Genomic DNA, 100426 nt, shown 5'->3' on the forward strand with positions numbered 1-100426 from the left:
GTGGTGGGTCGTGCTGGATTCGAACCAGCGACCAATTGATTAAAAGTCAACTGCTCTACCAACTGAGCTAACGACCCACTCAAGTGGATTCATTGTAAGAGTATGTGAAGTGGTGGGTCGTGCTGGATTCGAACCAGCGACCAATTGATTAAAAGTCAACTGCTCTACCAACTGAGCTAACGACCCTCAAGCACTATCTCGTACAACGGGCGCATATAATACTCAAATCGGAATCTCGTGCAACCAATAAATTCGTTTTTTTTAAAATTCTTTGTTAAATGCTCGGAAACTGAACAATAAGACCCAACTGACTAGTCTAAAGATTAGTCAGTTGGTCATTTGCCATCTTGGCAGGAGTACTACTTGGGTATTCCGCAATCACTTGATCGAACAAGCTTCGCGCTTTTCTAGTATCACCATTACGCAACGCAATCATGCCCAATTTTAATATTGAGTCCGCGCGCTTTGGCGATTTAGCAAAATTATCGACTACTTGCTGAAATTGATTTGCAGCTTCTGACAATTGTTGTTTGTTGTACAACAATTGACCTAACCAATAATGCGCATTATCGGTATATTGAGACCCTGGATATTGTGACAGAAAAGATTGAAACGCAGGAATTGCTGCATCATAGTCTTTTTGTTGCAATATTAGGTTTACAGCATCTTGATATGCAGATTGCTCAGAACCTGCAGTCACAGCCACTGTGGGTTGACTTGTCTGCCCTGTGGTTGTGCTGATTTGATCAGACACTTGCTGAGATTGTTGCTGCATTGACGTTAGACTGTTTTCGAGACGTAAATATAATTCTCGTTGACGCTCTAAAATCTGTTCAAGTTGATGATTATGCAATTCGATTGAACCACGAATACTGTCTACATCATCCTGCAATAGGTCTAATTGACGCTGCATGCGCTGTTGGCTTTCAGTACGCGAATCAACAATGCGTTCTAGGACAGCTAAACGCTCTTCTAGACTCTGAGTTGCAACAAGATTTGAGGAAGTACTCGATGTTACGCTAGGGTTTGCTTGCTGAGAAACATCAACGACAGGTGCCTGAGCATAGGCACCTGTTGATATAGCAAAGACAAGCGATGCTAAAAGTTGTTTTTTCATAAATTATCTAATAATTGGTTAATCGCGATTATTAAAAACGGCTAACGATTATCGATAAACAACTTCTGCACGACGGTTTTGAGCGAAAGCGTACTCAGAAGTGCCCATTACTGCAGGTTTTTCTTCACCGAAAGAAACCACAGCAATTTGAGAACCTTTTACACCTTCGTTACGAAGGAAAGTTTCAACTGCTTTAGCACGACGCTCACCTAATGCGATGTTGTATTCAGGCGTTCCACGGCTATCAGTGTGACCGTTGATAACGATTGTCTGGTCAGCATTTTTCACTAAATATTCAGCGTGCTTTCTCAATACTGATTCAAATTCTGATTTGATAGTTGAACGATCGAAATCGAAATAAATTGTGTTTTGCGCTTCAAGCGCCGCTTTTTCTTGTGCAGCCATTTCACGTGCTTTACGCATTTGCTCAGCAGCTGCTGCTTCAGCTTGTGCTTTACGTTGTTCTTCCGCCGCTGCAGCTTGTTCTTGACGCTCGCGCTCTAGACGTTCTTGCTCAGCTTGTAGTTCTTCATCTGTTGGGCCAGATGATGTACATGCCATCAAAGCAACAGTAGGTAGCGCAACGAAAAGTGTTCTTAGTTTGTTATTAGTAAGCATGCTTAGTCCTTATTCTCAGGTATATACTTATTATAGTAAAAAAGGTGACCAACTTGGCGATTTTACCTGACCTTGAGAGGCTGGCAACAACGCCTTGAATCTCCCATCCAGTGAAACAAGTGATAACACTTGTCTACCTTCATGCAGCGTACTGTAAATAATCATACTACCGTTCGGTGCAATACTGGGCGACTCATCCAAAAACGTTTTTGTTAAAACCAACATGTTACCCGTCGATAACTGTTGTCGTGCAATATGATAATTGCCTTGCGTGCGATTGACCACAACTAAATTTTGATTATCAGGTGTAATTGACGCACCTAAATTCATTTCGCCTTCAAAAGTTAGTCTTCTCGAACGCATATTATCTAAATGTACTTGATAAATCTGCGGTTTTCCACCCCGTTCTGATGTAAATGTTAGAGATTTACTGTCAGGAGCCCAAGCTGGTTCAGTATCAATGGATCTATTTCGGGTAATTCTATCTAATTTTCGAGTTGCCAAGTCCATTACGTATACTTCTGGATTCCCATCCTTCGACAACACCATAGCAAGCTTTTGACCATCGGGTGAAAACACTGGCGAACCATTTATCCCAGGAAAATCAGTAATTAACGTACGTTCTGTGGTATAGATATCTTGAATAAATATTTGTGATCTGCTGTTTTCAAAACTCACGTAAGCCAGTTTATTTCCATCTGGAGACCATGACGGCGACATTAGTGGTTCAGGAGACGACAACAAGCGAGTTTCATTTGCGCCATCATAATCTGAGATTACTAATTCATAGGGTAACGGATTAGTTTCTCGATCTTTTACTACTATGTAGGCAATGCGAGTTAAAAATGCGCCTCGCTCACCTGTTAGGCGCTGATAAATAATATCGCTCATAATATGCGCGTATTGACGAAAATCTTCACCTTCGATGGTTTTGCTTCTATCTTCAAGGATATGATCCTTAGTTACCACTAGGCTGCCATCTACAAGCACACGTGATTCGCCACCCGTCATACGGGCTCGAAGAATATCGACTAACTGAAAATTAACTCTGTATTTGTCATCGCCCACTGACTCTATGCTGCCCAAAACAACAGTATCTATGCCTTTGTTCGCCCAGGCTTCATAGTTTACTTCTGAGTCTACTGTGGGAAACTGCGGCATCTCAGATAAAGAAATGGGGCTAAATTTACCACTTCTTCTTAAATTACTGGTGATAACTTCATCAATGTTTTCAGGCAACACTGTATTACCTGACCATTTAAATGGCACGACAGCAATTGGACGGGCGTTGTTCATGCCTTCTGTAATAACAATTTCAATTTCAGCTAATACCTTACTGGAGTAGCTAAAGACTGAAATTAAACATGTAATAATTATTAGTTTAGCGCGTTTCATCATTGTTATAATTTTACCGTTAATTTTATTGACTTCATTTCTTCGTAAACTGCTGGGTCACTCGACACCGGCATTCTTGAAGGTCTTAGCACGGCAGCCCTAGCGGCTTGGCAAAGCGCAGGATCGCCATCGTTAATGGTTACACTTAGGACAAGTCCATCAGGCGCAAGTTTCACTGTTAGCGCACATTCTCTTTCTTGCGCGCCTTTTTCAGCATAAAGATTTGAAAAAATTGTTTGATAAATCAGAGATCTATATTTATCCAATTCACTCATCACTCGTTGCTGTTGTGCCGCATTCATCGCTGCTTGTTCAGCCGCTAACTGCTCTGCCATTTCTTTTTCTAGGGCTTCTTGACGTTCTCGTTCTTCTTTCACTCTGCGTTGAAACTCAGCCTCTTCTTGACGTGCTTTTTCTAACGCTCTTTGCTCTTCTTGCTTGCGTTGAGCTTCTTCACGCTGTCTTTGCTGCTCTTCACGTTTGCGCTGTTCTTCTTGTTCTTTTTTCTTTTTCGCTTCTGCTTCTCTGCGTTTACGTTTTTCAGCTTCTTCCCGCTCACGTTTGATCTTAGCTTGACGCTCAGCTTCACGTTGCCGCGCTTGTGCTTCAGCTTGTTGTTGAGCGCGTTTTTTATCCTCTATTGCTTGTGCATCGATAAAAACTGCATTTACTGGTTCTACATTAGCGTTTGCAAACACCATCTGAGGTGAATCAAAAGAAATACCTACCACCAACGCCAATACCAACAATATATGCATGGCGATAGAGATGCCAAAGGCTTTATTTTCTTTCAAACTCTCTTTCATTGACTAACTCAGCTCGGGTCCGTCATTAAACCGACCGAAGTTGCGCCCGCTCTCTGCAAAAGAACCATCATCTCAACCACTTTTTCATAGCTAATAGCCTTATCACCATTCACCACTACTGGAGTCTGGGGATTTACCTGTAATCGGGTTCTGACCAAAGCGGCAACGTTTTCAGCGGTCATCGCTGATTCAGGATCATCACCCACGTTTAAGAAATATTGCCCCTGACTATCAATAGATACAATTAAGATGGTTTCTTGTTCTGTCTCTATGGTTTGAGCTTCTGCCTGTGGCAAATCAACTATCACGCCTTGGGTTACAGCAGTTGCGGTCGCCATAAATATAATAAGTAGCACCAACATTACATCAATGTATGGCACCACATTGATTTGGGATACAGGTTTACGACGCTTACGAATATACATATTAAGCTCGCTTGGCTACGCTTTGACGATGCAATATTGAAGAAAACTCTTCCATAAAGTTGCCATAGGCGTTTTCAATCTTTTCAACTTTCGCGCTAAACCGGTTGTAAGCAACAACAGCAGGAATGGCTGCGAACAAACCGATTGCAGTCGCAATCAAGGCTTCCGCGATGCCTGGCGCTACCATTTGTAAGGTTGCTTGTTTTACCTGACCTAAGGCTATAAAGGCATTCATTATTCCCCAAACTGTTCCTAATAGACCTATATAAGGAGAAATTGAGCCTACAGTAGCAAGAAAGGGTAAGCGTTGCTCGAGTTGATCAATTTCTCTGGACATGGCGACTCGCATCGCACGATACGAACCTTCCATTATGGCTTCAGGTGTTGCTGTAGAGGATTTGTGCAGACGCACATATTCTTTAAAACCTGTGCAGAATATTAATGAAGAACCTGTGAGATTACCTTGTTGACTGTAATCGGTATAAAGCTTGTTGAGGTCAGCGCCTGACCAAAATTCATCTTCGAATTGCTTAAACTCTTGCTCTGCTCTATTTAACGCACTGTTACGCTGAAAAATAAAAGCCCAGCTAACAATGGATGTTATTAGCAAAAGCAACATTATAAATTGAACAACTATACTGGCTTGAAGAAACAAACCTATGATTGACATATCATGTGTCACTGCGCATATCCCTCATTATAGCGTCTGGTATTTTTGCCGGTGTTTTATCAACTGTATTTACACAACCGATTTTAACCTGGGCACTTACCAAACACTGATTTTTATTGTTATAAATATTTTGTGTCATCTTAACACTTACGTTACCTATTTTAACTGGTTCACAGGTAATTCGTAAAAGATCATCCAAAACCGCACTTTGTTGAAACTTAATTTCCATGTCTTTGACGACAAAGGCGATGGAATGTTCCAATAATTCTTGTTGGCTAATTCCCATTGACCTTACCCAGTCAGTTCGCGCTCTTTCCATGAACTTTAAATAGTTTGCATGATACACAATGCCACCAGCATCTGTATCCTCAAAATACACCCTTAATTCCAGCTCAAATTTTTTCATACATTGTTGATTATTTAGAAGGTTAACTTTTACTTCAATAACTTTATTTTACAAAGGCTTTACTATGTTACAATTTGGTTACATTCGCATTAGATTTATTTATCCGAAATCGAAATTTAATTTTGTTGTTTCGATGAAAAAAAACCGTATCATACGCATCAACTTGGAGTGAGCAGATTACTTCTTGTTTTCATGGATTCCCTTCCGTTTATTTTTAGCCCGCTTTTAGCGGGCTTTTTTTTGCCTAAATCTCGCCACCACAGAATATTGGAGCCGTAGTTCATTTTATAATGGAGCCGTAGTTCATTCTCACCATTCCCGCAGTTGTAAACCGCCATTTAGAGTAAAAAGGTGAGAATGAACTACGGCTCCATTATAAAATGAACTACGGCTCCATTATAGAATGAACTACGGCTCCATTGTTTTTCTATTATTTCAATTCAAAACCGAGGTGGGTGTATGCCCTGTCGGTTGCGACTCTTCCTCGTGGGGTGCGCTGCAAAAAACCTTGCTGAATTAAATAAGGCTCAATAACATCTTCAATGGTTTCTTTCTCCTCACCAATAGCCGCAGCCACATTCTCTAATCCAACAGGTCCGCCAGCAAATTTATCAATGATGGTAGAAAGTAGCTTTCTGTCCATAAAATCAAAACCTTCAGCATCTACATCTAGCATATTGAGTGCTAATGCTGCTACTTCTTGAGTGATCACTCCATCTGATTTGACTTCTGCATAGTCACGTACTCGGCGTAAAAGCCGATTAGCAATTCGGGGCGTACCGCGTGATCTGCGGGCAATTTCTACAGCCCCATCTTTTTGCATCTGCATGTTCAAATACCCAGAACTACGTTGCACTATGTCAGTTAAATCTTTTAAGTTATAAAACTCTAATCGCTGAACTATGCCGAATCTGTCTCTTAACGGTGAGGTTAAACTGCCTGCGCGCGTAGTAGCACCAATCAAAGTAAAAGGTGGTAAATCAAGCTTTATCGAACGTGCTGCCGGCCCTTCCCCTATCATAATGTCGAGCTGATAGTCTTCCATTGCAGGATATAGAACTTCTTCCACCACTGGGCTTAAACGATGAATTTCGTCTATGAATAAAACGTCATGTTCTTCTAAATTAGTCAATAAAGCAGCTAAATCCCCTGCTTTTTCTAATACTGGACCCGAAGTGGTTTTAATATTCACACCCATTTCATTAGCGACAATATTCGCTAGGGTTGTTTTGCCCAGACCAGGAGGACCGAAAATAAGCAGATGATCCAAGGCATCTTGTCGATTTCTTGCAGCTTGAATAAATATTTCCATTTGCTGACAAACATGATCTTGCCCTGCGTAATCAGCCAGTAGCTTAGGGCGTATGGCTCTATCAATTTGTTCATCTTCCGAACTTGCGTCAGCCGCAATTAATCGGTCTGCTTCAATCATATTCTATTCTCTAAACCATGGATTTCAGTGAGTCACGAATCAAAGATTCACTGGTCGCATCTTCTGTGTATACTTGTTTAACTGCTTTTTCTGCAGCCGGTCGCTTATATCCTAACGCGATTAATGCACTTATGGCTTCTTCTTTTGCTGAAATTGCAGGAGATACAATGGCTGATGACTCAGTAAGTTTCGCTGCTGGTATTTTGGAAGCAGTGGAAACTTCATCAATACTAGCGACTTTATCTTTTAATTCTACGACTAAACGTTCAGCGGTTTTTTTCCCAACACCAGGCATTTTAACCAATGAGGTGATATCTTCATGAATAACAGCATCGATAAACTGGTTAGCCGACATTCCAGATAAAATTGTGCAAGCTAACTTAGGCCCAACACCGTTTGCTTTTATTAAGACACGAAAAAGAGCTCTTTCGAATTTATCAACAAAACCAAATAAAAGTTGTGCATCTTCTCGAACTACAAAGTGAGTATACAAAGTAGTGATCGCGTTTACTTCAGGCAATTGATAAAAGCTAGTCATAGGCAGTTGAACCTCATAGCCAACGCCGTTTACGTCGATTAAAATATCAGGAGGCGTTTTTTCTAGTAAAGTGCCAGTTAAGCGTCCAATCATACTATTCTTCTTATTGTTGTCTTATTAATGCTTCATCAAGCTATTGAATTCTGCGCCTGACGGTTTTTTTCGCTTGTCCCGACAGCCTAATTAAGCTTTGTTCAGTATGCAAGTGACAAAGTGCTACCGCCAACGCATCGGCTGCATCCGCTTGCGGCTTTTTTGATAACTTTAATAAGTAGCTTACCATGTGCTGCACTTGATTTTTCTCGGCGCTTCCTTTGCCCACCACCGCTTGTTTTATTTGCCGCGCAGAATATTCAAACACGGGTAATTGTGCATTCGTAGCCGCCACTATAGCTGCACCTCTCGCCTGTCCTAGCTTTAGTGCAGAGTCTGGGTTTTTGGCCATAAACACCTGTTCGATGGCAAAATGTGTCGGTGTATATTGGCGAATAATTTCGCTCACTCCGGTAAACACATTATCCAACCTTTTTGCTAACACGTCATCCTGAACTCTGATACAGCCGCTACCGAGATACTCAGTTTTGTTATTCACCACTTTAACCACACCAAAACCTGTGGTGCGAGAACCTGGATCTATGCCTAATATAATTTTCATAGGACCTCTGGCACGAACTGGGCAATAGCATCAGCGTTGGTCTTTGACCAAGCTAACGCAATAGCTTCTGCCTTTGCTAACCATTGAAAAGAAAGATGCTCTGTTAACCTTAACTGATTCGTCTGATCAATGCATAAACAAAAAACATGTTCTGTGTTGAATTTAGTTCCCTTAGGATATCTATTTAACCAAAGTTCTCGAATAGCATAGCGATTCACTTGATCACAATCTTGAATTAAACCGCTTTCCATGGATAACGCTATTCCAGTCTCTTCTGCAACTTCTCTATAAGCGGTTTGAATTGGCAATTCTCCAGGCTCTAAGGTACCTGTAACAGATTGCCAAAACTCAGGGTCATCTTGGCGTTGCAACATAAGTACCCGACCCTGTAGGCTATAAATCACCACTAATACAGATTCGGGCCTTTTTAAATCCATTAATGGCTAGTCTTTTTTCGCCACTGACTGAATAGCTAATTCAGCTAATTGTTGAGGGTTAGCATTACCGGGCGCTCCCGTTAACGGACAAGCAGCAGTGGTAGTTTTCGGGAATGCCATTACATCACGTATAGAGTCAGCACCTAGCATGAGCATGACTAATCGATCTAAGCCAAACGCTAAACCTGCATGTGGAGGAGCACCGTAACGCAGCGCTTCGAGTAAGAAACCGAATTTTTCTTGCGCTTCTTCAGCAGAAATACCTAACAATTCAAAGACTGTAGACTGCATTGCACTGTCGTGAATACGTACAGAACCACCGCCTAACTCAACGCCATTTAACACCATATCGTAGGCGTTTGATAAAGCCGTTTCAGGAGATGCTTTTAATGCTTCAGCATCATTGTCCCTTGGCGCAGTAAATGGATGGTGAAGCGCGTATAACTCACCATCAACACTTTCAAACATTGGAAAATCAACTACCCACAAAGGTTTCCAGCAATCTTCTACTAACTCTAAATCCACGCCAAGTTTTAGTCTTAACGCACCTAGAGCTTCGGTAACCACTGTATATTGGCCTGCGCCAAACAGTAAGATATCACCGCTTTGAGCCCCTGTAGTGTCTAGCAATGCTGAGATAGCAGCTTCATCAAAGAATTTCAAAATTGGCGATTGTAGACCGTCAACGCCCGCTGATATATCATTCACCTTAACCCACGCCAAGCCCTTAGCACCGTAGATGCCAACAAACTCTGCATATTGGTCAATCTGTTTACGCGATAAACTAGCGCCATTTGGCACTCTAATGGTAGCTACTCGACCTTTAGGATCATTTGCAGGGCCGCTAAACACTTTAAAATCAATATCTTTTACCACATCTGCCACATCCACAATCTCAAGTGGGTTGCGCAAATCTGGTTTATCACTACCAAAACGACGCATAGCTTCCGCATAGCTCATACGCGGGAATTCACCTAAATCAACATTTAGCAGTTGTTTGAAAATATGAGTAATCAGCCCTTGTGTAATTTCCATTACGCCATCAGCATCTAAGAAACTAGTTTCGATATCTATTTGGGTAAATTCAGGCTGACGATCGGCACGTAAATCTTCGTCTCTAAAACATTTTACGATTTGATAGTATCTGTCCATGCCGCTCATCATCAGCAACTGTTTGAACAATTGCGGTGATTGAGGAAGCGCAAAAAATTCACCTTTATGGGTACGGCTAGGTACCAGATAATCGCGAGCACCTTCCGGTGTGGCTGCCGTTAGAATTGGGGTTTCAATGTCTAAGAATTCATTTTCTTCAAGATAACGACGCACCGCGGCTGTTACTTTTGAACGAAACACCAGTCGTTGAGTCATCAAAGGACGACGCAAATCAAGGTAACGATATTTAAGACGTTGTTCTTCTGAGTTTTCCTGATTCCAGTCTAAAGGTAACGCTGGGGCACGGTTAATAATCGTCAATTCAGTGGCGAGTAGTTCAATACCGCCAGTTGTCATATCTTTATTGACTTGGCTTTCAGGACGCGCGCGCACTACGCCTTTAACTTCTACACAAAACTCTGCTCTTAATTGATTAGCAGGCTCAAATGCTTGACCAGCATCAGGCTCTACAACCACTTGCAAAATGCCTTCTCTATCGCGCAAATCGATGAAAATCAAACCACCTAAATCTCGGCGTTTATGTACCCAACCTTTAAGTGTTACTTCTTGATCTATGTATTTTTCGTCTAATCGACCGCAATATTCAGTGCGCATTCAAAAACCTTTTTTATTGTTAATAATCTGCTATATCAAAAGCGAGGCCGTATTATAGACTAACAGGCGAGGTGCAGAAAGGCTGAGGACGATTTTTTATTAGAAAATTTAGTCGTGTATAAAATACACTAAATGCTGAATATCTAACTTGATCCCAAAGCTTTCACCGACTTGGCAATTATGATGACTTGGCGTCAAACAAGACAGCAAGGTATCCTGAAATTTTAATTTATACATGATATGAGCACCGCGGAACTGCTTGTCCACCACAAACGCTGTTTTATCGCTAGATTCATCTAATAAAATATCATCCGGACGCACTAATATTGACACTTTTTGCTTCAGCGCCACGGGTTTACTGGCGTATTGATTTAGCCGCCCTAACACAGTATCAATGGCAATTTGGCCGGTGATTTCATTGTTTTGAACGACCTCGCCAAGAATTAAACAACCTTCCCCGATAAAAGAAGCAACTTCTAACGAAGCTGGTTGATGATAAAGTTTGTAAGCGGTATCCCATTGCTGGCAGCGCAGTTTGTCAAAAACAGCAATTTTGTCCGCCAGTGCAAACGCTTCATGTTGGTCATGAGTCACAACCAATGCCGTGATGTTCAATGACTTTAACAGCTTTCGTAAATCACTAGCGAGTTGCTCTCGTAATTCAGGATCTAAACTTGAAAAGGGTTCATCCATTAACATTAGTTGTGGTTGCGGAGCAATAGCTCGGGCAATGGCTACCCTTTGTTGCTGACCTCCCGAAAGTTCAAATGGATATCGAGAGGCAAATTCAGACAGTCCAACTAGCTGCAAAACTTCATCTATACGCTGCGCTTTTTGCTGCGCTGTAAACTTATGCAAACCATAAGCTATATTGTCTTTCACTGTCATATGAGGAAACAAACATAAATCTTGAAACACCATGCCGACTTGACGATTTTCTACAGAAACATGCTTTTTACCATCACTGACGACTGTCTGATTGATTGATATCCTGCCTGAACTTGGTGTTAACAACCCACTAATAGCGCGAAGAAAACTCGATTTGCCACTACCTGAAGGTCCAAGAATGCAACCAATTTCTCCTTTTTGTAAATGTAATTTATCAACTTCCAATACAAGGTTGTTGTTATATTCTAAGGTAATCCCTTGAATATCTAACATTATTTACTACTCCTTTGTAATTGATAAATAAGTAAACAAACAGGCAAAAGCCCCACTAATACTATCGCCAACGCAGGCAAAGCGGCATCAATTAAGCGTTCATCAGTTGCTAATTCATATGCGCGTACCGCTAAGGTATTAAAATTAAAGGGTCGTAACACTAGGGTCGCTGGCAATTCTTTTAGTACATCAACAAAGACTAATAACATAGCACTTAACAAACTGGCCCTGAGTAAAGGGAAATGAATACCCGTAAAAAGACGCCAGCGAGATGGGTTGAGAGAAAGAGCAGCTTCATCCATTTGCTTGGATACTCGCGCGAGACCAGTTTCGGTGTTTTGTAAGGCTACGGATAAATAGCGAACCGAATAGGCAAAGACTAATATGCCAACGCCACCAGACAACACAAGCCCAGGCGTATAATCAAATAAATATCTGGTAGCATAGTTTAATTGGCGATCAAATGTACCCGCTACCACTATTACGCCGACCGCTATGACTATACCCGGTAGTGCATAGCCTAAACACAGAATTTGATTCAATTTGTGCCAAACCTGAGATCTATTTTGGCGCGCCAGACTAGAATAAAACACAGCCAAAACAACCAACAAACTGGCGCTGAGAAAGGCCACTAAAAAGGTATTCTTAATTAGCTCTACAAAACCTTGGGTGTTTATCTCAGCTACGAAAAACGCCCACCAACCTAATTGGAAAAGCGGAATATAAAAGGCAACAAGAGGAATCAGTAAACAAAATATAAATGCACACACGCGTTTAACTACACTTAGTGACCTAAGTTGTGTCGTCATAGATTGGTTAGTGACATAGCGCCTTCCGTCTTTTCTGGCATATTTTTCAAGCACTAATACCAAAAAAACGAACACACAGAGTAAGCTAGACAACTGCGATGCTACATTGCGATTTCCCATGCCAAACCAAGTACGATAAATACCTGTACTAAAGGTGTTAACTCCAAAATATGCCACAGTGCCATAATCGGCTAGCGCTTCCATCATGACTAGGGCGGCACCCGTTAGTATGGCGGGTCTGGCAAGGGGTAATTCCACAAAGATAAAATGTCGAAATGACGAAACACCTGCAAGTTTTGATACCTCGCGTAAAGAAGGATGTTGCTGTTGAAAAGCTGCTCGGGCAAGTATAAACACGTAAGGGTATAAGACCAATGACAGCATACAAATGGCACCGAACAAGTGGCGAATATTCGGCAAAATACGCGTTTGTTCAGATTGACCAAAGAATTCTCGTAAAAATTGATGAATAACGCTTGAGTGCTCAAACATACCAGTATAGGTATAAGCAATAATGTAGGCTGGCATCGCAAGTGGTAACAACAAAGATATTTGCAAAAATAGCTGAGCAGGCAATTTGTATCGAGTAATCAAATAAGCAGTACTTGTGCCCAATAAAATTGCGCCAATAGCGCTACACATAGCTAACACAATACTGTTAATGACATAATCAGTAAAAACAGTATCCAACAAATGTTGCCAAGTTTGAGTATCTGGAGTGAAGATACTGCTGGCAATAGTTATTAGCGGTAATAGTAAAACGCTGGCGATAAAAATTGCCAGCGTTTTTGAGGTTGAAAATTTTGTCATCAATGGATCTCGCGATCACATCTACATGCTACTGCCACCCTGCCTTGTCCATAATTTTTAAAGCGTCGCCGTTAAGTTTGCCCATTTGATTGAAATCGACTTGTTGGCTGTCGAATGCGCCAAACCCTTGTAAAATGTTACTCCATTGAACCCCTTCAATAACTGGGTATTCCTGATTCACTTCAGAGTACCATTGCTGTTGTTCCTTTTGTAACATAAAGGCGATCAACTTTTGCGCATTTTCTATATTTTTTGCATATTTGGCGAGTGCTACACCTGAAATATTCACATGAGTCCCACCAGCATCTTTTGATGTCCATATCACGGCTACTTGGTCAGCAATTTGTCTTTCATTGGCGTCGTTAGACGCTAACATGCCACCTAAATAGTAGGTATTAGCTATGGCAAACCGACACTCACCTGCGACCATGGCTTTAATTTGGTCCCGGTCACCGCCCTTAGGCGTTCTTGCCATATTATCTACAATTCCATCAACCCAAGTCGAAGTCGCTTTTACTCCCTTATCTAAAATCATTGACGCCACTAGTGACTGATTATAAATGTTGTTGGAAGACCGGACACAAATCTGATCGTTAAATTCCGGTGATGCCAAGTCTGTCATCGATGCAGGTAATTTACCTTGGTCATCCTTTTTATACATTATCGTTCGAGCTCGCTTGGTCAATGCCATCCAATGTTCTTCAGGATCATAAAACCCCTCAGGTAAGGCCGTCATATCTATATTCATGGCCTGAGTTATACCCATTTCTTTGGCGCGATATAAACGACCAGCATCAGCCATAATCAATAAATCAACAGGAGAAAATTCGCCTTCTGATTTCGCTCTTTGAATCAATGCATCTGCACTACCGGTCACTAAATTCACTTGAATGCCGGTTTCTTGGCGAAATTGATCAAGTAATGGTTTAATTAGCGCCTCTTTGCGGCCTGAATATATGTTAAGCTCACTGGCGAAACCGGTTGAGACAAAAGCGACTATACTAATAAAAATAAACGTTTTAATAATACACCTCTAAGCGTTAACAGTAGGGTTAATAAAGCTGTTGTTTGACATCTGTGATCTGATGCTAAATGATAATACGTCTCAATAGCAAAAAAAGATTTAGCCTAAAATGTAATTTTTTGGCATTTTAATTGAATAAAAATACAAAAGGAGTCGATAAATGTCTAACTCACGATTAGTCTATTCCACTGATGGAGGAAAAATTTCTGCCCCAGTTGAGCAGAAAGATGTTCCTCAAGGAGATGGAATAGTGAGAATTCATCGTGTGACTAAAGGGAAAAAAGGCAAAGGCGTAAGTTTAATTACAGGTTTAGGATTGGATAAAACTGAGTTAAAGACCTTTTGCTCTGCACTAAAGAAACAATGCGGTTGCGGCGGTGCGGTTAAAGATTTTGATATTGAAATTCAAGGCGATGTACGAGAAAAACTCAAGCAAATTCTTGAATCAAAAGGCTATAAAGTAAAATTAGCCGGTGGATAATTAATCAACATACGGAATTAAAATGCACAGACTTGCTATTTCAGATTTACATATATTATTAGTTGAGCCTTCAGACACACAGGCAAAAATTATTAGTAACCTGCTTCAAGAAGCAGACGTAAATAGTGTGGATATCGTCAAAAGTGTGACGCAGGCCAAACATGAAATGAGCAAGCACAATGTAGATGTGGTTGTAAGTTCTATGTATTTGGCAGATGGCACAGGCTTAGACATCTTGCAGCATTTAAAAGAGAATGAATTGACGAGTAACGTGCCCTTCATGTTAGTTTCCAGCGAAACCAGCGTCTCTAAATTAGAAGGTTTCAAACAATCTGGTGTAGCTGCTATTCTACCCAAACCATTTAAACCATTACATTTAGAGCGTGGTTTAAACGCAAGTTTACAACTTATGAACACCGAAGAATTAGACTTGCAATCATTTGATATTGCAGATGTCAGAGTGCTTCTAGTCGACGATAGTCGCTTAGCTCGCAACCATATAAAACGCGTGCTCGAAAACATGGGCGTTACTCGCATTATTGAAGCGGAAAATGGCGCCCATGCACTGACTTGTCTAAAAGACTACACCTTCGATCTTGTGGTCACCGATTACAATATGCCAGAAATGGATGGCCGAGAACTTTCGGAATTTATTCGTTTTAATCCTGAAACAACCCATATACCCATCATTATGGTAACGTCAGAAAATTCAAAAAGCGCGCACATGACCAATATTCAACAAACAGGGGTAAATGCACTCTGTGACAAACCTTTTGAATCTGATGAAGTGCGAACCATTTTAGCGCGGCTACTAGATTCACATTGATATTTTAACCATGTTTGACCAAAAACATTTGTTGACAGTTTAAAGACTGTTTCTAAAATTCATTTAAGGTCAGTAAAAACACATCATAGGAAAACTAAGTTGGCAAACGAGGAATTATTGAAACTCCGCGATGCAATTAGCTCCTTAGACAAAGATTTATTGGGCATTATTGCCCAGCGTCAAAAGCTAACACAGCAGGTTGCTGAGACCAAAATAAAACATCAGATCCAAGTAAGAGACCAAGCGCGAGAAGAACAGTTGCTAATTCGCTTGATTAAACAAGGGCACGAATATGGTCTAGATCCGCATTTCGTGACTAAACTCTTCCACGTAATCATTGAAGATTCTGTATTAAACCAACAATCACTGCTTGCGCAACATGCCAATCCTGATGCAACTTTAGAAATAAACCGAGTCGCATTTTTAGGTGAAAAAGGGTCCTATAGTAATCTGGCCACTAAGAAGTATTTTTCCCGCCGCAGCGGCGAATTGGTGGAGATTGGCTGCAAGAGTTTTGGCGAAATCATTCAAAAAGTTGAAACTAATGCTGCTGACTATGCCGTATTGCCAATTGAAAATACGTCCTCCGGTAGTATCAATGAAGTCTATGACCAGTTGCAACACACGCGATTAAGTATTGTTGGTGAACTGACTCACGAAATTAATCATGCTTTGTTAGTCTACGATCCCGCTAATGTAGGCAAAATTAAAACCTTGTATGCACATCCTCAAGTGTTTGCGCAATGTTCACACTTTTTAGCAGAGTTGGGCAATGTTGAAGTAGTACCCTGTGATAGTACCTCTGCAGCCATGCAAAAGGTACAAGATTTAAAATCTAATGAAGTCGCCGCTATGGGCTCTGAAGCTGGCGGAAGACTGTACGAGTTAAGTGCAATTAAGTCTAATTTAGCCAATCAAAAAGAAAACTACAGTAGATTTATTGTAGTTGCTCGCAAACCTATTAATGTTCCTTTGCAAGTTCCGGCTAAAACCACTGTTATAATGTCAACAGTGCAAGCGCCTGGAGCTTTGGTCGATGCTTTGTTGGTTTTCAAAGAATATAACATCGCTATGACCAAACTAGAATCGCGCCCTATCGATGGTAATCCATGGGAAGAAATGTTTTATATAGATATGCGTGGAAATATTGAGGATGGACCGGTTCAACAAGCCATCAATAAATTGAGATCTACGACTAAATATTTCAAAGTGTTGGGATGTTATCCCGTAGAAGAGGTAACACCAACCAGAATTGCAGCAGCCTCAGCATTAGCTGAATAAGCATACAAAAACAGCGACCATTGGGTCGCTGTTTTTTAATTTCATTTTTGTCTTAATAAGTGACTATCATCGGCCTTCAAAAGCATTTTCTTACTATCCACAAGACATTGCTGAGCATAATCGCCAAACCATTCCGACACCTCGTTGAATGCACTTATGAATCCGGCTTTATCGTTATTTTTAAGTAATTCTAAAGCCCCTTGGAATCGACTAACAAAGTTCTCCAACAACGCAAAGTTCTTAGCATCCTGAAAAATAATATCCGCATATAACTCAGGCGCTTGGGCAAATAATCTTCCCACCATCGCCAATTCTAATCGGTAGATGGGTGAACTAAAGGCTATTAGTTCTTTTAGATCAGGATTTTCTTGTTGTAAATGTAAGCCATAAACAAAACTTGAGAAGTGACGCATGACCTGAATGATACTCATGGCTTTATCATGTTGCTCAGCAGTACTCTGATAAATAGCGGCGCCCCATAATTCCATTTGCGCAATTAGCCACTCGTAGGATTCACTTTGTTGTCCATGACAAACAACTACCACCTGTCTAATCATGCCTGGTGCATCCGGACCAAACATCGGATGCAATCCAACCACAGGACCTGAATGCTGGTTTAACATGGCGGTAAGAGGTTTTTGTTTGATACTGGTAACGTCTGCCAATATGCAATCTGCTGGTAACGTCGGCAATGAATGAATAACATCTATTGTCTTGTTTATTGGCACTGCCACTATCACCAGTTGCGCTTTAGATAGAGTTTGATCAGCCTGAGACCAGTCATCTTTATCGATGATATCAACTTGATAACCCGTTTGGCTGAACAATTTTACAAACAAAGAACCCAAAGCACCTCGTCCACCAATCACGACTACGTTATCAACGGCTCCTTTTACTTTGGCATAACTTGCATGTTGAGAGTGATAGGACTCTCTAAACATTCGGCGCAAAATGTCTTCGACTAAATCGGGGTTTACCCCCGCATCTTCAGCTTGAGCTCGACGAGCTTCGATGAGAGATTTTTCACGTTCAGGCACATACACAGGCATAGCATGCTGGCTCTTAAGTGCCCCTACTTTGGTTGTGATAGCTGTTCTTCGTTTGAGTAAACGAACTAACTCTGCATCAACCTCATCAATTTGATCGCGCAACTCACCGAGCGCTTTTGATAATTCTTCAGAAGACATTAACTTGCTAACTGTCTTTTTTGTTGACGCATAGGCAGTACAGTGATCAGTTTTTCTCTTGCTTGGTAAATGACCTTTTCGGTTTGTTCCCAACTGATGCAACCATCAGTAATAGAAACACCATATTCCAACTCTTCTAAGGTTTTACCTTTGGTTGGCTGATTTCCTGCGTTCAAATGACTTTCCAACATAATCCCTATAATGGATTTGTTGCCTTCAAGAATTTGGTTTACCACATTTTCAGCAACTAGAGGTTGACGTCTATAGTCTTTTGCTGAATTTGCATGGCTACAATCAACTACCAAACTTGAGGTAACATTGGCCGCCATTAGCTCTTCTTCACAATCAGCTACAGCAACTGAATCGTAGTTCGGCTGCTTGCCACCGCGCAGAATAATATGCCCGTCTGGATTGCCTTCAGTTTTGATGATACTCACTTGACCTTGTTTATTGATACCCATAAAACTGTGACCAGATGCGGCAGATTTAAGAGCATTAATCGCAATATCTAAAGAGCCATCTGTACCATTTTTAAAACCTACTGGCATAGATAGGCCTGATGCCATTTCACGGTGAGTTTGTGATTCAGAGGTACGAGCACCAATTGCAGACCAACTGAAGAATTCAGCTAAATATTGCGGGCTGATAGGATCTAAAGCTTCAGTCGCTACTGGTAGCTCCAGTTCAGCTAAGAAATTGAGTAATTCCCGAGCTTTTCTTAATCCAGTTTCTATATCAAATGAATCGTCTAAATGAGGATCGTTGATAAGCCCTTTCCAACCCGTAGTTGTTCTAGGTTTTTCAAAATACACACGCATTACTATATACAAGGTATCCTTGCATGACTCGTGAAGATCTTTTAAGCGAATGGCGTATTCTTTTGCAGCTTGAACATCGTGTATGGAACAAGGCCCACACACCAACAACAACCGGTGATCTTTACCATGGATAATATCGGAAATTATTCCTCTAGCAGATTCAACAAATTTAGTCGCTTTCTCACTAATTGGCATTTCCGCAGATAAAGCTTCAGGTGAAATTAAAACTTTTTCACCGCTTACATGTAAATTGTTAACACTATCTTTTTGCATTGTCTCTAACACTAATACGTCCAATGTCTAAAATACATTGGAAGATGAAAAAAATGAGACCTTATTATTGACTCGAATATATTTTCGAGCTTCTGTCGATAGTTATTGGATCCCTACTTAATTTTTATTATCGCGAGTATGCTCGCGTTAGATAGCGTTTTAACAAAACCCGCATGTAAACACAACGGATAATATAAAAAAAGGCGCAAATCGCGCCTTTTGTCTCATATTTTAAATTAGGTTATCCCGCTGCCGGATACATATAATTTGCTTGAATACCCAGAGGAATCCCCAAATTCCAATAAATCAAAAGGAAGATACTCCAAGCAATCAAGATAGTAATACTGAATGGCAACATTAATGATAGTAAGGTACCGATTCCAGTGGATTTTACATAGCGCTGGCAGTAAACAACCACTAATGGAAAATATGGCATTAAAGGAGTAATTATATTCGATGACGAATCTCCAATGCGATAAGCAATTTGTGTTAAATCTGGAGAAATTCCTAATTGCATTAGCATAGGTACGAAGATTGGTCCTAATAGCGCCCATTTTGCTGAGCTTGAACCTACGAACAAGTTCACAAAAGCGGTTAAAAATATAATACCTACAATGGTTATCATGCTAGGTAATTGCATTGATTTAAGTAATTGAGCGCCTTCGATTGCTAAAAGAGCACCAAGGTTTGATTTGTTAAATGCGTAGATGAAAAGCGCACAGAAAAAAGCCATCACCACGTAATAGCTCATCCCTTGCATGGCTTTGGTCATGCTATCTATCATATCTTTAGTTGTTTTGTAGGTGCCTGATACATAACCAAAAACAACACCCGGGAAAATAAAGAGCAAAAATATGATAGGAACGATAGATTGCATAATAGGCGCATTGAAGGTAGTTAATTCACCTTGCGCGTCTCTCATGGGACTGGAGTCTGGATATAAAACAGCAACCAAAATTATGATACCTAGAATTAAAGTAGCAGTTGCCCAACGCAACGCCTTGGCCTGTTGAGGGTTTAATTCATCAAATCTAGGAATTTCACTGGGGTCCCCGTCGACTTCGACGTTTTGCAATCTAGGTTCAATTATTTTGTCTGTGAGATACCAAGCAATACCTATGATTAACAACGAAGAAGCAGAATTAAACGCCCAGTTGTTTAAGGGGTTAATTTGCATGCCTGGTTCAATTATTCGGGCAGCTTCCTGAGTAAAACTTTGTAGCAACGGATCGATAGCACTGGGAATAAAATTAGCGCAGAATCCACCTGATACACCGGCGAAAGCAGCTGCAATACCCGCCAATGGATGACGCCCCATTGCATAAAAAATCACCCCTGCTAATGGAATTACCAATACATAACCTGCATCTGTGGCTGTATGTGAGACTATCGCGACCAACACAACCATAGGTGTTAATAGCTGTTTAGGAGTTGCATCTAGCATGCGTTTTAAACCGGCGCTGATAAATCCAGAATGCTCTGCAACACCAACACCTAACATGGCTACAAGCACGACACCTAAAGGGGAAAACCCGGTAAAAATCTTCACCATGTTACTTAAAAACTCGGCTAAAGACTCTCCAGTTAGTAGGTTCTGAACTACTATGGCCTCACCGGTTTTAGGATTAATTGCATCAAAAGAAAACTGAGACAATAAAGCGGATAAGCCCCAAACGATAAGCAAGCTGATAAAAAAGATAATCGCCGGATCAGGGAGTTTATTACCTACAACTTCAACGCGATCGAGCGCCCGCGTTACCCAGGTAGATTTAGTTTGTTCCATGGAAAATATTCCTCTGTCATTATTTTTATTGTACGCCCCCAATTATGCGAAAACCACCCCACATTGCAAGCACCACAAAAAATAATGGAGTCGTAGTTCATTCCCAAAAAACAATGGAGCCGTAGTTCATTTTTTTCACCTAACCGTTTGCCCCGCAGGAATAACACTCCCAGAAGGAATGGACACACCTCCAAGGATAATGGCACCTGCTCCAATCCAAACATCGTCCCCTATACTGACTGGGAGCGATTTACAGACCCCCTTTCTTCTTTGTTCAATTTCTTTTGCATGTGACGTGCATGCGATAACAACGTTTGGCCCTATGAAACAACTTTTTCCAATCTCTACGCGAGCGCCATCCAATATAGTCACATTATGATTTACAAATACGTTACCTTGACAATAAATATTACTTCCGTAATCACAATTGAAGGGTGCCTCAGCCCAAAATCCTTTAGCATTAGGAAGGAGTTTCTTCAAAATACCTTTTTTCGTCTTAGTTTCTTTAGGAGCAGTTTGATTAAATTCAAAGCAAAGTTGTTTCGCCTTTAATCGCAATTCACTTAATTCTTTATCTGTTGCGAAATAAGGCTCCTGATTCAGCATTTTTTGCAATTCTGTCATCTTCTCTCTCAATCTAGATTGCACAAATATTATTCAAAATACCATTTTGTATGACGATGAATATTGTCACTTTTCATTATCTCTTCGTCGTAAAACCATCGGTATTGATTGTGTTGTTCATTTGGTAAAGATGACAATTCCACATCTAGATGTAATACATATCCTAATACAACGTAATGAGTGGAAATTTGTTCATCTAACGCACTATCATCGTAAAAATGTTCGTAAACGCCCAAAAATTCAGCCTGCTCTCTCCGACAGCTTATCCCGAGCTCTGCTTTTGTTAAGCGCAAAAATGCTGAATCCAGAGTCTCATTTTTAAGAACTCTTCCTCCTGGTACAAACCAATAATTTTGAGCAGGCCTATTAGTTCTATACCCCAACAGTGCTTGTCTTTTGGAGTTTTTTACAACTAAATCAATTGAAACTAAAGGCGTTGAGTCAACTACAGTCTTAAATGTTTGCTCGTTCAAATATTTCATTGTGGATAAATCCGTGAATATAAAATTCATGATATAGGTATGGTAACAAGTAGTTGAAGAACTTGAAAAGAAAGAATAATGAACTACGGCTCCATTGTTTTTTTGGAATGAACTACGGCTCCATTATTTTTTTTATATAATAAAAAACCCGCCTGATGGCGGGTCTTTTTTGTTAACGATAACGGTAAATTAATCTTAATTAAGTTTTTCTTTGATACGTGCAGATTTACCTGAACGCTCACGTAGATAGTATAGTTTAGCTCTGCGAACCGCACCGCGACGTTTAACTTCTATCGCATCGATTGCTGGGCTGTGAGTTTGAAACACACGCTCTACACCTTCACCGCTAGAAATCTTACGCACAGTGAAAGAAGAGTGTAAACCGCGGTTACGTTTAGCAATGACCACACCTTCATATGCCTGAAGACGTTCTTTGTCACCTTCTTTAACTTTAACTCGCACAATTACTGTATCACCAGGGCCGAAAGACGGTAGGTCAGTTTTCAATTGTGCTTGTTCAATCTTCTTAATGATATCTTGATTGACTTTACTCATTTAATCCTCACATCCTAGAATAACTGTCATCTAGCCGCATCAGGACTGGCGAAATTTATCAACCAGTTTCTGTTGCTCCTCAGTCAGAGCTAGGTCGTTTAATAAATCAGGACGACGTTCAAGGGTTCTTTTTACTGACTCTTGTAGTCGCCATTGTTTAATTTTTTCATGATCACCACTTAACAATACCTTGGGAACAGACAATCCATTAAAGGATTCAGGTCGCGTGTAATGAGGACAATCTAACAATCCTGACGTAAAAGAATCTTCTACCGCAGAATCTTGATGTCCTAGCACCCCTGGTATTAATCGCGATACTGCATCCATTAATACCATAGCGGGTAACTCGCCACCGCTTAACACGTAATCGCCAATTGACCATTCTTCGTCAACTAGGGTGTTGATTACCCGTTCATCTATCCCTTCGTAGCGCCCTGCAATGAGTACCAAATCTTGATATTCACTTAACTGCTGAACACCTTGAAAATCTAAGGTTTTGCCTTGGGGTGATAAATACACCACTTTGGCGTTTTCTGCCAAAAGCGATTTCGCTTTGGCAATAGCGTCTGCTAAAGGTTGCACCATCATTAACATACCAGGGCCACCGCCGTAAGGTCGGTCATCAACAGTGCGATGCTTATCGTGAGTAAAATCACGAGGATTGACAACATGAAAATCAATCAACCCTTGCTTAATCGCTCTGCCTACTACACCCTGCTCTGTAAAAGCAGTAAACATCTCAGGAAATAAGCTAACAACACAATAACCTTGTACTGCAGCCATTTAAAATCCCGGATCCCATTCCACTGTAATGGTGTTTTCTTGTCTATTCACCTCAATTACAACTTGGTCGTAAATAAAGGGCAATAAACGTTCTTTTTGGCCAAAAGCATCTTTTGCATTGGCTTTTACTGTCATCACATCGTTAGCACCGGTTTCAAACATTTGTTTCACAACGCCAAGGTCATACCCCTTTGTTGTAACCACCTGCATGCCAATTAAATCTTTCCAATAAAAGTCGTTATCCAATGCTGGCAACTGTGATTCTGCAACACTTATATCGAGATTCTTTATAAGTTCAGCATCTTCACGGTTGTCCACTCCAATCAGCTTTGCAATTAAGCTTTTGTTGTGGTGACGCCATTGTTCAACCTTAATTTCTCGATTATTGCCAAGTTGCCAAGGCGCATAATCGAATATATTTTCTGGATGCTGAGTAAAGCTGTTAATTTTGACCCAACCTTTCACGCCATAAGGCGCTCCGATTTTGCCAACTAATAACATGTCAGACGCTGAACTCATCTTTACTCCAACCAAGCAAACTGCTTATTAAGCAGCAGCTTTTGCATCCTTTACCAAGCGCGTAACACGGTCTGACAAACCAGCACCTTTGCTAACCCAGTACTCAACACGCTCAAGATCAAGACGAAGTCTTTCTGCTTGGCCCGTTGCTGAAGGGTTAAAAAAGCCGATGTTCTCAATGAACTTGCCGTTGCGTGCACGGCGGCTGTCAGCCACAACTACTTGATAAAATGGGTGCTTTTTAGCACCACCACGCTGTAAACGAATAGTAACCATATATGCCTCAAACTCGTTGTAGCGTTACCGTTAACAAACCTTTAATGCACAATGCATGAAAAAAGGTGCGCGAATTATACGTACTTGAGAGCAAATTGCAATTTTTTTCAAGGATTAACTGAGGAATTGAAAAACACTATCCCATCCGGATTATTACCCGTAGGATAGCTTTCTATAATTTTCCGTTGGTGAATGTCGATAGCCACCACTTTATTTTGCAAATTCAGTGATAAATAAACAGTATCAGTAGCCTCGTCTAAGGTGATGCCTTGAGGTCCGGCTTGTTCTCCCAAATCTATGCCGCCAAGCTCTTTAAAGGTAGTTGTATCAAAGAATCTGATGTTATGACGTCGAAAATCGGGCACCATTGCCACGCTTCCGTCACCGGAAAAAAGTACACGATAGGGAAATTCAAAGCCTTCGAATTGGGCAAGTTGCTCATAAGTGGTCGAATTGAGAACCGTCACTAAACCACTCTTATTCGCGCCATACCAAAGTTGTTTCCCATCTGGACTAAGTTTGATTGCTTCAGGCATCTCTTCTGTAGCAATCTGCTTTTGCAACGAAAAATCATCTATTTTAATTTTGGAAATAGTATTAGATCTAATATTTGTAACGTAAGCAAAATCACTATTTTCAGCTGCACTTACCATATGTGGCGTGACTTTTTGTGTGTTTACCGTAGCGAGTATTTTTCCTGCTATGACATCCACCTTTATCAATTGTTGTGTAGGGCCTGAGGTCACTAATATCTGCTGTTCATTGGATAGCACATGAATCCCATGAGGACCTTGATACTGCGACAAATCGATGCGTTGTTGCACTTTAAAATTAACAAGATCAAAAACCGTCAATGAATTTCCACCGACAAAATCAGAACTCACCGCATATTTTCCATCAGCAACTAGCGCCAATTCGTGAGGCCCTTTGCCGGTTTCCAATGTGTGGATTATTTTTTTGCTATTTACATCAATAATACTGACGCTGTTATCGCTTTTGTTCACCACAGCTAACATAGTTGAGTTTGCCCAAAGGTTAAAACTCACAATAAAACTCAACACAAAAAAGATGTTTTTCACCCAAATATCCTTTTAATCATAGGAATAAGAAATGCCATTAAATCTTAGTAAAAATTTTTAAAAAAAGTTCACCCCTTTTTCATTTGTCTATCGTCTTGCTAAAGAACAGACAAAAAAAGGGGAACAAATCATGAGTAGTTTACTACACAATCAACCGCCAGTTATTACCGTGAAAAACCTAGCTAGAATTTTTATCCAATCAATAATAGCGCTGGGAGTAACTTTCATGCTATTTGCAGGTATGCAATATTTAATACAACAAGATAATGCTGAGGTGCCAACACCCATTGCATACACCACTATCAACCCTATTTTCGAAGAAGTTGAAGAAAAAGTTATTACTAGAACACGTCCTGAGCCAATGCCAGAGGTACAAAGCCTACCAGAAACCTCAATGCCAGAGCCTACGCCAGTGAAATCCACTGGGTTTTCTTCGGCCCCTAAAATAAGCATCCCCAAAGTCGGGATTCAAAATAGTTTTTCGTTAGGTCCAATTGAAAGTGGCGTACGACCATTGGTACGAAGACAACCCAAGTATCCTCCAGTTGCGGCGCGTGACGGCATAGAAGGTTATGTGGTATTGTCTTTTTCTATCACCGCCTCTGGTACAGTAGACAATATTGAAGTCATTGAAGCACAACCCAAAGGCATTTTTGAAACCGAAGCAAAGCGAGCCTTGCGCAAATGGAAGTATCAACCGCAAATGCAAAATGGCGTAGTGACTGCAATGCATAATCAACAAGTCCAATTAGACTTTACAATGTCGCAGTGATTTAACAGGCAGATGATGTTAGGAAATATTGTTAGGGTTATTACTTCACCTTTTGCCACACAAGGACGCTTTGTTGATAAAGCAGAGCGTCACCAAAAGGTAGTGCAAATACTTTATGAAAAACATGCCGATGCTATTTTTCATTTTCTCTTGACCATAAGCACCCATGCAACGGCACAAGATATTTCGCAACAACTTTGGCTCAAATTATTAGAAAATCCCGATATTATTAAACGTCAGAACAACTTTGTAGCTTATATGTTTACCGCAGCCAGAAACGCAGTGATAGATGAATACAAACGAAATAATAGGCTCACTGAACTTGATACCTCTTCTATGGAAACAAGCTCTATAGTTCACTCAGAAAATATAGACGATGTATTTGACAACGCATTATGCAACTTGCCCTTTTATCAACGTGAAGCTTTTTGCTTACAGCAAGAAGGTTTTAGTTTGCAAGAGATCGCTAACATTACCCATACAGAAAAAGAAACAGTGAAAACCCGGCTTCGATATGCGCGAAGTCAATTACAGCAAAGTTTAGCCGGTCTTTATCCTGATTCTACTAATGTTAAAAGCACTGAGGTGAAAAGATGAGTGACCATAATTCTCAAAAAGACGCTTTATCATCTCTGTACCAAAAGAGGAAAAAGCAACACTTGGCGCCTGAGAATTTAAAGCGCCGAGTATTCAACCATACCAACCAGAAACAAGATACTGGTTACTCTCTATTTTCGAATAAAAACCGTATTGTTTTAGCCTCTCTGGCAGTGGTGTTTGCTATCGCGTTTCTGCAATTACCTTCATTTAAAAACCAGCAGGCCCAATCTCCTTTGCTAATAGTGGAAGTGCATAGTTTAGCTGGGGAAAAAACCTCTATTGCTCAAGCTCACCGCATTGAATACGAAAATTTACAGCAAAACCTAATTTTACGTCAGGATGCAAATAGAATTGCACATCAGCAACGAATGAGAGTGCTGGATACATCAGATGGCATTACCTTAGTGGATTGCAATGCACAAGCTATTCAAATTACCCGTTCTTTATTAGATAGCCTTAACCAGAGTACTGAGACGGGTTCAATAGATACTAAACTTGCTAAAGGTAATATACTTGATTTGGGATTTGACGCGGGAGGCCATATTATAGCGGTCTCTTCTGCAGGAAATGCAGAGTTTTGCCCAGAGACCGCCGAATAAGGTGAGCTAGTTGAACCTAACGTTTTGGTGGGAAACCGCCAAAACCACCGCCCATTCCGCCTGGTGGCATCATGCCGCCCATGCCACGCATCATTTTCTTCATATTACCGCCACCCATTTTTTTCATCATCTTTTGCATTTGAGTGAATTGTTTTAGTAGTCGGTTTACATCTTGAATTTGCGTACCCGACCCAGCAGCGATACGTTTTTTTCGAGAGCCTTTAATCACGTCGGGGCGCTGTCTTTCGCCTGGCGTCATAGAGTTGATAATGGCTTCCATTTGAGTGAACTGTTTGTCATTAGCTTGTTCTTTAATCTTAGCTGACATGCCACCCATCCCAGGCAACTTGTCCATTAACGACATCATACCGCCCATGTTGCGCATTTGCTCTAGTTGTTCTTTAAAATCTTGCAGGTCAAAACCTTTACCTTTTTGTACTTTCTTAGCCAAGCGTTCAGCTTTGGAGCGATCGACTTTACGTTCAACTTCTTCAATTAAGCTAAGGACATCCCCCATTCCCAAAATACGAGATGCAATACGCTGAGGATGGAAAGGTTCAAGGGCATCTAGTTTTTCACCCATACCAAGGAATTTAATGGGTTTTCCTGTGATATGTTTAACTGAAAGCGCTGCCCCGCCTCGTGCATCACCATCGGCTTTGGTTAGAATTACACCCGTTAAAGGTAGCGCTTCGTTGAAGGCTTTAGCCGTATTAGCAGCATCTTGACCTGTCATAGCGTCAACAACAAACAAGGTTTCGACTGGATTTACAGCGGCGTGAAGGTGTTTAATTTCCTCCATCATTTTTTCATCAACGGCAAGTCGACCAGCGGTATCCACTATGAGCACATCAATAAACTTAAGCTTTGCGTGGGCGATTGCTGCATTCACGATATCCACCGGCTTTTGCATAATAGTCGAAGGATAAAATTCTACGTCAACTTCATTCGCCAAGGTTTCTAGCTGTTTAATAGCTGCAGGTCGATAAACGTCAGCACTGACCACTAGTACTTTTTTCTTTTCTCGCTCTTTTAGATATTTTGAAAGCTTACCCACACTGGTGGTTTTACCTGCACCTTGTAAGCCCGCCATCATAATTACGGCTGGCGGTTGAGCGTTTAAATTTAAACCGACAGTTTCAGCGCCCAACACTTGTTCAAGTTCAGTTTGAACAATTTTAATAAACATTTGCCCAGGTTTTAGGCTTTTACTGACCTCAACACCTAGTGCTCTTTCTTTCACTCTGGCGATAAAATCTTTAACAACTGGTAAAGCAACATCACCTTCAAGTAGCGCCATACGCACTTCTCGCAAGGTATCTTTAATGTTGTCTTCGGTGAGTCTTCCTTTGCCACTAATATTTTTTAGTGTCTGGCCTAATTTATCCGTTAAATTCTGAAACATAAAATTACTAATTGTGTATGCAAAAATCTTAAGATGGAGTATACAATAAACACAATCAGAAACTAACCTTTGCGTTGAATTAACAATAGATTATTATCTGTAGTTCATAATCGATAGGATTTATACGTCGCAATGACATTATTACAACTTACATCGGGCTTAAGCATTCTCTGCTACTTAGCGTCTAGCGGTTTATTGGTCCGTCGTTTTTTCAGTCATACCTTGCAAAGCGCAAAAAAACCCATTGGTGTGCTTTTAATGGGTATCATATGTCATTTAGTGTTGATTGTTTTTGCCATCGCTCACAATCAGGGTGAAAAACTTAGCTTAACCTTTGTGCTTTTAGTCATCGCTTGGTTAATTTCGTTTAGTATGTTTGTGGCCAATAAATATATTCGCAATCTAGTCTTTTTGCCTATTGTCAGCCTGAGCGCTGCTATTTTCGTTAGCCTGTACGCTTTGTTCCCTATTACCACTGGTATAGATGCTAATATGAGTAGCGGTATGATAGTGCACATTAGTTTATCGATGTTGGCATTTGGTTTCTTAGGTATTTCAGCACTATACGCCTTACAATTGAGTTATATTAACTATCAGCTTAAACATAAACGACATTCATTACTCAAAGATGATCTACCACCGCTAATGGCGGTGGAAGAAATTCTCTACAAATTGATGACGGTTGGCTCAGTGATATTAGCGGCGGCGCTAATATCCGGTTTTGCTTTTGTACCTTCCATGCTTGCGCATGGATATGCTCACAAAACAATTCTTTCTACCCTCGCCCTTTGCATTTTTGCTGGCGCACTTATTTATCATAAAATCCGTGGGCTTCGAGCCCGCACTGCAGTATGGATAAATATCATTGGTGTTAGCGTTTTAGCTTTGAGCTATTTTGGCTCACGTCTGGTGCAAGAGTTTCTTCTTGGATAATGGTTATTATTTTGGCAATATCTGTGCAGCATCAAGCTTTTTTACTTCAAGGGACAAGTTAATTGGACCAGCTATCTGATACAACGTTAATTACAACTCTCGTAATTCTTATCATTCTCTCTGCGTATTTCTCAAGTTCGGAAACCGGCTTGATGAGCATAAACCGCTATCGTCTTAAGCACTTGTCTAATGAGGGACACAAAGGTGCATTGCGAGTACAGACCCTTTTAGAGCGTCCAGATCGCTTAATCGGCTTAATTCTCATTGGAAATAATCTGGTCAACATCGGCGCAGCAACCATTGCTACTGAACTTTGTTTTAGATGGTTCGGGGATTTTTACGGTCCTTTAGTTGCTACCTTTGGTTTAACCTTAATTGTATTGGTGTTCGCTGAAGTTACTCCGAAAACCTATGCGGCCTTATATCCTGAAAAAATTGCTTTCCCAAGTTCAATTTTATTACTGCCCTTAGCCATCATAATGACCCCTTTGGTTAAAGGCGTAAATGCAATTACTAACGGTATTCTCATGCTGTTTAGAATGAATCCTGTTGATAGCGCGGGCGATTCACTTAGCCGTGAAGAATTGCGTACAGTGGTTTATGAAGCTGGTAGTTTGATTCCGAAAAAACACCAAGACATGTTGATAAGTATTTTAGATTTAGAAAACGTTACTGCTGAGGACATCATGGTACCTCGTAGTGACATTTTTGCTATTGACGTGAATGATGACTGGAAAATTATTCAGAAAAAACTCACCCATGCTCAACACACGAGAGTGTTGTTATATCGTGACAGTATTGACGATGCGGTTGGCTTTATGCACGTTAGAGATGCGCTGCGCTTGTTATCCAAAGATCAATTTACCAAAGCCACTATGTTACGAGCGGTAAGAGAAATTTATTTTACCCCTGAATCTACACCGTTACATAAACTCATGTTCAAATTTCAACAAGAACGTGAACGCATTGGCTTGGTGGTAGATGAATATGGAGATATTCAAGGCTTAGTTACGTTAGAAGATATTCTTGAAGAGATTATTGGTGATTTCACTACCAATATGGTGCCCGATTACAGCAAAGAAGCCATTGTGCAACAAGATGGAAGTTACCTTGTTGACGGCAGTGCAAACGTACGTGAATTGAATAAGGAACTGGGTTGGACGCTTCCAATGGACGGCCCCAAAACCTTAAACGGGTTAGTTCTTGAGTATTTAGAAGATATTCCAGAGAACAATATCAGTATTCGGCTTGCCGGTTATCCCATGGAAATTGTCGACATCAGCGGTAATATGATAAAAACCGTGAGAATAATGCCAGAATATTACAAAGAGCCCACATCCGAAACCGCAGAATAAGACACAGTGCAATGCATGAACAAAGACTAACGAGCTAATTTTTTAGCTCTAGCTTTGTCCTTTATCACTTCTAACTTGCTGTTTAATTCAACTAATTTGTGCATAATGTTTTGCAGTTCCTCATCATCCTGAATATCAGAAGCCAGTACGTGCTGCTTTAACGCCATTTGCAACATTAATGGTAAAGATGATTGCGACATAGTGGTCAATTTACTCCTAGCTAATACTTTGTATCAATGCCAACTGAGTTCCTTGTTGGCTATCCACATCATAGTCAATAACGAGTATATCGGCAGTAGAAAAAATTCTTGCATTAAAACCACTACAAATCGCATCAGAAAATAGACTCACGAAAGGCATATGACTGACTAACAAGAGATTTTCTGGACAATCAGAACCTAAAGTAAGACCTTGAATATAATCTGTCGCTTGGCTAATATCTGCCTCTGGAGTAATGAGATCAGTGTCGAGTTTTCGACCGATTTGGATTTTCTTAGAAACTTCCTGAAATGTTTGTTGTGTACGCAAGTAGGGACTAACCAATGCCAGCTCTATGATTGGCTTTTGCAAATCATTTTGCAGATATTCACTCAATCTTCGACCTGCAAAAGAGGCTTGAGTTTTCCCGAATCGCGTTAAACTGCGAGTTTCGTCTTCAGTATTATAGGCTTCAGCTTCGCCATGCCGCATGACAATTAATTTCATATCATTCTTCTAAAGAAATTACCAAAATAGGCGCTATATCTAGCAATAGCCGTTCGATTTATCATTTTATCCATTAACGACTGGTCACAAGAAACCTTTACTTCTATAGTATGCTTCCTGAGGTCCTAGTCTAAAAATCGAAATTAATTTTTAAAGGATACGGTAATTTACACTAAAAAGTTAAAAAATAATCTCAGACTTGCGGTGCATACGCACAGTGATTCACCACATGCGTGCCTATCCTTTAGTGTTAAGTCTGGACGTTTTCATGAGAAAAATCAATGCTTTGGTTTTACTCATTTGCTCGAGCATCTGATTTTCGCGCCGAACGAAAAATATTCAGAAGCAGGTTTTCTTATTAAAGAAGTTGAAAACCAACGAGGGGAAATAAACGCCTGGACAAGTGACTACACGTCAAATTTCCATCTGCGAATTCCAGTTGAATCTAGCTTAACTTTGACTGAAATCTTAATCAATAAGCTCTACTTTCCGCGTTTTGATCAAGCTAACTTAGAGACCGAAATTGCCGCCATTGATGCTGAGTTTAAAACTAAAATTCACGATGAAGAACGCAGGTTCAGGTCGGTACAACGAGTATTAGCAAATAAACAACACCCGTTTTCACGATTTGCACTTGGTAACGAACAGACGTTGGGCGAAGTGCCGGTTGAAGAACTCTGTAAGCAATTAGCGCAGTACCATAGTCAACACTTTTGCGCTGCCAACACAACATTGTGTATTAGCCTTCCTGATACTGCAGACAAAACCCAACCAGAATTTGAGCAATTGATAAAAAAGTTAATAGTCATTTGTGAGGACAAAATCCCAGAAGGCATTAACATTCCTGAATTAACCTTACCTGAATTATTTTCGGATCGAACTAAGGCTAAATTAGTATTCATAAGACCTACATTACCAGTAAATGGCATCATCATTAGTTACAGAATTGCTAAATCTAACAATGTCGAGGTTGATAATTGCGCCTTTACCATGCTTCAAGCAATGTTGGAGAGTAAACATCAATATGGTTTAGTGGATATCTTGACAGAAAAATATCTTATCCAAAATTTTACCATTACAAACGGTGTTGAAAGTGAAGGTGAAGAAGAGCTACAGATCAGAATATCCTTGCCAAATATAGTGATGTCAGACGATTTGCTATCGGATATCTACAATATTGTTGTTTCCTACTTGCGGTATTTACATGAACATCCGTTAGAAGAATGGCGCTATCGTGAAAAACAACGACAATTGGAACTATTGCACAAATTTAAGAAGACATCTTCGCCGCTACAAGTCTGCATAGAGATAGCCGAAGGGTTGCAAAAAGCAGAAAATATCGAATCACAAGTTCCTATAAACCTTCATGATGAAGAGGTTAAGAATAGGTTTAATCAAATAATTGATTACTTGATGCAGGCAGTGCCTTGGTTTTATGCGTTAACTAAACAGCATGAATATGCATTAACCACTGACTATTTTAATGTGCCCTACGATGTTTGCCCAAGTACGATCACCTTAGAAAACTCTGTTACTGGTTTCAATATGCCACCGCAGAACAAGTATCTTCCTTCTTGTTTATTACCTTTCGTTCCACAAGCCGCGGTACCAGAAATCATCCAATGGCAACACGAAAAGTTAAGCATTAAATATTTTTACGCCCTCGAGGACCAAAAACCGTTAGGAGATATTTATCTATCCGTGAATACGCCTGAAATGTTTGGCGATGCGAACAAAGCAATTAGCAAACGGTTATGGGTAGAAGCGCTGCAACAGTATCTAAATCGTTGCTTCTTTCAAACAGAAGCTGCTGGGTTGTATTTTCGTGTGTATGGACATCAACATGGGTTTAGTATCCACACTAGTGGTTTTACCGAAAAACAAATCCTACTAATCATAGATATTTTAAATCATTGTCTCACTTTTTCATTGAGCGAAAATCAGTACCATCATTATGGTGAGATTGTCCGTAATAAGGTGAACAAAAGTTTATTACAGAAACCTGTTAACCGGTTAATTTCACAACTAACATCAAGCGTTCATCCAGAAGTAATAGAGCCAGCATTTTTATTAGATGCCTTGGACAGCCTGACGTTTGACACCTTGGATCGTTTGCAACGAAATTACTTTAACGCAATATCTATAGAAGCCTTGTGCGTCGGCAACTGGCCCATGGCAATGGTAGATAACCTGAATAAACACTTGTTACAACGGGTAAATGGTTGTGAATTATTTGAAAAGCCACAAACTGGCTATAAAAAAGTACATTGGGAACATATCCAACAAGTACCACTAACGCCTCCTCACGATAATGCTTATGTCATGTATTACGAAATTTATCAAGAACGACAGCCCGAGGATGAGTGCTTTAATATAGCCTTAGCGCTAATGCTAGAATCCATTTTGGCCCCCACCTTTTTTATTGAGATGCGTAATATTCGTCAACTCGGCTACACGGTTGGTGTGGGTTATAAGCCTATTAATCACAAAGCGGGCATAGTGTTTTACGCCCAATCGCCAAACATCACTCCTGAGGTCATTGCCGGTCATGTGCAAGATATCCTAGATGATATTTGCAAAGATGAAGCTGAAATAAATGAAACACTCGGCCCCTTAAAGCAGCAACTGATGGCCCAAGTAAGCAACACACCCAAGAAAACAGCTGATTTAGCTCGCCATTTATGGCTGCATTTTGAAAGTGATAATCCATTAGCTTATGGTGAGAATCTCGCTAAGGCGATTCAGCAAATTAGCTTACAAGATGTAGTAATGCAAATTGAGAATATTTTACAGAATAAACAACAGGTCATGCATTTATTCAGTAAAACAGGCAGCTAGAAGCTAAGCGGCAAGATACTTTGAATTAAAGCCGATTGCCTTTCTAACTGTCATGTGTTTAGAAATTTCGAACATGGGAATTAATAGAGGTCCAAGCATAATTCCACCGACTAACCACTTTCTTTTCGCCATGCCGTGCACAACGGCTTCCACATAAAAATAGCTAGCCGATAAAACGAAAGAAATTAATAACAAAATGGTTAACACTAGTCTCTGCCCCTTTGATTAGCACAGTCATAGTATACTTTGTTTCTACATAAAAAGTATGAATAATGAGTATTAGGCATAAAAAAAGCCGGAAAACCGGCTTTTTTGACAGTTAATTAACAAAATTAACACTTATTTGTAAAAGTTTTCTTTATTTTCTAGCATTTCCAATAGAATTTGAGCTGGCGCGTACTTCTCGCTATAAGTGCTTTCATAGTGACGCAGTCTCTCGACGACATGGTCAACGCCTAGGGCGTCCATATATCGGAAAGGTCCACCCAAGAACGGCGGGAAGCCGATACCGAATATAGCCCCTATATCTCCATCTCTTGGATTACGCACAACGCCCTCTTCTAAACATCTGGCAGCTTCGTTCAACATTAACAAGACGCAACGCTCAACTACAGTCGAATCAGAGTATTTTGTCACCGGTGATATACCTAATAAACTATATACAGACTCATCAACTTCTTTACCCGGCTTTTTACCATCATAACTATAGAAACCAGACTTATTTTTCTTACCTTTTCTGTCATTTTCTAATAATTTATCAAAGGCTTCTGGTGCACTAAATCTTTCTCCGAACTGCCCTTTTAAAATTGGAATGATTTTGGTACCTACATCAATGCCAACTTCATCTAGCAGTTTAAAAGCCCCTACCGGGAAGCCAAATTTGACCAAGGCTTTATCGATTTCATTGATCGGATGGCCTTCCATTGCAAGATATCCAGCCTCACTCATGTAAGGTGCTAAAATTCGGTTAACATAGAAACCCGCACCATCTTTTACAACAATCGGGGTCTTACCCTGTTTTTTGGCAAATTCAACAGTGGTCGATATCACCTGATCACTGGTGCCTTGATGAGGGATAACTTCAGCAAGAGGCATTTTATCAACTGGTGAAAAGTAGTGCAGACCCACAACATTTTCAGGCCTTGAAGCCTTTGCTGCGATTTCCCCAATCGGAATTGATGATGTATTTGATGCAAAAATAGTATCTTCTCGACACTGGGTTTCAATGTCTGCCACCATTTTCTGTTTAAGTTCAAGATTCTCAAATACAGCTTCAACAACAATGTCTACATCTTTATAACCACTGTAATCTAAACAGCCAGAGATCATTGATAGCTGTTTTTGCATCTGTGATTTCTGTAAAAATCGGCGCTTCACTTTTTTATTCAGTATGTCGTAACTGTAGCGCATAGCGCCAGCGATACCGTCTTCACTAATGTCTTTGATTCTCACTGGCACTTTGGCTTTAGTTGCAGTAACAAAAGCAATGCCGCCTCCCATTAGTCCACCACCAAGCACACCCGCTTTGGTTACTTTTTTCGGCGCGACGCTTTCGACGCCGTTTTCCTTTTTCATATCAGTGGTAGCAAAGAATATTTCTCGAAGTTGTTCTGATTCTTTGGTCATGACCAACTTACCAAATAATCTCGCTTCTGTGGCATATCCTTCTGCGCTATTGTTCAAGCCAGCTTCAATACAATCAATGATATACATAGGCGCAGGATAATTGCCTTTGGTTTTTGCCAAGGTTTGTTCGCGCGCTTTTTTAAATAAAAACTTACGACCAAAACCTGTATCTTCTAACACTTTATTTAGCATTGATTTTTTGGCTTTATGCTCAGATACTTTTTTAGTCGCCTGTTCAATTGCCACATCCATCAAAATCGTTTGCGGTACAACGTCATCCACAATGCCATATTTTTTGGCTTGTTTTGCACGGGCAGGCGAGCCTGTTAGCATCATCTTCATGGCTTGTTGAACACCAATCAATTTAGGAAGCCTTTGTGTACCGCCACTTCCAGGCAACAATCCTAATTGCACTTCAGGCAATCCAAGTTGCGTTTTGTCACTATCAGTACAAACTCTGTAATGGCAAGCCAATGCTAACTCTAACCCGCCTCCTAATGCTGGACCGTGAATAGCTGCAACAAAGGTCTTTTTATTAGCTTCAATTCGGTTGAATATCTGTTGCCCTTGTATAGATAGTTTCTCGGCATCTTCGGCTGATAAACACTGCGCCAGCATGGACACATCGGCGCCAGCGACGAAAGAGTCTTTTTTACCGCTTGCAACAACAACACCTTTTATCTCTGCGTCCTTGTCAATTTGATCAAGTAAAGATGAGATTTCGTCGGTAAAATCACCTTTTAGGGTATTCATTGATTCGCCGGGTACATCCATAGTTAAAATGGCAATACCGTCGTTTCTTTTTTCTAAGCTAAATGCACCCATTATTCAGTCTCCACTATCATTGCCGCGCCTAAACCACCGGCAGCACAAGCAGTTAATAATCCAGTACCACCGCCTCGACGATGTAAGTCATTTAACATTTGGGTAATCATTCTAGTCCCCGTAGCTGCAAATGGGTGTCCGTAGGCGATGGAACTTCCCATAACATTAAATTTATCCATATCAATCTCACCAACTGCCTTGCTACGATTGAGTTTTTCTTGGGCAAACTTGTCACTGGCAAACATTTTTATGTTTGATAGTGTTTGAGCGGCAAACGCCTCGTGCATTTCGATTAAGGTAAGATCATTTAAGCTCATTCCAGCGCGGTCTAACGCAATTGGCGTGGCATAACTCGGCCCCATCAACATATCTTCCCATACATCAATAGCCGCAAAGGCATAGCTCTTAATAAACCCTAGTGGCGTGAAGCCTAAAGCTTTGGCTTTGCTCTCTGTCATTATTAGAACGGCCGAAGCACCATCGGTTAGAGGCGTTGAGTTGGCTGCAGTAACAGAACCATGTTTTTTGTCAAACGCAGGTCTTAATTTTGCGTAGCCTTCCAACTGAGAATCGAATCTCACGTTATTGTCACGAGAAAATCCGCCTTTATAAGGTTCTGCATAAGCCGTCATGACTTCCTTATCCAAGTTTCCTTGTTCCCAATTCTTAGCTGCCAATGAATGGGACCTGTGTGCCAATTTATCTTGGTCTTCTCGGCTGATACCATGAGATTTCGCCATTTGTTCTGCAGTTTGTCCCATAGAAAGTCCAGTTGAATATTCTGCAACCGCGGGAGGAACAGGCAATAGATCTTTTAGCCCTAAACGTCTGAAAATGGAGAAACGCTGACCTAGTGTTTTTGCTTTTTGCAAATCGACTAATGCACGACCAAGTTTTTTTGAAACACCGATAGGAGAAACAGAGGTGGAATCTGCTCCACCGGCTATACCCACTTCGATATTCCCTACCAACATGGACTCTGCGATATTTACCGTTGATTGAAAACTGGTGGCACATGCTCGTGAAACACTATATGCATCTGTATTCACGTTCATACCAGTACCCAACACAATTTCTCTTGCTATATTGGGAGCTTCTGGCATTTGCACCACTTGTCCGTAGACCAATTGCTGTACTTCTGAAGGAGATAGGTTATTTCGAATGAGTAATTCGTTAACTACCATTTTACCCAAATCAACTGCAGGGACACCATGAAAGTATGTCGCCATTTTTGCAAAGGGCGTCCTTAACCCATCGACGATAGCAATACGATCGCCTGAATGTGTTTTAAGCTGTTGTTTATTCGACATCTTTTTTCCTCAACTGGCTAATTATCAGCGTTCTGTGCAACGCTTTCTGGTCTGACCACTGCGGGGATTTAAGCAAATTGCTTAAGAAAACGCAAATTTTTTACATAAAAAACAAAGCATAGTAGTTGATACCCAAAGATTCGAACCTATTATAAAGCCTTGGTGGAACAATTTAATTGATTCAAGGTCGAACTCGCTCAAGTTTTTACAAAAGAGTCCTCGCTCGCTTGTTAAGAAAAGTTACGTGGAAGGAAAATGGCAGTAAATCAAATTCAAAGACTACTCGCTCACTTAGATTCGCAAGTTTTAGGTCAGCAACAGCTCACACAAAGTATACTCATTGGCCTACTCGCTGATGGCCATTTATTGGTAGAAGGACCACCAGGGTTAGCCAAAACTAGAGCTGTAAACAGCTTGTCAGACGGTATAGATGCAAATTTCCATAGAGTGCAGTTTACACCAGACTTATTGCCAGCGGATCTCACTGGTACCGATATCTATCGCCCAGAAACCGGCGAATTTATTTTTCAAAAAGGTCCTTTATTCCATAATTTGATTTTGGCAGACGAAATCAATCGCGCGCCTGCAAAAGTGCAAGCAGCATTGCTAGAAGCTATGGCTGAACGGCAAATTACCGTAGGTGGCACTACTTATCCGCTGCCTGAATTATTTTTAGTAATGGCAACCCAGAACCCGCTGGAGCAAGAAGGAACCTATCCCCTTCCCGAAGCGCAACTTGACCGTTTTTTGATGCATGTGGAAATTGATTATCCCGATGCAGACACTGAATTAAAGATACTACAATTGACCCGTGGCGAATCGATCGATGAGCTTGCCGGTAAATTACCCAATAGCGTTGAGAAACTATCTCAGTCTGACATTAAACAAGCGCGTAAATCCGTGTTAGAAGTGCATTTATCAAGTGCAATCGAAAATTACATTGTGCAATTGGTTGTAGCCACCCGAAGACCACAATTGTATTCAGAAGAGTTAGCTAGCTTTATCGATATAGGCGTGAGTCCCAGAGCGACAATTGCACTTGAAAGATGTGCCAGAGCTCATGCTTGGTTAAATAACAGAGAATTTGTCAGTCCTGACGATGTGCAAGCTGTATTAAATAATGTGTTAAGACATCGCATTATTTTGAGCTACCAAGCACAAGCAAAAGGTATTACAAGCAATCAAGTAATAGACCAAATAAAACAATTAGTGCCAGTACCCTAGTTAACACTATGCTAGCCCAAAACGAGATACAAGATTATCTTAACGAGTTGGAAAGTAACGGTATTCAATTACAGTTACCAGAACTGCTGCGCTATAAAGCTTTGTCCAGTATTCTTAAATTAAGCCCCAACAAAGGTAGTCAACACAATAGAAGCGGAATGGATCGCTCGACCTTTAAAGGACGAGGGATGGAATTTGATGAGGCTCGTTTTTATCAGCCTGGTGATGATATTCGTAGTATCGATTGGCGAGTAACGGCGCGCACAGGTAAACCGCACACAAAAATTTTCAGAGAAGAACGAGAAAGACCTGTATTCGTTTTTGTAGACCTTAGCGATTCAATGCAATTTGGCACTCAGTTGCTACTAAAAAGTGTACAAGCCGCCCATTTGGCTTCGTTACTTGGATTTGCTGCCGTTGCCCGTGGTGATAAATTTGGTGGTGTGATCTTTAATCAGACGAAAGACATTGAATCAAAACCTAAAGCGCAAAATAAGTCAGTATTATCAGTGATTGATCAAATGATTGGTTTGCAACAATTGACCTTGACTGAAGGAAAATCTCAATCAGCATCGTTGAATGCGCTACAACGCTTGAATTACATTGCCAAACCGGGAAGTTTGGTGCATTTGATCAGCGATTTTAGCGATTTCACAGACACCCATTTCAATATTTTAGGAAACTTAAGTAGACATTGTGAGTTAATGGCGAATTATGTGTACGACCCTCTGGAAATTGCATTACCAGAAATCAAAAGTAAACAAGCATTGATGGTCACTGATGGTGAAAATAAACAATCAATAATGCTGGGTGATAAAGACAAAAACCAAATGTATCGAAACACCCAGTCTCGCAAAGTATCTTTGCTTCACAACCGATTTTCTAGCATAAAAACGCCTATTCGTAAGATATCTGCCGGCCAACCTCTATCCAGCCAATTGAGCATGGGTAATAGAGGCTTTGTCATAGGAGAAACCTTATGAATCCATTAGATAATCTTCATGATATACAATTGCCAACGGAAGTATCTTGGTGGCCACTAGCCACAGGATATTGGATCTTAATCGCATGTTGTCTGATTGCGCTGGTACTGGGTATTCGTTATTTTTTAAGACATCGCAATCTTACTCAACTGCGTAATCAAGCGGTAAAACAGATTCAACTTTTAGATGAAACTTCTGACCAATTTCATCTAAGACTGCAAGCCATTCTAAAAAATGTCGCGCAATTTTATTATCCATCGCAAATAATGAGTTTGCACGGTGAACAGTGGCAACTAGTGTTAGAGAGTGGAAAGTTGGCCAAACAGCAACCTAATGCAGTGCAGCAGTTATTTACACTTCATTTGAGTTTATATAATCCAACAATATCCGCTCCAACAGCATCAGAACTTAAACAAACGGCCATTCTTTGGCTAAAAAAAGACTTCCCTTTATCTAAGCAGCAAAGAGAGGCGTTTAATGTTTGAGTTTATTTGGCCTTGGATTTTTGTCCTAGCTCCCTTACCTTTGCTGATTTACTTTTTTGTGCCTGAAAAGAAAGGCAATCAATCTGCAGCGCTTCGAGTTCCCACTAGCCATGCGTTTGGGATGCTTTCAAGTGGACCTGTTGCAAAATCGTCTTTAACTCTAATTCCGGTATTTATTATTTGGCTTTTATTAGTGACTGCTGCTGCTCGCCCTCAATGGCTTGGCGAACCTATCGCTATTCCTACCCAAGGCAGAGACTTAATGGTGGCTGTGGATTTATCTGGCAGTATGAAGGCGCGAGATATGGAAGTCAGGGGGCAACCCGTAAATAGACTCAGTATGATTAAGTATGTGTTATCAGATTTCATTAACCGCCGTGTTGGGGATCGCTTAGGTTTAATTTTGTTTGCTGACACAGCCTATTTACAAGCGCCTTTGACCTATGACCGAAAAACCGTAGAAACCCTGTTAAATGAAAGTGTTATCGGCCTAGTAGGCGAAAATACGGCGATTGGAGATGCTATCGGGCTAGCTGTTAAACGCTTTCGGGAACGGGAGAAATCAAACCGAGTACTTATCTTGCTAACCGATGGCCGCAATACAGCAGGGAACATCACGCCAGAACAAGCATTAAATTTGGCCAAAGAAAATCAAGTGACTATCTACACTATAGGCGTTGGAAGCAATACTCGGTCTATGTTCGGGTTTAGCGCACCCTCAAGCGGTTCTGACTTTGACGAAGCAACACTAAAAATGGTAGCAGAAGAAACCGGTGGTGCATTTTTCAAAGCGAATGATACAGAGTCACTCATCAATATTTATCGTCAATTAGATGAGCTAGAACCCATTGAAGCAGGCAATGAAAAAATGCGTCCGCAAACGGCACTTTACTACTATCCACTCGCTGCAGCACTCCTGTTGAGCATTGTCATCACCCTTTTCAGTATTTTCGTTGGTATGCGTAAAACGGAGGAAGCAGCATGAGTGAATTTACTGATTTTCATTTTTTACGCCCATTGGCACTGATAGGCATTTTGATTTTACCTATTTTTAGTTATCTACTTTTGAAAGTGCAAAATCGTAAAACAGCATGGCGAAGCCTTGTTCCCACGCATTTACAAGCCCATCTGTTATCCGAAAGCAGTAAGCAAGGCTATAAGGCACCATTTTGGATGTTAGCGTTTGTTTGGATTGTTTGCTGTATAGCCCTTGCTGGTCCTACATGGGAAAAACTCCCACAACCGGTTTATCAAAGCCAAACAGGTAAAGTGGTGCTAATGGATATGTCCCTATCCATGCGCAGTACAGACGTTAATCCAGATCGTCTGACTCGAGCTAAATTCAAGGCACTAGATTTGATAGAAAGAATAGATGAAGGAGAAATCGGCTTGGTGGCATATGCTGGAGATGCTTTTGTCATTAGTCCGTTAACTCAAGATATCGAAAACATAGAGAACCTTCTTCCTAGTTTGAGTCCTGAAATTATGCCTGTACTGGGCAGTAATCCTTTTGCAGGATTACATCAAGCAGCAGAATTACTTGCTAATGCTGGCTATACAGAAGGTGATATTTATTGGATAACCGACGGCATTGAATATCCTGATGTTGAGCTAGTGCAAGAATTTATGAATGAAACCAGCTTCCGCTTGTCTGTGTTATTGGTTGGTACAGAACAAGGAGCGCCGATTAAATTGGTAGACGGCACCTTATTAAAAGACAATAGAGGTAACATAGTATTGCCTAAAGTAAATTCACGGTATTTAACCCAGGCGTTTGGAAATAAGCCTGTAAAACTGACAGAAATGACAACCAACACGTCGGATATAGAACGCATGATCCTAAGTGATAACACTTTTAATAGAGATGTTGTTGCTAGCGACGAAGAAATAAAGGGCGACGTTTGGCGTGATATGGGTGCTTTTTTAGCCTTAGCTATCCTGCCCTTCGCGCTTTGGTTTTTCCGAAAAGGTGTGTTGTTTTCATTAATTTTTGTAATCAGCTTCTTATCTTCCCCTGAACCTGCTTATGCAGACGAATCGGATGCCTTACCTAAACCCGAATTAGGAATAGTTGATAAGATGTTTTTGAATAACGACCAAAAAGGTGTACGTCAATACTATCAACAGGATTACGAAACTGCCCAAGAATCATTCGATCGCCCTGATTGGAAGGCCGCCGCGGCTTACAAGGCTGGCGATTATGAAACTGCACTGTCTTTATATGAAGGACTTGACGGCATTGAGAATACGTATAACGCCGGAAATGCACTGGCCCAACTCGGACGCCTGCAGGATGCTATAGATGCTTATGATAAAGTATTGTCCGAGCAACCATCGCACGTAGAAGCCATGGAAAATAAAAAAATTGTTGAATCCATGATGCAGCAACAAGAACAGGAAAATCAACAAAATCAGGATCAAAACGATCAAGGACAAGAAAATCAGTCTGGCGAACAGCAACAACGCGATGAAAATCAACAAGGTCAGCAAGATCAACAAAATTCTGATCAGTCATCTTCTCAGCAAAATGAGAATCAAAACAGCGATAGTCAGCAGCAAGAATCAAATGCTGAGCAACAGGAAAATTCTTCCAATTCTGAACAACAAAATAATTCCTCTTCAGAACAAGAAGGTGAGCAAGAAAGTGAGCTAGAAAAAGAACAACAGCAAAATGCTGAACAACCTAATTCAGAACAACAACAGGAACCCATCAATAATCCTGATTCCGTTATCCAAGGACAAGTAAACCCTGAAGACATGACACCCGAAGAACGTGAAAAAATGCGACAAATGCAAATGTTGATGAATCGAGTACCAGATGATCCTGCATTTTTGTTAAAACGAAAAATGCTATTAGAAGCCCAAAGCAGGCGTCAGCAAAGAGCCCCTAGTGTAAAAGAGCAAACATGGTAAGCCAATGAAACATATTTTAAGTATCATCATTATTTTTTGTACGCTTAATGCTTTTGCAAAAACCGAAAACCTAATAGCCTCTGTTGATCAAAATCCGGTGCTAGTAGATGAGTCATTTACCTTAACGATTACCGCTAATGGAAGTCCTGACAGTCAGACCATCGATTTTTCAGCTCTTGAGCAAAATTTTCGCGTCAGCGCGCCATCCGTTAGCCAATCTACTCAAATAATTAATGGTAATCGTTCGTCTTCGGTTAGTTGGCGATTGACACTGTTCCCTCGTGCCACCGGGAGTTTTGAAATTCCGTCTTTTAGCCTAGACGGAAAAACCACTCAACCAATCACCCTAAATGTAGTTGAGTCCTCCCAAGCTGGGGATCAACCTCGAGAGTTTTATATCACCACTGAAGTGAGCGAAAATAAAATCTATTTGCAACAACAGTTGGTTTATACGGTAAAAATATTTCTGGCTGGCGAAATTCAAAGTGGCTCTTTAAGTGAACCTGTATTGGATGGTGCTATTATTGAAAAATTGGGAGAAGATAAAGAATATCAAGAGTTAATAAATGGGGTTCGATATCGTGTAATTGAGCGAAACTTTGCCATTATTCCCCAATCAAGTGGTGAATATAAAGTTCAAAGTCCATTATTTGAAGCCCGAGTTTTAAGTGGCGGCCGTCAAGGTTTTGCGTATTTCAACCGAACCAAGAATATTAGTCGAGTTGGCGAAGATCAACAATTAACCGTTGCGCCTATTCCTCCAGGATATCAGTACACTTGGCTTCCCAGCGAACTCGTGCAAATCAATGAAGAGTGGCAAGGTGACCCAGACAACATCAAAGCCGGTGAACCCATCACTCGCACCATTACCTTAACAGCCCTAGGTTTAATTGAAGAGCAATTGCCGGATTTTGGCGGAACTTACCACCCAAGCTTTAAAACTTATCCAGAACAACCTCAGAAAACAACTGTTCAGCGAAATAACAAACTAATTGCGCAAAGTGTGCAGAGCACTGCCATTATTGCAGAACAAAATGGTCAATTTGTAGTGCCTGAAATAAGAATACCTTGGTTCAACGTAAACACTGGAAAAACTGAATTTGCTGTTGTTCCGGCAAAATCTGTGACCGTGACCGGTAATCAAATTGTTCTAAATAACTCAGCAGATAATGCTCAACCAGCCCCAAGTGCTGGCGAAAATCCTGCTGAGATAACCAATCAAGAAGCTAACAGCTCACCTAGGGTTGTAGCGCCCTTATTTGATTGGTTACACATACTGTTGATGGTTTGTGTGGTTTTACTATCGGTTTGTTTATTTGTTGTATGGTCTAGGGGCAAAACTTCTGAACCGGTCCATCAAACTAATAGCTCTATAAATACCTCTGAAACAGCAGCTTGGCACAGCGTGGTCAATTGCATCAAACAAAATAAGACCAACTTATTACCACAGAAACTTTGTCATTGGTTAAGTGTGTTGACTAGCAAGCATTTTTATTCGGCTACAGATGCCCTTAAATTCATCAATAATGCGCAATTATTGCGCGACTATGATAGTCTTTTAACAGCAAGGTATAAAACTGCTGAACATGAGGTAAAGTCTGAGCACCTTGAATCATCTGCTTTCTTAACCGAATTAGAAAATCAACGACAAAAATGGTTGAACAAGCAAAGCGCCCCATTGGACAATATTTATCAGCAATAGCGTAAAGTTACGATAAAGAAACAAATAACAAGAGAATAATTTATGAAATTCCGCTCCCCTTTTATTCTTTCAATGCTGTTGATAGGAACAGGAACGATTTACGGCTGTTCAGATAACCAAACGACAGCCCGGGAATCAGATTCTCAATCCAAGCAAGCAATCAATTACGGACACGTAAAAAAGCCCGAAAAAATTACCGAATTTTTTACCCTATCCTATGAAGACGATTTAAAAAGTAGTCCGCTTACTCAATCATATCGCGGCATAAAATGGGACTACGATAAATGGGATGATCTTTCCCCTGAAGCTGAAGAAGCGCGAATTGAATTACTTAAGCAACGCCTAGAGACACTTAATTCATTTGATCAAAGTGAATTTACAGCACAGCAAAAGCTAAGTTTTATTTTATACAAACAAGATATCGAACGACGCTTAGCTAACGATGAATTTAGAGCCCATAGCTATGTCATGCAGCAATTGAGCGGTTGGCACACTAGAATTCCTAGTTTTATGATCAATATTCATAAGATAAGTACCCTAAGTGACGCTCAGGATTATATTTCCAGACTAAACAAAGTTGATGTTTTATTTGAACAATTAATTGCGCAACTACAACTTAGGGAAGACGCTGGTGTATTTCCCCCCAAATGGTCTTACGATCAGATGATTCAGGCTTCCGCAAATGTTATTTCCGGTAACCCTTTCGAAGAGAAACCTAACGATTCTACTTTGCTTGCTGATTTTAAAGAAAAACTCGATAGTTTAGGTTTATCCAACGCAGAAAAATCAGGCTTGATAAACCAACTAAATGACGCATTGCTCAACAGTGTCAAACCCGCCTATGAAAATATGATCGCTACCTTAACAAAACAACGAGCATTGAGTCCTGAAGGAGACGGAGTGTGGCGACTTCCTCAAGGCGATAAGTGGTATCAAAATCGACTTGCATGGTATACAACTACAGATTTAGATGCTCAACAAGTACACGACCTTGGCTTATTACATGTAGAGCGCATCCATAATCAAATGCAGGCTATCATGCAGCAAGTTGGTTTCACTGGAACTCTGCAGGAATTTTTTGTTTTTATGCGTAATGATCCTCAGTTTTATTACGAGAACACACCTGAAGGTAAACAAGAATACTTAAATCAAGCTAAAGCGCTGATTGATGATATGAAAACGCGATTGCCTGAATATTTTGGTTTAATTCCGCAAGCGGATATTCGAGTAAAAGCTGTAGAAGCATTTCGCGAACAAACTGCTGGAAAAGCCTTTTATCAAAGCCCAGCAGTTGATAGTTCTCGTCCGGGCACCTACTACGCCAATTTATATAAAATGGATGCCATGCCGACTTATCAAATGGCAGCCCTCGCGTATCACGAAGGAATTCCTGGCCATCATATGCAAAGAAGTATTACGCAGGAACTAGACGGCATTCCAGAATTTCAAAAATACCTATCCTTCACAGCATTTACCGAAGGATGGGGATTATATTCTGAAGAATTAGCCAAAGACATGGGGCTTTATCAAGATCCATATGCTGATTTTGGACGCCTTGCAATGGAGTTATGGCGAGCATGTCGACTTGTAGTAGATACTGGTATTCATGACAAACAATGGTCAAAAAAACAAGCTATAGATTATCTCGTTGAAAATACCCCCAATGCCGAAAGCGATGCGATAAAAGCCATTGAACGCTATATTGCGTTACCGGGTCAGGCCACAGCCTACATGATAGGTAAACTTAAGATTATGGCGTTAAGAGAAAAGGCGCAAAAAACGTTAGGCGACAGGTTTTCATATGCTGATTTTCATGATCAAGTATTAAAAAATGGACCTATTCCATTGAATGTACTCGAACAGCAAATAGATGCTTGGATAGCTGATGTGGCGTCTAGATAACGCAGCCGGATCAGAATTAGAAATTTATTGACTGAAAATTATTTTACAAAAAGAGCTTTGGTTAAAAAATCTGGACGACCGAGCGCTTTTGTTTGTTTCTAAACAGATAGACTAAAAAAATATTTAGGCGTTAAGAAAGATTAACAAAGTAACTACGGTCTCATCTATCATGAAAACAAAACAACTTAAATACGAAGCACTTGTTAAAGCCTATCACGCAGATATTTATCGCTATGCTGTGTGGTTGATTAAAGACACAAGTATTGCTGAAGATGTGGTTCAAGAGACCTTTTTACGCGCTTGGAAATCTCTAGACGCCTTACAAGATGAAGGTGCAGCTAAGTCGTGGTTAATCACTATTCTTAGAAGAGAAAATGCCAGACGCTTTGAAAGAAAACAATTTGATTTGGTCGATATCGACGATGTAAGCGTAGCTGATCCTAGGGCAACGGATAATGGCAATGCAAGTCAACGTGAGCTAAGACGAGCCATAGGCCAGCTAGGCGAAGAGTATAGAGAACCCTTATTTTTACAAGTTATCATGGGATACAGTGGTGAAGAAATCGCTACTCAACTTGATTTAAACATTAATACAGTTATGACGCGCTTGTTCAGAGCACGCAGCCAATTGAAAGAATTTATGACAAAAACAACTCACCTGGGGGCTAAGATAAATGGATGATTTGACATTCCGACGTACCGTTTATGCAGATCCTTTCACACAAGACAAGGAAGTGATTCAAGCTGCTCAGGACGATCCCAAAAAACAAGCATTTTGGGAGGAAGTGAAAGAAATGGAATCTGCCATTGAGCAGGCAATGAATATTCCAGTACCCGATAATTTATCTGAAAAACTCTTGTTAAAACAGAGTATTGGACAAGAGAAAAAAGAACAGAAACGCAAAAGATGGGTATATGGAATGGCAGCTTCGGTAGCTGTCACTGCTATGTTAAGCTTTAGCTATATGCGTTACGGCACTAGTATTTCTGCAACAGCGCTCACTCACATTGATCATGCAGATTATGAGGTTGCCAATTACGGTCCTGTTGATTTGCAAACAGTAAACGCAAAATTGGTCAATTTTAACGGGCATTTAGAGAACGGACTGGATAATATGTTATCTGCAAACTTTTGTTATCTAAATACAGTTAAAAGTTTGCATATTATAGTGCAAGGTAAAGAAGGTCTTCTATCGTTATTTATATTACCCCAAGATGTTACTGATCCTATTGATGCACAGTTTAGCAACGAAGAACTTTCCGGTGTGAGTTTTCTATTAGAATCTACTCGATTACTTGTGGTCGGAGAAAACGAAGAAGAAATCAATTCATTGGCAGAATCGGCTAAACAACTTCTATCATTTTCAGCTTAACTCCCAAAGCCTCGCAATTTTAAACGCGAGGCTTTATTACATTTTATTTACCCAAAATTTACAAAAAGCAGTTATTATCGCCCTTCCCTTTAGATCTATTCCTATCCTGTTACCATACAAAGGGTTCAGGAGAATTTATCAATTAATTCCAAATCAAAAACTTATAAAAAGAGGAAACGATGGAAGTAGGAACCTATATATCGCTAGCAATTTATTTTCTCGCAATGCTAGGGATCGGGCTTTATGCGTATAGAACAAACGAAGAAAGTGCATCAGGTTATCTTTTAGGAGGCCGTAAGCTGTCCGCCCCAGTTACCGCACTTTCAGCAGGGGCATCTGATATGTCCGGATGGATGCTAATGGGTGTACCCGGAGCCATGTATTTATCTGGCGCGTCTTCGTTATGGATCGCCTTCGGCTTAGTGTTGGGTGCATGGTTTAATTATTTATTGGTAGCGCCAAGACTGCGTGTGTTTACTGAAGTAGCGCACGACGCTATCACAATCCCTGACTACCTGGAGAATCGCTTTTTCGATAAAAGCCGTGTACTTCGCATAGTGGCTTCTGTGGTCATTATTATTTTCTTCACTGTCTATACCTCGTCTGGCGTGGTTGCTGGCGGTAAGCTATTCGAGTCTAGTTTTGGCTTAGAGTACCACTATGGCGTACTAATTACCGCCGGTGTAGTGGTAGCCTACACTTTGGTCGGCGGATTTATGGCGGTATCGCTAACCGACTTTATTCAAGGTTGCATCATGTTTATTGCGCTAATTCTTGTACCCTCGGTGGTAATATTTGAATTAGGTGGCATCAACCAAACGTTAACAACCTTATCGGATATCAATCCAAATTTACTCAAAATGACAGTTGATGCAAATACAGGTGAAGCATTGAGCATTATTGGGGTTATTTCTCTCATGAGTTGGGGACTGGGTTACTTTGGACAACCTCATATAATAGTGCGCTTCATGGCAATTCATTCGATAAAAGCATTACCTACCGCACGCCGCATCGGTATGTCTTGGATGATAGTCTCATTGTTCGGCGCAGCCATGACAGGTTTATTTGGTTTAGCTTATGTTATTGGTAATAACGTCCCGCTAGATGACCATGAGACAATTTTCATTGTGTTATCTCAATTACTGTTTCACCCGCTAATCGGTGGTTTTTTGCTGGCAGCAATACTGGCAGCCATTATGAGTACTATTTCGTCACAGCTTTTAGTGACGTCCAGCTCATTAACCCGTGATATTTACGCAAGCTTTATTGATAGAAACGCCAGTGAGAAATCACAAGTGTTTGTTGGACGAGTATCAGTATTTATTGTTTCTGTCGTCGCAATTTTACTTGCCTTTGGTGAAAATAAAACTATCTTAGATTTAGTAAGTAACGCTTGGGCAGGTTTTGGCGCAGCTTTTGGTCCAATGATAATTTTGTCATTAGTTTGGAAAGGTATGTCCAAAAATGCTGCAATTGCTGGTATTTTAACCGGCGCAGTGGTTGTCCTTATTTGGATTTATGCACCTCTAGGTGAAAATGGTGAAACCTTGTCTTCAACTTTGTATGAAATAATACCAGGCTTTATTGCATCGACTATTGCGATACTTATTGTTGGAAAAATTTCACCTCCGAAAACTAATGCTTTAGTAGAATTGTTCGATAAATATGAAAAGAAACTTGAAGAAGAACATATTGGATAATTAATGGCATTTTACGCAGCTCGTCAGCCCATATTAGATATTAATAAAGAGTTAGTAGGATACGAGCTGCTGTTTCGTACCAGTCTAGAAAATATTTTTCCTCAAGTTGATGAGGAAAAAGCAACGTCGAAAATGCTCGAAGGCCTATATCTTGATATGGGCCTTGATAAAATTGCAGAAGGCAAAAAGGCCTTTATTAATTTTAGCAAACAAACTTTACTAAATGGTTTTGCTACTCTCTTACCGAAAGACAAAATTGCCATTGAAATTTTAGAAAGTGTTCAGCCTACTCAAGCGGTTTTCTTTCATATGAGAGAACTTCATCAAATGGGCTATACCATTGCGTTAGATGACTTTATTCACGGAGAACTATGGGAACCCTTCTACCCCTATTGTAATATCATAAAGGTTGATTGCTTGAGCATTACCGATACAGATCTGATGATGACTGTAGAAGTTGCTAAACGTCATCCTCATATTCAGTTATTAGCAGAAAAGGTAGAAACTGTTGAAATCTATAAAAAATATAAGGCTATAGGTTTTACTATGTTTCAGGGGTATTTCTTTGCCAAGCCGGAAGTTATTAAGAGTGTATCCTTATCAACACCGCAGGCGGTAGTTTCTAAATTACTGGCTGAAGTAACTAAACCTGAGCCTGATATTGAGAAAATCACCCGTACCTTCGAATCTGATGCGGCGCTTTCTTTCAAACTATTGAGATATACCCAATCGCCTCTTTTTAAACGCCAAAGAAAAGTTGAAAGTATTAAGCAAGCAATCGTAATGCTTGGAAAACGTGAGTTAGAACGTTTTATTATGTTGCTTTTTGCTGCCGTGTTCTGCGAAGCCAAACCTAACGAACTCATTAAATTATCTCTCAAACGCGCTAAATTTTGTGAAGATTTAGCGGGTCAACTTTCCCAGAGTTCTTCTACTGCGTTTTTAGCAGGTATGTTGTCTCTCTTGGATGCGATGTTGGATACTAACCTACCCTCAGTTATTAGCAAATTGCCTCTGACGGATGAAATAAAATTAGCACTAGTAAGAGAAGAAGGTATCTTAGCAGAGTATTTAAAACTTAATGCGGATATCGAAATGGCTAATTGGGATAACTTAAAACTTAAAGCAAAACATCTTAATCTGGATATACCAACTATCCTTAAAATTCATAGTGAAGCAGCTGATTGGGCTGACCGTCAAACCAGTATTTTTAATTAGATAACGTTTGTCATATAAATTAAATCGTTCCTAGGTTATATTGGGCGCCACACACAAAACACGCACCAAATTTTTACTCCTATATAACAAAACCGAATAAATAGTTATAAATTGGCTATTAACGATAGCAAATTAGCATAAATATTCTGAGTTTAAATGTGTTAAAGTTCTATACATAGAAATTTTTAATATATGCAAATAGACTCACTGAGACTTAATGTTAGGTCGAGGTAAATTAACTTTTCAAGGACACTGTAGATGACAATAGATTTGCCAAAAATGACGCATCTTAGACAGCTTGAAGCGGAAAGTATCCATATTTTTCGCGAGGTCGCCGCTGAATTTGATAACCCTGTAATGCTGTATTCTGTAGGTAAAGATTCCTCCGTTTTATTACACATCGCCCGAAAGGCATTTGCGCCAGGCACTATACCCTTCCCGTTGTTACATGTTGATACCACATGGAAATTCAGAGAAATGATTGAATTTCGGGACTTAATGGCGAAAAAATATAATTTAAATCTTCTAGTCCACATCAATGAAGAAGGTGTAAAAAACAACATAAACCCTTTCAGTGTAGGCAGTGCTAAGCACACCGACATAATGAAAACTCAGGGTTTAAAACAAGCATTGAACAAATATAAATTTGATGCGGCTTTCGGTGGTGCTCGCCGAGACGAAGAGAAATCGCGAGCAAAAGAGCGTGTTTATTCGTTCCGTGATGACAATCATCGCTGGGATCCGAAAAACCAGCGTCCTGAATTATGGAACATTTACAACAGCCAAATTAATAAAGGCGAAAGTATCCGTGTATTTCCTATGTCGAACTGGACTGAATTAGATATTTGGCAATACATCTATATGGAAAACATTGAAATTCCCTCTTTGTATTTAGCGAAACCTCGTCCTGTGGTAGAGCGTGATGGTGTTTTGATAATGGTTGATGATGATCGCATGCCGTTAAATGAGGGGGAAACCCCTGAAATTAAATCGGTTCGCTTTAGAACTTTAGGCTGTTATCCACTCACTGGTGCGGTTGAATCTACAGCAGCTACTTTGCCAGAAGTTATTCAAGAAATGTTGTTGACCAAGACTTCTGAACGTCAAGGTCGGGTAATTGACCACGATTCTTCTGGTTCAATGGAGAAGAAAAAGATGGAAGGTTATTTCTAATGAGTTCAAATATCGTATGGCATCAACATACTGTTGATAAAAAGAGTCGAGCAGAAGCATTAAACCAAAAACCTGCCGTAGTCTGGTTAACAGGCTTATCAGGCTCAGGTAAGTCTACCGTTGCTAATTTGTTGGAAAAGAAACTTTTTGAACAAAAATATAAAACCTATTTATTAGATGGTGACAATGTTCGTCACGGTCTTTGCGGAGACTTAGGGTTTGATGATAAGGCGCGTGTTGAGAATATTCGTCGCATCAGTGAAGTTGCAAAGCTATTTGTTGATTCTGGCACTATTATTATCACCGCTTTCATTTCGCCGTTTAAAGCAGACCGTGATTTTTGCCGCTCTTTGTTAGAAAAAGGCGAGTTTGCAGAGGTTTTTGTTGATACACCTCTGGAAGTCTGCGAGCAAAGAGACCCTAAAGGTTTGTACAAAAAGGCACGCTCTGGTGATATCAAACACTTCACAGGTATTGATTCTGAATATCAAGCACCCGCTGATCCAGAAGTGCATTTGACCTACATCGAAGACGAAGCGCCTGAAGCAACCGCTGAACGTTTATATGAAGCATTACTAGCAAAAGGATTTTTGTCTTGAGTTCATTTAAATTGACAACTGAACTGGCACAAGCGGTAAAGCAAATTGCCGTAGATGCCGGCAGTAAGATAATGGAAATTTACGAGCGTGATTTCGATATATACGAGAAAAACGATTCGTCACCTCTAACAGAAGCTGACTTAGCAGCCCATAACCATATAGTTACTGAGCTAAATAAGCTCACTACGCTTCCAATTTTATCAGAAGAATCAGCTGATATTGATTGGCAAGAGCGCAAAACCTGGACCCGCTATTGGTTAGTTGATCCCCTTGACGGAACCAAGGAATTCATTAAGAAAAATGGCGAATTTACTGTCAACATTGCCTTAATAGAATTTGGTGAACCAACCTTTGGTGTAGTTCATGCACCCGCATTATCGAAAACCTTTGTGGGCATTGTAGGTGAAGGCGCTTATGTGGAAGAAGGTGGTACTCAACGAGACATTTCCACCGCAGATACTTCCTCTGTATCCCTATGGAAAGTTGTAGGCTCTCGTTCGCATCAAAGCCCTGAAATAAATAAAGTGCTTGATGCCCTTGATGGCGAAACCGAATTAGTGGCTATGGGTAGTTCTCTTAAGTTATGTTGTGTGGCTGAAGGAAGCGCACATTTGTATCCACGCGTAGGTCCTACTAGTGAATGGGACACGGCTGCAGCTCATGCGGTAGTGCTAGCTGCCGGCGGTAAAGTCACAGTGCTAGACCCAGAACATCCACTCGATCCAGATGCTCATCCATTGCGATACAACCAAAAAGCATCAGTGTTAAACCCTTTCTTTATGGTGATGAGTTAAAATGAATCACGAAAACGAATTATTAAAAACAGATATAGTTGAATATTTAGCCGCGCACGAACGCAAAGATCTCATGCGCTTTTTAACTTGCGGTAGTGTAGACGATGGTAAAAGCACGTTAATCGGACGCCTTTTACACGACTCTAAAATGATCTATGAAGATCAACTAGCCGCAATCACGAATGACAGTAAAAAAGTCGGCACCACTGGCGAAAAAGTCGATTTAGCACTGTTAGTTGATGGGCTTCAAAGTGAGCGAGAACAAGGCATCACTATTGACGTTGCCTATCGATATTTTAGTACAGATAAGCGCAAATTTATTATTGCGGATACCCCAGGGCATGAGCAATATACAAGAAACATGGTAACAGGTGCTTCTACTTGTGACCTTGCTATTATCCTTGTAGATGCAAGAGCAGGTGTTAAAACGCAAACAAAACGTCACTCATTTTTGGTATCCTTGCTTGGCATTAAGCATGTTATTGTTGCCATTAACAAAATGGATTTGATGGACTACAGTGAAGAAGTTTACAACAACATCAAACGTGACTATCTAACGTTTTCTGAGCAATTAAATATTCCTGATATTCAGTTTGTGCCAATTTCAGCACTAGAAGGGGATAATGTTGTAAACAAAAGTGAGCATACACCTTGGTTCGAAGGTGAAGTATTGATGGACATGCTTAACAACATTGAAATCAGTCATGCACAAAATGACAATTTCCGTTTCCCTGTTCAGTACGTTAATCGACCAAATCTAAACTTTAGAGGTTTTGCTGGCACTATAGTATCAGGCAGCATAAAGGTGGGAGATGAAATTACTGTTCTGCCTTCTAAAAAGACCTCAAAGATTAAGTCTATTACCACCTTTGATGGTGACCTAGACAAAGCGACAGCGCCATTTGCGGTCACTTTAACCTTAGAAGATGAAATTGATATTTCTCGTGGCGATATGATCGTTAAAAGTGAGAACTTGCCGCTGAATACCAACACCTACAGAACCCATTTAGTATGGATGTCTGAAGACGCCATGATCCCTAATAAGCAATACAATTTTAAATTTGCGACAAAATTAGTATCTGGCAGTATTCGAAATATCTCTCATCAAATCGATGTGAATACTTTAGAAGAAAGCGACGCAGTACATTTAAATCTTAATGAAATAGGCGTGGTTGACATACAATTGACCCAACCCGTTGCCTGTGATCCTTATACGGAAAACCGTGCCACAGGCGCTTTCATTATGATTGATCGCTTAACCAACGGCACAGTGGGCGCAGGTATGATCATTAATGCCGCTCAAGTAGCTAACACTAAATCTACATTCTCTGAGTTTGAACTAGAATTTAATGCTTTAGTGCGCAAACACTTCCCACATTGGGGCGCTGCCGACATCAGCAAAATGTAAATTTGTTAAATTATGTTCAAAAATGGGGCAAAAATGCCCCATTTTTTGTCGATTAATCATTTACATTTCAGTATGCTAAAGACAAATAAGTAACTCTAAGTAAGACTTTCTGTGCTGAGTAAAACCCATATTACCGTTGCTCAAAATGCGTCAGGCCGAAGCTTAAACGTCCCTATATATCGCATTACTGATAATCTACCTGGGCCAAAAGTATATATTCAAAGCTCTATTCACGGCGCTGAAGTCCAAGGCAATGTCGTTATTTACCACCTTATAAATGCTTTAAGACATTATCAAATTAATGGTGAAATAATTCTTGTGCCTAATTGCAACCCTGTGGGCACAAACATAAAGGCGGGTGAATATACTATGGGCCGTTTTGATCCCGTCAATGGCACCAATTGGAATCGCGGTTATCATTATGATCCTGAGGATGTCTTAAGTTTTGTAAACACAGTAAAAGCCTCTGACTCATTGAACAAAATCAAAACCCGATTTAAAGCTAAAAGAGCTAAAGTTTTGGCACAAAAGCTTCAGCAACCTTGGGGCTTAGGTTTAGCCCAACAATTAAATTTACGTTTACAACAACTGTCTGTGGATGCTGACATTGTACTTGATTTGCATAATGGGCCTGTGTCTACTCGCCATATCTATATTCCTGAATACGCAGCTCAGTCAGCGTCATTATTTTCAATTCCCCATGTAATTTTTATTCCAAATAAATTTGCCGGCGCTTTGGATGAAGCCTCTTTTTGTCCATGGTGGACCTTACAAGAACAATTAGAGCAAAAATTTCAGCGACCTTATGACTTTGGAGTCGAGGCATTTACCATAGAAATGGGTAGCCAAGAAGTGATTGACTTTGATGAGGGTAAAGATGATGCCCACAGTATTTTGAGTTATTTAACCAACAAACAGGTTTTACAAAACGGCGACTATTCACCTCTAAATATTACTCGTTATGGTGTGAAACTTGCAGATTATAAAACCTTGTACACAGATTTTGGCGGTATGGTTGAATACTGCGCCAAACCGGGGCAATTTATTCAGAAAGGCGGCATAATGGCCAAGGTATTAAACATTGATAACCTTGATCAAGAAAGTGCGGTAAATGAACTTAGAGCACCTTGTCCCCTTATTCCGATCTTACATTTTCCATCGGCGTCTGTATTAAGCGGTACTCAACTGTATAAGTGTTTTACTCGCTATTGGAAAATTTAACTCTGTAACTATGTGCAACAGGTATATTTGGTTCTAAGAAAGAACAAATTAACACTACACAAAAAGATAGTTCTCACGTTCAATGAGAGATGGAAAATAAGAGCGTGTTTAAACAAATGGAATCAAAGGTAGTATGTCAATAAGTCAAATAGCGGTTATTTTTATATTTGTAGGTACAATTGCCGCATTGATCTTTAGTAATAAGCGCCCTGCTGGCATATTTGCCGCTAGCACATTAAGTTTAATGCTGATCCAACAAATCAGTTTTGATGACATTTTAAGTAATGCGACCAACACAGGCTTGGTGACCTTAATTCTATTATTAATCGTGAGTAACTCTCTTGATAAAACAACATTTTTGAAGAAGTTAGGCCGGAAAATAATCTCAACATCTTATTTTGCGTCTTATGCAAAGCTATTTGGATTAACCTTTTTTTCTTCAGCAATACTTAACAACACAGCCGTAGTGGCTAGTTTGATCAGTAGTGTTAAACAAAATCAGTTACATCCTGCCTCTAAGTTATTAATTCCTCTTTCATACGCAGCCATCCTAGGCGGTACAGTTACGCTCATTGGTACATCCACCAACCTGATAGTGGATAGTTTCTTGATCGAACATGGGCATTCAGGATTTGAGTTTTTTGATTTCACTATTTTTGGTCTGACAGCCGGATTAATCTGTGGCCTTGTGTTGTTTTTCTTAACCAAATTGTTACCAACATTTAGTGGCAATAAATCCAATTACACGAGTTATTTATTAGAAGCAGATGTAGAAGAAAATTCTGAGCTCATCGGTAAGACCGTTGAGCAAAATCATCTTAGAAATTTACCTGAGCTATTCCTTATCGAAGTAATTCGTAACAACAAAATTATCAGCCCAGTGGCACCCGATATGGAAATTGAGGCTGGCGATAAATTAATTTTTACGGGGAATATTAAGCACATTGATAATATTGGACACATCAAAGGGTTGACCATGTTTGCTGAGGCAGATGGACTACTCGGAGATAACCTAACCGAAGTGATCATCTCCAACCGAGCACCAATATTAGGTAAAACCTTAAAATCAGTTGGTTTTCGAGCCCTTTTTGATGCCGCCGTTGTAGCCATTCGAAGAGATGGAGAGTCAATCTCCGGTAAAATTGGAGAATTAAAATTAGAAGCAGGTGACTTTTTGTTATTAGCCACAGGTAACGATTTTCATCGACGACAAAACATATCGAAAAACTTCTTTATTGTGTCCGAACAAAAAATCACGCAAAAGTTAACGCCTTGGCAAGAAAGTATTACTTGGACAGGATTTTTCATCACTATACTTTTAGCTGCCTTATCAATATTACCATTGGCAACTGGTCTGTTATTTTTAGCCGCAGCCTTGGTTGTCTGTAAAATTACGTCTATTGCCGAAATTAAACGCCACCTTCCATTAAACTTGATATTGGTGATCGTTGGAGCACTTTGTTTGGCCCAGGGGTTAGAATCTTCGGGAGTATTAAACCAATTAACTGATTTCATCACGCCTTATCTACAAACATCATCCCCTATTTTTGCGTTGATTTTAGTCTACTTAATCACCTTGCTATTGACTGAATTTGTCACCAATAACGCAGCCGCTGCATTGATGTTTCCATTTGCCTATGGATTAGTGATTAGTATGAATTTACCCCTGATGCCCTTTGCATTAGCAGTTGCTTTTGCAGCTAGTGCTAGTTTCATTTCACCTTATGGGTATCAAACCAACTTGCTAGTATTCAGTGCCTCAGATTATAAGTTTAAGCATTTTGCAAAGGTAGGAACGCCGATTTCTATTTTGTACAGCTCAATCGTCATCGGCATGCTGACTTGGTATTACTTTTAATCCTGTTTGTTTTTGTTAATGAGTTATATTGGCGCCAATTGTAGGCCCAACCCGGAGCTCTGTGGCTAATTAATAAACAAAGAGAAACAGGCGCTAGTACTGATTGATCTTAATTGTGCTAATTTGTTATGAGGAATATCATAAAATTTGCGCAATATTTCCCCTGCAATCAGTTGAAAAAGCCGAAAACTCTGGTACTATCCCCTCATCAAATTTTTAGCCGAAAAATGACAATAGAGTGATTACGAGATTTAACCACCACCATCATAACAACACATAACCTTTCAGGTATGTGCTTGGAAGGTATTATTCCTTCCAAGTCGGCGAGTAAACCCTAGCCCTCGGAAGGAACTTTCGGGGGTTTTTTCTTTTTAGCTCAATGATTTTACAACACCTATATTAGTAAGGAATTGATTTATGAGCGATACAACGAGACTTCGCATTGCCGTACAAAAATCTGGCCGACTCAGTGATGACAGCATTGCTTTGCTAAAGGCCATTGGCATTAAACTGCAAATACGGGATCGTCTGTTAATAGCCCATAGTACTAATCAGCCTATAGATCTTCTAAGAGTTAGAGATGACGATATTCCAGGACTTGTAATGGATGGTGTTGTTGATCTGGGGTTTATTGGTGAAAACGAACTTGAAGAAAAAATGCTTGAGCGTCAAGCAGCCAATAAAAAATCAGATTATAAATCGTTAAGACGACTCGATTATGGTGGTTGTCGCCTTTCCATTGCAGTACCAAACGAAATGCAATACACCTCAATAGCTTCTCTTTCAGGCAAAAAGGTAGCCACTACTTATCCATATTTACTGGAGCGTTTCTTTGCGGCAGAAAATGTTGATGCACAAGCGGTTATGTTAACAGGCTCTGTGGAAGTTGCTCCGCGAGCCGGTGTAGCAGATGCTATTTGTGACTTAGTATCAACAGGTGCAACCTTAGAAGCCAACGGTTTATGTGAGCGAGACGTAGTTTTCAAATCTAAAGCGGTGTTGATTCAAAAATCTGAACCTTTAAGTGAAGAAAAACAGCAATTAGTCAATCGTTTGCTACCAAGGATTGATGGCGTTATTCAAGCTAAAGAAAGTAAGTACATTATGCTACACGCACCAAAGAATTATTTGGAACAGGTCAATCGCTTGTTACCTGGTGCTGAAAATCCCACTGTATTGCCTTTGGCTGGTCATGATGATCGCGTTGCAGTGCACGTTGTATCCTCTGAAACTCTTTTCTGGGAAACCATGGAAAAGTTAAAAGCCCTAGGTTGTAGTTCAATACTCGTACTACCGATTGAGAAAATGATGGGGTAATGTGCGATGACAATTGCTCAATCAATATTAAACTGGTCGAGTTTAAATGACGCTCAAAAGCGTCAAGCGCTCGCTCGCCCCGCAATTTCAAATTCAGAAAAGTTGCGCAATACGGTGTCGGTGATCATCTCTAAGGTTCGAAATGAAGGAGATAACGCGCTTTTGTCCTATGCTAAAGAGTTCGATAAAGTAAACCTGACGCAATTAAAACTAACTAGCGTACAAATTCAGCAGCAAATCGATACATTAAGTGATGAAGTCAAAGCTGCCATAGATCTCGCGTATGAGAATATACGAGCGTTTCATTTAGCCCAGTACCCTAAAAATATTCGCTTAGAAACTAAGCCGGGCGTAGTGTGTGAACAAAAACATGCGCCTATTCCAAGAGTGGGTCTTTATATTCCTGGTGGCACAGCACCTCTGCCTTCTACTGTATTAATGCTCGGGGTTTGTGCCCAAGTTGCCGAATGTCCTTTACCGGTTATTTGTACACCACCCAATAAACAAGGCTTGGTGGCGCCTGAAATATTATACGCAGCGAATAAATGTGGTATTTCTGACGTTTATTTAGCTGGCGGCGCTCAAGCAATAGCGGCATTGGCTTTTGGAACGGAAAGTATTCCCAAAGTTGATAAAATTTTCGGCCCCGGCAACAGTTTTGTGACGGAAGCAAAACAACAAGTGAGTCAAACCGTCGAAGGCGCAGCCATTGACATGCCTGCTGGACCATCCGAGGTCATGGTATTAGCCGATAAAGACGCTAATCCAGCCTTTGTTGCATCCGACCTATTATCTCAAGCTGAACACGGTGTGGATTCACAAGCTGTGTTAGTCAGTGATTCAATGGTACTGATTGAACAAGTTCAGCAAGAAGTAGAAAGTCAGCTGTCACAACTTCCCCGTAAAGAGATTGCCGCAGCCTCAATCGCCAATAGCCGTTATATCTTTTGCGATGACTTAGTAAGTTGTATAACAGTGGTGAACGAATATGCCGCAGAACACCTGATTGCACAAATTAACAGTGCGGAAAACCTGGTAGATAAACTAGCAAACGCAGGGTCTATTTTCGTAGGTCCTTGGTCTCCAGAATCAGCTGGAGACTACGCCAGCGGTACTAATCACGTATTACCTACCTATGGCTATGCTCGCAATTATTCCAGCTTGGGGTTGTTAGATTTTATGCGTCGTTTTACTGTGCAAACGCTTAGTCCCACTGGTATCCAAAACATCGGGCCTGCCATTATGCGCTTGGCGGAAGCAGAAGGTTTAGACGCACATAAAAAAGCAGTCGAACTTCGTTTGCAGCAACTTGCTAAACAAGGAAAAGCATAATGGCTGATTGGATAGATAATATTACCAATAACTATGTCAGGAAGCTGGTGCCATATCAGTCAGCTCGTCGATTATTCTCTTCTGATAGCGCCCAAGGTCAGCCTTTATGGTTAAACGCAAATGAAGCCCCAGAAGCTGAAAATATCGACATTGACTCTAGCTTATTCAATCGTTATCCAGATTGCCAACCTACCAGTGTGATAGATGCTTATGCAGCCTATGCGGGGTTAAACAAGAAACAAGTCTTGGTGTCTAGAGGTGCTGATGAAGGCATAGAGCTGATAATTCGGGCTTTTTGTGCGCCAGGAAAAAGTAGCATTCTAATTTGCCCTCCCACTTATGGCATGTATGCCATTAGTGCTGAAACCTTTAATGTTGGGGTAGAAAGAGCTCCCCTAAATAAGGATTTTACCTTACAGCTTGATGAAATTGAAAAATATGTAGACAAGGTGAATGTGGTTTTTCTGTGTTCTCCGAATAATCCCACAGGAACACTGATTTCCCAACAACAAATTCGTCAGGTCTTGTCCATGTTCGAAGGAAAAGCTGTAGTAGTGCTAGATGAAGCTTACATAGAATTTTCCCATCAGGACAACCAAAGTGCCTTGCTAGCCGAATATGAAAATTTGGTCATTTTACGTACCTTATCTAAAGCTTTTGCATTAGCAGGTATTCGTTGTGGCTTTACCTTAGCAAGTGAAAAAATAATCCAAACCCTATTAAAAGTCATAGCGCCCTACCCTGTACCAGCTCCAGTAGCGCAGGTAGCAGCGAAAGCTTTATCGACTACAGGCATTAATAAAACATTGGTTCGAGTGAAAAAACTCAGTAGTGAGTTGACGCGAATACAGCTGCATTTGTTGACTATTGAAGGTGTTTCAATTGTGGGTGATACCAAAGGTAATTTTGTATTGTTTCGACATCCTGAAAACCCAGAATTAATGCAATATCTGGTGTCCCAAAACCTATATATTCGCGATCAGTCAAAGCAATTACTACTCGACAATTGTTTACGAATTACGGTGGGAACCGTAGATGAGAATAATCGTTTATTAGATGCAATTAATGCATTTTTTACTAACCCCTTAGCGCGTCAAAATAAGGAATAAACTATGGGTCAGCAAGCTATATTATTTATCGATAGAGATGGCACCTTAGTGGAAGAGCCTCCCATTGATAAACAACTGGACTCATTGCAAAAGTTGGTATTTGAACCGCAAGTAATCCCCGCTCTTCTAGCGTTGCAAAAAGCAGGCTTTCGCCTGGTGATGGTGTCCAATCAAGATGGATTAGGTACCTCAAGTTTCCCGCAACAAGACTTTGATGCTCCTCACAACATGATGATGCAGATATTTTCTAGTCAAGGGGTAGTTTTTGATGACGTGCTAATTTGTCCGCATTTTCCAGAAGATGAATGTAGTTGCCGTAAACCTAAACTTGGTTTAGTCAAAGATTATCTTCAACAAGGAAAAGTAGATTTTACTCGTTCCTTCGTTATTGGTGACAGAGATACAGATGTGCAACTCGCTGAGAACATGGGTATCACCGGCATTAAATATGATCGCAAAGAAACAAATTGGCCAGCGATTGTGACTCAATTGACTGTCAATGCACGTATTGCTGAAGTTACCCGAAAGACCAGTGAGACCGACATTCAGGTAAAAGTAAATCTAGATAGCCAGTCCAAATCGAAGATACATACAGGGCTTGGTTTCTTTGATCATATGTTAGATCAAATAGCCACCCACGGTGGGTTTTATCTAGAACTTAATGTGAATGGCGATTTGCACATAGATGATCATCATAGTGTGGAAGATACAGCTTTGGCTTTAGGTGAAGCATTGAAGAAAGCACTGGGTGACAAACGTGGTATTGGCCGTTTCGGATTTGCTTTACCTATGGATGAGTGCAGAGCTGAATGCATTATGGATATTTCAAATAGACCGCATCTTAAATTTGAAGCCGAATTTAGCCGAGATCAAGTGGGTGAAATGGCAACTGAAATGGTGCCGCACTTTTTCTATTCAATTGCTCAAGCCATGGGACTTTCATTGCACCTAAGTACCACTGAAGGGAATGCGCACCACCAAGTCGAAAGTTTATTTAAAGTGTTTGGCCGAGCATTACGTCAAGCCATCAGTAAACAGGGTGATGCACTTCCAAGTTCAAAAGGAACCTTGTAAATGTCTGCCAATAAAGTCACTGTGATTAATACAGGTTGTGCCAATATCTCTTCAGTTAAGTTTGCAATGGAGCGTTTAGGTGCTCAAGTGACGGTATCTGATGACATTGCCGAAATTGCAAAATCTGAACGTCTGATATTACCCGGTGTAGGCGCAGCACCTGCGGCAATGAAAAGCATTAATACCAAACATTTAAGCGCTTGCATTCAGAATTTGACTCAACCTGTTTTGGGTGTCTGTTTAGGGATGCAACTCATGGTTGAAGCTTCTGCTGAAAATGATTTGGGAAATTCTGCCATTACACCATGTCTAAACTTGATGCCGGGCAAAGTAGAACGTATGCAAGTAGGTGAACTGCGCCTGCCTCATATGGGCTGGAATCAAGTCAGTAGTGTAGAGCAGAATCCGCTATTTGCTGGAGTTGATGATGGCAGTTATTTCTATTTCGTGCATAGTTTTGCAGTGGCTAAATACAGTCAAACACTCGCCACTTGTGAATATGGCATGACATTCTCTGCCGCTATACATTATAAAAACTTTTTTGGTGTGCAATTTCACCCTGAACGCAGCAGTCAAGCCGGCGCTCAGTTGTTGCGTAACTTTTTAACCATGTAATGAATTTGGAAATCAACCTATGATAATTCCAGCAATAGATCTGATTGATGGCAAAGTCGTGCGCTTATTTCAAGGTGACTATGCACAAACCACTGAATATCAAAAAGACCCTATAGAAGTCGTGCATAAATATGCAAATGCAGGGGCAAAGATTTTGCATATAGTTGACCTCACAGGGGCAAAAGACACCAGTAAACGCCAGATTTCATTAATTAAAGATATGGTTGCCACCGGCGTCATGCGCTTTCAAAGTGGCGGCGGAATTCGCTCAGAAAAAGATGTCCAAGATCTGTTAGATGCTGGAATTGAACGCGTTGTTATTGGTTCGTTAGCAGTGTCAGAGCAAGCACTTGTCGCCTCATGGTTTGAAAAATACGGCGCCGATAAAATAGTCCTGGCCTTGGATGTTAATATAGATTCTGAAGGCAACAAATTCGTTGCAACTCACGGTTGGCAACAAGATTCTGGCGTCAGCATAGAGTCGCTGATTCAGTTTTATTCCCAAGTAGGATTAAAACACGTGCTATGTACAGACATTAGTCGTGACGGGACTTTGCAAGGTTCTAATAATGCCTTGTATGCAGAATTAGTAAAAGAATATCCACAGATTGAATGGCAAGCTTCTGGTGGAATAGGCAGTTTGCAAGACATACAAGCACTGATTCCGACAAAATGTCAGCACGTAATTTTAGGTAGAGCCTTATTGGAAGGAAAATTCACCCTAGAGGAGGCATTAGCATGTTGGCCAAACGCATAATTCCCTGCTTAGATGTCCGCGATGGTGTCGTAGTTAAGGGCGTTAAATTCCGTAATCACGAAATTATTGGTGACATAGTGCCACTAGCAAAACGCTATGCAGAAGCGGGTGCTGACGAATTAGTGTTTTATGACATTACGGCATCCAGCGATCAAAGAGTGGTGGATAAGAGTTGGGTCACCAAAATTGCCCAAGTAATCGACATTCCGTTTTGTGTTGCTGGCGGAATAAAAAGTGTTGCTGATGCTGGTATCATTTTAGAAATGGGGGCTGATAAAATTTCAGTCAATAGCCCTGCTTTATCAAATCCGCAATTAATCACTGATTTATACAATACATTTGGTCAACAATGTGTGGTGGTGGGTGTAGACAGCTTCTACAATGAGCAAAGCGGAAATTATGAAGTTTATCAGTTTACTGGTGATGAAAAACGTACAGCTAAAACCAAATGGCAAACCCTAGACTGGATAAAAGAAGTGCAAGCCCGCGGAGCTGGTGAAATTGTGCTTAATTGTATGAATCAAGATGGTGTTAGAAAAGGATACGACATCTCGCAATTGGCAGCTGTCCGTGAGGTTTGTAATGTACCTCTTATAGCCTCTGGCGGTGCTGGCGAAATGCAGCACTTCAAAGATGTGTTTGAACAAGCTGACGTAGATGGCGCGCTCGCTGCATCCGTTTTTCACAAAGCAGTGATAGACATCCCTGAACTCAAGCGCTGGTTAAAATCCCAGCAAATATCAATGCGAGATTGTTAGCTTCATCAGCAACAGTATTTACTAATAAAACTTACAGAATTCTATTATGAAGATTACAAAAGATAACCTAGACCAATTAGATTGGCAAAAGATGGATAGTCTAATGCCTTGTATTGTGCAAGATGCCACAAGTGGCCAAGTCTTAATGCATGGTTATATGGATCAAGCTGCGTTAGAAAAAACCTTAGACAGCCAGTTAGTGACTTTTTTTAGTCGCTCAAAACAGCGTTTGTGGACCAAAGGCGAAACCTCAGGCAACGTTTTAGCTCTTGTTGACGTTAGCACAGATTGTGATCTTGACGCTTTATTAGTGCTTGCCAATGCACATGGGCCAACTTGTCATAAAGGCACCCTTTCTTGCTTTGCTGCTGCAGAAAGTTCTGATTTCGGTTTCCTTGCGCAATTAGAGTCTATTATTGCTGAGCGTAAAAATGCTTCTCCGGACTCCAGTTATACGGCCAGTTTATTTAATAAAGGGATTAAACGAATTGCGCAAAAAGTAGGAGAAGAAGGTGTTGAAACTGCATTAGCGGCAACGGTAAAAGACCTTGAAGAGCTTAAAAATGAATCCGCAGATTTACTCTATCATTTAACCGTTTTACTACAGGCGAGTGATTTAGAATACAAAGATGTAATTGCTATTTTAAGAGAAAGACACAAGCAATAGGTTAAAAATCAAACAGTTTTTCGTCGGTAAATAATTAACTTTGGACGTCTTTGCATAGTTAATATTTATTCTTAAACCGCTTTATTAAAAGCCTGATTTATATAGAAGTTCTTTCATTCAATCAGGCTTTACATATCCCACTCCATTTATTCACAATTAAATAACATTATTGCTGGGTACGGTTTTCGTTGTCAGGGCGAAAACAAGTTGATACATTAAGTTAATGGCGCTGGTTATGTGCTTGGAATTTATTACTTTTTACTCAGTTTAATACTTAACTACAAGAAAATAATCATACGGGGTTAGTTTGAATCATACACTGCGACTCGCCATCATTTTAGTCTTTATGTGGTTGCTGCTCTCTGACATGTTCGAGCCGCTGCTACTGACATTTGGATTGTTTTCCGTAGGATTCTCCTTGTGGATTACGACACGAATGTTAAAAATCGACAAAGAGAGGTACACCTTCTTTGTCACTGGCAGTTTTATAAAGTTTCTATTCAAACTCGGTATTAAAGTTATTCAATCAAATATAGATGTCAGCGCGAGAATATTGGGATTCAAACCTGTAGAGTCGACTTTTATTACCATAAAAATGCCCTATAAAGACGATGTGGCTCAAGTGCTTTACGCAAATGCAATTACTCTAACACCGGGCTCTTCAAGCATAGCGTTAGATGATAACTACTTATTAGTACATACAATCAGCGAACAAAGTGCCCATGATCTGGCTAGTGGCGACATGTTAAATATTATGCCGAAACAGTACGCCATCCATGACGTAGAGATTGAATCCAAATGACGCTTTATTTTCTAATTGCCGCAATAGCAATCATGTTTACCATGGCATTAGCACTGTGCAGAGCATTGCTGGGGCCAAGTGTTTTTGATCGCATTCTGGCAGTCAACATGTTTGGTACTAAAGCCGTTCTGTTGGTCGCCATCTTTGCTTTTTTCAGTGGGCGTCACGATTTATTGGATATTGCATTGCTGTACTCTTTATTAAACTTTGTTGGTGTAATTGCTGCGCTCCGTTTAGTCGAAAGAGGGAAATTTTTTGCTAATAACAAAGGCCATAGTGTAAAAATGGAGGACGAATAATATGCTAGATATATTCAGTTTCATTTTTGTAGGTCTAGGTTGTCTGTTAGGCTTAATAGGTGGTATTGGTATTCTTCGACTACCGGATACCTACGCACGTCTGCATGCAGTAGGTGTCACCGATACCCTGTGTACTTTCTTAATTTTGTTTGGCTTAGCCCTTCAAATCACCGAATACATTGTTCTCTCTAAACTCATTTTGATTTTTCTATTTTTGGCCTTCACGAGCCCTGCATCTTCGTATGCATTAGCTAATAATGCTTGGCGTTGGGGATTAAGACACAACCAAAAAATTCATACACTTTCCATTGACCAAACGGAAACACAAAAAGAGGTGGAAAAATGAGTTTACTGGTAAATTTAGTACTGTTGTTTTTCTTATTAGTTATGGCGCTGGCTGTACTGAAAACTAAGCATTTATTTGCCATGGCGATGTTGTTTGGACTTTATAGCCTGTTAGTTGCTGGACTTTTTGTTGTACTTGACGCGCCAGATGTAGCTTTCACTGAAGCAGCTGTGGGCACTGGAATTTCCACCGTACTCATGTTGGTCACTTTAGCTTCAATTCGTGATGGTCATGAAGCCACCACCCATGGTAAATATCGCGTCGCGCCTCTTGTCATCTGTATTTTCATGGGCGGATTGTTAATTTTCGGTACTCACGATATTGCAGAATTAGGCGATGCCAATAGCGCCCCCAACAGAGAAGTTGCTGCTCGATATATTGAAAAAGGTCAAAGTGAAACTGGTGTGCCCAACTTGGTGACTGCAGTACTTGCTAGTTATCGCGGATTCGACACTTTAGGTGAGGTCACTGTGGTATTGACCGCAGGCATAGGTGTTTTGTTATTACTTGGTAAGCGTAAAAAAATTCATGTAAAAACATCCGGAGGCGGCAATGGGAAATGATCTGATTTTACGTGTTGTTACCAAATGGCTGTCACCGGTGATCATTTTATTCGCACTATATGTGCAGTTTCATGGAGATTATAGTCCAGGAGGAGGTTTTCAAGCAGGCGTAATCTTTTCCTCCGCCATTCTTTTGTACGGACTCACATATGGACTTGATGCTGCATTAAAAGTTGTGCCCGAAACCGCACTCAAAGTCTGCGCCAGCATTGGAGTACTCTTGTACACCGGCGTTGGGGTGGTGTCTATGCTCAGAGGCGGGAATTTTTTAAATTACAGTGTGCTTTTAGATAGCCCCATTGCCGGTCAACATCTAGGTATTATCGTCATTGAATTGGGCGTTGGCATTACCGTAGCTTCCGTAATGATTCTATTATTTTTTACCTTTGCTAGACGAGTAACGCCAGAATGATGTCTGAATTTAATATGAGTGACGCTTTAAATTATGTTGCTGGCCACATCAACTATTGGATGATTATTGCTGTAATGATGGTGGGCTTGTACACCCTAATCAGCCGCACTAATTTGATGAAAAAATTGGCCGGTTTATCCATGTTTCAAACCGCTGTTATCTTGTTTTATGTAAGTTTAGGCAAAGTGACGGAGGGAACAGTTCCTATAATAGATCAAGGTTACACACTTTATTCAAATCCCCTGCCCCAAGTGTTGATGTTGACCGCTATTGTAGTCGGTGTAGCCACCACGGCCTTAGGCTTTGCTTTGGTCATAAGAATTAAGGAGTCTTACCACAGCATTGAAGAAAATGAGATTGAAGCCATGGATGGAAAAGAATGACTGAACAAATCACCATCCTGTTAATTGTTATTCCATTAATTGCAGCGCCTATTACTGCGCTGTTTAAACAAAACTTTTATGCCTGGATGATTACCCTTTTGGTATCCATATGTTGTGGCGTGATAAGCGGCTACATTCTGCTCGAAGTGATCGATGGTAAACATTTAATTTACGAATTGGGCGGATGGCGTCCTCCTTGGGGCATAGAATACAAAATTGACTCACTTAATGCTTTTATCGCCTTTATCGTAAGTGTTATTGCTATTGTGACTAACATTTTTGCTTATCGAAGTGTGCCTACGGAAATTAGCAAACAAAATATCGGATTGTTTTATGCAGCCATGCAGCTTTGCTTACTTGGTCTTTTGGGTATTGCATTAACGGGCGATATCTTTAATTTGTTCGTGTTTTTAGAAATTTCATCGTTATCTAGTTATGCCCTCATTAGCATGGGGAAAAAACGCCAAGCGTTAACCGCCGCGTTTTCTTATCTGATTTTGGGCACCATAGGCGCAACCTTTTTCTTAATTGGGGTTGGCTTCTTGTTTGCCGCTTCAGGTAGTTTAAACATTTCAGATATCGCCAATCGTTTCCATACCTTCGAAGATATGCAACTGGTGGTTACTGCTTTCATCTTTATTGTGCTAGGTCTAGCGTTAAAGGCCGCGATATTTCCTTTACACAGTTGGTTACCCAACGCCTATGGCTTTGCACCATCTACCGTCAGCATATTTCTATCCGCTACAGCAACAAAGGTGAGTATTTATGCCCTGATTAGAGTGCTTTTCGACCTTTATCCTGTAGATTATTGGCAATCACTGTTATTTCCTCAGATCTTATTAGTATTAGGCTGCGTTGGTGTAATTTATGGTTCATTTAGAGCCTGGCAACAAATTGAAATAAAGCGTTTATTAGCCTTTTCAAGTGTTGCGCAAATTGGTTACATCATTATCGGAATCGCCTTAATGAGCGAACTAGGCCTAACCGCCGCGGTCATTCATTTATTTAATCACGCGATCATTAAAGCAACCTTATTTATAGGTGCTGGGATTTTAATTTATCGGAGCAATACAACTAAGTTAGAAGACCTTAGGGGCTTTGGGGCTAGCATGCCATGGACGTTTGCAGCTATTACTATAGCAGGATTGAGCTTAATCGGCGTGCCAGGTACGGTTGGATTTGTAACTAAATGGTATTTGCTTGAAGCAGCAATTGAACAGAGTAAATGGATAGTGGTAATGGCCATTGTTATTGGGTCAGTTTTCGCTATTGCCTATATTTGGAAAATTGTTGAAGCACTCTACTTTAACTCAAAACGAAAAATACATATTCATAACGTGAAAAGTGGTGATATTAAGGTAGCCACGGCATCTAAAAGTATGGGACTAGCACTTTGGTTAGGCGCTTTTTCGTGCATTTATTTTGGTTTATTTACCGAGTTCCCCTTTGCGTCAGCTTACGCTGTAGCAAAAGGTTTGTTAGGACTATAGGGGTAGAATATGGAACTAACATACTGGTTAATGCTAACAATTATTACCCCTGTAGCTGGCGCATTAATAATATCTCAGCTCGACAAATATCCGAACATTCGCGAAGCCATTACCTTAATCACTGCCTTTAGCCTATTTGGTATCAATATTTGGTTATACCTTCAACATGATGGCGCAACCTATGGATATACCTTTGCAGAGCCCATTGAAGGCTTGGCCATTTCCTTTGTATTAAATGATTTTGGTCTTTTGTTTGCCCTTATTGCAAGTGGACTTTGGATTGCCACGTCAATTTATGCAATAGGCTACATGCGAGCCCATCATGAAACCCATCAAACACGTTTTTTCACCTTATTCGCAGTAGCTATTGCGGGTGTAATGGCAGTCGCTTATGCGGAAAACCTGTTCACTTTATTTATTTTTTATGAGTTTTTGACCGTTTCCACCTATCCATTAGTCACTCATGCAGGTACCAGAGAAGCTAAACGTGGCGGTCGTATCTATATACTGATTCTGATGGGGTCGAGTATTTTGTTTTTCCTTCCTGCGATGATCATTGTTTGGTTTACCGCGGGTTCTTTAGAATTTGTAAAAGGTGGTTTATTGAATGGCGCCTTGGATCCCGTCTATGTGTTGCCATTATTGGTTTTATTTTTATTAGGTATCAGCAAAGCTGGGATTATGCCGCTGCACAAGTGGCTTCCATCTGCTATGGTAGCCCCTACACCAGTGAGCGCCTTATTGCACGCGGTAGCTGTGGTAAAAGCAGGTGTGTTTTCTATCGTAAAAGTCGTTGTATTTATTTTTGGCACTGACTTTATTACTGAATCTTCCGCTAACGATTGGTTAATCTGGGTTCCAGCAATCACTATATTAATGGCGTCTTTTATTGCCTTAACCAAAGACAACTTAAAAGAACGGTTAGCTTATTCCACCATTAGTCAACTTAGTTACATCGTATTGGGTGCTATGATTGCAAATCAATTATCTATTGTCGGCGCCAGTATGCACATTGCTATGCATGCTTTCGCGAAAATTGCCCTGTTTTTCGCAGCAGGAGCAATTTTGGTCACAGCGCATAAGAAGTATGTAAGCGAATTAAAAGGGCTTGGCAGACAAATGCCATTTACCTTTGTGGTTTTCACCATAGGTACCTTGAGCATCATTGGCCTACCGTTTTTCGGCGGAATGTGGAGTAAGTGGTATTTGATATCCGGCGGATTGGAATTTACAGGCGTCCAAGCGACCTATTGGATGATCTTGATTACCCTAAGTGTCAGTTCAATGTTAAACATCTTTTATCTACTGAGTATTCCAATCCAAGGATTTTTTGCAGGAGAGCAAAAAGACGTTCAAATAAAAGAAGCACCTGTCGCCTGCTTAATTGGAATGGCAATCCCAACCTTAATGACTTTATACTTATTTTTCGATCCAGATATTGTTTACCGCCTCTCATTGGCTGTTGCTGGATAAGGCTCGCGGAGAATTTTCATGAATCAAAATAAACCCAACGCCGAAAAAATACCCTTTTTTGATAATCCCAAAAACATCAGCATTATGCTTATTAGTTTTTATGTTATTTGTGGCTTGCTGGTCATTTTAGACTTTGTGGTACACAGACACATTTATGTCAGCTTTGAAGAAATTCCCGCTTTTTACGCTATATATGGTTTTATTGCCTGTGTCGTCTTGGTGGTAATTGCAAAGGAAATGCGCAAACTGGTAATGCGTGATGAAAATTACTATCAAGATAGAGATGACACTGAATTAAATAGTCAAAGTACTGAAGATCATTCGCAGGAGTCAAAATGAGTTACACTATTCCTGCTTTCCTACCCTTTTTTATCGCTGCCTTAGTGGCATTAGTATTGCCACATCGCTTTCGCTATGTGCTAATTTTAGTACCCTTAATCAGTGGAATTTGTTTGTACATTTCTGGTGACGCTACCGCTTCCCATAGCATCTCTTTACATACATTTACCTTAGAATTGGTTGAAGTCGATAAACTCAGTTTAATGTTCGGATACTTATTCCATTTAGCTTGTTTTATTTGCTTAATTTACGCTATGCACTTAAAGGATAAATTGCACTTTGTTGCTGGGCTAAGTTATGCAGGCAGTGCGGTAGGCGCTGTTTTTGCGGGTGATTTTATTACCTTATTCATTTTTTGGGAGCTATTAGCGGTCACTTCAGCATTTCTTATATTTGCCAGAGGGACCAAAGCTGCAACAAGTGCTGGTATTCGATACCTGATGATCCAGATACTCTCTGGCGTGGCTCTATTAATAGCTGCCATTATGCATTATCAAGATGTCGGTAGTTTTGATATTGATTTTGTTGGTCTAGGGTCCGTTGCTTCTTATTTATTCCTATTTGCCTTTGGTGTAAAAGCAGCCTTCCCATTCTTACACACCTGGCTAACCGATGCTTATCCAGAAGCTACGCCTGTAGGCACAGTGTTTTTATCCGCCTTTACCACAAAAGTGGCGATTTATATGTTGGCCCGAACTTTCGCAGGTGAAGAATTATTAGTCTACATTGGCGCTGCAATGACTTGTTTCCCAATATTTTATGCAGTTATCGAAAACGACCTGCGTAAAGTATTAGCTTATAGCTTGATTAACCAGCTCGGATTCATGGTTTGTGGTGTTGGAATAGGGACAGCACTCGCCCTAAATGGAGCGGTTGCCCATGCCTTTAATGATGTAATATTTAAAGGTTTGCTATTTATGACCATGGGAGCTGTATTAACCCGTGTGGGCCATGTTAACGGTTCAAATCTAGGTGGCTTGTACAAGACTATGCCCAAGACTACATTATTCTGTGTTGTTGGCGCAGCGTCCATCTCAGCATTTCCTTTGTTTAGCGGCTTCATCAGTAAAAGCATGGTGATGGCAGCTATGATAGAAGCTGGTCATGAATATTTATGGCTGATGCTACTGTTTGCCTCCGCAGGGGTTTTCCACCATGCAGGGATAAAAATTCCTTTCTTTGCCTTTTTTGCACATGATTCAGGCATGCGCCCTAAAGAAGCCCCCACGAATATGTTAATTGCAATGGGTATAGCATCTGTTCTGTGTATTGCGTTCGGTAGCTACCCTTGGATAGTCTATCATTTGCTACCTTGGGAAAATGCGTATCAACCCTACGATTTAACCCATACCCTAACCCAACTACAACTATTGTTCTTCTCTGCCTTAGCCTTTGTATGGTTGAATAAAATGGGCCTTTATCCGCCTGAATTACGTTCAGTTAATTTAGATGTTGAATGGCTCTACCGAAAAGCTTTGCCAAAATTTGGAAACATCTGTTTTAACGCAATGAACGCTATTTTAGATGGCCTTTTTAGGTTCAAGTTATTAGGTCGTCATCTTTTACCAAAACGACAAGCGCACGCCGGCGCTAACGCCGCCACGTTGACATATCGAATGGTCATTGGTTTTGTATTACTGGCGATAATCGCCTTTATCACAGAGATTGTATGAGCTCTACAAACGTAAAAGATAGTCTCAAGGCGTTTGGTACATAAAAATACAACAGTGAATGTAAAGCTATGTAAAGAGACTTTTATATTCAATCAGCGCATGATTGAATAGACATATGTTTCACTTCACATCTCGTTTTATACATGAATCAAAATTATGCAGATTTTGCCAGATATCTGCTTTTGTCGGCAGTAGTTAGTATCTGGGGTTGTGCCAATACAAATGAAATAACACCTATATCAAAGCAAATTGATATAGCCCCCAATTGGCAATCAGAGACAAATCAGAACTCAGTCGAGCAAGGTTGGATTTCTACACTTAACAATCAAGAATTAATCACCTTTGTGGATTTAGCATTAGTGCAGAACCAAGAACTGCAACAAATGTATTATTCTGTTCAGCAATCTCAACATGATTTGGCAATAGCTGAAGCCGAAAATTGGCCTTCAATAAATCTCGCAAACTCCATTGGGCGTCAAAAAAACAATCAACCTGTTAATTATTCTAATTCAGCTTCGATCGGTTTCAACTTCAATTATGAACTTGATGTTTTTGGTAAGCTAAGTGCAACGCAACGACAGGCACAATACCTATATTTAGCGCAACAATTTGAATATCAGCAAGCAAAGGAACAACTGGTCGCAGATGTGATCCTAGCCTATTATAACGTCATCAGACAACAGCAACTTCTGCAATTGCGACAGCAACAATTAGATAATGCTAAGACTGATCTCGACATTATCGAGCGAGGCTATAAACAAGGGATTAATGAATCCTTGGATGTGTACTTAACTAGAAATGCACTTGCCACAGTAGAAGCCTCACTCATGGAGCAAAATTCCACCTTAGTCTTGGCGATTAGAAGCCTTGAACGACTAGTTGGCAAATACCCAGCGGGAATGCTTACAGTTTCTGATAGATTCCCAGAGATTTCCCAACAAATATCGACGGGTGTGCCAAGTGAACTCATTTCTAGGAAGCCAGGCATTCAAAGTGCTTGGTATTCACTTATGAGTCAAAATGAGGCTTTAGGAATAGCGCATAAAAACAGATACCCGAGCTTGAGTTTTTCCGCTTCACTAGGAGATTCAGCAGATAGTTATAGTAATTTACTTTCTTCTTCAGAGTTAGCTTGGTCCTTACTGGGTAACTTAACAGTGCCTATTTTCCAAGGCGGCTTATTAAAAGCTCAAGAAGAAAAAGCCAGATTGGCACTGAAACAGAGTGAAGAAATTTATATAGCAACATTATTAGACGCCTTTGCTGATGTTGAAAATACCCTAACCCAAGAAAATAATTTACAAATTCAATACGCAAAAACCTTTTCTGCAAGTGAATATGCCCAAAGAGCGCAGGACATTGCCTTTCAGCAATATCAAAGAGGCCTAGTGACTTATACAACAGTGCTTGATGCGCAAGATAGAGCCTATAGTGCGCAAATTAACCTTATTAATCTTGCTTATCAGCGTCTTGAAAACCAAATTTTGCTGCGTTTAGCTCTTGGCGGCAGTTTAACTAATATTAACAATGATCTATCGAGTAGTTGAAAATGAAATTATCGCCATTTATTAAAAAGCTTTTGCCCGTATTGGTACTAGTACTTGCAGGTTTATCTTGGTTTCTAATTACTAATAATCCACCAACACAAGCTAGAGGTGCACCACCAAAAGTTGCTCGCATTAATGTTGACATTGAACCTATAGAAGTAAAACCATTTTCAATCGATGTTGCTAGCTATGGCGTAGTGCGCCCAAGGACACAAAGCACCTTATCTTCACAAGTGAGCGGCCAGATCCTATCTGTCAGCGACAACTTCAGAGAAGGCGGATTTTTTGACAAAGGTGAAGTTTTGGTCTTAATCGATGACAGGGATTTAAAGGCGACAGTTCAATCTGCTAGCGCGGCGTTAGAGCTGGCAAAGCAAGCGTTAATAGAGGAAATGGCGCGAGGCGAACAAGCGGTTGAAGATTGGAAGAGACTCGGTGGTAATGAAGAACCCAATGCCTTGGTATTGCGTCAACCGCAACTTGCTACAGCAAAAGCCGATGTGGCAGCAGCAGAAGCGAATCTTGCAACGGCCAAATTAAATTTAGAACGCGCCCAAGTCATCGCGCCCTATCAAGGCCGAATAAGGGAGCAATTTGTCGATATTGGTCAGGTGGTAAGTAATAGCTCTGAATTAGCTAGCATTTTCGCTACTGATTTGGTTGAAGTAAGATTGCCGATTAAAAACTCTGACCTTCAATTCATAAACCTCCCTGAGCAATATGCTAACGGGCAATCAAATCTTGGGGCAAAAGTCGTATTTAGTTCAAATTTGTTTGAATCTCAGCGCTGGCACGGAAAATTAGTACGTACCGAGAGCGCTATTGATGAAAATGCACAGCAATTATATGTCGTAGCTCAGATAGCCGACCCATACGGCGCAGACTATATGGACCAACAAAGCATAAAAATTGGTCAATATGTCAAAGCTTCAATTCAAGGAAAAACAATTTCCGATGCCATTGTGATACCAAATAGCACTATCTATCAAGGCACCTACGTTTACATTGAAAATGATGGTTTTTTACAACGCAAAGATATTAAAGTCGCGTGGCAAAGTTCTGATGAAAGTATTATCTCTTCAGGCCTTTCCTCTGGCGATAACTTAGTACTAACACCGCTAGGACAAGTGAGTTCCGGTACACCTGTAACGGTAAATCAAAGCTTCCAAAGAGTAAAAGATAGCGCTACAACCTCTAGTAACACCACTCAAGGAGCAGTGAAATGATAGCCTGGTTTACAAAAAATCATGTTGCTGCAAATTTACTCTTAATCACCATAGTTATCTTTGGTCTATATAGTTTATCCAATCGAATTCCACTAGAAGTATTTCCTGAGGTTGCGGCAGAGACTATTAGTGTTAGTGTTTCATTGAGAGGAGCAACACCTGAAGACGTCGAACGAGGAGTTACTATACGTATTGAAGAAGCAGTTCAAGATCTTGAAGGCATCGAGCGTATAGTTTCGCGCTCAAGTGAAAATAGCTCTTCCGTAAATATAGAAGTTGAAAGCAATTACGACCCTAGAGAATTACTTGCTGATGTAAAAAGCAGAGTGGACGCGATTAACACGTTTCCAGCTGATGCCGAGAAACCGGTAATTGCACTAGCGCAACGAACTCGAGAAGTAATTGCGGTGTCTGTTGCAAGTGATTATTCAGAACGTGAGACCCGAGAATATGCTGAAATAGTGCGCGATGAGTTATTGCGCTTAGATGGTGTTACTCAGTTAGAATTGTCTGGGGTGCGTAGCTATGAAATTGCTGTCGAGGTTTCCAAAGATATTCTAAGGCAATATAACCTTACCTTGTCTGATATCAGCAATGCGATTCAAAACTCAAGTCAGGATGTAAGTGCTGGGAACTTAAAGTCAGAAGGCGCTGAAGTACTCATACGCTCTAAGGGCCAAGCCTATCGAAAAGATGAATTTTCCAACATCGTTGTGTTACGCCAAAGTGATGGCGCTATTATTCGCTTAGGTGATATTGCAACAATAACAGATGACTTTGAAGAAGATCCTGTTCGAACCAGATTTAACGGAAAGCAGGCAGCATTTATCGATGTATATCGAATTGGTGATCAAAGTGCAATTGAGGTTGCCGACAAAGTAAAACAATATATCGAAACTAAACAACAAAACTTACCCAAGGGATTCGAATTAAGTTATTGGGACGATGATAGCCAAATAGTGAAAAGTCGAATCAATACGCTGGTGACTAACGCCATACAAGGCGGCGTACTTGTACTGGCTTTACTTACGTTATTTTTGCGCCCCTCAATTGCACTTTGGGTTTTTATCGGAATCCCCGTTTCTTTTATGGGGGCATTTATTATGATGCCTTTCTTTGGCATAACCCTTAATATTTTAAGTTTGTTCGGATTTATATTAGTGCTAGGCATTGTTGTCGACGATGCGATTGTGACCGGAGAAAATGTCTATACCCATTTAAAAACCTCACAAAATGGTGAACAAGCCGCTATCCTCGGCACCCAGGAAGTTGCGACCCCAGTCACGTTCGGAGTTTTAACTACAGTGGCTGCATTTCTTCCATTAGCTTTCATTGAAGGTAATCGCGGCGCTTTGTTTGCTCAGATCCCTGCTGTTGTTATTCCTGTGCTGTTATTTTCACTAATTGAATCAAAATTTGTGCTTCCTGCTCATTTAAAATATATCAAACTTAGAAGTACTAAAACGCCAAGCAAACTAGATGCATTTCAACAACGTTTTGCAGATGGATTTGAAAAAGCCATTCTAAAATACTATCAACCCTTACTTGGGTTAACTTTAAAAAACAAAGGGACTACGGTAGCACTCTTTGTTGCCGGGTTTGTTATTATCGTTGCGTTAATTAGTTCTGGACACATGCGATTTGTATTCTTCCCACGTATTCCCTCCGAAACAGTTAGAGCAAGTTTAACCATGCCAGCTGGGACACCTTTTGAAGTTACCAATAGATACATTGTTGACATGGCGGATAAAGCCAGAGAGTTGCAACAAAAATATGTTGACGATGACAGCGGAAAAAGTGTCATTTTAAATGTGTTAGCCTCCACTAGGAGTAGTGAAAGTGGTATCGTGAGATTTGAAATAACGCCGAATGAAGAACGTGAATCAGATATTACTTCGACTCAGTTAGCCAATGAATGGCGAGAATTGGTAGGGACAATCCCCGGTGCCGAGAGCCTAACATATAGGGCTGAATTTGGGCGTTCCTCAGACCCAATCGATATTCAGCTAAATGGTACCAATGTTCAAACGCTTGAAGAAATATCGAGTAAAATAAAGCAACGACTCGCAACATATGAAACTGTATTCGATATTTCTGATAGTTTGTCTGATGGAAAAAGTGAACTTCAAATTGAATTAACCGATCAAGGACTTGCATTAGGGTTAACCCGAGTAGAAGTGGCAAATCAAATTCGAAATTCGTTTTTTGGGGCACAAGCACAAAGGATCCAAAGAGGACGTGACGACGTGCGAGTAATGGTTCGTTTACCTTTAGAAGAACGTCGCTCAGTGGCAGAATTGCAAGATATATTAGTCAATACGCCTGAAGGTAACAAAGTACCTTTGTCACACATAGCGACTCTAGTTCCTGGCAAAAGCCCATCTTCCATTTACCGTATTGATAGATATAGAACTGTGTCTGTAGTGGCGGATGTGCAAAAAGAAGCGACTAATATGACAGTATTACAAGAAGATCTTCGTGGTTTTTTAGATGAATTAGTCACTCAATACCCAGGCGTAGATTACACCCTTGAAGGTGAATCTAAAGAACAAGAAGAAAGTGCAAATTCGTTACTTATTGGACTTGCTTTTGTACTCTTTGTTATCTACGCCTTGTTAGCCATACCCTTTAAATCTTACATTCAACCTTTAATTGTCATGAGTATAATTCCATTCGGACTCATAGGGGCTGTTATCGGTCATTGGATTATGGACATGAACTTAGCTATATTCAGCTTTTTGGGCATGCTAGCGCTTATTGGAATCGTAGTGAACGACTCATTGGTGCTTGTAGATTATATTAATAAACGTCGTGAGCAAGGAGAGGCATTGGTTGAGGCGGTTTTAACTGCAGGCGCAGCTAGATTTCGACCAGTTATGCTGACTAGCTTAACAACCTTTATTGGCTTAATGCCTTTACTGTTTGAAAAAGCGACTCAAGCTCAATTTCTTATTCCAATGGCTGTTTCGTTAGGTTTTGGTATCATATTCGCCACTATAATCACACTAATATTAGTGCCTATAAACTACATTTTAGTGGAAAAACTCTGTACCAAGTTAAACGGCGGAATTCCTCTAGTAAAGTCTAAAATGATGAATGAAACCTTGGTCCACACTAAATAATAGTCCAGGGTTTTAGATGTGTTGAATAAAAACTTGATATCCCCAAGGCGGTAGTGAGAAAGCAAAGTCTTGTGGGATATTGATTGTTTTTTCATCGTAATCATGAAGTTGCCCATTTATTTGCGCATTATATTGGCCACAAAAAAGTGTTTCACAAAAGGTTACGTTAGCCTCTTGCTTCGAAAAATTAAATATAAAAAACCATTTACTTTGCTGGTCTTGGCGCACAAAACTAAAAACTTTATCCATAGCAGTGTTAGGCACCTGAATCATGGTAGCCCCCCACTTTCCGTTCCAAAGCGCGCTATGTTGTTTGCGTAACCGTAATAATAATGAGTAAAAATCGGCCATAAAATTATGTTGCCAGTCGATAGGATCGCGCTCAAAGAATGCCAGACGTTTGGTTTCTCCTGCTTCTTGACCGTTATGGATAAGCGGCATCCCCTCGCCAAGTACAGATAATGTAACAGCAGCAGGTAATGCAGGTCCAAATTTTTCGTCAGGGGTACCTTCCCATGCATTTTCGTCATGATTACTGACAAAGGTCATTCTAAAGGCTTGTTTTGGCCAAGATCTTTCATTCCATGAATAGTATTTACGCAGTTTATCCAGAGGTAAATCCCCCATAGCTATACCGTGCATGGTTTCATTCCAGCTCCACGCGTAGGTCATATCAAAACCGTACTCATGCAAATCGCGATTTTCCCATTCCGCCAACATAAATACGGGTTTTATTTGGTCTAGGGCTTGTCTTGCTTGTTTCCAAAAATCCTTCGGTACATAGCCAGCTACATCACATCGATAACCGTCGATATCAAACTCTGTTACCCAATAACACAAAGCCTCTATCATGTATTCACGCAGTGGTATTTGGTCGTAATCAAATTCAATAATGTCTTCCCAATCCCACCAAGGCGAAGGCCTAAAATCCCCTTTGTAGTCTTTTAAATACCATTCTGGATGGCTTTTAGTCAGCGGGTTATCCCAAGCACTATGGTTAGGAACCCAATCTAAAATGACTTTTAATTTTAGTTCATGGGCAACCTTAACTAAGGTTTTAAAATCCTCTTTATTGCCGAACTCTGGATTGATGTCAAAGTAGTCTTTTACCGCATAAGGACTGCCCAATTCACCTTTTCGATTAAGCTCTCCAATAGGATGAATGGGCATTAACCAGATAATATCTGAGCCTAACGCTTTTATGCGAGGAAGTTGCTCTATGACCCCCTTAAAGTCACCTTGGGGGCTAAATTGACGAGTATTAATTTGGTAAATAGTGGCGTTTTTTGACCAGTCGGGAGTTTGCACTTTAACAAGGGGTTCTATGTTCAGCATACATCCTCAATTGAATACATTTGTGGCAAAAATATATATACGATAAGGAGAAAATATAGCTTAGTTTACTCAACAAATTAATAAGGCAAACCCGCTATGCCCATAATTAACACCCAGGTAGCAAAGAATATTTTTAAACGCGTAATAGAAAAATACAATACAACATGTTTCGCTATCATTCCGCCAACCACTGCGCCAGCGCCAGCAAACAATATCACTTGCCAGTAAATAGCTTGGGTGACAACCAAGTGATAATAAATTGCGCCCCACACACTAAAGGCGCTTAAAATAACGGCAACAGCAATAGCGAAAGTAATATTAAATTGACGCAAAATTAAATAAACCGCGGTTAATTCCCCTACTCCCACAGATAACCATGCGGTAATAATGCCGCCAAACAAACTAATGACAATTAGACTTGCAATGTCGAACCAATGTAGATGAAAGGCTCCGACTTGACGCTTCATAAGCGGGATTGAACAATATATTGCCAGCGCTAACAAAATAGAAAAAACGCCAAAATATAAATGCAAAGAATCTAGTGCTTTTTCGGTGTATTCAGCAAAACCAAATTGCGCCAACAAAATACCCAGAATTGAAAATGGTATGGTCAAAGTTAAGGCTTTGCTCATGCTTGCCCATTGGGGATCGCTTCGGTGGTGGCTTTTATAATAGTTCCACCAAGTAATAGCACCGGCTGTCATTCCACAACATTGAATAGCAAAACTGGTCGCGATAATAGTCGCGTTAGACAAGGATAATTGATTGAAAAAGGGTACGAAGACAACGCCACCACCGGCACCCGTGGAGTTCGCAAAAATTGCCCCTGTAATGCCTAATAATAGAAATCCTGCATAGTTAATAACGAGGTCGAGGGTGTTGGGTTGAGCAATTAATAATAGGAGCCAAGCGCAAAATAATCCAAACTTGATCCTATGTAACTTGATCAAATGTAAATATTTAGTTAACAATACAGACATCCTACTCGTTTTAACTCAACCGCGTCTAAATTAGCGAGAACTCTTTGAATGCGCAGGATTATACCTAAGGACGTCTTCTATGGTAGTTAAAAATTCGTTACCAGAGCAATTAGTTATCGAATTGTCGCCCAATCGTTCTGCCACATGGCAACAAACAAAATGGGTGATTTGGGTAATGGTTGCTGTTGTGATGGTAATTGCCGTTGCTTGGTCTTTTGTAGGTGCCTGGGTTGTTTTGCCTTTTGCAGGGCTGGAAGTGGGACTTTTTGCGCTCTTGATGTATAAGGTTTCTCGTTTAACCTACCATAAGCAAACGCTTTATGTGACCAATGAAGACGTTATTATTGAGCAGGGATTTCGTAAACAGCTGAATCGAAAAAGATTTATTCGACAACACTTACATGTGGCCTACTGGGAATCCGAAAGAGATTGGGAATTACCTAGGATCGCGTTGATTAATGAAGTATCAGAGATGGAACTCGGTAGCTTTCTAAATTTGGCAGATCGTAAGCAATTAAAAACGCTGTTAGAAGAGGCTGGATTCATAATTTTACGCAATCGATGGTGGCAAAGCTAATTATCTGATCCTATGCTTAACTTAACTGCTATTAATTAGTGTGTTTTTTAAGCTAACGCATTAGAGGCCGAAATGAATTTATTTATCGAATCAATTGAAGGTGGTTTGTACATGGCAGGTATCGGCGAAGAAAAAGCAACTCGCTTTATACGAGATGAATATCGAAACTCTTCCTCATTTCAATCAATCACAGACATCAGGGAACAATTATCAGGACAACATTTCGATAAGGTGTATTTAAGGCAAGCGACGCCTTATGACGAAATGTGTGGCAGTAGCGAAGATGACAAACTCATGATGGAATTAAATTGGCGATAGTAAACTATAGCTTTGTTTAATTTCACAGCTCCGATCACTTAGGTTAGACTATCAGAGATAGGTGCTACGGATGCTTGTATGGACGAGTTTGATTTTATTATTGTGGGTGCAGGTTCGGCTGGATGCGTTCTAGCAAATAGACTATCAGCAAACCCTGACGTAAAAGTATGTTTAGTTGAAGCGGGTCCAAAAGACACACACCCCGCAATTCACATTCCTTTTGGCATTGCCTTTCTTGCTAACAATAAGACTGTAAACTGGCAACTTGAGACCGCTCCTCAAACGGCACTTAATAATCGTTCTTTGTACTGGCCGCGAGGAAAAACCCTTGGCGGTTCTTCTAGCGTTAATGCTATGTGCTATATCAGAGGTATTCCAGAAAATTATGACCAATGGGCAAGTGAAGGTTGTACTGGCTGGGATTGGCAATCTGTTCTTCCCTACTTTCGAAAAGCAGAGAATAATTCTCGCGGCATCTCTCGTTTACATGGTGCTGGAGGTCCTCAGTGGGTCAGCGATCTAAATCAGATCAATCCATTGACCTTAGAATTTATTGAAGCAGGTAAGCGATTGGGTGTCTCTGAGAATCCAGATTTCAATGGAATTTCCCAAACCGGTATCGGCGTTTATCAGGTTACCCAAAAACACGGACAAAGATGCAGTACAGCAAAAGCATATTTGTCTGAAGATGTGCAAAATAGAGCCAATCTAACCATAAAAACCAGATGTCATGTTGAAAAGATCTTGTTTGAAGATAAACGAGCTTGTGGAATTGAAATCAAGCAGCAGGAAACATCTGAACAACTCATAGCTAAACAAGAAGTGTTATTGAGTGCAGGCGCTATAGGTTCGCCTGAAATATTACTTAAATCAGGAGTGGGAGATAAAAACCAGTTAGCTGAAGTAGAGATCCCAACTGTTATCCATTTACCGGGCGTTGGCAAAAATTTGCAAGACCACTTAGATATTACGCTTGTGGTCAAACAAAAGAGAACTGATTCCTACGGCATCTCATTGCAGGGAATTTTTAAACATTGGCGAGCACCTTTTGAATACTGGTTCAAACAGAAAGGACTTCTGACCTCCAATATTGCAGAAGGTGGCGCTTTTCTGAAATCTTCACCTAAACTCAAACATCCAGATCTACAAGTACACTTTCTGCCAGCTTTATTAATAGACCACGGCAGAAAAAAGCCCTTAGGCCATGGCTATACCATTCACGTCTGTCATTTGTATCCTAAGAGTAAGGGACAAATTTCGCTGCAAAAGAGTGAAAACGGATTCCGTGCTCTTATTCAGCCCAACTATCTTAGTGAGCAAGAAGATCTAAAACCACTTATTGATGGTTTTAAATGGGCGAGAAAACTTGCCAATACAGACCCGTTGAAGACATCCAGCACTGAATTCATGCCGGGAGAATCATACCAAGATGAAGATGCGATAGCGGAGTATATTCGTCAGCACGCTCAATCGCTATACCACCCTGTTGGGACTTGTAAAATGGGGGCAAGAGATAGTGAACAAACCGTTGTATGCCCTGATTTAAAAGTAGTAGGTCTACAAAACTTAAGGGTAATAGACGCTTCAGTAATGCCAAGCATCATCGGCGGTAATACAAATGCCCCCACCATAATGATTGCAGAAAAAATAGCTGACAAAATACTCGCTGATTTTAAGTAAATGTTTTGCTTATGATCTGTATCAAGTTTGCAATTTTTCCATAGGTCAATTTTCATACTCAGACTGATATAGTAAAAATACAAGCAAACTATAGAGGAAAGCATCATGTCTGAAGCAACTGCCAATTCAAAAACTACAGATACTACTACTGCAGTAAATAACGTAAATACTCAGCCAAAACATATTTCTGAGCACCATACACATATTGACCGACATGACCAATTTAGTATTGCTGAATCGTTTAAAAATGGCGAATACCCTTATAAAACTAAAATATCCTCTAAAACTTATGAGGCTCGAAAAGTTGAATTACAAGTTGAGCTTTTAAAAGTACAAAAATGGGTAAAAGAAACCGGCCAGAAAATTGTCATTTTGTTTGAAGGCAGAGACGCTGCGGGTAAAGGGGGGACCATAAAACGTTTTATGGAACATATGAACCCAAGGGGTTGTCGAGTAGTTGCCCTAGAAAAACCCACTGAAACCGAAAAAGGCCAATGGTACTTTCAAAGATATATTAAACACCTACCCACTGAAGGCGAAATCGTACTGTTTGATCGCTCTTGGTATAACAGAGCTGGCGTAGAAAGGGTGATGGATTTTTGTGAACCTAACGAATACTTAGAATTTATGCGACAAACACCAGATTTGGAACGAATGCTGGTCCGAAGTGGCATCAAATTGTTCAAATATTGGTTCTCTGTAACACCTGAAGAACAAAATGCTCGATTTACAAAGCGAGAAACTGATCCTTTGAAGCAATGGAAACTAAGCCCGATAGATAAACAAGCTATGCAATTGTGGGACGATTATACAGAAGCTAAAGAAGCCATGTTCTTTTACACCCATACTGCAGATGCGCCTTGGATGGTAGTCAAATCAGACGATAAAAAGCGCGCACGTCTTAATTGCATGCATCATTTTCTAGCAAGCTTGCCTTATCCAAACAAAAATACCCATATTGTCAGAGGCGCCGACCCGTTGATTGTGGGGAATGCTAGCAATGTAATAAATCAAGATAGACACATTTTGGGAAAAACCTTACATCCAAAACACACCAATCGTTCTTGATTTTTCTATCCTATAAACAAAAACACCAAGTATAATGACTATGCTTGGTGTTTTTTTATCTTTTGTAATTGCAAACTTATTGTAACAAGCTTTCCAATTCTGAGCTTACCTTATCAACAGGTTTAGTACCGTCAATTTTTCGGTATTCGCACATACCTTGACCAGCAGCTTCTTCATAATAGTTAACTAATGGTTTGGTTTGCTCATGATAAACTGCTAATCGGCTACGTACTGTTTCTTCTTTATCATCATCTCGGATAATAAGTTCATCGCCAGTCACATCGTCTTTACCTTCCACTTTAGGAGGATTGTAAACCACGTGATAAACACGACCAGATGCAGGATGAACACGACGACCACCCATTCTATCTACAATGACATCGTCAGGAACGTCAAACTCAATACAATAATCTACGTTAATATTTGCTTCTTTCATCGCATCAGCTTGGGGAATAGTACGAGGGAATCCATCTAATAGAAAACCGTTTGCACAATCTTCTTGTGCAATTCTTTCTTTGACCAAGCCAATGATCAAATCATCAGAGACCAATTGCCCTGCGTCCATTACCTTCTTTGCAGCCAAACCTAATTCAGTTCCCGCTTTAATTGCCGAGCGAAGCATATCGCCAGTCGAAATTTGTGGAATACCGAATTTGTTCATTAAAAACTGGGCCTGAGTCCCTTTGCCGGCACCTGGTGCACCGAGAAGTATGATACGCATTTAGCGTCCTCCAAGATATTTAAAAAAACTGGTGAAACTGTACAGCTTAGCGACCTCGTTAACAAGCGAAAATCGGGAAAATTGGTCAGACTTTAGGCGAACGTGACGAAAAAAAACCCATTGTTAAAAAACAATGGGTTTTATTACTTCGCACTATTATTTTGCCAATGAGGTCAACAATCCATTTAAGTTACTGACAAAGTTTGCGGGATCTTTCAACGAACCTTGTTCACTCAGTGCCGCTTGATCAAACAACACGTTGGCCCATCGAGCAAACTGTTCTTCATCTTGCACATCAGCCACCAATTTGACTAATTGATGTTCTGGATTCAGCTCAAAATGATACTTAGGCTCTGGTACTTCTTGACCCGCAGATTTGAGTAACTTAGCCATCTGTGTAGACATACTATCTTCACTGGCTACGATAACAGCTGGAGAATCAGTTAATCTATGGGTAAATTTAACTTCTTCTACCTTATCTCCCAGGGCCGTTTTAATACGAGTTAATACGCCTTCGACCGCTTTCTCTGCTTCTTCTTTGGCTTTCTTAGTTTCTTCGTCGTCCAAATCACTTAGATCAACATCGCTACTCGCAACTGATTGGAAAGACTTGCCATCAAATTCTGTCAGGTAGTTCATCATCCATTCATCAATTCGCTCACCTAGCAACAATACTTCGATGCCTTTCTTGCGGAATACTTCTAAATGCGGACTGGTTCTGGCTGTTTGGTATGAATCAGCTGTAACAAAGAAGATTTTATCCTGCCCTTCTTTCATTCGCTCAATATAATCGGCAAGCGACACATTGATCTCATTGGTATCATTATGCGTTGAAGCAAAGCGCAATAGACCTGCTATTTTATCTTTGTTAGCAAAATCTTCCGCCGGACCTTCTTTCAATACATTGCCGAATTCTGCGTAGAATGATGCGTATTTCTCCGGATCATTTTTCGCCATTCTTTCTAACATGCTCAACACTCGTTTAGTGCAGCCTTGGCGAATAGATTGAGTAATCTTATTATCTTGTAAGATTTCCCGAGAAACATTAAGTGGTAAATCGTTAGAATCTAACAAGCCCTTCACGAAACGCAGATAAGTAGGCATAAACTGTTCGGCGTCATCCATAATAAACACGCGCTGAACATAGAGTTTTAAGCCATTTTTCTGTTCACGATTCCAAAGATCAAATGGCGCTTTACTTGGAATGTAAAGAAGACTGGTATACTCAGTTTTACCTTCTACACGATTGTGAGCCCAAGCAAGAGGATCGGTAAAGTCATGGGAAATATGCTTATAAAACTCTTGATATTCTTCGTCTGTAATTTCTGACTTATCACGAGTCCAAAGTGCAGTCGCTTTATTAACCGTTTCCCAATGGCCCGGTTCAGCTGGGATTTTTTCTCCATCTGGACCTTCAGACTCTGGTACTTCATCTTTCCAAAGTGCTACAGGAATGCTGATATGATCAGAATATTTAGTGATGATTGAGCGCAAACGCCAATCATCTAAAAATTCTTTTTCATCATCTTTAAGATGCAGCACTATTTCAGTACCACGAGTTTCTTTTTCAATATTGGCGACAGAGAACTCACCTTCACCTTCTGAAATCCACTGCACACCTTCAGATTTATCAACCCCTGCAGCCCTAGTATTTACTGTGACCTTATCAGCTACTATGAAGGCCGAATAAAAACCGACGCCAAATTGACCAATAAGTTTAGAGTCTTTTGCTTGATCACCAGATAGCTGTTTGAAAAACTCAGAGGTGCCTGATTTAGCAATAGTGCCTAAATTAGTGATTACCTCGTCTTTAGTCATCCCAATGCCATTATCTCTGACGGTTAATGTGCCAGCTTCTTTATCGAAACTAAGTTGTACACTTAAATCACCATCATTTTCATACAAACTACTGTCAGATAACGCCTTGAATCTTAGTTTATCTGCAGCGTCTGCGGCATTAGATACCAGTTCACGCAAAAATATCTCTTTGTTTGAATAAAGAGAATGGATCATGAGTTGAAGAAGTTGCTTTACTTCTGTCTGAAAACCGTGAGTTTCATGTTGGACAGTCTCAGCCATTGCCAAGGATCTCCTATTGAATTTATTAATTAGATTAACTCTGCACTGTTAAAGTAAGGACACTAAAACGTTTTTCAATAGGTAAAATTGAGATAATTGTTAGATTTTTCGTCTACCAGAAAAGGCATGGGTCAGGGTATTACCGTCGATATACTCTAATTCTCCTCCCACTGGAACACCATGGGCTATTCTTGTCGCTTCAACCTGATATTTATGGCATAACTGTGAAATGTAGTGTGCTGTTGCTTCACCTTCTACAGTAGGATTTGTGGCCAGAATTACCTCTTCTATTTTTTCATTCTGCAGTCTTTGCTCTAACACATCGAGCTGCAGTTCATCTGGACCTATGCCATCAATTGGTGACAAATGCCCCATCAGCACAAAGTATTGTCCTTTAAATTGTGCAGTGGCTTCAATGGCCAAGACATCTTGAGGGGATTCAACAATACAAATTTGCCCGGTTTCTTTTCTTAGAGGATCTAAACATATTTTGCAGGTATCAGATTCGGTAAATGTGCGACATGAAGAGCAGTTTTGGATATTTTCCATGGCATCTCTTAGCACATCACCTAGCCTTAACGCGCCTTCTCTATTGCGTTCCAGTAGTGTAAACGCCATTCGTTGAGCACTTTTACTGCCAACACCTGGTAATACCTTAAGAGACTTTATAAGTTCGTCAATCAACGGACTAAACGACATAAAAACCTATACTCGACTAAATATAAAGGGGCATTATAGTACAAGTTAGGTCATGATTTCGACTGAGTTAAAACAAGTTATCGATTATTGTCGCACGCAACCATAAATCTGGAAAAGCTATCATGAATGGATGGTATTACGGGCATACCAAATTGAAACCCTTGTAAGAAATCACAATCCAACTCGATGGCTGAATTAGCTAACTCTTCAGTTTCAATACCCTCAGCAATAACATCCATTTCTAATCCGTGGGCTAAACCTGTAATAGCTTCAATTATATTTTTATTACGCTTATTGGCGCTCATATTCATAAAGAATTTTTTATCTATTTTTAGATAAGTACATGGCAATTCAGCGATATACTCCATGGAACTGTAACCTGTTCCAAAGTCGTCTATGGCAACATTAAACCCGTAGCCCACCAGATTAGTTAAGCACTGTTTTGCTTTATCCGGTTCGGTCATTAAATGGGTTTCAGTGACCTCTAAAATTACGCTTGTGGGATCAACCGTATGTACTCGCGCAAAGGTTGTTAAAAGTTCAGTAATTTTGGGGCTATGACACAGATTTGCAGGTAGATTTAAACAAAGCTTTAAGCTTGGCTGTTCTACTTTAAAGCGCTGTAATAATTGAAATGCCTCTGCAAAGAGCCATGAGTGGAATTCTGCATCCAAACCAAGTTCCATAACTACATCAATGATGGTCATGGGATTTACCCAAGATCTGTCTAACTGCCAACGCACTAAAGCTTCAATGGCAAAAACATTCGGATAGTCTTTGGAACTTAAAATTGGCTGAGCAGCCAATTGTAGTTCGCCATTTTTTATTGCTAATGGTAGGGATTTACGTAGTTTGTTTTTCTCGGCAACCTTATCGTTCCAGCCCTGTTTAAAACACTCGTAATTACCTCGGCCATTGGATTTAGCCTTGTATAAGGCAATGTCGGCTTCCCGCATTAACTCTTTACAACTTCTGGCTTTGCCGGGATACATGGTAATACCAATAGAAGGTGATATTGGAATAATAGATTTATTATATTTAACGTCACATTTGAGTTCTTTGAGTAGTTTTTCAGCGACTTCATAAGCACTATCCCCGTAGGTTTCAGGTAGAATTATTCCAAATTCATCGCCCCCTAAACGACCGGCTACATCACAATTTCTGATGCAAGATCTTATGGTTTCTCCTACTGTGCTGATAACAAAATCACCGGCTTCATGACCGTATATGTCATTGATAGACTTAAAGTGATCAAGATCCAATAGCATCAGCGAAAATTTGTGCTTATAGCGTTCAGACTCGTGATAGATCTGACCTAATTTTTCAACAAAAAGTGCTCTGTTTGAAAGGTCGGTTAGGGAATCAAACATCGCCATATGTTCGAGTTGCTTTTTAAGTTCCCAGTTAAGCATAGCATTGTTGATGGCTCGCATAAGGGTATTGCTGGTGAGATCATCTTTGATGACGTAGTCTTGAACCCCTAATTTCAAAAGTTGTACCGCGTTCTTGGTATCATTTTGTCCAGTGACAACTACAATTGGACAGTTTAATTCGCTATTGCGAGCCTGAAAACTCTTAATCAGACTGAGCGCACTGCCATCAGGTAAATTAAAATCGAGTAAACAACAAGAAAGAGAAAGATTATTCTCTAAGCACAGAGCCGCTTCTTCAAGGGTAGTAATACATTCTATATGACCAAAATTATGCTCTGCTTCTTCGAGCAAGCGCATATAGTGCGTCATATCTGCGGGATTGTCTTCGACAATCATTAGAGAAGGAGCTGATACACCCATATTATCACCTTGTTTATTTGTGGGATCTAACATCTAGCTATTCCCCAAAATAAGAAAACTGCCGGTTTTGATATTGTTGTTTGTACGTCAGTTATTAAGCCGGCCAAATTAATCCTTCGTAAATAATTTATCCAACATTATATGTAACGCCAATTTTATACTAAAGTTTAATGTCAAATATCCATATTGCAATAAATTTTTATGTCGAAAAATGTTAAAAGCAATGGAAAGAAACATTATTGGCACTACGTTAGCTAGAAGGTAACACCACCAACTCAAACCAAAAGCTTTCAATTTCCCTAATTTTATTGATAAAGTCATGGGCTAATATTGGCTTCGTTAAATATGCATTAACCCCCAGTTGATAGCTTTCCAATACATCCCTTTCGGCGTCAGAGGTAGTGAGCATAATTACGGGAATATGCCTAAGGTTTGGGCTTTGCCGAATAGCTTTTAAAGTTTGCTTCCCGTCCATCGCAGGCATATTGATGTCCATCAGTACTAAATTTGGTAAAGTTTTTTCGTCGGATTGATGAGTTAGCATTTCAAGCGCCTCCACGCCATTGTTGGCAATGGTTAAATTACAACAGATTCTGCTGTCCTCCAAAGCACGCTCAACCATTACCTGATCTGACACACTATCTTCTACTAGTAACACGCTTGCTTTAGCCATGAGTTTTAAGACTCCTCATTTATTTAAAGGAAAATGTAAGGTAAAGGTAGTTCCCTGCCCCTTTTCAGAGGTCACAGATATTTTCCCATCTAATCTGTTCATAATTTTATTTACAATCGCCAGACCTAGTCCTGTTCCTTGATATTCTTCTCTACGATGCAAACGCTTAAATAAACCAAAAATTTGTTGCTGATATTCTGGCGCTATGCCAATACCATTATCTTTAAAGTGCAATAACAGCCAATTTCGCCATTTAATTTCTGCAGTGATTTGTATTTGGGGCGTAATTTCTGGCGCACAAAATTTTAACGCGTTATGTATTAGGTTCTGCACAACCAATCGCACTTGGGAAGGATCCGTCTGTATTAAAGGTATATCTCCTTCAACGTTTACATTAGCTGAAGTCTCATCGATTTTAGTTTCCAGGTCACCGATGACATCGGCGATAACTTGAGATAAATCGGTTTCTTGTTTTTCAATTATTGCACTGCCCACTCGAGAAAATTTCAGTAAATCATCAATCAGCACCGTCATTCTTTCTGATGCACTATCAATAAATTCTTTATCTTGTTTTACCCTATCAACCTTATTCGCCTGCAAATCTTGAATGAGATAAGAAGTATAGGTCCGCAGAGTTCTCAAAGGTTCTTTTAAATCATGAGAGGCTACGTAAGCGAATTGTTCGAGTTCTTCATTTGATCTCACTAGATCCTCTTGAAGTTGTTTTTCTTGGCTAATATCTTCAATCACAGAAATAAAATATCTATCATAGGGAGCCTCACGCTCGTCTCGTTCAACAATGGCCACTGTTAATCTGGCCCAAACCCAATGCCCTTTCTTATGCTCATAACGCTTTTCCATGGAGTAATTGATCATTTCTCCAGCCAGAAGTTTGTTCACTAGAGCCACATCTGTATCCAAATCATCTGGATGTGTAATATCTTGGAAAGTTTTCGACATTAACTCATCTTTGTCATACCCAAGTATTTCGCATATGCGGCTATTCACGCGAATCCATCTTCCTTCTGATGATACATGGGCAATGCCCACAGCTGCTTGTTCAAAGGTATCTAAGAAATCCTGAGAGAGCCTTATATTGGCATCTTCACGTTGTTTAAGCTGTGTCACATCCACTATTGCACCTACAACTTCTTTGGCAAGCCCATCTTCCCCTCTGGTGAAAACTGAGGTATTGGCATAACACCAAATGTAATGGCCATCTTTGTGTTTCAGTCTAAATTCAATGGCCAGCACTTTATTTTCTCTATTGGTATTAAGATGCTCTTTATGCGTTGAAAACGCATCTAGATCGTCTGGATGAATGAGCTGAGTTAGCCTATGGGTGCGCATTATGCTATTCAATTCAGATGTACTATAACCAACAAGTTCGCCTACCTGTTTATTGGCAAAAATTAACCTGATATTGTTGATATCAAGAATATAAATACCGGAATTAGAATTATCTAATACTGCATCTAAGAATTGATTCTTGTGCTCAAGCTCTTGTTGTAGTCGTTGTATATTATCAACATCAGTAAGGGTCCCCGACATCAAAATAGGCTTTCCCTTTTCATCAAATACTGTATTTCCGTTGACTCTTAACCACTTGTATTCATTATTTTTATTTTTCCCACGATAGAGTAATTTATATTCCTCACCTTGCTCCAAGTGGTATTTTAATGCGGTATCCAGAAGTGTCCTATCATCCGGGTGAACATGAGCAAACCAGTCGTCGATAAAAAGTTCATCGTTTTGTTTTGAAGTGGCTAACAACTCCATCGATCTTGGACTAAACCAAATTTTGTTGGTCAGCATATTCCATTCCCAAATACCAACATCCGTGGCATCAATGGCTCTTTGCATTCTTCTAGAGGTTTCTAAAAAGCGTTTTTTCTGAATGCCCACATCGCCAACGTTGGTGACAGAGGCAAAGGTAAAGGTTTCGTTTTCAACTTCGTGAACTGACAGCGAGATTTCAACTGGAATTGTACGTTTTGTTTTCGTTAATCCCCAAACCAAACGCCCGTTAGCCATGTCTCGACTCTTGCCTTCTTTCATGTATTGATTGACTAACCCCCGATGATCTTCCCTGTTGTGTGACTCCACCAAGATACTGACTTCTTTACCTGTTAATTCGTCTTCAGAATATTCAAAAATAGATTCGAGTTTTCGATTCGCAATATGTATTCGTTGATGCTTATCAATGACTAAAACACCGGTGGGTATTAACTCTAAAGAAAACTTAAAGATAGAATTTGCTTTAGCTTGAATTTCAAGTTCAGCACTTTTTATTTTTTCTTTAATTGCCTCACGCTCAGCTCTTTTTAGCTCTGCTACTGTTGGAATGGCAATAATTTTGTCTAAGTTAGCAAATAAGACTATGGCGGTAATTGCCGAAACAACAGCGGTTATTGCTTTAGAGATACCGTGTAAGCCGTAAGTACCATTCCATATGGTATAAATAGAAAATACATGAGTTATGCCACACGTCAGGATAAACGCTGCAAATAACCAAAGCACAGAATTAAAGGATTGGCCTTTTCTTTTTTTGGCAAATATCACCAGTGCAATAGGAATGGAAAAATAGGCTAGCGCAATAACAAAATCTGAAATAACATTTGTCCATAAGATACCGGGTTGCCAAAGATAACAATGACCATGTGGCATATAGTCGCCACGAAAAAATTGTTGCCAAAAATCACCCATACAATGTCCTTTACCGTCAACAATTCCTCAGTAGATAATTTAAGGATTGAAGGCCAACAGTTGAATTAAAAGTGTAACCAAGTTAACCAATTATTCAACTTAAGTATAAAATATTATTAGATTTATGGAGATTCTTTGGTTTTGGATTTGTTTTAAAATTTGCGGGTAACATGTAGGAAAATAAAAAAGCAGCTATTGAGCTGCTTTCTTTGAAAACTTAAAACGGCATCTTGAAGCCTGGTGGTAAATTCATCCCACCGGTTACTTCTGACATCTTTTGCTGACTGGTTTCCTGCACTCTACGAACAGCATCATTCATAGCAGCCGCCACTAGATCTTCGATCATTTCTTTGTCATCTTCCATCAGTGACTCATCGATTTCCACACGTCTTACGTTATGGTTACAGGTCATGGTAACTTTTACCATACCAGCACCAGCTTCGCCGGTAACTTCTAAACTGGCAAGTTCATCTTGAGCGCGTTTCATTCTTTCTTGCATTTGCTGGGCTTGTTTCATCATATTGCCCATGCCACCTTTAAACATGTTCACTCCTTATTAGCAGGTCTGGGCTGTATAGAGCCCTGAATTATATTTGCATCAAAAACTTTTATCAGTTCCTGAATGATTTGATCATTTTGAACCACAGATTCTGCATGTTGTTGACGCATGGCATCAATTTTAGTTTGCAATTCAAAAGGCGTATCTTCTACTTCACCTAATTCAACGATTAATGCTATCTGACGTCCATATTTAGTATATAAGGCTTCTTCGATGCTTTTTCTACTGGCTTCAACATTTAAATGTTGATGAGGTAGAGAAATCCGTATAACGAGATCGGTTTCAAATCGCACTAAATTTGAATGAATCAAAAGTTGCCGTGCCAATGCTTTTACATCTAATTCATCAATAAAATGACTCCACTGGTCAATCTGATTGGCAACTAACAATTTATCACCATTGGGTAACACTGCTGAAATTGGCTTAGTTTCGGATCCAACGATGGTTTGAATACTAACGGGCTGACTCTGTGCTTCAGGCTTTTTTACAGAGTCAATTGGTGCCTCCTCACCTTTAGAATCAGATTCTTCTAAATCATCAAAAAGAGAAATGGTAGAAATAGTCTTTTCTAAATCTTGAACATCTTTATTTCCAGTTTGTTCCAAATTTGACGTTTGAAACTCTTCAGAATCGGAGGCTTGCTCTGAATACTCTTGTTGTTCGTAGTATTCATTAGGCAGTTCAGGTGGTGCCGACATTTCAGGTTCTTGAGGAATATCTTCTGGCACTGCTTCCGGCTGAGAATCCTCTATGTTCTGATTGACCTGAGGTTGTTGTTCTTGCTGTTCAGGTTTGGCAGCGCTTTGAGTATCAATTTGAGTAGCTGCAGGAATTTGCCCACGAGGCGAGTGAGTTTCTGGCTCTTCGAAATTACTTGAAGGCGCAACTAAGTCATCAATGTTTAGTTCAATCTTTTGTTCTGGACTAAAAGCTAGCATGCGCAAAATAGTCATTTGTAGCCCAGAAAAAGGATCCGGGGCGAAAGCAATATCGCGTTTACCATTTAATGCAATTTGATACAGCATCTGCACATGTTCAGGACTAGCAGCTTTAGACAAGGTATAAATCGCTTTAGCCGAACCTGAATCCAATTTACACACTTCAGGTACAATTTGGGTAAGGCTGATTTGATGCAAGCTGGCCATAATTTGTGACAGCACTTGGCTATAATCAGGTGCGTCTTGGCTAATTTTTGATAATTGCTGCATGGCATCGGGGCCTGAACGCTCAAATACTGCTTTGACCAATTTCAAAACCAAATTACGATCCAGTAGCCCTAGCATATGAGTCACAACAGATAAACTAACCTGATTGTTACCTTGAGCTATCGCCTGATCAGTTAAACTCAGCGCATCTCGCATACTACCATTTGCAGCACGAGCAAGTTGCAAAAGTCCCGCATCTTCAAATGCGACATTTTCTTCGCTTAAGATTGTCGCCAATTGCTTATGAATTTGCTCTCGACTTAAGGCTTTCAAATTAAATTGCAGGCAGCGCGACAAAATAGTTACAGGCAACTTTTGCGGATCCGTTGTCGCTAATAAAAATTTTACATGGGGAGGTGGCTCTTCCAAAGTCTTAAGCAATGCATTAAAACTATGCTTTGACAACATGTGGACTTCGTCGATCAAATAGACTTTGTACTTTCCACGAGTGGGTTTGTACTGGACGTTGTCTAATAACTCTCTTGTATCTTCTACTTTGGTTCTTGATGCTGCATCAATTTCTAAAAGGTCAACATAACGCCCTTGATTGATGTCTTGGCAAGTATCGCATTTTCCACATGGGTTAGCGCTTTGTCCTTGCTCACAATTTAAGCTTTTCGCAAAAATTCTGGCGATTGTGGTTTTCCCAACCCCTCGGGTTCCGGTAAACAAATATGCGTGATGTAAACGATCATTTTCTAACGCATTAGTTATTGCGGCAACCACATGATGTTGCCCAACTAACTCCGTGAATGTTCTGGGGCGCCATTTTCTAGCAAGGACTTGATAACTCATAAGCGAGGTTTAATCACCTTCAAATTCACAAATTGCAAACGGCGTAATGCCAGCCTGTTTAAGCTTCTCTGCACCGCCAATGTCTGGCAGAGAAATAACAAAACCTGCGTGTACAGCTTCAGCGCCAAGTCGACGAATTAAGTTTGCAGTGGCGACTATGGTTCCGCCAGTGGCTAATAGATCATCTATCATTAAAACTTTGTCTTGCGAATTGATATCGTCTTTATGAATTTGCAATTGGTCAGTGCCATACTCTAAATCGTAGGTTTCTGAGATGACAGCTCTAGGCAACTTATTAGGTTTTCTAACAGGTACAAACCCTATACCCAAATTCAATGCAAGTGGTGCTCCGAATAAAAAGCCTCGAGCTTCCGTTCCTACTATTTTACTAAAACCAAAATCTCGATATTGTTCAGTTAACATATCGATACAAGCTTTAAATGCTGTGTGGTCCTGTAAAACACTGGTGACATCACGAAACATGATGCCCTGTTTAGGATAATCAGGAATCGTTTTTACCGCATTTTTTATTAATTCCGATGACACAATGCTTCCCTTCGTTGATTCTATTTACTGAGGAAAAATACCCAGATTCCGGCAACAATGTGCATTAATGGGAATGCTAAAAGAGCCAATAAAATTCCTAGAAAATACCACCAGTTGAAAGCTTCTTTGAAGTTGCCATGATCGGCCATAGAGACATCCTCGATAATTACAAAATTACAGAATGTCGAATACTACTTTATTTAGGATAAAAAAAATAGCTGTAAATGGACGAGATCGTCCATTTACGAGGAAAGAATTTGTGGGCTAAATGTTGGCCTGGTAGCCGATTCGGAAGCCGCCCCAATGCCGCTTATTGATGTATATAGGCACTGAAAGGTCATGCATAATCTCTCCTGTGTCTCTTTTATAGGTTTGTAACAAAAAGGATTTTTGATTGTTTCCACATCGTTTACCCGTTGGATCGTCAAATATCCGCTTGGTGCGACTGTGAAGCAAATCTTGCTCATAATCACCGGTAAGGGGTTTTGAGAACTTTTTATTGTGCGTTGGGAAATAGCCCTTTCTATCAACCGCTCCTGCATAAATAATAAACGAGTTTTGCTCCAGTATAGCTTCTTGTATTTTAGGTAACACTTTATCCGTAATACTATCGAATTTAGTTGTGTATTTAGGGGGATTTGTATTGGGTATTTGCTTGTATTGTTCATCGAATAAGTCAGATTCACTTAAGTTGCCTGAAGCAATCTCTTGCATCAACACTTGTGATACAGCATTTGCAGCATTTACAGCAATATCTTTGACCTGCATATTTCGAGACTGAATATGAAACGCATCTAAATCTCTAAATATGTTCTCTGAATAACCACTGACTTCTAAGGCCTGTTTGCTTACTTCGGTTAAGTCATCCGCGCGATCTTTTACCGCACTGGCAAGATTCACAACTATATGCGAAATGCCACTGCTCGCGGCTTTAGAAGTATCCACTGAGCTATTTAATGAAACCATAGCATCTTTGGCAACTGTTACTTGTTCACTGGAATCTATTAATAACTGCGAGGTAGTTTCCACTAGGGAACGCATTTGTTCATCAGCATCTCTAACACCCTGAACTGCATTGGCAGAAGCTTCGGTATTCTTACTAATATTAGAGAGAACATTATCGATGTCGTCAGTAGCTTCTCGTGTTCGTTTGGCCAGATTTCTTACTTCATCTGCTACTACTGCAAAGCCACGACCTTGTTCCCCTGCTCTTGCTGCTTCAATCGCAGCATTAAGCGCCAGCATGTTGGTTTGTTCAGACAATTGATTGATAGTTTCAACGATAGTTGCGATAGAAGCCGCGTCCTGCTTTAAAAACTCTAGTTGTTCACAGGTTATGGTAATCTTATTTCCTAAACTTTCTTGTTGAGATTTTACCGTCTCTAGACTTTTTAACGATTCAACGGTTTTTTGTTGAGAAACATCTACGTTAGAAGCCGCTTGTTCAGTTAAGTTTTGAACTTGTTCGCTTGTGCTTTCTAGGGTTTCCACTCGGTTAGCAATTTCATCTGCATTTTTTACCTGTTCGTCAAATAACAACGCTAATTTGTCGATAAAATGCGATACGGTAGCTGCCCCTATGGCTATTTGACTAGATTGCGCTTCTATGGAAGTAGCTGCCTCATCATAAACTGAAGCTTGCACATCTGTTTGACTATCTAACGTACTGACGTTTGAATGTGGAATCTTTTTAGATAAATAAGCTAACCCTGCAAAAATGACAGCCATCAATGGCACAGATATCAACAAAGATGTATTAAGAATAACGAGAATAATCGCAAGAATCCCTGCGATTGCGTGAGTGATTATTAACACCTTGATCCTCCAAATGTGCCGTCACTTTAATTTAGGGAATCCCCATTTGAACAATATATCGACAAAAATACATCTATACTTAGGAAAAAACGAAGTATTTGTAAAACTTTTGGCTAAATCAGCAGTAAATTGTTAGTACATTAGTATAAGTGCAATGTTTGAACTAACTGTTATTTTATGTATCAAATGCTAAAGTTAGATTTTATGTATATATTTGTTTAATTAGGATAAAGGGAGACTTCCAATTATGAAAAATGTTGCCGTAATACTTGCCGGATGTGGTGTTTTTGATGGCGCTGAAATTAACGAAGCTGTGTTAACGCTGCTACACATTGAAAAAAACAATGCGAAATACTTTTGTTTTGCCCCCAACAGGGAACAGCTCCATGTAATCGATCATTTAAAAGGTGAAGCTGTAGAAGAAAGTAGAAATATACTCACAGAAGCTGCTCGCATTGCCAGAGGCAATATAAAAGCATTGGATGAGTTAGATGCGAGCGAATTTGATGCATTAATAATTCCAGGGGGCTTTGGCGCCGCAAAAAATCTCTGTAACTTTGCTGTTGAAGGTACAAATGCAAGTATTCAAAGTGATGTAGAAACCGCGATCAAAGCATTTGCCGATCAGAAAAAACCTATTGGTTATATGTGTATAGCGCCCGCACTTGTGCCTTTTGTGCATGCTGCTGATACTGAAATCACCATAGGAACTGATGCAGATACTGCTTCCGCACTTGAGCAACTTGGTGCCAAACATGTCAATTGCCCAGTAGATGATATAGTTGTAGACATGGAGGCTAAAGTAGTGACAACACCTGCATACATGCTGGCTGGTAGCATAATGGATGCTGAAAAAGGCATATCTAAGTTGGTAGAAAAGGTTATTTCACTAGCGTAATCTGGAAACGGAGACGTAAAAAAATGGAGCCGTAGTTCATTTTTTTTAAGCCCCTACATCCCACGAACGTCAACGCCTAGCAACCCCCACTAACAATGGAGTCGTAGTGCATTGTTG

The 100426-nt window shown here is 40.3% G+C and carries 96 protein-coding genes and 2 tRNA genes; 52 read left to right on the top strand and 46 right to left on the bottom strand.

Features of this window, described 5'->3' with window-relative positions; all coding sequences use genetic code 11:
- Nucleotide 1: 1 nt before the first annotated feature.
- The 17 genes from ACNKW3_RS15980 to ACNKW3_RS16060 all read right to left on the bottom strand — a co-directional run bounded on the left by ACNKW3_RS15980 (nt 2) and on the right by ACNKW3_RS16060 (nt 14073).
- Nucleotides 2-77 (bottom strand) — tRNA-Lys (locus ACNKW3_RS15980).
- Nucleotides 78-110: 33 nt separating this feature from the next.
- Nucleotides 111-186 (bottom strand) — tRNA-Lys (locus tag ACNKW3_RS15985).
- Nucleotides 187-316: 130 nt separating this feature from the next.
- Nucleotides 317-1117 (bottom strand): tol-pal system protein YbgF, encoded by an 801-nt coding sequence (ybgF, locus tag ACNKW3_RS15990; RefSeq protein ID WP_427400326.1) that lies wholly within the window; start codon nt 1115-1117, stop codon nt 317-319.
- A gap of 48 nt (nt 1118-1165) precedes the next feature.
- Nucleotides 1166-1735: a peptidoglycan-associated lipoprotein Pal gene (gene pal, locus ACNKW3_RS15995; RefSeq protein ID WP_427400327.1), complete on the bottom strand. Its 570-nt coding sequence runs from the start codon at nt 1733-1735 to the stop codon at nt 1166-1168.
- Between the two features lie 30 nt (nt 1736-1765).
- On the bottom strand, nt 1766-3130 hold the full coding sequence (gene tolB, locus ACNKW3_RS16000; protein WP_427400417.1) for a Tol-Pal system beta propeller repeat protein TolB: 1365 nt from the start codon (nt 3128-3130) through the stop codon (nt 1766-1768).
- A gap of 5 nt (nt 3131-3135) precedes the next feature.
- Entirely contained in the window at nt 3136-3936 is an 801-nt protein-coding gene (tolA, locus tag ACNKW3_RS16005; RefSeq protein ID WP_427400328.1) for a cell envelope integrity protein TolA, read from the bottom strand.
- 8 nt (nt 3937-3944) lie between these two features.
- The gene (tolR, locus tag ACNKW3_RS16010; RefSeq protein ID WP_427400329.1) at nt 3945-4361 is read right to left on the bottom strand and encodes a protein TolR; all 417 of its coding nucleotides are present in this window, start codon (nt 4359-4361) and stop codon (nt 3945-3947) included.
- Nucleotide 4362: 1 nt separating this feature from the next.
- Entirely contained in the window at nt 4363-5043 is a 681-nt protein-coding gene (gene tolQ / locus ACNKW3_RS16015) for a protein TolQ (protein ID WP_427400330.1), read from the bottom strand.
- Entirely contained in the window at nt 5033-5437 is a 405-nt protein-coding gene (gene ybgC / locus ACNKW3_RS16020) for a tol-pal system-associated acyl-CoA thioesterase (RefSeq protein ID WP_427400331.1), read from the bottom strand. The genes tolQ and ybgC overlap by 11 nt, the downstream gene beginning before the upstream one ends.
- Before the next feature lie 430 nt (nt 5438-5867).
- Nucleotides 5868-6869, bottom strand: coding sequence for a Holliday junction branch migration DNA helicase RuvB (gene ruvB / locus ACNKW3_RS16025; protein ID WP_427400332.1), 1002 nt, complete (start codon nt 6867-6869; stop codon nt 5868-5870).
- Nucleotides 6870-6879: 10 nt separating this feature from the next.
- Nucleotides 6880-7500, bottom strand: a complete 621-nt coding sequence (gene ruvA, locus ACNKW3_RS16030) for a Holliday junction branch migration protein RuvA (protein ID WP_427400333.1) — start codon at nt 7498-7500, stop codon at nt 6880-6882.
- A 40-nt stretch (nt 7501-7540) separates the two neighbouring features.
- Nucleotides 7541-8062 carry a crossover junction endodeoxyribonuclease RuvC gene (ruvC, locus tag ACNKW3_RS16035; protein WP_427400334.1) on the bottom strand — a complete coding sequence of 174 codons (522 nt, stop codon included), beginning with the start codon at nt 8060-8062 and terminating at the stop codon, nt 7541-7543.
- Nucleotides 8059-8499 (bottom strand): dihydroneopterin triphosphate diphosphatase, encoded by a 441-nt coding sequence (gene nudB / locus ACNKW3_RS16040; protein WP_427400335.1) that lies wholly within the window; start codon nt 8497-8499, stop codon nt 8059-8061. Before nudB ends, ruvC begins: the two co-directional genes overlap by 4 nt.
- Nucleotides 8500-8505: 6 nt before the next feature.
- Nucleotides 8506-10266, bottom strand: coding sequence for an aspartate--tRNA ligase (gene aspS, locus ACNKW3_RS16045; RefSeq protein WP_427400336.1), 1761 nt, complete (start codon nt 10264-10266; stop codon nt 8506-8508).
- A gap of 108 nt (nt 10267-10374) precedes the next feature.
- On the bottom strand, nt 10375-11427 hold the full coding sequence (locus tag ACNKW3_RS16050) for an ABC transporter ATP-binding protein (RefSeq protein ID WP_427400337.1): 1053 nt from the start codon (nt 11425-11427) through the stop codon (nt 10375-10377).
- Nucleotides 11427-13046, bottom strand: coding sequence for an ABC transporter permease (locus ACNKW3_RS16055; protein ID WP_427400338.1), 1620 nt, complete (start codon nt 13044-13046; stop codon nt 11427-11429). Before ACNKW3_RS16055 ends, ACNKW3_RS16050 begins: the two co-directional genes overlap by 1 nt.
- A gap of 28 nt (nt 13047-13074) precedes the next feature.
- Complete coding sequence (locus tag ACNKW3_RS16060; protein WP_427400418.1) at nt 13075-14073, bottom strand: extracellular solute-binding protein; 999 nt, start codon at nt 14071-14073, stop codon at nt 13075-13077.
- Nucleotides 14074-14230: 157 nt separating this feature from the next.
- Between ACNKW3_RS16060 and yciH the strand changes: the two genes are divergently transcribed.
- The 3 genes from yciH to pheA all read left to right on the top strand — a co-directional run bounded on the left by yciH (nt 14231) and on the right by pheA (nt 16658).
- Entirely contained in the window at nt 14231-14551 is a 321-nt protein-coding gene (gene yciH / locus ACNKW3_RS16065) for a stress response translation initiation inhibitor YciH (protein ID WP_427400339.1), read from the top strand.
- 22 nt (nt 14552-14573) lie between these two features.
- On the top strand, nt 14574-15377 hold the full coding sequence (locus tag ACNKW3_RS16070; protein ID WP_427400340.1) for a response regulator: 804 nt from the start codon (nt 14574-14576) through the stop codon (nt 15375-15377).
- A gap of 99 nt (nt 15378-15476) precedes the next feature.
- On the top strand, nt 15477-16658 hold the full coding sequence (gene pheA, locus ACNKW3_RS16075) for a prephenate dehydratase (protein ID WP_427400341.1): 1182 nt from the start codon (nt 15477-15479) through the stop codon (nt 16656-16658).
- A 41-nt stretch (nt 16659-16699) separates the two neighbouring features.
- Here pheA and tyrA read toward each other — a convergent pair whose 3' ends face one another.
- From tyrA to ACNKW3_RS16125, 10 genes are all read right to left on the bottom strand, one after another.
- Nucleotides 16700-17845, bottom strand: coding sequence for a bifunctional chorismate mutase/prephenate dehydrogenase (gene tyrA, locus ACNKW3_RS16080; RefSeq protein ID WP_427400342.1), 1146 nt, complete (start codon nt 17843-17845; stop codon nt 16700-16702).
- A complete protein-coding gene (locus ACNKW3_RS16085; RefSeq protein ID WP_427400419.1) occupies nt 17845-18936 on the bottom strand; it encodes a 3-deoxy-7-phosphoheptulonate synthase in 1092 nt (363 codons plus the stop codon). The genes tyrA and ACNKW3_RS16085 overlap by 1 nt, the downstream gene beginning before the upstream one ends.
- 241 nt (nt 18937-19177) lie before the next feature.
- Entirely contained in the window at nt 19178-20719 is a 1542-nt protein-coding gene (locus ACNKW3_RS16090) for an AbgT family transporter (protein ID WP_427400343.1), read from the bottom strand.
- 135 nt (nt 20720-20854) lie between these two features.
- Nucleotides 20855-21343 carry a sugar O-acetyltransferase gene (locus tag ACNKW3_RS16095; protein WP_427400344.1) on the bottom strand — a complete coding sequence of 163 codons (489 nt, stop codon included), beginning with the start codon at nt 21341-21343 and terminating at the stop codon, nt 20855-20857.
- Nucleotides 21344-21372: 29 nt separating this feature from the next.
- Nucleotides 21373-21825 (bottom strand): GDP-mannose mannosyl hydrolase, encoded by a 453-nt coding sequence (locus ACNKW3_RS16100; RefSeq protein ID WP_427400345.1) that lies wholly within the window; start codon nt 21823-21825, stop codon nt 21373-21375.
- A 195-nt stretch (nt 21826-22020) separates the two neighbouring features.
- Entirely contained in the window at nt 22021-22380 is a 360-nt protein-coding gene (gene rplS, locus ACNKW3_RS16105; protein WP_427400346.1) for a 50S ribosomal protein L19, read from the bottom strand.
- A 39-nt stretch (nt 22381-22419) separates the two neighbouring features.
- Nucleotides 22420-23163, bottom strand: a complete 744-nt coding sequence (gene trmD, locus ACNKW3_RS16110; protein WP_427400347.1) for a tRNA (guanosine(37)-N1)-methyltransferase TrmD — start codon at nt 23161-23163, stop codon at nt 22420-22422.
- Complete coding sequence (gene rimM, locus ACNKW3_RS16115; protein WP_427400348.1) at nt 23164-23682, bottom strand: ribosome maturation factor RimM; 519 nt, start codon at nt 23680-23682, stop codon at nt 23164-23166.
- A gap of 27 nt (nt 23683-23709) precedes the next feature.
- Entirely contained in the window at nt 23710-23958 is a 249-nt protein-coding gene (gene rpsP, locus ACNKW3_RS16120) for a 30S ribosomal protein S16 (protein WP_427400349.1), read from the bottom strand.
- A gap of 107 nt (nt 23959-24065) precedes the next feature.
- Nucleotides 24066-25037: a YncE family protein gene (locus ACNKW3_RS16125; RefSeq protein ID WP_427400350.1), complete on the bottom strand. Its 972-nt coding sequence runs from the start codon at nt 25035-25037 to the stop codon at nt 24066-24068.
- Nucleotides 25038-25167: 130 nt separating this feature from the next.
- Between ACNKW3_RS16125 and ACNKW3_RS16130 the strand changes: the two genes are divergently transcribed.
- Genes ACNKW3_RS16130 through ACNKW3_RS16140 form a run of 3 tightly spaced genes read left to right on the top strand, consistent with a single transcriptional unit; the run spans nt 25168 to nt 27008 of the window.
- Complete coding sequence (locus tag ACNKW3_RS16130) at nt 25168-25809, top strand: TonB family protein (protein WP_427400351.1); 642 nt, start codon at nt 25168-25170, stop codon at nt 25807-25809.
- 12 nt (nt 25810-25821) lie between these two features.
- Nucleotides 25822-26406, top strand: coding sequence for an RNA polymerase sigma factor (locus ACNKW3_RS16135; protein WP_427400352.1), 585 nt, complete (start codon nt 25822-25824; stop codon nt 26404-26406).
- Nucleotides 26403-27008, top strand: coding sequence for a hypothetical protein (locus tag ACNKW3_RS16140; RefSeq protein WP_427400353.1), 606 nt, complete (start codon nt 26403-26405; stop codon nt 27006-27008). The genes ACNKW3_RS16135 and ACNKW3_RS16140 overlap by 4 nt, the downstream gene beginning before the upstream one ends.
- Nucleotides 27009-27024: 16 nt before the next feature.
- Here the strand turns inward: ACNKW3_RS16140 and ffh are convergent, their stop codons facing one another.
- The gene (gene ffh, locus ACNKW3_RS16145) at nt 27025-28413 is read right to left on the bottom strand and encodes a signal recognition particle protein (protein WP_427400354.1); all 1389 of its coding nucleotides are present in this window, start codon (nt 28411-28413) and stop codon (nt 27025-27027) included.
- Between the two features lie 132 nt (nt 28414-28545).
- On the opposite strand from ffh, the gene ACNKW3_RS16150 reads away from it, so the two are divergent.
- Complete coding sequence (locus ACNKW3_RS16150) at nt 28546-29346, top strand: cytochrome C assembly family protein (RefSeq protein WP_427400355.1); 801 nt, start codon at nt 28546-28548, stop codon at nt 29344-29346.
- 62 nt (nt 29347-29408) lie between these two features.
- Complete coding sequence (locus tag ACNKW3_RS16155) at nt 29409-30701, top strand: HlyC/CorC family transporter (protein ID WP_427400356.1); 1293 nt, start codon at nt 29409-29411, stop codon at nt 30699-30701.
- 26 nt (nt 30702-30727) lie between these two features.
- On the opposite strand, the gene ACNKW3_RS16160 is transcribed toward ACNKW3_RS16155, so the two are convergent.
- On the bottom strand, nt 30728-30901 hold the full coding sequence (locus ACNKW3_RS16160; protein WP_427400357.1) for a hypothetical protein: 174 nt from the start codon (nt 30899-30901) through the stop codon (nt 30728-30730).
- A 16-nt stretch (nt 30902-30917) separates the two neighbouring features.
- On the bottom strand, nt 30918-31406 hold the full coding sequence (gene sixA, locus ACNKW3_RS16165; protein ID WP_427400358.1) for a phosphohistidine phosphatase SixA: 489 nt from the start codon (nt 31404-31406) through the stop codon (nt 30918-30920).
- 204 nt (nt 31407-31610) lie between these two features.
- Here sixA and ACNKW3_RS16170 point away from each other — a divergent pair, with 204 nt between their 5' ends.
- A complete protein-coding gene (locus tag ACNKW3_RS16170) occupies nt 31611-34244 on the top strand; it encodes an insulinase family protein (protein WP_427400359.1) in 2634 nt (877 codons plus the stop codon).
- Nucleotides 34245-34247: 3 nt separating this feature from the next.
- Here the strand turns inward: ACNKW3_RS16170 and ACNKW3_RS16175 are convergent, their stop codons facing one another.
- The 3 genes from ACNKW3_RS16175 to fadI all read right to left on the bottom strand — a co-directional run bounded on the left by ACNKW3_RS16175 (nt 34248) and on the right by fadI (nt 38005).
- Nucleotides 34248-34451: a hypothetical protein gene (locus ACNKW3_RS16175; protein ID WP_427400360.1), complete on the bottom strand. Its 204-nt coding sequence runs from the start codon at nt 34449-34451 to the stop codon at nt 34248-34250.
- Between the two features lie 132 nt (nt 34452-34583).
- Nucleotides 34584-36695 (bottom strand): fatty acid oxidation complex subunit alpha FadJ, encoded by a 2112-nt coding sequence (gene fadJ / locus ACNKW3_RS16180; protein ID WP_427400361.1) that lies wholly within the window; start codon nt 36693-36695, stop codon nt 34584-34586.
- Nucleotides 36695-38005, bottom strand: a complete 1311-nt coding sequence (gene fadI, locus ACNKW3_RS16185) for an acetyl-CoA C-acyltransferase FadI (RefSeq protein ID WP_427400362.1) — start codon at nt 38003-38005, stop codon at nt 36695-36697. The genes fadJ and fadI overlap by 1 nt, the downstream gene beginning before the upstream one ends.
- 255 nt (nt 38006-38260) lie before the next feature.
- Here fadI and ACNKW3_RS16190 point away from each other — a divergent pair, with 255 nt between their 5' ends.
- The 38 genes from ACNKW3_RS16190 to ACNKW3_RS16375 all read left to right on the top strand — a co-directional run bounded on the left by ACNKW3_RS16190 (nt 38261) and on the right by ACNKW3_RS16375 (nt 79862).
- A complete protein-coding gene (locus ACNKW3_RS16190) occupies nt 38261-39229 on the top strand; it encodes an AAA family ATPase (RefSeq protein ID WP_427400363.1) in 969 nt (322 codons plus the stop codon).
- An 8-nt stretch (nt 39230-39237) separates the two neighbouring features.
- Nucleotides 39238-40212, top strand: coding sequence for a DUF58 domain-containing protein (locus tag ACNKW3_RS16195; RefSeq protein ID WP_427400364.1), 975 nt, complete (start codon nt 39238-39240; stop codon nt 40210-40212).
- Entirely contained in the window at nt 40209-40697 is a 489-nt protein-coding gene (locus ACNKW3_RS16200; protein WP_427400365.1) for a DUF4381 domain-containing protein, read from the top strand. Before ACNKW3_RS16195 ends, ACNKW3_RS16200 begins: the two co-directional genes overlap by 4 nt.
- Nucleotides 40690-41682 carry a vWA domain-containing protein gene (locus ACNKW3_RS16205; protein ID WP_427400366.1) on the top strand — a complete coding sequence of 331 codons (993 nt, stop codon included), beginning with the start codon at nt 40690-40692 and terminating at the stop codon, nt 41680-41682. Before ACNKW3_RS16200 ends, ACNKW3_RS16205 begins: the two co-directional genes overlap by 8 nt.
- Nucleotides 41679-43610, top strand: a complete 1932-nt coding sequence (locus ACNKW3_RS16210; protein ID WP_427400367.1) for a vWA domain-containing protein — start codon at nt 41679-41681, stop codon at nt 43608-43610. The genes ACNKW3_RS16205 and ACNKW3_RS16210 overlap by 4 nt, the downstream gene beginning before the upstream one ends.
- Before the next feature lie 4 nt (nt 43611-43614).
- The gene (locus ACNKW3_RS16215) at nt 43615-45312 is read left to right on the top strand and encodes a BatD family protein (RefSeq protein WP_427400368.1); all 1698 of its coding nucleotides are present in this window, start codon (nt 43615-43617) and stop codon (nt 45310-45312) included.
- Between the two features lie 42 nt (nt 45313-45354).
- On the top strand, nt 45355-47214 hold the full coding sequence (locus ACNKW3_RS16220) for a DUF885 domain-containing protein (RefSeq protein ID WP_427400369.1): 1860 nt from the start codon (nt 45355-45357) through the stop codon (nt 47212-47214).
- Between the two features lie 139 nt (nt 47215-47353).
- Nucleotides 47354-47896 (top strand): sigma-70 family RNA polymerase sigma factor, encoded by a 543-nt coding sequence (locus tag ACNKW3_RS16225; protein ID WP_427400420.1) that lies wholly within the window; start codon nt 47354-47356, stop codon nt 47894-47896.
- Nucleotides 47889-48587 (top strand): DUF3379 family protein, encoded by a 699-nt coding sequence (locus ACNKW3_RS16230; protein ID WP_427400370.1) that lies wholly within the window; start codon nt 47889-47891, stop codon nt 48585-48587. The genes ACNKW3_RS16225 and ACNKW3_RS16230 overlap by 8 nt, the downstream gene beginning before the upstream one ends.
- Nucleotides 48588-48766: 179 nt before the next feature.
- A complete protein-coding gene (gene putP, locus ACNKW3_RS16235) occupies nt 48767-50287 on the top strand; it encodes a sodium/proline symporter PutP (RefSeq protein ID WP_427400371.1) in 1521 nt (506 codons plus the stop codon).
- Between the two features lie 3 nt (nt 50288-50290).
- A complete protein-coding gene (locus ACNKW3_RS16240) occupies nt 50291-51505 on the top strand; it encodes an EAL and HDOD domain-containing protein (protein ID WP_427400372.1) in 1215 nt (404 codons plus the stop codon).
- 258 nt (nt 51506-51763) lie between these two features.
- Nucleotides 51764-52678 carry a sulfate adenylyltransferase subunit CysD gene (gene cysD / locus ACNKW3_RS16245; protein ID WP_427400373.1) on the top strand — a complete coding sequence of 305 codons (915 nt, stop codon included), beginning with the start codon at nt 51764-51766 and terminating at the stop codon, nt 52676-52678.
- Nucleotides 52678-53277 carry an adenylyl-sulfate kinase gene (gene cysC / locus ACNKW3_RS16250; RefSeq protein ID WP_427400374.1) on the top strand — a complete coding sequence of 200 codons (600 nt, stop codon included), beginning with the start codon at nt 52678-52680 and terminating at the stop codon, nt 53275-53277. Before cysD ends, cysC begins: the two co-directional genes overlap by 1 nt.
- The gene (gene cysQ, locus ACNKW3_RS16255) at nt 53274-54071 is read left to right on the top strand and encodes a 3'(2'),5'-bisphosphate nucleotidase CysQ (protein ID WP_427400375.1); all 798 of its coding nucleotides are present in this window, start codon (nt 53274-53276) and stop codon (nt 54069-54071) included. Before cysC ends, cysQ begins: the two co-directional genes overlap by 4 nt.
- A 1-nt stretch (nt 54072) precedes the next feature.
- Nucleotides 54073-55479, top strand: coding sequence for a sulfate adenylyltransferase subunit CysN (gene cysN, locus ACNKW3_RS16260; RefSeq protein WP_427400376.1), 1407 nt, complete (start codon nt 54073-54075; stop codon nt 55477-55479).
- 111 nt (nt 55480-55590) lie between these two features.
- On the top strand, nt 55591-56700 hold the full coding sequence (locus ACNKW3_RS16265) for a peptidase M14 (protein WP_427400377.1): 1110 nt from the start codon (nt 55591-55593) through the stop codon (nt 56698-56700).
- A 133-nt stretch (nt 56701-56833) separates the two neighbouring features.
- Nucleotides 56834-58558: an SLC13 family permease gene (locus tag ACNKW3_RS16270; protein WP_427400378.1), complete on the top strand. Its 1725-nt coding sequence runs from the start codon at nt 56834-56836 to the stop codon at nt 58556-58558.
- Between the two features lie 417 nt (nt 58559-58975).
- On the top strand, nt 58976-59875 hold the full coding sequence (gene hisG, locus ACNKW3_RS16275; RefSeq protein ID WP_427400379.1) for an ATP phosphoribosyltransferase: 900 nt from the start codon (nt 58976-58978) through the stop codon (nt 59873-59875).
- Between the two features lie 24 nt (nt 59876-59899).
- Complete coding sequence (gene hisD / locus ACNKW3_RS16280) at nt 59900-61207, top strand: histidinol dehydrogenase (RefSeq protein WP_427400421.1); 1308 nt, start codon at nt 59900-59902, stop codon at nt 61205-61207.
- On the top strand, nt 61207-62316 hold the full coding sequence (gene hisC / locus ACNKW3_RS16285) for a histidinol-phosphate transaminase (protein WP_427400380.1): 1110 nt from the start codon (nt 61207-61209) through the stop codon (nt 62314-62316). Before hisD ends, hisC begins: the two co-directional genes overlap by 1 nt.
- A gap of 3 nt (nt 62317-62319) precedes the next feature.
- Entirely contained in the window at nt 62320-63390 is a 1071-nt protein-coding gene (hisB, locus tag ACNKW3_RS16290; RefSeq protein ID WP_427400381.1) for a bifunctional histidinol-phosphatase/imidazoleglycerol-phosphate dehydratase HisB, read from the top strand.
- Entirely contained in the window at nt 63391-64005 is a 615-nt protein-coding gene (gene hisH, locus ACNKW3_RS16295; RefSeq protein WP_427400382.1) for an imidazole glycerol phosphate synthase subunit HisH, read from the top strand.
- 19 nt (nt 64006-64024) lie between these two features.
- Entirely contained in the window at nt 64025-64762 is a 738-nt protein-coding gene (gene hisA / locus ACNKW3_RS16300; protein WP_427400383.1) for a 1-(5-phosphoribosyl)-5-[(5-phosphoribosylamino)methylideneamino]imidazole-4-carboxamide isomerase, read from the top strand.
- On the top strand, nt 64744-65520 hold the full coding sequence (gene hisF, locus ACNKW3_RS16305) for an imidazole glycerol phosphate synthase subunit HisF (protein WP_427400384.1): 777 nt from the start codon (nt 64744-64746) through the stop codon (nt 65518-65520). The genes hisA and hisF overlap by 19 nt, the downstream gene beginning before the upstream one ends.
- A 46-nt stretch (nt 65521-65566) precedes the next feature.
- Nucleotides 65567-66187, top strand: coding sequence for a bifunctional phosphoribosyl-AMP cyclohydrolase/phosphoribosyl-ATP diphosphatase HisIE (gene hisIE / locus ACNKW3_RS16310; RefSeq protein ID WP_427400385.1), 621 nt, complete (start codon nt 65567-65569; stop codon nt 66185-66187).
- A gap of 307 nt (nt 66188-66494) precedes the next feature.
- Complete coding sequence (locus ACNKW3_RS16315; RefSeq protein ID WP_427400386.1) at nt 66495-66989, top strand: Na+/H+ antiporter subunit E; 495 nt, start codon at nt 66495-66497, stop codon at nt 66987-66989.
- Nucleotides 66986-67288: a monovalent cation/H+ antiporter complex subunit F gene (locus tag ACNKW3_RS16320; RefSeq protein WP_427400387.1), complete on the top strand. Its 303-nt coding sequence runs from the start codon at nt 66986-66988 to the stop codon at nt 67286-67288. The genes ACNKW3_RS16315 and ACNKW3_RS16320 overlap by 4 nt, the downstream gene beginning before the upstream one ends.
- A gap of 1 nt (nt 67289) precedes the next feature.
- Nucleotides 67290-67634 carry a monovalent cation/H(+) antiporter subunit G gene (mnhG, locus tag ACNKW3_RS16325; RefSeq protein ID WP_427400388.1) on the top strand — a complete coding sequence of 115 codons (345 nt, stop codon included), beginning with the start codon at nt 67290-67292 and terminating at the stop codon, nt 67632-67634.
- Complete coding sequence (locus ACNKW3_RS16330; protein WP_427400389.1) at nt 67631-68197, top strand: DUF4040 domain-containing protein; 567 nt, start codon at nt 67631-67633, stop codon at nt 68195-68197. Before mnhG ends, ACNKW3_RS16330 begins: the two co-directional genes overlap by 4 nt.
- Nucleotides 68187-68609: a Na(+)/H(+) antiporter subunit B gene (locus ACNKW3_RS16335; protein WP_427400390.1), complete on the top strand. Its 423-nt coding sequence runs from the start codon at nt 68187-68189 to the stop codon at nt 68607-68609. The genes ACNKW3_RS16330 and ACNKW3_RS16335 overlap by 11 nt, the downstream gene beginning before the upstream one ends.
- Nucleotides 68606-68992: a cation:proton antiporter subunit C gene (locus ACNKW3_RS16340; protein WP_427400391.1), complete on the top strand. Its 387-nt coding sequence runs from the start codon at nt 68606-68608 to the stop codon at nt 68990-68992. The genes ACNKW3_RS16335 and ACNKW3_RS16340 overlap by 4 nt, the downstream gene beginning before the upstream one ends.
- The gene (locus tag ACNKW3_RS16345) at nt 68989-70482 is read left to right on the top strand and encodes a monovalent cation/H+ antiporter subunit D family protein (protein WP_427400392.1); all 1494 of its coding nucleotides are present in this window, start codon (nt 68989-68991) and stop codon (nt 70480-70482) included. The genes ACNKW3_RS16340 and ACNKW3_RS16345 overlap by 4 nt, the downstream gene beginning before the upstream one ends.
- A 9-nt stretch (nt 70483-70491) precedes the next feature.
- Nucleotides 70492-71955 (top strand): proton-conducting transporter membrane subunit, encoded by a 1464-nt coding sequence (locus tag ACNKW3_RS16350; protein WP_427400393.1) that lies wholly within the window; start codon nt 70492-70494, stop codon nt 71953-71955.
- An 18-nt stretch (nt 71956-71973) separates the two neighbouring features.
- The gene (locus ACNKW3_RS16355; protein WP_427400394.1) at nt 71974-72294 is read left to right on the top strand and encodes a hypothetical protein; all 321 of its coding nucleotides are present in this window, start codon (nt 71974-71976) and stop codon (nt 72292-72294) included.
- Nucleotides 72291-73967 carry a Na(+)/H(+) antiporter subunit D gene (locus ACNKW3_RS16360; protein WP_427400395.1) on the top strand — a complete coding sequence of 559 codons (1677 nt, stop codon included), beginning with the start codon at nt 72291-72293 and terminating at the stop codon, nt 73965-73967. The genes ACNKW3_RS16355 and ACNKW3_RS16360 overlap by 4 nt, the downstream gene beginning before the upstream one ends.
- 143 nt (nt 73968-74110) lie before the next feature.
- The gene (locus ACNKW3_RS16365) at nt 74111-75514 is read left to right on the top strand and encodes an efflux transporter outer membrane subunit (RefSeq protein ID WP_427400396.1); all 1404 of its coding nucleotides are present in this window, start codon (nt 74111-74113) and stop codon (nt 75512-75514) included.
- 2 nt (nt 75515-75516) lie between these two features.
- Nucleotides 75517-76740 (top strand): efflux RND transporter periplasmic adaptor subunit, encoded by a 1224-nt coding sequence (locus tag ACNKW3_RS16370; RefSeq protein ID WP_427400397.1) that lies wholly within the window; start codon nt 75517-75519, stop codon nt 76738-76740.
- Nucleotides 76737-79862: an efflux RND transporter permease subunit gene (locus ACNKW3_RS16375; RefSeq protein WP_427400398.1), complete on the top strand. Its 3126-nt coding sequence runs from the start codon at nt 76737-76739 to the stop codon at nt 79860-79862. Before ACNKW3_RS16370 ends, ACNKW3_RS16375 begins: the two co-directional genes overlap by 4 nt.
- Before the next feature lie 12 nt (nt 79863-79874).
- Here the strand turns inward: ACNKW3_RS16375 and ACNKW3_RS16380 are convergent, their stop codons facing one another.
- Together ACNKW3_RS16380 and ACNKW3_RS16385 are read right to left on the bottom strand one after the other, a co-directional pair.
- Nucleotides 79875-81197: an alpha-amylase family glycosyl hydrolase gene (locus ACNKW3_RS16380; RefSeq protein ID WP_427400399.1), complete on the bottom strand. Its 1323-nt coding sequence runs from the start codon at nt 81195-81197 to the stop codon at nt 79875-79877.
- A gap of 77 nt (nt 81198-81274) precedes the next feature.
- Complete coding sequence (locus ACNKW3_RS16385) at nt 81275-82168, bottom strand: sulfite exporter TauE/SafE family protein (RefSeq protein ID WP_427400400.1); 894 nt, start codon at nt 82166-82168, stop codon at nt 81275-81277.
- An 88-nt stretch (nt 82169-82256) separates the two neighbouring features.
- Here ACNKW3_RS16385 and ACNKW3_RS16390 point away from each other — a divergent pair, with 88 nt between their 5' ends.
- From ACNKW3_RS16390 to ppk2, 4 genes are all read left to right on the top strand, one after another.
- Nucleotides 82257-82754: a DUF2244 domain-containing protein gene (locus ACNKW3_RS16390; RefSeq protein WP_427400401.1), complete on the top strand. Its 498-nt coding sequence runs from the start codon at nt 82257-82259 to the stop codon at nt 82752-82754.
- Nucleotides 82755-82826: 72 nt separating this feature from the next.
- A complete protein-coding gene (locus ACNKW3_RS16395) occupies nt 82827-83072 on the top strand; it encodes a DUF6482 family protein (protein WP_427400402.1) in 246 nt (81 codons plus the stop codon).
- Between the two features lie 78 nt (nt 83073-83150).
- The gene (locus ACNKW3_RS16400; RefSeq protein ID WP_427400403.1) at nt 83151-84752 is read left to right on the top strand and encodes a GMC family oxidoreductase; all 1602 of its coding nucleotides are present in this window, start codon (nt 83151-83153) and stop codon (nt 84750-84752) included.
- Nucleotides 84753-84857: 105 nt separating this feature from the next.
- Nucleotides 84858-85820, top strand: coding sequence for a polyphosphate kinase 2 (ppk2, locus tag ACNKW3_RS16405; protein ID WP_427400404.1), 963 nt, complete (start codon nt 84858-84860; stop codon nt 85818-85820).
- A 76-nt stretch (nt 85821-85896) separates the two neighbouring features.
- Here the strand turns inward: ppk2 and adk are convergent, their stop codons facing one another.
- From adk to ACNKW3_RS16460, 11 genes are all read right to left on the bottom strand, one after another.
- Nucleotides 85897-86541, bottom strand: a complete 645-nt coding sequence (adk, locus tag ACNKW3_RS16410; RefSeq protein ID WP_427400405.1) for an adenylate kinase — start codon at nt 86539-86541, stop codon at nt 85897-85899.
- A 156-nt stretch (nt 86542-86697) separates the two neighbouring features.
- A complete protein-coding gene (gene htpG, locus ACNKW3_RS16415; RefSeq protein WP_427400406.1) occupies nt 86698-88620 on the bottom strand; it encodes a molecular chaperone HtpG in 1923 nt (640 codons plus the stop codon).
- A 99-nt stretch (nt 88621-88719) separates the two neighbouring features.
- A complete protein-coding gene (gene recR / locus ACNKW3_RS16420; RefSeq protein ID WP_427400407.1) occupies nt 88720-89319 on the bottom strand; it encodes a recombination mediator RecR in 600 nt (199 codons plus the stop codon).
- A gap of 77 nt (nt 89320-89396) precedes the next feature.
- Nucleotides 89397-91145: an EAL domain-containing protein gene (locus ACNKW3_RS16425; protein ID WP_427400408.1), complete on the bottom strand. Its 1749-nt coding sequence runs from the start codon at nt 91143-91145 to the stop codon at nt 89397-89399.
- Nucleotides 91146-91362: 217 nt separating this feature from the next.
- A complete protein-coding gene (locus tag ACNKW3_RS16430) occupies nt 91363-91785 on the bottom strand; it encodes a response regulator (protein ID WP_427400409.1) in 423 nt (140 codons plus the stop codon).
- Nucleotides 91786-91800: 15 nt separating this feature from the next.
- Complete coding sequence (locus ACNKW3_RS16435) at nt 91801-94491, bottom strand: PAS domain S-box protein (RefSeq protein ID WP_427400410.1); 2691 nt, start codon at nt 94489-94491, stop codon at nt 91801-91803.
- A gap of 217 nt (nt 94492-94708) precedes the next feature.
- Complete coding sequence (locus ACNKW3_RS16440) at nt 94709-95035, bottom strand: YbaB/EbfC family nucleoid-associated protein (protein ID WP_427400411.1); 327 nt, start codon at nt 95033-95035, stop codon at nt 94709-94711.
- 2 nt (nt 95036-95037) lie between these two features.
- Nucleotides 95038-97050: a DNA polymerase III subunit gamma/tau gene (dnaX, locus tag ACNKW3_RS16445; RefSeq protein WP_427400412.1), complete on the bottom strand. Its 2013-nt coding sequence runs from the start codon at nt 97048-97050 to the stop codon at nt 95038-95040.
- Between the two features lie 9 nt (nt 97051-97059).
- Complete coding sequence (gene apt / locus ACNKW3_RS16450; protein WP_427400413.1) at nt 97060-97596, bottom strand: adenine phosphoribosyltransferase; 537 nt, start codon at nt 97594-97596, stop codon at nt 97060-97062.
- Nucleotides 97597-97616: 20 nt separating this feature from the next.
- Entirely contained in the window at nt 97617-97745 is a 129-nt protein-coding gene (locus tag ACNKW3_RS16455; protein ID WP_427400414.1) for a hypothetical protein, read from the bottom strand.
- A 115-nt stretch (nt 97746-97860) separates the two neighbouring features.
- Entirely contained in the window at nt 97861-99411 is a 1551-nt protein-coding gene (locus tag ACNKW3_RS16460; protein WP_427400415.1) for a methyl-accepting chemotaxis protein, read from the bottom strand.
- Nucleotides 99412-99658: 247 nt separating this feature from the next.
- On the opposite strand from ACNKW3_RS16460, the gene elbB reads away from it, so the two are divergent.
- Nucleotides 99659-100309 (top strand): isoprenoid biosynthesis glyoxalase ElbB, encoded by a 651-nt coding sequence (gene elbB / locus ACNKW3_RS16465; RefSeq protein ID WP_427400416.1) that lies wholly within the window; start codon nt 99659-99661, stop codon nt 100307-100309.
- The last annotated feature ends 117 nt before the right edge of the window (nt 100310-100426 follow it).

It is taken from the genome of Glaciecola sp. 1036, assembly GCF_050306235.1.
Classification (GTDB): Bacteria; Pseudomonadota; Gammaproteobacteria; order Enterobacterales; family Alteromonadaceae; genus Glaciecola.

Coding starts and splice junctions, on each gene's coding strand:
- nudB (WP_427400335.1), bottom strand. CDS start 8,499: ATGGATTTAAAAAGGCCCGAATCTGTATTAGTGGTGATTTATAGCCTA.
- ACNKW3_RS16270 (WP_427400378.1), top strand. CDS start 56,834: ATGTCAATAAGTCAAATAGCGGTTATTTTTATATTTGTAGGTACAATT.
- trmD (WP_427400347.1), bottom strand. CDS start 23,163: ATGGCTGCAGTACAAGGTTATTGTGTTGTTAGCTTATTTCCTGAGATG.
- ACNKW3_RS16055 (WP_427400338.1), bottom strand. CDS start 13,046: ATGACAAAATTTTCAACCTCAAAAACGCTGGCAATTTTTATCGCCAGC.
- rplS (WP_427400346.1), bottom strand. CDS start 22,380: ATGAGTAAAGTCAATCAAGATATCATTAAGAAGATTGAACAAGCACAA.
- recR (WP_427400407.1), bottom strand. CDS start 89,319: ATGTCGTTTAGTCCGTTGATTGACGAACTTATAAAGTCTCTTAAGGTA.
- ACNKW3_RS16365 (WP_427400396.1), top strand. CDS start 74,111: ATGAATCAAAATTATGCAGATTTTGCCAGATATCTGCTTTTGTCGGCA.
- ACNKW3_RS16430 (WP_427400409.1), bottom strand. CDS start 91,785: ATGGCTAAAGCAAGCGTGTTACTAGTAGAAGATAGTGTGTCAGATCAG.
- ACNKW3_RS16150 (WP_427400355.1), top strand. CDS start 28,546: ATGACATTATTACAACTTACATCGGGCTTAAGCATTCTCTGCTACTTA.
- ACNKW3_RS16210 (WP_427400367.1), top strand. CDS start 41,679: ATGAGTGAATTTACTGATTTTCATTTTTTACGCCCATTGGCACTGATA.
- ACNKW3_RS16195 (WP_427400364.1), top strand. CDS start 39,238: ATGCTAGCCCAAAACGAGATACAAGATTATCTTAACGAGTTGGAAAGT.
- ACNKW3_RS16200 (WP_427400365.1), top strand. CDS start 40,209: ATGAATCCATTAGATAATCTTCATGATATACAATTGCCAACGGAAGTA.
- ACNKW3_RS16395 (WP_427400402.1), top strand. CDS start 82,827: ATGAATTTATTTATCGAATCAATTGAAGGTGGTTTGTACATGGCAGGT.
- mnhG (WP_427400388.1), top strand. CDS start 67,290: ATGCTAGATATATTCAGTTTCATTTTTGTAGGTCTAGGTTGTCTGTTA.
- yciH (WP_427400339.1), top strand. CDS start 14,231: ATGTCTAACTCACGATTAGTCTATTCCACTGATGGAGGAAAAATTTCT.
- aspS (WP_427400336.1), bottom strand. CDS start 10,266: ATGCGCACTGAATATTGCGGTCGATTAGACGAAAAATACATAGATCAA.
- ACNKW3_RS16160 (WP_427400357.1), bottom strand. CDS start 30,901: ATGTCGCAATCATCTTTACCATTAATGTTGCAAATGGCGTTAAAGCAG.
- putP (WP_427400371.1), top strand. CDS start 48,767: ATGGAAGTAGGAACCTATATATCGCTAGCAATTTATTTTCTCGCAATG.
- tyrA (WP_427400342.1), bottom strand. CDS start 17,845: ATGTCTTCTGAAGAATTATCAAAAGCGCTCGGTGAGTTGCGCGATCAA.
- ACNKW3_RS16350 (WP_427400393.1), top strand. CDS start 70,492: ATGGAACTAACATACTGGTTAATGCTAACAATTATTACCCCTGTAGCT.
- ACNKW3_RS16390 (WP_427400401.1), top strand. CDS start 82,257: ATGGTAGTTAAAAATTCGTTACCAGAGCAATTAGTTATCGAATTGTCG.
- hisC (WP_427400380.1), top strand. CDS start 61,207: ATGGCTGATTGGATAGATAATATTACCAATAACTATGTCAGGAAGCTG.
- ffh (WP_427400354.1), bottom strand. CDS start 28,413: ATGTTTCAGAATTTAACGGATAAATTAGGCCAGACACTAAAAAATATT.
- rpsP (WP_427400349.1), bottom strand. CDS start 23,958: ATGGTTACTATTCGTTTACAGCGTGGTGGTGCTAAAAAGCACCCATTT.
- elbB (WP_427400416.1), top strand. CDS start 99,659: ATGAAAAATGTTGCCGTAATACTTGCCGGATGTGGTGTTTTTGATGGC.
- ACNKW3_RS16370 (WP_427400397.1), top strand. CDS start 75,517: ATGAAATTATCGCCATTTATTAAAAAGCTTTTGCCCGTATTGGTACTA.
- hisG (WP_427400379.1), top strand. CDS start 58,976: ATGAGCGATACAACGAGACTTCGCATTGCCGTACAAAAATCTGGCCGA.
- ACNKW3_RS16140 (WP_427400353.1), top strand. CDS start 26,403: ATGAGTGACCATAATTCTCAAAAAGACGCTTTATCATCTCTGTACCAA.
- tolA (WP_427400328.1), bottom strand. CDS start 3,936: ATGAAAGAGAGTTTGAAAGAAAATAAAGCCTTTGGCATCTCTATCGCC.
- ACNKW3_RS16425 (WP_427400408.1), bottom strand. CDS start 91,145: ATGTTAGATCCCACAAATAAACAAGGTGATAATATGGGTGTATCAGCT.
- ACNKW3_RS16190 (WP_427400363.1), top strand. CDS start 38,261: ATGGCAGTAAATCAAATTCAAAGACTACTCGCTCACTTAGATTCGCAA.
- ACNKW3_RS16095 (WP_427400344.1), bottom strand. CDS start 21,343: ATGACAGAATTGCAAAAAATGCTGAATCAGGAGCCTTATTTCGCAACA.
- ACNKW3_RS16085 (WP_427400419.1), bottom strand. CDS start 18,936: ATGCAAAAAGATAGTGTTAACAATTTACATGTAAGCGGTGAAAAAGTT.
- ybgF (WP_427400326.1), bottom strand. CDS start 1,117: ATGAAAAAACAACTTTTAGCATCGCTTGTCTTTGCTATATCAACAGGT.
- ACNKW3_RS16435 (WP_427400410.1), bottom strand. CDS start 94,491: ATGGGTGATTTTTGGCAACAATTTTTTCGTGGCGACTATATGCCACAT.
- ACNKW3_RS16440 (WP_427400411.1), bottom strand. CDS start 95,035: ATGTTTAAAGGTGGCATGGGCAATATGATGAAACAAGCCCAGCAAATG.
- ACNKW3_RS16375 (WP_427400398.1), top strand. CDS start 76,737: ATGATAGCCTGGTTTACAAAAAATCATGTTGCTGCAAATTTACTCTTA.
- ACNKW3_RS16090 (WP_427400343.1), bottom strand. CDS start 20,719: ATGGAACAAACTAAATCTACCTGGGTAACGCGGGCGCTCGATCGCGTT.
- hisA (WP_427400383.1), top strand. CDS start 64,025: ATGATAATTCCAGCAATAGATCTGATTGATGGCAAAGTCGTGCGCTTA.
- ACNKW3_RS16205 (WP_427400366.1), top strand. CDS start 40,690: ATGTTTGAGTTTATTTGGCCTTGGATTTTTGTCCTAGCTCCCTTACCT.
- sixA (WP_427400358.1), bottom strand. CDS start 31,406: ATGAAATTAATTGTCATGCGGCATGGCGAAGCTGAAGCCTATAATACT.
- ACNKW3_RS16050 (WP_427400337.1), bottom strand. CDS start 11,427: ATGTTAGATATTCAAGGGATTACCTTAGAATATAACAACAACCTTGTA.
- htpG (WP_427400406.1), bottom strand. CDS start 88,620: ATGGCTGAGACTGTCCAACATGAAACTCACGGTTTTCAGACAGAAGTA.
- dnaX (WP_427400412.1), bottom strand. CDS start 97,050: ATGAGTTATCAAGTCCTTGCTAGAAAATGGCGCCCCAGAACATTCACG.
- ACNKW3_RS16230 (WP_427400370.1), top strand. CDS start 47,889: ATGGATGATTTGACATTCCGACGTACCGTTTATGCAGATCCTTTCACA.
- ACNKW3_RS16215 (WP_427400368.1), top strand. CDS start 43,615: ATGAAACATATTTTAAGTATCATCATTATTTTTTGTACGCTTAATGCT.
- ybgC (WP_427400331.1), bottom strand. CDS start 5,437: ATGAAAAAATTTGAGCTGGAATTAAGGGTGTATTTTGAGGATACAGAT.
- hisH (WP_427400382.1), top strand. CDS start 63,391: ATGTCTGCCAATAAAGTCACTGTGATTAATACAGGTTGTGCCAATATC.
- ACNKW3_RS16380 (WP_427400399.1), bottom strand. CDS start 81,197: ATGCTGAACATAGAACCCCTTGTTAAAGTGCAAACTCCCGACTGGTCA.
- fadI (WP_427400362.1), bottom strand. CDS start 38,005: ATGTCGAATAAACAACAGCTTAAAACACATTCAGGCGATCGTATTGCT.
- ACNKW3_RS16340 (WP_427400391.1), top strand. CDS start 68,606: ATGATGTCTGAATTTAATATGAGTGACGCTTTAAATTATGTTGCTGGC.
- ACNKW3_RS16345 (WP_427400392.1), top strand. CDS start 68,989: ATGACTGAACAAATCACCATCCTGTTAATTGTTATTCCATTAATTGCA.
- ACNKW3_RS16220 (WP_427400369.1), top strand. CDS start 45,355: ATGAAATTCCGCTCCCCTTTTATTCTTTCAATGCTGTTGATAGGAACA.
- ppk2 (WP_427400404.1), top strand. CDS start 84,858: ATGTCTGAAGCAACTGCCAATTCAAAAACTACAGATACTACTACTGCA.
- ACNKW3_RS16070 (WP_427400340.1), top strand. CDS start 14,574: ATGCACAGACTTGCTATTTCAGATTTACATATATTATTAGTTGAGCCT.
- hisB (WP_427400381.1), top strand. CDS start 62,320: ATGGGTCAGCAAGCTATATTATTTATCGATAGAGATGGCACCTTAGTG.
- adk (WP_427400405.1), bottom strand. CDS start 86,541: ATGCGTATCATACTTCTCGGTGCACCAGGTGCCGGCAAAGGGACTCAG.
- pal (WP_427400327.1), bottom strand. CDS start 1,735: ATGCTTACTAATAACAAACTAAGAACACTTTTCGTTGCGCTACCTACT.
- ACNKW3_RS16335 (WP_427400390.1), top strand. CDS start 68,187: ATGGGAAATGATCTGATTTTACGTGTTGTTACCAAATGGCTGTCACCG.
- ACNKW3_RS16330 (WP_427400389.1), top strand. CDS start 67,631: ATGAGTTTACTGGTAAATTTAGTACTGTTGTTTTTCTTATTAGTTATG.
- hisF (WP_427400384.1), top strand. CDS start 64,744: ATGTTGGCCAAACGCATAATTCCCTGCTTAGATGTCCGCGATGGTGTC.
- ACNKW3_RS16360 (WP_427400395.1), top strand. CDS start 72,291: ATGAGTTACACTATTCCTGCTTTCCTACCCTTTTTTATCGCTGCCTTA.
- tolR (WP_427400329.1), bottom strand. CDS start 4,361: ATGTATATTCGTAAGCGTCGTAAACCTGTATCCCAAATCAATGTGGTG.
- ruvC (WP_427400334.1), bottom strand. CDS start 8,062: ATGAAAATTATATTAGGCATAGATCCAGGTTCTCGCACCACAGGTTTT.
- fadJ (WP_427400361.1), bottom strand. CDS start 36,695: ATGGGTGCATTTAGCTTAGAAAAAAGAAACGACGGTATTGCCATTTTA.
- ACNKW3_RS16320 (WP_427400387.1), top strand. CDS start 66,986: ATGACGCTTTATTTTCTAATTGCCGCAATAGCAATCATGTTTACCATG.
- cysD (WP_427400373.1), top strand. CDS start 51,764: ATGACAATAGATTTGCCAAAAATGACGCATCTTAGACAGCTTGAAGCG.
- rimM (WP_427400348.1), bottom strand. CDS start 23,682: ATGAGTTCAGCGTCTGACATGTTATTAGTTGGCAAAATCGGAGCGCCT.
- cysN (WP_427400376.1), top strand. CDS start 54,073: ATGAATCACGAAAACGAATTATTAAAAACAGATATAGTTGAATATTTA.
- cysC (WP_427400374.1), top strand. CDS start 52,678: ATGAGTTCAAATATCGTATGGCATCAACATACTGTTGATAAAAAGAGT.
- ACNKW3_RS16400 (WP_427400403.1), top strand. CDS start 83,151: ATGGACGAGTTTGATTTTATTATTGTGGGTGCAGGTTCGGCTGGATGC.
- ACNKW3_RS16240 (WP_427400372.1), top strand. CDS start 50,291: ATGGCATTTTACGCAGCTCGTCAGCCCATATTAGATATTAATAAAGAG.
- ACNKW3_RS16355 (WP_427400394.1), top strand. CDS start 71,974: ATGAATCAAAATAAACCCAACGCCGAAAAAATACCCTTTTTTGATAAT.
- ACNKW3_RS16100 (WP_427400345.1), bottom strand. CDS start 21,825: ATGAAATATTTGAACGAGCAAACATTTAAGACTGTAGTTGACTCAACG.
- hisIE (WP_427400385.1), top strand. CDS start 65,567: ATGAAGATTACAAAAGATAACCTAGACCAATTAGATTGGCAAAAGATG.
- ruvA (WP_427400333.1), bottom strand. CDS start 7,500: ATGATTGGACGCTTAACTGGCACTTTACTAGAAAAAACGCCTCCTGAT.
- ruvB (WP_427400332.1), bottom strand. CDS start 6,869: ATGATTGAAGCAGACCGATTAATTGCGGCTGACGCAAGTTCGGAAGAT.
- tolB (WP_427400417.1), bottom strand. CDS start 3,130: ATGAAACGCGCTAAACTAATAATTATTACATGTTTAATTTCAGTCTTT.
- ACNKW3_RS16135 (WP_427400352.1), top strand. CDS start 25,822: ATGATGTTAGGAAATATTGTTAGGGTTATTACTTCACCTTTTGCCACA.
- ACNKW3_RS16455 (WP_427400414.1), bottom strand. CDS start 97,745: ATGGCCGATCATGGCAACTTCAAAGAAGCTTTCAACTGGTGGTATTTT.
- ACNKW3_RS16130 (WP_427400351.1), top strand. CDS start 25,168: ATGAGTAGTTTACTACACAATCAACCGCCAGTTATTACCGTGAAAAAC.